General features: G+C 72.9%; 115 protein-coding genes and 5 pseudogenes (2 of these 120 cut by a window edge). 38 read left to right on the top strand and 82 right to left on the bottom strand.

Annotated elements, in window-relative coordinates; genetic code table 11:
• The 3 genes from AMETH_RS12700 to AMETH_RS12690 all read right to left on the bottom strand — a co-directional run.
• Positions 1-363 carry the 5' portion of a penicillin-binding transpeptidase domain-containing protein gene (locus tag AMETH_RS12700; RefSeq protein ID WP_017981856.1) on the bottom strand. The gene continues 1,215 nt to the left of window position 1, outside the view, so the window shows 363 of its 1,578 coding nt (coding positions 1-363); its start codon is at positions 361-363; the stop codon falls past the left edge of the window.
• Between the two features lie 58 nt (positions 364-421).
• Positions 422-3,592, bottom strand: a complete 3,171-nt coding sequence (ileS, locus tag AMETH_RS12695; RefSeq protein ID WP_017981855.1) for an isoleucine--tRNA ligase — start codon at positions 3,590-3,592, stop codon at positions 422-424.
• 116 nt (positions 3,593-3,708) lie between these two features.
• Positions 3,709-5,187 (bottom strand): MFS transporter, encoded by a 1,479-nt coding sequence (locus AMETH_RS12690; RefSeq protein ID WP_017981854.1) that lies wholly within the window; start codon positions 5,185-5,187, stop codon positions 3,709-3,711.
• Between the two features lie 127 nt (positions 5,188-5,314).
• Here AMETH_RS12690 and AMETH_RS12685 point away from each other — a divergent pair, with 127 nt between their 5' ends.
• Positions 5,315-5,926 carry an SDR family NAD(P)-dependent oxidoreductase gene (locus AMETH_RS12685; protein WP_017981853.1) on the top strand — a complete coding sequence of 204 codons (612 nt, stop codon included), beginning with the start codon at positions 5,315-5,317 and terminating at the stop codon, positions 5,924-5,926.
• On the opposite strand, the gene AMETH_RS12680 is transcribed toward AMETH_RS12685, so the two are convergent.
• Entirely contained in the window at positions 5,923-6,762 is an 840-nt protein-coding gene (locus tag AMETH_RS12680) for a class I SAM-dependent methyltransferase (RefSeq protein WP_017981852.1), read from the bottom strand. The two genes, AMETH_RS12685 and AMETH_RS12680, sit on opposite strands and share 4 nt — an antisense overlap.
• A gap of 300 nt (positions 6,763-7,062) precedes the next feature.
• On the opposite strand from AMETH_RS12680, the gene AMETH_RS40060 reads away from it, so the two are divergent.
• Both AMETH_RS40060 and AMETH_RS40055 read left to right on the top strand, forming a co-directional pair.
• Complete coding sequence (locus AMETH_RS40060) at positions 7,063-7,437, top strand: ArsR/SmtB family transcription factor (protein WP_223843137.1); 375 nt, start codon at positions 7,063-7,065, stop codon at positions 7,435-7,437.
• Positions 7,434-7,820 carry a hypothetical protein gene (locus tag AMETH_RS40055; RefSeq protein ID WP_223843136.1) on the top strand — a complete coding sequence of 129 codons (387 nt, stop codon included), beginning with the start codon at positions 7,434-7,436 and terminating at the stop codon, positions 7,818-7,820. Before AMETH_RS40060 ends, AMETH_RS40055 begins: the two co-directional genes overlap by 4 nt.
• 139 nt (positions 7,821-7,959) lie before the next feature.
• Here the strand turns inward: AMETH_RS40055 and AMETH_RS12670 are convergent, their stop codons facing one another.
• The 6 genes from AMETH_RS12670 to pgeF all read right to left on the bottom strand — a co-directional run bounded on the left by AMETH_RS12670 (position 7,960) and on the right by pgeF (position 12,114).
• Positions 7,960-8,568, bottom strand: a complete 609-nt coding sequence (locus AMETH_RS12670; protein WP_017981851.1) for a hypothetical protein — start codon at positions 8,566-8,568, stop codon at positions 7,960-7,962.
• 77 nt (positions 8,569-8,645) lie between these two features.
• A complete protein-coding gene (wag31, locus tag AMETH_RS12665; RefSeq protein ID WP_017981850.1) occupies positions 8,646-9,476 on the bottom strand; it encodes a DivIVA-like cell division protein Wag31 in 831 nt (276 codons plus the stop codon).
• Between the two features lie 53 nt (positions 9,477-9,529).
• A complete protein-coding gene (locus AMETH_RS12660) occupies positions 9,530-9,814 on the bottom strand; it encodes a YggT family protein (RefSeq protein ID WP_026153057.1) in 285 nt (94 codons plus the stop codon).
• Positions 9,815-9,992: 178 nt separating this feature from the next.
• Positions 9,993-10,616, bottom strand: coding sequence for a cell division protein SepF (locus tag AMETH_RS12655; RefSeq protein WP_017981848.1), 624 nt, complete (start codon positions 10,614-10,616; stop codon positions 9,993-9,995).
• A gap of 65 nt (positions 10,617-10,681) precedes the next feature.
• Positions 10,682-11,416: a YggS family pyridoxal phosphate-dependent enzyme gene (locus AMETH_RS12650; RefSeq protein WP_017981847.1), complete on the bottom strand. Its 735-nt coding sequence runs from the start codon at positions 11,414-11,416 to the stop codon at positions 10,682-10,684.
• The gene (pgeF, locus tag AMETH_RS12645; protein ID WP_026153056.1) at positions 11,413-12,114 is read right to left on the bottom strand and encodes a peptidoglycan editing factor PgeF; all 702 of its coding nucleotides are present in this window, start codon (positions 12,112-12,114) and stop codon (positions 11,413-11,415) included. Before pgeF ends, AMETH_RS12650 begins: the two co-directional genes overlap by 4 nt.
• Positions 12,115-12,191: 77 nt before the next feature.
• On the opposite strand from pgeF, the gene AMETH_RS12640 reads away from it, so the two are divergent.
• Positions 12,192-13,022, top strand: coding sequence for a hypothetical protein (locus tag AMETH_RS12640; RefSeq protein ID WP_017981845.1), 831 nt, complete (start codon positions 12,192-12,194; stop codon positions 13,020-13,022).
• Between the two features lie 25 nt (positions 13,023-13,047).
• Here AMETH_RS12640 and ftsZ read toward each other — a convergent pair whose 3' ends face one another.
• On the bottom strand, positions 13,048-14,334 hold the full coding sequence (gene ftsZ, locus AMETH_RS12635; protein WP_017981844.1) for a cell division protein FtsZ: 1,287 nt from the start codon (positions 14,332-14,334) through the stop codon (positions 13,048-13,050).
• 190 nt (positions 14,335-14,524) lie between these two features.
• A complete protein-coding gene (locus tag AMETH_RS12630) occupies positions 14,525-15,019 on the bottom strand; it encodes a DinB family protein (protein WP_017981843.1) in 495 nt (164 codons plus the stop codon).
• 96 nt (positions 15,020-15,115) lie between these two features.
• On the opposite strand from AMETH_RS12630, the gene AMETH_RS12625 reads away from it, so the two are divergent.
• Positions 15,116-15,550 carry an OsmC family peroxiredoxin gene (locus tag AMETH_RS12625; protein ID WP_017981842.1) on the top strand — a complete coding sequence of 145 codons (435 nt, stop codon included), beginning with the start codon at positions 15,116-15,118 and terminating at the stop codon, positions 15,548-15,550.
• A gap of 64 nt (positions 15,551-15,614) precedes the next feature.
• Here the strand turns inward: AMETH_RS12625 and AMETH_RS12620 are convergent, their stop codons facing one another.
• From AMETH_RS12620 to AMETH_RS12545, 16 genes are all read right to left on the bottom strand, one after another.
• Positions 15,615-16,409, bottom strand: a complete 795-nt coding sequence (locus tag AMETH_RS12620; protein ID WP_017981841.1) for a cell division protein FtsQ/DivIB — start codon at positions 16,407-16,409, stop codon at positions 15,615-15,617.
• Positions 16,410-17,819 carry a UDP-N-acetylmuramate--L-alanine ligase gene (murC, locus tag AMETH_RS12615; RefSeq protein ID WP_017981840.1) on the bottom strand — a complete coding sequence of 470 codons (1,410 nt, stop codon included), beginning with the start codon at positions 17,817-17,819 and terminating at the stop codon, positions 16,410-16,412.
• On the bottom strand, positions 17,816-18,919 hold the full coding sequence (gene murG, locus AMETH_RS12610; protein ID WP_017981839.1) for an undecaprenyldiphospho-muramoylpentapeptide beta-N-acetylglucosaminyltransferase: 1,104 nt from the start codon (positions 18,917-18,919) through the stop codon (positions 17,816-17,818). Before murG ends, murC begins: the two co-directional genes overlap by 4 nt.
• A gap of 6 nt (positions 18,920-18,925) precedes the next feature.
• Positions 18,926-20,350: a putative lipid II flippase FtsW gene (gene ftsW, locus AMETH_RS12605; protein ID WP_017981838.1), complete on the bottom strand. Its 1,425-nt coding sequence runs from the start codon at positions 20,348-20,350 to the stop codon at positions 18,926-18,928.
• Positions 20,337-21,731, bottom strand: coding sequence for a UDP-N-acetylmuramoyl-L-alanine--D-glutamate ligase (gene murD / locus AMETH_RS12600; RefSeq protein WP_017981837.1), 1,395 nt, complete (start codon positions 21,729-21,731; stop codon positions 20,337-20,339). The genes ftsW and murD overlap by 14 nt, the downstream gene beginning before the upstream one ends.
• Positions 21,732-21,733: 2 nt before the next feature.
• Positions 21,734-22,822: a phospho-N-acetylmuramoyl-pentapeptide-transferase gene (gene mraY, locus AMETH_RS12595; protein ID WP_017981836.1), complete on the bottom strand. Its 1,089-nt coding sequence runs from the start codon at positions 22,820-22,822 to the stop codon at positions 21,734-21,736.
• A complete protein-coding gene (locus AMETH_RS12590) occupies positions 22,819-24,288 on the bottom strand; it encodes a UDP-N-acetylmuramoyl-tripeptide--D-alanyl-D-alanine ligase (RefSeq protein ID WP_017981835.1) in 1,470 nt (489 codons plus the stop codon). The genes mraY and AMETH_RS12590 overlap by 4 nt, the downstream gene beginning before the upstream one ends.
• Positions 24,285-25,874 (bottom strand): UDP-N-acetylmuramoyl-L-alanyl-D-glutamate--2,6-diaminopimelate ligase, encoded by a 1,590-nt coding sequence (locus tag AMETH_RS12585; RefSeq protein WP_017981834.1) that lies wholly within the window; start codon positions 25,872-25,874, stop codon positions 24,285-24,287. The genes AMETH_RS12590 and AMETH_RS12585 overlap by 4 nt, the downstream gene beginning before the upstream one ends.
• Before the next feature lie 178 nt (positions 25,875-26,052).
• The gene (locus tag AMETH_RS12580) at positions 26,053-27,942 is read right to left on the bottom strand and encodes a peptidoglycan D,D-transpeptidase FtsI family protein (protein WP_017981833.1); all 1,890 of its coding nucleotides are present in this window, start codon (positions 27,940-27,942) and stop codon (positions 26,053-26,055) included.
• Positions 27,942-28,685, bottom strand: a complete 744-nt coding sequence (gene ftsL, locus AMETH_RS12575) for a cell division protein FtsL (protein WP_017981832.1) — start codon at positions 28,683-28,685, stop codon at positions 27,942-27,944. Before ftsL ends, AMETH_RS12580 begins: the two co-directional genes overlap by 1 nt.
• Complete coding sequence (gene rsmH, locus AMETH_RS12570; protein WP_017981831.1) at positions 28,682-29,641, bottom strand: 16S rRNA (cytosine(1402)-N(4))-methyltransferase RsmH; 960 nt, start codon at positions 29,639-29,641, stop codon at positions 28,682-28,684. Before rsmH ends, ftsL begins: the two co-directional genes overlap by 4 nt.
• Before the next feature lie 179 nt (positions 29,642-29,820).
• Complete coding sequence (mraZ, locus tag AMETH_RS12565) at positions 29,821-30,252, bottom strand: division/cell wall cluster transcriptional repressor MraZ (RefSeq protein WP_026153053.1); 432 nt, start codon at positions 30,250-30,252, stop codon at positions 29,821-29,823.
• A 557-nt stretch (positions 30,253-30,809) separates the two neighbouring features.
• On the bottom strand, positions 30,810-31,523 hold the full coding sequence (locus tag AMETH_RS12560) for an ESX secretion-associated protein EspG (RefSeq protein ID WP_017981829.1): 714 nt from the start codon (positions 31,521-31,523) through the stop codon (positions 30,810-30,812).
• Positions 31,520-32,077, bottom strand: a complete 558-nt coding sequence (locus AMETH_RS12555; protein ID WP_017981828.1) for a hypothetical protein — start codon at positions 32,075-32,077, stop codon at positions 31,520-31,522. The genes AMETH_RS12560 and AMETH_RS12555 overlap by 4 nt, the downstream gene beginning before the upstream one ends.
• A 10-nt stretch (positions 32,078-32,087) precedes the next feature.
• Entirely contained in the window at positions 32,088-32,621 is a 534-nt protein-coding gene (locus tag AMETH_RS12550) for a DUF3558 family protein (RefSeq protein ID WP_017981827.1), read from the bottom strand.
• 4 nt (positions 32,622-32,625) lie between these two features.
• Positions 32,626-32,976: a hypothetical protein gene (locus AMETH_RS12545; RefSeq protein WP_017981826.1), complete on the bottom strand. Its 351-nt coding sequence runs from the start codon at positions 32,974-32,976 to the stop codon at positions 32,626-32,628.
• 249 nt (positions 32,977-33,225) lie between these two features.
• Here AMETH_RS12545 and AMETH_RS12540 point away from each other — a divergent pair, with 249 nt between their 5' ends.
• The 3 genes from AMETH_RS12540 (at position 33,226) to AMETH_RS12530 (ending at position 38,236) form a co-directional block, all read left to right on the top strand.
• Positions 33,226-34,314 (top strand): AAA family ATPase, encoded by a 1,089-nt coding sequence (locus AMETH_RS12540; RefSeq protein ID WP_017981825.1) that lies wholly within the window; start codon positions 33,226-33,228, stop codon positions 34,312-34,314.
• Positions 34,315-34,320: 6 nt separating this feature from the next.
• Positions 34,321-35,595 carry a DUF58 domain-containing protein gene (locus AMETH_RS12535; protein ID WP_017981824.1) on the top strand — a complete coding sequence of 425 codons (1,275 nt, stop codon included), beginning with the start codon at positions 34,321-34,323 and terminating at the stop codon, positions 35,593-35,595.
• 142 nt (positions 35,596-35,737) lie between these two features.
• Positions 35,738-38,236, top strand: coding sequence for a transglutaminase TgpA family protein (locus tag AMETH_RS12530; RefSeq protein WP_017981823.1), 2,499 nt, complete (start codon positions 35,738-35,740; stop codon positions 38,234-38,236).
• Between the two features lie 65 nt (positions 38,237-38,301).
• Here AMETH_RS12530 and AMETH_RS42045 read toward each other — a convergent pair.
• Together AMETH_RS42045 and AMETH_RS42530 are read right to left on the bottom strand one after the other, a co-directional pair.
• Positions 38,302-38,724: pseudogene (locus AMETH_RS42045) on the bottom strand (MFS transporter); the annotation flags it as partial.
• A gap of 130 nt (positions 38,725-38,854) precedes the next feature.
• A pseudogene (locus AMETH_RS42530) lies at positions 38,855-39,289 on the bottom strand (MFS transporter); the annotation flags it as partial.
• Here AMETH_RS42530 and AMETH_RS40050 point away from each other — a divergent pair.
• Both AMETH_RS40050 and AMETH_RS12520 read left to right on the top strand, forming a co-directional pair.
• Entirely contained in the window at positions 39,243-39,395 is a 153-nt protein-coding gene (locus AMETH_RS40050; RefSeq protein ID WP_017981821.1) for a hypothetical protein, read from the top strand. The pseudogene AMETH_RS42530 and the gene AMETH_RS40050 sit on opposite strands and share 47 nt — an antisense overlap.
• A gap of 23 nt (positions 39,396-39,418) precedes the next feature.
• Positions 39,419-40,462 carry a LacI family DNA-binding transcriptional regulator gene (locus AMETH_RS12520; protein WP_038532075.1) on the top strand — a complete coding sequence of 348 codons (1,044 nt, stop codon included), beginning with the start codon at positions 39,419-39,421 and terminating at the stop codon, positions 40,460-40,462.
• A 224-nt stretch (positions 40,463-40,686) separates the two neighbouring features.
• Here the strand turns inward: AMETH_RS12520 and AMETH_RS12515 are convergent, their stop codons facing one another.
• The 3 genes from AMETH_RS12515 to AMETH_RS12505 all read right to left on the bottom strand — a co-directional run bounded on the left by AMETH_RS12515 (position 40,687) and on the right by AMETH_RS12505 (position 43,332).
• On the bottom strand, positions 40,687-41,070 hold the full coding sequence (locus AMETH_RS12515) for a DUF3040 domain-containing protein (RefSeq protein WP_017981819.1): 384 nt from the start codon (positions 41,068-41,070) through the stop codon (positions 40,687-40,689).
• Between the two features lie 224 nt (positions 41,071-41,294).
• Positions 41,295-42,554: a DNA polymerase IV gene (gene dinB, locus AMETH_RS12510; protein WP_017981818.1), complete on the bottom strand. Its 1,260-nt coding sequence runs from the start codon at positions 42,552-42,554 to the stop codon at positions 41,295-41,297.
• A gap of 37 nt (positions 42,555-42,591) precedes the next feature.
• Complete coding sequence (locus AMETH_RS12505; protein WP_017981817.1) at positions 42,592-43,332, bottom strand: class I SAM-dependent methyltransferase; 741 nt, start codon at positions 43,330-43,332, stop codon at positions 42,592-42,594.
• A gap of 63 nt (positions 43,333-43,395) precedes the next feature.
• Here AMETH_RS12505 and AMETH_RS12500 point away from each other — a divergent pair, with 63 nt between their 5' ends.
• From AMETH_RS12500 to AMETH_RS37930, 3 genes are read left to right on the top strand one after another with little or no spacing between them, the layout of a single operon-like run.
• Entirely contained in the window at positions 43,396-44,271 is an 876-nt protein-coding gene (locus AMETH_RS12500) for a ParA family protein (protein ID WP_026153051.1), read from the top strand.
• Positions 44,258-45,097 carry an Fpg/Nei family DNA glycosylase gene (locus AMETH_RS12495; RefSeq protein ID WP_017981816.1) on the top strand — a complete coding sequence of 280 codons (840 nt, stop codon included), beginning with the start codon at positions 44,258-44,260 and terminating at the stop codon, positions 45,095-45,097. The genes AMETH_RS12500 and AMETH_RS12495 overlap by 14 nt, the downstream gene beginning before the upstream one ends.
• A 57-nt stretch (positions 45,098-45,154) precedes the next feature.
• Positions 45,155-45,448: a hypothetical protein gene (locus AMETH_RS37930; RefSeq protein ID WP_156131658.1), complete on the top strand. Its 294-nt coding sequence runs from the start codon at positions 45,155-45,157 to the stop codon at positions 45,446-45,448.
• An 88-nt stretch (positions 45,449-45,536) separates the two neighbouring features.
• On the opposite strand, the gene AMETH_RS12485 is transcribed toward AMETH_RS37930, so the two are convergent.
• The gene (locus tag AMETH_RS12485) at positions 45,537-46,001 is read right to left on the bottom strand and encodes a hypothetical protein (protein WP_017981814.1); all 465 of its coding nucleotides are present in this window, start codon (positions 45,999-46,001) and stop codon (positions 45,537-45,539) included.
• 471 nt (positions 46,002-46,472) lie between these two features.
• Between AMETH_RS12485 and AMETH_RS12480 the strand changes: the two genes are divergently transcribed.
• Both AMETH_RS12480 and AMETH_RS12475 read left to right on the top strand, forming a co-directional pair.
• Positions 46,473-47,030 carry a GNAT family N-acetyltransferase gene (locus tag AMETH_RS12480; RefSeq protein ID WP_017981813.1) on the top strand — a complete coding sequence of 186 codons (558 nt, stop codon included), beginning with the start codon at positions 46,473-46,475 and terminating at the stop codon, positions 47,028-47,030.
• Between the two features lie 14 nt (positions 47,031-47,044).
• The gene (locus AMETH_RS12475; RefSeq protein WP_038532983.1) at positions 47,045-48,136 is read left to right on the top strand and encodes a quinone-dependent dihydroorotate dehydrogenase; all 1,092 of its coding nucleotides are present in this window, start codon (positions 47,045-47,047) and stop codon (positions 48,134-48,136) included.
• On the opposite strand, the gene AMETH_RS42525 is transcribed toward AMETH_RS12475, so the two are convergent.
• The 8 genes from AMETH_RS42525 to rimO form a co-directional block, all read right to left on the bottom strand.
• Complete coding sequence (locus AMETH_RS42525; RefSeq protein WP_410468232.1) at positions 48,069-48,311, bottom strand: allophanate hydrolase-related protein; 243 nt, start codon at positions 48,309-48,311, stop codon at positions 48,069-48,071. The genes AMETH_RS12475 and AMETH_RS42525 overlap by 68 nt on opposite strands.
• On the bottom strand, positions 48,212-48,841 hold the full coding sequence (locus AMETH_RS12470; RefSeq protein ID WP_026153050.1) for a hypothetical protein: 630 nt from the start codon (positions 48,839-48,841) through the stop codon (positions 48,212-48,214). Before AMETH_RS12470 ends, AMETH_RS42525 begins: the two co-directional genes overlap by 100 nt.
• A 466-nt stretch (positions 48,842-49,307) precedes the next feature.
• Positions 49,308-50,207, bottom strand: a complete 900-nt coding sequence (gene pspM, locus AMETH_RS12465) for a phage shock envelope stress response protein PspM (RefSeq protein ID WP_017981811.1) — start codon at positions 50,205-50,207, stop codon at positions 49,308-49,310.
• A gap of 11 nt (positions 50,208-50,218) precedes the next feature.
• Positions 50,219-51,055: a PspA/IM30 family protein gene (locus AMETH_RS12460; protein ID WP_017981810.1), complete on the bottom strand. Its 837-nt coding sequence runs from the start codon at positions 51,053-51,055 to the stop codon at positions 50,219-50,221.
• 272 nt (positions 51,056-51,327) lie between these two features.
• On the bottom strand, positions 51,328-51,777 hold the full coding sequence (locus AMETH_RS12455; RefSeq protein ID WP_017981808.1) for a helix-turn-helix domain-containing protein: 450 nt from the start codon (positions 51,775-51,777) through the stop codon (positions 51,328-51,330).
• A gap of 95 nt (positions 51,778-51,872) precedes the next feature.
• Positions 51,873-52,337 (bottom strand): CinA family protein, encoded by a 465-nt coding sequence (locus tag AMETH_RS12450; RefSeq protein WP_017981807.1) that lies wholly within the window; start codon positions 52,335-52,337, stop codon positions 51,873-51,875.
• Positions 52,334-52,963, bottom strand: a complete 630-nt coding sequence (gene pgsA / locus AMETH_RS12445; RefSeq protein WP_017981806.1) for a CDP-diacylglycerol--glycerol-3-phosphate 3-phosphatidyltransferase — start codon at positions 52,961-52,963, stop codon at positions 52,334-52,336. Before pgsA ends, AMETH_RS12450 begins: the two co-directional genes overlap by 4 nt.
• Positions 52,960-54,381, bottom strand: a complete 1,422-nt coding sequence (gene rimO / locus AMETH_RS12440; protein WP_026153049.1) for a 30S ribosomal protein S12 methylthiotransferase RimO — start codon at positions 54,379-54,381, stop codon at positions 52,960-52,962. The genes pgsA and rimO overlap by 4 nt, the downstream gene beginning before the upstream one ends.
• Before the next feature lie 80 nt (positions 54,382-54,461).
• Between rimO and AMETH_RS12435 the strand changes: the two genes are divergently transcribed.
• Together AMETH_RS12435 and AMETH_RS12430 are read left to right on the top strand one after the other, a co-directional pair.
• Positions 54,462-54,974 (top strand): amino-acid N-acetyltransferase, encoded by a 513-nt coding sequence (locus AMETH_RS12435; protein WP_017981804.1) that lies wholly within the window; start codon positions 54,462-54,464, stop codon positions 54,972-54,974.
• Positions 54,975-55,088: 114 nt separating this feature from the next.
• Positions 55,089-55,514, top strand: a complete 426-nt coding sequence (locus tag AMETH_RS12430; protein WP_017981803.1) for a phospholipase — start codon at positions 55,089-55,091, stop codon at positions 55,512-55,514.
• Here the strand turns inward: AMETH_RS12430 and AMETH_RS12425 are convergent.
• Complete coding sequence (locus AMETH_RS12425; protein WP_017981802.1) at positions 55,511-57,991, bottom strand: DNA translocase FtsK; 2,481 nt, start codon at positions 57,989-57,991, stop codon at positions 55,511-55,513. The genes AMETH_RS12430 and AMETH_RS12425 overlap by 4 nt on opposite strands.
• A 107-nt stretch (positions 57,992-58,098) precedes the next feature.
• Here AMETH_RS12425 and AMETH_RS12420 point away from each other — a divergent pair, with 107 nt between their 5' ends.
• Entirely contained in the window at positions 58,099-58,923 is an 825-nt protein-coding gene (locus AMETH_RS12420) for a lysophospholipid acyltransferase family protein (RefSeq protein WP_017981801.1), read from the top strand.
• A complete protein-coding gene (locus tag AMETH_RS12415; protein ID WP_017981800.1) occupies positions 58,920-59,225 on the top strand; it encodes a chorismate mutase in 306 nt (101 codons plus the stop codon). Before AMETH_RS12420 ends, AMETH_RS12415 begins: the two co-directional genes overlap by 4 nt.
• Positions 59,226-59,427: 202 nt before the next feature.
• On the opposite strand, the gene AMETH_RS12410 is transcribed toward AMETH_RS12415, so the two are convergent.
• On the bottom strand, positions 59,428-60,774 hold the full coding sequence (locus tag AMETH_RS12410; RefSeq protein ID WP_017981799.1) for an LLM class flavin-dependent oxidoreductase: 1,347 nt from the start codon (positions 60,772-60,774) through the stop codon (positions 59,428-59,430).
• Positions 60,771-62,066, bottom strand: coding sequence for an MFS transporter (locus AMETH_RS12405; RefSeq protein WP_017981798.1), 1,296 nt, complete (start codon positions 62,064-62,066; stop codon positions 60,771-60,773). The genes AMETH_RS12410 and AMETH_RS12405 overlap by 4 nt, the downstream gene beginning before the upstream one ends.
• An 88-nt stretch (positions 62,067-62,154) precedes the next feature.
• On the opposite strand from AMETH_RS12405, the gene wrbA reads away from it, so the two are divergent.
• Positions 62,155-62,766 carry an NAD(P)H:quinone oxidoreductase gene (wrbA, locus tag AMETH_RS12400; protein ID WP_026153047.1) on the top strand — a complete coding sequence of 204 codons (612 nt, stop codon included), beginning with the start codon at positions 62,155-62,157 and terminating at the stop codon, positions 62,764-62,766.
• Between the two features lie 124 nt (positions 62,767-62,890).
• Positions 62,891-63,910 (top strand): EamA family transporter, encoded by a 1,020-nt coding sequence (locus tag AMETH_RS12395; RefSeq protein WP_020486692.1) that lies wholly within the window; start codon positions 62,891-62,893, stop codon positions 63,908-63,910.
• On the opposite strand, the pseudogene AMETH_RS36670 reads toward AMETH_RS12395, so the two are convergent.
• Positions 63,813-64,620 (bottom strand): annotated as a pseudogene (locus AMETH_RS36670) (GlxA family transcriptional regulator). The gene AMETH_RS12395 and the pseudogene AMETH_RS36670 overlap by 98 nt on opposite strands.
• Here AMETH_RS36670 and AMETH_RS42040 point away from each other — a divergent pair.
• Complete coding sequence (locus AMETH_RS42040) at positions 64,619-64,951, top strand: cupin domain-containing protein (protein WP_026153045.1); 333 nt, start codon at positions 64,619-64,621, stop codon at positions 64,949-64,951. The pseudogene AMETH_RS36670 and the gene AMETH_RS42040 sit on opposite strands and share 2 nt — an antisense overlap.
• On the opposite strand, the pseudogene AMETH_RS36665 reads toward AMETH_RS42040, so the two are convergent.
• From AMETH_RS36665 to thyX, 8 genes and pseudogenes are all read right to left on the bottom strand, one after another.
• Positions 64,948-65,899, bottom strand: a pseudogene (locus AMETH_RS36665) (zinc-binding dehydrogenase). The gene AMETH_RS42040 and the pseudogene AMETH_RS36665 overlap by 4 nt on opposite strands.
• 85 nt (positions 65,900-65,984) lie before the next feature.
• Positions 65,985-67,553, bottom strand: coding sequence for a substrate-binding domain-containing protein (locus AMETH_RS12370; protein WP_156131657.1), 1,569 nt, complete (start codon positions 67,551-67,553; stop codon positions 65,985-65,987).
• 118 nt (positions 67,554-67,671) lie between these two features.
• On the bottom strand, positions 67,672-69,390 hold the full coding sequence (locus AMETH_RS12365; protein ID WP_017981791.1) for a ribonuclease J: 1,719 nt from the start codon (positions 69,388-69,390) through the stop codon (positions 67,672-67,674).
• Positions 69,387-70,400 carry a 4-hydroxy-tetrahydrodipicolinate synthase gene (dapA, locus tag AMETH_RS12360; RefSeq protein ID WP_038532068.1) on the bottom strand — a complete coding sequence of 338 codons (1,014 nt, stop codon included), beginning with the start codon at positions 70,398-70,400 and terminating at the stop codon, positions 69,387-69,389. Before dapA ends, AMETH_RS12365 begins: the two co-directional genes overlap by 4 nt.
• 129 nt (positions 70,401-70,529) lie before the next feature.
• Positions 70,530-72,011 (bottom strand): serine/threonine-protein kinase, encoded by a 1,482-nt coding sequence (locus AMETH_RS12355; RefSeq protein WP_017981789.1) that lies wholly within the window; start codon positions 72,009-72,011, stop codon positions 70,530-70,532.
• A gap of 76 nt (positions 72,012-72,087) precedes the next feature.
• Positions 72,088-73,326: an Nramp family divalent metal transporter gene (locus AMETH_RS12350; RefSeq protein ID WP_017981788.1), complete on the bottom strand. Its 1,239-nt coding sequence runs from the start codon at positions 73,324-73,326 to the stop codon at positions 72,088-72,090.
• Between the two features lie 617 nt (positions 73,327-73,943).
• A complete protein-coding gene (locus tag AMETH_RS12345) occupies positions 73,944-74,327 on the bottom strand; it encodes an ACT domain-containing protein (protein WP_017981787.1) in 384 nt (127 codons plus the stop codon).
• Entirely contained in the window at positions 74,324-75,076 is a 753-nt protein-coding gene (gene thyX / locus AMETH_RS12340; protein WP_017981786.1) for an FAD-dependent thymidylate synthase, read from the bottom strand. The genes AMETH_RS12345 and thyX overlap by 4 nt, the downstream gene beginning before the upstream one ends.
• Before the next feature lie 125 nt (positions 75,077-75,201).
• Here thyX and AMETH_RS12335 point away from each other — a divergent pair, with 125 nt between their 5' ends.
• On the top strand, positions 75,202-75,714 hold the full coding sequence (locus AMETH_RS12335; RefSeq protein ID WP_017981785.1) for a toxin-antitoxin system HicB family antitoxin: 513 nt from the start codon (positions 75,202-75,204) through the stop codon (positions 75,712-75,714).
• A 2-nt stretch (positions 75,715-75,716) separates the two neighbouring features.
• Positions 75,717-76,613 carry a DUF4097 family beta strand repeat-containing protein gene (locus AMETH_RS12330; RefSeq protein ID WP_017981784.1) on the top strand — a complete coding sequence of 299 codons (897 nt, stop codon included), beginning with the start codon at positions 75,717-75,719 and terminating at the stop codon, positions 76,611-76,613.
• Between the two features lie 329 nt (positions 76,614-76,942).
• On the opposite strand, the gene AMETH_RS12325 is transcribed toward AMETH_RS12330, so the two are convergent.
• Positions 76,943-78,160 carry a winged helix-turn-helix domain-containing protein gene (locus AMETH_RS12325; protein WP_017981783.1) on the bottom strand — a complete coding sequence of 406 codons (1,218 nt, stop codon included), beginning with the start codon at positions 78,158-78,160 and terminating at the stop codon, positions 76,943-76,945.
• A gap of 39 nt (positions 78,161-78,199) precedes the next feature.
• Between AMETH_RS12325 and AMETH_RS12320 the strand changes: the two genes are divergently transcribed.
• Positions 78,200-78,760 carry a GNAT family N-acetyltransferase gene (locus AMETH_RS12320; protein WP_017981782.1) on the top strand — a complete coding sequence of 187 codons (561 nt, stop codon included), beginning with the start codon at positions 78,200-78,202 and terminating at the stop codon, positions 78,758-78,760.
• A 1-nt stretch (position 78,761) separates the two neighbouring features.
• On the opposite strand, the gene AMETH_RS12315 is transcribed toward AMETH_RS12320, so the two are convergent.
• Entirely contained in the window at positions 78,762-79,025 is a 264-nt protein-coding gene (locus tag AMETH_RS12315) for a DoxX family protein (protein ID WP_017981781.1), read from the bottom strand.
• A gap of 196 nt (positions 79,026-79,221) precedes the next feature.
• On the opposite strand from AMETH_RS12315, the gene AMETH_RS12310 reads away from it, so the two are divergent.
• The gene (locus tag AMETH_RS12310; protein WP_017981780.1) at positions 79,222-79,674 is read left to right on the top strand and encodes a winged helix-turn-helix transcriptional regulator; all 453 of its coding nucleotides are present in this window, start codon (positions 79,222-79,224) and stop codon (positions 79,672-79,674) included.
• Here AMETH_RS12310 and AMETH_RS12305 read toward each other — a convergent pair.
• Both AMETH_RS12305 and AMETH_RS12300 read right to left on the bottom strand, forming a co-directional pair.
• The gene (locus AMETH_RS12305) at positions 79,643-80,911 is read right to left on the bottom strand and encodes a glycosyltransferase family 87 protein (RefSeq protein WP_223843134.1); all 1,269 of its coding nucleotides are present in this window, start codon (positions 80,909-80,911) and stop codon (positions 79,643-79,645) included. The genes AMETH_RS12310 and AMETH_RS12305 overlap by 32 nt on opposite strands.
• A 124-nt stretch (positions 80,912-81,035) precedes the next feature.
• Positions 81,036-81,518: a GtrA family protein gene (locus tag AMETH_RS12300; RefSeq protein ID WP_223843133.1), complete on the bottom strand. Its 483-nt coding sequence runs from the start codon at positions 81,516-81,518 to the stop codon at positions 81,036-81,038.
• Positions 81,519-81,705: 187 nt separating this feature from the next.
• Here AMETH_RS12300 and AMETH_RS12295 point away from each other — a divergent pair, with 187 nt between their 5' ends.
• On the top strand, positions 81,706-82,227 hold the full coding sequence (locus AMETH_RS12295) for a YqaA family protein (protein ID WP_017981777.1): 522 nt from the start codon (positions 81,706-81,708) through the stop codon (positions 82,225-82,227).
• Positions 82,228-82,764: 537 nt separating this feature from the next.
• Complete coding sequence (locus AMETH_RS12290) at positions 82,765-83,727, top strand: aldo/keto reductase (RefSeq protein ID WP_223843132.1); 963 nt, start codon at positions 82,765-82,767, stop codon at positions 83,725-83,727.
• Here AMETH_RS12290 and AMETH_RS12285 read toward each other — a convergent pair.
• The 13 genes from AMETH_RS12285 to AMETH_RS12225 form a co-directional block, all read right to left on the bottom strand.
• On the bottom strand, positions 83,712-84,263 hold the full coding sequence (locus AMETH_RS12285; RefSeq protein ID WP_017981775.1) for a hypothetical protein: 552 nt from the start codon (positions 84,261-84,263) through the stop codon (positions 83,712-83,714). The two genes, AMETH_RS12290 and AMETH_RS12285, sit on opposite strands and share 16 nt — an antisense overlap.
• 356 nt (positions 84,264-84,619) lie before the next feature.
• Entirely contained in the window at positions 84,620-85,072 is a 453-nt protein-coding gene (locus tag AMETH_RS12280) for a membrane protein (protein ID WP_017981774.1), read from the bottom strand.
• Positions 85,069-85,836 carry a 4-hydroxy-tetrahydrodipicolinate reductase gene (gene dapB, locus AMETH_RS12275; RefSeq protein ID WP_017981773.1) on the bottom strand — a complete coding sequence of 256 codons (768 nt, stop codon included), beginning with the start codon at positions 85,834-85,836 and terminating at the stop codon, positions 85,069-85,071. Before dapB ends, AMETH_RS12280 begins: the two co-directional genes overlap by 4 nt.
• On the bottom strand, positions 85,833-87,197 hold the full coding sequence (locus AMETH_RS12270) for a M16 family metallopeptidase (RefSeq protein WP_017981772.1): 1,365 nt from the start codon (positions 87,195-87,197) through the stop codon (positions 85,833-85,835). Before AMETH_RS12270 ends, dapB begins: the two co-directional genes overlap by 4 nt.
• A gap of 82 nt (positions 87,198-87,279) precedes the next feature.
• Entirely contained in the window at positions 87,280-89,526 is a 2,247-nt protein-coding gene (locus tag AMETH_RS12265; protein WP_017981771.1) for a polyribonucleotide nucleotidyltransferase, read from the bottom strand.
• 215 nt (positions 89,527-89,741) lie between these two features.
• A complete protein-coding gene (rpsO, locus tag AMETH_RS12260; RefSeq protein ID WP_017981770.1) occupies positions 89,742-90,011 on the bottom strand; it encodes a 30S ribosomal protein S15 in 270 nt (89 codons plus the stop codon).
• Between the two features lie 114 nt (positions 90,012-90,125).
• Entirely contained in the window at positions 90,126-90,629 is a 504-nt protein-coding gene (gene thpR / locus AMETH_RS12255) for an RNA 2',3'-cyclic phosphodiesterase (RefSeq protein ID WP_017981769.1), read from the bottom strand.
• 3 nt (positions 90,630-90,632) lie between these two features.
• Entirely contained in the window at positions 90,633-91,112 is a 480-nt protein-coding gene (locus AMETH_RS12250) for a helix-turn-helix domain-containing protein (RefSeq protein ID WP_017981768.1), read from the bottom strand.
• A gap of 116 nt (positions 91,113-91,228) precedes the next feature.
• Positions 91,229-92,200: a bifunctional riboflavin kinase/FAD synthetase gene (locus tag AMETH_RS12245; protein WP_081617545.1), complete on the bottom strand. Its 972-nt coding sequence runs from the start codon at positions 92,198-92,200 to the stop codon at positions 91,229-91,231.
• Between the two features lie 63 nt (positions 92,201-92,263).
• Entirely contained in the window at positions 92,264-93,175 is a 912-nt protein-coding gene (truB, locus tag AMETH_RS12240) for a tRNA pseudouridine(55) synthase TruB (protein WP_081617544.1), read from the bottom strand.
• Positions 93,176-93,199: 24 nt separating this feature from the next.
• Complete coding sequence (locus tag AMETH_RS12235) at positions 93,200-94,510, bottom strand: MFS transporter (RefSeq protein WP_017981765.1); 1,311 nt, start codon at positions 94,508-94,510, stop codon at positions 93,200-93,202.
• A gap of 166 nt (positions 94,511-94,676) precedes the next feature.
• Positions 94,677-95,999 (bottom strand): MATE family efflux transporter, encoded by a 1,323-nt coding sequence (locus AMETH_RS12230; RefSeq protein WP_017981764.1) that lies wholly within the window; start codon positions 95,997-95,999, stop codon positions 94,677-94,679.
• A gap of 425 nt (positions 96,000-96,424) precedes the next feature.
• Positions 96,425-97,426 (bottom strand): DHH family phosphoesterase, encoded by a 1,002-nt coding sequence (locus AMETH_RS12225; RefSeq protein ID WP_017981763.1) that lies wholly within the window; start codon positions 97,424-97,426, stop codon positions 96,425-96,427.
• A gap of 24 nt (positions 97,427-97,450) precedes the next feature.
• Here AMETH_RS12225 and AMETH_RS12220 point away from each other — a divergent pair, with 24 nt between their 5' ends.
• The 5 genes and pseudogenes from AMETH_RS12220 to AMETH_RS12205 all read left to right on the top strand — a co-directional run bounded on the left by AMETH_RS12220 (position 97,451) and on the right by AMETH_RS12205 (position 99,917).
• Positions 97,451-98,485 carry a TRM11 family SAM-dependent methyltransferase gene (locus tag AMETH_RS12220; RefSeq protein WP_017981762.1) on the top strand — a complete coding sequence of 345 codons (1,035 nt, stop codon included), beginning with the start codon at positions 97,451-97,453 and terminating at the stop codon, positions 98,483-98,485.
• 64 nt (positions 98,486-98,549) lie between these two features.
• The gene (locus AMETH_RS12215) at positions 98,550-98,726 is read left to right on the top strand and encodes a ribbon-helix-helix domain-containing protein (protein ID WP_017981761.1); all 177 of its coding nucleotides are present in this window, start codon (positions 98,550-98,552) and stop codon (positions 98,724-98,726) included.
• Positions 98,727-98,885: 159 nt separating this feature from the next.
• A complete protein-coding gene (locus tag AMETH_RS42035) occupies positions 98,886-99,071 on the top strand; it encodes a VOC family protein (RefSeq protein WP_017981760.1) in 186 nt (61 codons plus the stop codon).
• A gap of 50 nt (positions 99,072-99,121) precedes the next feature.
• Positions 99,122-99,292 (top strand): annotated as a pseudogene (locus AMETH_RS42030) (SAM-dependent methyltransferase); the annotation flags it as partial.
• 16 nt (positions 99,293-99,308) lie between these two features.
• Positions 99,309-99,917: a class I SAM-dependent methyltransferase gene (locus AMETH_RS12205; protein ID WP_323806948.1), complete on the top strand. Its 609-nt coding sequence runs from the start codon at positions 99,309-99,311 to the stop codon at positions 99,915-99,917.
• Positions 99,918-99,921: 4 nt separating this feature from the next.
• Here the strand turns inward: AMETH_RS12205 and AMETH_RS12200 are convergent, their stop codons facing one another.
• Complete coding sequence (locus AMETH_RS12200; protein ID WP_267283429.1) at positions 99,922-100,362, bottom strand: SDR family oxidoreductase; 441 nt, start codon at positions 100,360-100,362, stop codon at positions 99,922-99,924.
• Between AMETH_RS12200 and AMETH_RS40045 the strand changes: the two genes are divergently transcribed.
• The gene (locus AMETH_RS40045) at positions 100,361-100,705 is read left to right on the top strand and encodes a helix-turn-helix domain-containing protein (RefSeq protein ID WP_017981758.1); all 345 of its coding nucleotides are present in this window, start codon (positions 100,361-100,363) and stop codon (positions 100,703-100,705) included. The genes AMETH_RS12200 and AMETH_RS40045 overlap by 2 nt on opposite strands.
• Before the next feature lie 21 nt (positions 100,706-100,726).
• Complete coding sequence (locus tag AMETH_RS40040; RefSeq protein WP_323806987.1) at positions 100,727-101,047, top strand: SbtR family transcriptional regulator; 321 nt, start codon at positions 100,727-100,729, stop codon at positions 101,045-101,047.
• Here the strand turns inward: AMETH_RS40040 and AMETH_RS12190 are convergent.
• The 7 genes from AMETH_RS12190 to rimP all read right to left on the bottom strand — a co-directional run bounded on the left by AMETH_RS12190 (position 101,035) and on the right by rimP (position 107,406).
• The gene (locus tag AMETH_RS12190) at positions 101,035-101,418 is read right to left on the bottom strand and encodes a hypothetical protein (protein ID WP_017981756.1); all 384 of its coding nucleotides are present in this window, start codon (positions 101,416-101,418) and stop codon (positions 101,035-101,037) included. The genes AMETH_RS40040 and AMETH_RS12190 overlap by 13 nt on opposite strands.
• Before the next feature lie 199 nt (positions 101,419-101,617).
• Entirely contained in the window at positions 101,618-102,079 is a 462-nt protein-coding gene (rbfA, locus tag AMETH_RS12185) for a 30S ribosome-binding factor RbfA (protein ID WP_017981755.1), read from the bottom strand.
• 12 nt (positions 102,080-102,091) lie between these two features.
• On the bottom strand, positions 102,092-102,385 hold the full coding sequence (locus AMETH_RS12180) for a DUF503 domain-containing protein (RefSeq protein WP_017981754.1): 294 nt from the start codon (positions 102,383-102,385) through the stop codon (positions 102,092-102,094).
• A gap of 67 nt (positions 102,386-102,452) precedes the next feature.
• On the bottom strand, positions 102,453-105,377 hold the full coding sequence (gene infB / locus AMETH_RS12175) for a translation initiation factor IF-2 (RefSeq protein WP_026153043.1): 2,925 nt from the start codon (positions 105,375-105,377) through the stop codon (positions 102,453-102,455).
• Positions 105,378-105,455: 78 nt separating this feature from the next.
• Entirely contained in the window at positions 105,456-105,719 is a 264-nt protein-coding gene (locus AMETH_RS12170) for a YlxR family protein (RefSeq protein ID WP_026153042.1), read from the bottom strand.
• A gap of 134 nt (positions 105,720-105,853) precedes the next feature.
• Complete coding sequence (gene nusA / locus AMETH_RS12165; RefSeq protein ID WP_017981752.1) at positions 105,854-106,876, bottom strand: transcription termination factor NusA; 1,023 nt, start codon at positions 106,874-106,876, stop codon at positions 105,854-105,856.
• A complete protein-coding gene (rimP, locus tag AMETH_RS12160; protein WP_017981751.1) occupies positions 106,873-107,406 on the bottom strand; it encodes a ribosome maturation factor RimP in 534 nt (177 codons plus the stop codon). The genes nusA and rimP overlap by 4 nt, the downstream gene beginning before the upstream one ends.
• A 107-nt stretch (positions 107,407-107,513) precedes the next feature.
• Between rimP and AMETH_RS12155 the strand changes: the two genes are divergently transcribed.
• Together AMETH_RS12155 and AMETH_RS12150 are read left to right on the top strand one after the other, a co-directional pair.
• A complete protein-coding gene (locus tag AMETH_RS12155) occupies positions 107,514-108,446 on the top strand; it encodes a ferritin-like domain-containing protein (protein ID WP_017981750.1) in 933 nt (310 codons plus the stop codon).
• Positions 108,447-108,515: 69 nt separating this feature from the next.
• Entirely contained in the window at positions 108,516-109,088 is a 573-nt protein-coding gene (locus tag AMETH_RS12150; RefSeq protein ID WP_017981749.1) for a hypothetical protein, read from the top strand.
• Here the strand turns inward: AMETH_RS12150 and AMETH_RS12145 are convergent.
• From AMETH_RS12145 to AMETH_RS37925, 3 genes are read right to left on the bottom strand one after another with little or no spacing between them, the layout of a single operon-like run.
• Entirely contained in the window at positions 109,085-109,720 is a 636-nt protein-coding gene (locus AMETH_RS12145; RefSeq protein WP_017981748.1) for a hypothetical protein, read from the bottom strand. The genes AMETH_RS12150 and AMETH_RS12145 overlap by 4 nt on opposite strands.
• A gap of 33 nt (positions 109,721-109,753) precedes the next feature.
• A complete protein-coding gene (locus AMETH_RS12140; protein WP_017981747.1) occupies positions 109,754-110,767 on the bottom strand; it encodes an aminotransferase class V-fold PLP-dependent enzyme in 1,014 nt (337 codons plus the stop codon).
• 32 nt (positions 110,768-110,799) lie between these two features.
• Complete coding sequence (locus AMETH_RS37925; RefSeq protein WP_017981746.1) at positions 110,800-110,940, bottom strand: CysS/YqeB C-terminal domain-containing protein; 141 nt, start codon at positions 110,938-110,940, stop codon at positions 110,800-110,802.
• A gap of 107 nt (positions 110,941-111,047) precedes the next feature.
• On the opposite strand from AMETH_RS37925, the gene AMETH_RS12135 reads away from it, so the two are divergent.
• Positions 111,048-111,372, top strand: partial view of a rhomboid-like protein gene (locus AMETH_RS12135; protein WP_017981745.1) — the start only. Its footprint extends 338 nt past the window's final position; 325 of the gene's 663 nt are visible here — the first part of the coding sequence; its start codon is at positions 111,048-111,050; its stop codon lies beyond the right edge, outside the window.

Raw genomic sequence — 111,372 nt, 5'->3', positions numbered from 1 at the left:
GTCGAGGGTGTTGTCGTAGGACCACACCTGCCCGGCCGTGATCGTCCAGCTGACCTGGAACGTCGCGGTGGCCCGGGTGGCGGCGGGCGTGACCTGGCCCAGCCGCGCCGAGACGGACACCGGGGCCAGGCCGCGGTGGGCGTCGGCGAGCAGCACGCTGGCCGCGCGCGGGTCGTCGGTCAGCGCCGCCGCCGCGTCGGCGTTGCCCTCGGTGAAGGCGAGCAGGAACCGTGAAGCCACCGTGCCCGAGTCCTCGGCGCCGGAGCCGCTGGCCTCGTGCTTGTCCGGCGAGGACCCGCCCCACACGACGACAACCGCCGCCACGACGATCGCGACGACCGCTGCCGCGCCACCCGCCAGCACCCACCTGCGCCAAGTCACCGGCGAAACCCCCTGTTGGTGTTTCCCGGTCTGTCGGTGATCAGGAGGCCTTCGTTACCGCCACGGTGATCTTGTCGCCGTCGCCGACCGCGCCCCCGAAACCGCCGTCCACCTGCCCGTAGGACACCGAGCTCGCCAGGGTCTCGCCCGCCACGAACTCCTCGTGGGCCTTGGCCGCGGCGACCACGTCCGCCGGCGCGTCCACGGTCAGCGCGATCCGGTCGGCCACGTCGAGCCCGGCGTCGCGGCGCGCCTGCTGCACGACGCGGACCAGGTCGCGCGCCACGCCCTCGGCGGCCAGCTCCGGGGTCACCGCGGTGTCCAGCTGCACCAGACCGGAGCCGCCGGGCAGCTCCGCGGTGGCGCCCTCCTCCTTGGCGACCAGGCGCCGCTCGTACTCGCCCTCGGCGAGTTCGATCCCGGCGGCCACCACGGCACCGGACGGCGAGGTGGACCAGTCGCCCGCCTTGACGGCCTTGATCACCTTCTGCACGTCCCGGCCGAGGCGTGGCCCGGCGGCGCGGGCGTTGACCGCGACCTCGAACCGGCCGTGCGCGGCGACGTCCGTGCTCAGCTCGACCGACTTGACGTTGACCTCGTCGGCGATGATGTCGGTGAAGTCCGCGAGCGCCTCCGCGTCGTCAGCCGCGATCAGCATCTTCGCCAGCGGCAGCCGCACGCGCAGCTTGTTCGCCTTGCGCAGCGACAGCGCCGACGAGCACACCTGGCGCACCCGGTCCATCGCCGTCACCAGCGCCGCGTCGGCGGGCAGCTCGTCGACCAGCGGCCAGTCCTGCAGGTGCACCGACCGGCCGCCGGTGAGCCCGCGCCACACCACCTCGGTGGTCAGCGGCAGCAGCGGCGCCATCGTCCGCGACACGACCTCCAGCACCGTGTGCAGCGTGTCGATCGCGTCCTTGTCACCGGCCCAGAACCGCTCGCGCGACCGGCGCACGTACCAGTTCGTCAGCACTTCCAGGAAGTCCCGCGCGGTGGCGCAGGCGCCCGCGATGTCGCAGATGTCCAAAGCGGACTGCACGTCGGTGACCAGCTCGCCGGTCTTGGCCAGGATGTAGCGGTCCAGCACGTGCGTGGAGTCCGTGCGCCACCGGCCTTCCACGCCCTCGGCGTTGGCGTAGAGCGCGAGGAAGTAGTAGGAGTTCCACAGCGGCAGCACGGCTTGGCGCACCGCGTCCCGGATGCCCTTCTCGGTGACGATCAGGTTGCCGCCGCGCAGGATCGGGCTGGCCATCAGGTACCAACGCATCGCGTCGGAGCCGTCCCGGTCGAACACCTCGGTCACGTCCGGGTAGTTGCGCAGCGACTTCGACATCTTCTGCCCGTCGGAGCCGAGCACGATGCCGTGCGAGACGCAGGTGCGGAACGACGGCCGGTCGAACAGCGCCGTCGCGAGCACGTGCAGCGTGTAGAACCAGCCGCGCGTCTGCCCGATGTACTCGACGATGAAGTCACCCGGGTAGTGGTGCTCGAACCACTCGGCGTTCTCGAACGGGTAGTGCACCTGCGCGTAGGGCATCGAACCCGAGTCGAACCAGACGTCCAGCACCTCGGGCACCCGGCGCATGGTGGACTTCCCGGTCGGGTCGTCCGGGTTGGGCCGGGTCAGCTGGTCGATGTGCGGGCGGTGCAGGTCGGTGGGCCGCACGCCGAAGTCGCGCTCCAGCTCGTCCAGCGAGCCGTACACGTCGATCCGCGGGTACGCCGGGTCGTCCGACATCCACACCGGGATCGGCGTGCCCCAGTAGCGGTTGCGCGAGATCGACCAGTCGCGCGCGTTCTCCAGCCACTTGCCGAACTGGCCGTCCTTCACGTGCTCGGGGTACCAGGTGATCTGCTGGTTCAGCTCGACCATGCGGTCCTTGAACGCGGTCACCTTGACGAACCACGACGACACCGCGCGGTAGATCAGCGGGTTCCGGCAGCGCCAGCAGTGCGGGTAGGAGTGCTCGTAGGTCTCGTGCCGCAGCAGCACCGCGCCCTGCCGGGCGGCGGAACCGGTGCCGTACTTGAGGTCCTTGATGATGTCCGGGTTGGCGTCGAAGACCTGCTGGCCCTCGTAGTCCGGCACGGTCGAGTCGAAGCGGCCGCGCGCGTCGACCGGGGTGACCGGGGTGATGCCCGCGGCGTCGCCCGCGGCCTTGTCGTCCTCACCGTAGGCCGGGGCCATGTGCACGATGCCGGTGCCGTCGTCGGTGGTGACGAAGTCCGCCAGCAGCACCTGGTGCGAGTTCTCGTTGCCGAGGAAGTACGGGAACGGCGGCGCGTACTTCACGCCGGCCAGGTCGGCGCCCCGGTACCGGGCCACCACGGCCGGCTCCTCGCCGAGTTCCTTGGCGTAGGCGGCGACGCGCGGCTCGGCGAGCAGGAACCGCTTCCCGTCCCGCTCGACCACGACGTAGTCCACGTCCGGGTGCACCGCGACCGCCTGGTTCGACGGCAGGGTCCACGGCGTGGTGGTCCAGATCAGCAGGTAGGTGCCGTCCAGGTCGGTGCCGTTGCCCTCGGCGCGGAACCCGACGGTCAGCGCCGGGTCCTGGCGGCTGGCGTAGACGTCGTCGTCCATCCGCAGCTCGTGGTTGGACAGCGGGGTCTCGTCGCGCCAGCAGTAGGGCAGCACGCGGTAGCCCTCGTAGACCAGGCCCTTGTCCCACAGCTGCTTGAACGCCCAGATCACCGACTCCATGAAGGTGACGTCGAGCGTCTTGTAGTCGTGGTCGAAGTCGACCCAGCGGGCCTGGCGGGTGACGTACTCGCGCCACTCGTTCGTGTAGCGCAGGACGGACTCGCGGCACGCGTCGTTGAACGCGGCGATGCCCATCTCGTCGATCTGCGACTTGTCGGTGATCCCGAGCTGGCGCTCGGCCTCCAGCTCGGCGGGCAGGCCGTGGGTGTCCCATCCGAAGCGGCGCTCAACGCGGCGGCCGCGCATGGTCTGGTACCGCGGCACGATGTCCTTGACGTAACCGGTCAGGAGGTGGCCGTAGTGCGGCAGGCCGTTGGCGAACGGCGGGCCGTCGTAGAAGACGTACTCGTTGCTGCCGTTCGTCCCCGGTTCGCGCGCGTCGATGGTGGCCTGGAAGGTCCGGTCGGACTCCCAGTAGGCCAGCACGCTGGTCTCCAGCGCCGGGAAGGACGGCTGGGACGGGACCTGGCCTGCCGGCCCGTCGCCGAGCTGAGCCTTCGGGTACATCGGTGCGCTCCTCGCGGGTGCTCGTCGCTCTCGTGGCGGATCCGCTGGGGATCCAGCACGGGGACGAAAAGGCGCCACCTGAGCGCCGCTTCCGCGGTACCACCCCGTTTGCCCGCTCACCGAGCGGGCCCCTTCGTTGACGGCTGTGACGGGCCGCACCCGTCCGGTTCTACTGAGGACCACCTGGTCCCGTTCTTCCGGAGGCTCCCCGGTGATGGCCGGATCCACGCCGTGTCCTTCCAGGTTAGCCGCCTCCCGCAACCTGGTTTCGCGCAGGGTCGGCCGACCGCGGCGGCGGTGAGCACGGCGGCGGGCAGCCACATTCCGGCGCCCAGGAGACCAGCGGCGTGCAGCCCGTGCACGAACGCGGCCGGGTGGGCCGGGCTGCCCGCGATGGCCCCGAACGCGGCGATCCCGAGCGCGCCGCAGGCCTGCCGCGCGGTGTTGTTGACACCGCCGGCCACGCCCCCCTTGCCCGCCGGGACGCCGCCGACCGCCGCGGCGACGACGGCCGTGGTCAGCAGGCCCAGCCCCACGCCGAGCAGGGCGACCGCGGGCAGGAACGCACCGGCCACGGTGCTGTCCGCGGTGATCCGCAGCAGGCCGAGCAGGCCGGTCGCGCCGGTGAGCAGCCCGGCGATCATCACCGGGCGCGGGCCGAGGCGCGCGGTGAGCCGACCGGCGACCGGGGCCAGCCGCGGCAGCGGCAGGAACCCGGGCAGCATCGCCAGCGCGGCGGTCAGCGGGGTGGCGTGGCGGACGCCCTGCAGGTAGAGGGTGGCGAGCAGGATCGCGCCGAGGCCTGCGAAGTTCATCGCGCCTGCGACGACGTTGGCCGCCGCGACGGTGCGCGAGCGCAGCAGTTCGAGCGGCAGCATCGGCGCCCGGCCGGTGCGTTCGGCGACCAGGAACGCCACCGCGCCGGCGACGCCGAGCACGAGGGCCGGGACACTGGACTGGATGACCGCGTAGACCAGGGCGCCGAGGGCGGTGGCGCCGGTCAGGGCTCCCTTGACGCCCACCCGGCCGCGGGCGGGCGGGTCCGCGGGCACGAGCAGGGTGCCGGCGGGAGCGAGGGCGGTCAGCGGCACGTTGATCCAGAACAGCGCGCGCCACCCGGTGGCCGTGACGAGCAGTCCGCCCAGCAGCGGGCCCGCGGCGAGGGCCAGCGCGGACACTCCGGCCCAGACGCCGAGCGCCCTGGCCTGTTCCCGGCGGCCGGGAAAGGTGCGGGTGATCACCGCCAGGGTCCCGGGGAACAGCAGCGCGGCCCCGGCCCCCTGCGCGACGCGGGCGGCGACCAGGGCCGTGGCGCCCGACGCCAATGCGCACCCGGCGGAGGCGAGCCCGAAGATCCCCAGGCCGGCGAGCACGACCCGGCGGTGGCCGATCACGTCACCGAGCGCCCCGCCGGTCAGCAGCAGCGCTGCGAGCACGACGGTGTAGCCGTCGACGATCCACTGCAACGCGGGGACATCGGCGTGGAAGCCGGCGCCGATGCTCGGCAGCTCGACGTCCACCACCGTGACGTCGAGCTGGACCAGGAACATCCCGGCGCACTGGGTGAACAACACGGTCGATCGCTTGTCGGGCATGGCCCCAGGAGACCGCGGATTCGCTTTCACCGGCGTGGAAGTGTTGCGGCGCCGCGCATTTCGGGCGTCACGGAACTACGATCGGGGGAACGGTCGAGCATTCTCGCGTGCCGTGGAGGTGGCAGCGATGGAATCCGATCCCGTCGCCGTCGTCGCCGGTGAGTCCGGACCGCTCGTCGCCGCGGTCGTCCGGGCGCTGGCCGACACCCACGAGGTCTGGGTCGCCGAGGCGGGCGGTCGGAGCGCCGCAGGCCTGGCGGCGGCCTGCCCGCCGGCGAAACCGTGGCCGGACGAGGGCCCGGGCCCGGCGCGAATCGGCGTCCTGGTGCACTGCATCGACGAGTGCGCCGCCGGACCGCTCGCCGAGACGCCGGTGGACACGTGGCGCGAACTGTTCGAGGCGAACGTGTTCGACGTCGCGTGGTTCACCGCACGCACGCTGCCCGCCCTCCGCGCCGCGGGTGGGCTGGTGATCGTCGTGAACTCGCCCGGTGTCGCGGATTCGCCCGGTGAGCGAGGCGCCTACGCCGCGAGCAAGGCCGCGTTGTCGGTGGTGACCGACATGCTACGGGAGGAGGAAGGGCCGCGCGGGGTGCGGGTGTCCGCGCTCGATCTGGGGTGGGACGACGCGTCCGGGTCCGCGGGCGGGCCCGACGACCTCGCCGCCGCGGTGCGGCTGCTCGTCGCGCTCCCCCGCCAGGCGTGCCCGGTCAGGCTCGCGATGCGGACGCGACGCTAGCCCGGCCGGGCGGTCATCAGGTATCCGGTGCCCAGCCACCGCCCGCGCCCGCGGCTGACCGTCCGGTCGATGTGGTCCCGCCAGCCCTGCCGCCGCTCGCGGATCACCTTGTCCAGCGGCGGCACGAACGGCGTCACGTCGTAGTACAGCAGGTCGGCCGGTTCGAACCCGGCGCCGCGGAGCATGCGGCGCAGCCAGGGCGCCGGAACCGCCCGGATGCCGCTCTTGGGCACGGTGTGCCGCCGCCCCGGCGGAACCCCCGCCAGGCGCTCCACCTGCGCGAGCAGGCGCAGGAACGGCCAGTACAGGCACCATTCGACGAGCCGGTAGGGGCTCACCGGGTTGAGCATGCTCACCACGGCCAGCCCGCCCGGCCGCACGACCCGGGCCAGCTCGCGCACGCCCTGGCGGGCGCGGGCGTATTCCAGCACGCCCATGGCCACGACCACGTCGAAACTGGCGTCCGGGAACGGCATGTCCTCGATGCGGGCCACGAAGAGCCCGACGTCGCTGGTCCCCGCGCGGTCGGCCACGGCCTCGATCATCGCGGCCGACCGGTCGCACGCGGTGATGCGGAAGTCGCCCAGCCTGGTGTCGAGCAGGTGGCGCACCAGCATGCCCGGCCCGCACCCGACGTCGAGCAGCGCACCGGACACCGGGCGCAGCGCCTCGTCCACGGCATGCAGCCGCGACTGGAAGTACCGGGTGGCGCGCCCCGACTCGTACGCCTCGGCGTAGCCGCGCACGAGGTCGGGGTCGGCGTACTGGGCGGCGGCCTGCTCGTCGCGCCGGCTGATGGCGTGACGGACCGCTCGTTGCAAACCGGTGAGCGCCATGGAATCACCCTGTTTGTCCGGATTTCCAGTTGCGACAAAAAGAAGAATCGCCCCCGAATGGAACGGAACCAGACCTCCGGGAAGTCCCGCTCACTCAAGTCTGCAAGTCCGCCGGGCCACCCGCAAGCCCCTGAGAGCAATCCACAGTGGACCTTGAACCGACGAGTTTCCGACAGACAAGTACTAATCGTCTTCCCGTGCACCACGAGATTGACTCACCGGACAGCGCTGTCCACAAGCGACGATCAAGGAGCGGACGCTTCGGTGACGCCGGAAGTGTCCGCGGGGCATGATGGAGGCATGAGCGGAGGCGACGTCGACATCGCGCGCACCGCGGCGCTCTTCGCGGATCCGGCCCGGGTCCGGGTGCTCACCGCGCTCGCCGACGGCCGGGCGCTCGCGGCGTCCGTACTGGCCGGGGAAGCCGGGGTGTCCGCGCCGGGCGTCAGCGCGCATCTGGCCAAGCTGCGGGAGGCCGGGCTGGTCGAGGCGGAACGATCCGGGCGGCACCGCTTCTACCGGTTGCGGCCGGACGCCGTGGAGATCATGGAGACGCTCGCCCGGCACTCCCCGCCCAGCCGGTCACCTCGCTCCGGGCGGGGACGCGGGCGCAGGCGCTTCGGTTCGCCCGGACCTGCTACGACCACCTCGCCGGCCGGCTGGGTGTGCAGGTGACGGCGGCGCTCGTGGAGCGCGGGGCGCTGGTCACGACGGACGGTGTCGACGGCACCGGGCGGCGCCCGGACGACCGGCTGTCGCAGCCGCTGGCCGAGCACCCGTACGCGATCGGCCCCGCGGCGCCGGACGTGCTGGGGCCGCTCGGACTGGACGTGACGGCCGTCGAGGCGGCCCGCGGGCGGCGGCCGATGCTGAAGTTCTGCCTGGACTGGTCCGGACAGCGGCACCACCTGGCAGGCGCCCTGGGCGCGGCGCTCGCCGAGCGGTTCCTGGAGCAGGGGTGGGTCACGAGGCGCCGGCCCGGGCACCGGGCGCTCAGGCTCACCGACAGCGGTGCGGACGTCCTCGCCGACCGGCTGGGCATCCGGGCCACGGAGTGACCGTCCGGCTGCCGGGCACGCCCACATCCGCGCGACGACTCACCTTGTCTTGGTACGCCTCAGAGGCCTACGCACACGGCGCGAAAGAGCGTCCAGCCCGCCACGGTCAGAACGCCCGGCCGCACAGCCAGGCGGCGACTCAGGCCTTCGCCCGGTGCGCCTCGGCCAGGTGGGCGTCCGGGGTGCAGCGCGCGCACGGCGTGAAACCGAGGTCCCGGGCTTCCTTCACGGAGATCGGGATGGTGTCGCGGTCGGCCAGCCAGCCGCAGTCGGTCAGGTGGTAGCGCGGGTGCTCGTCCACGACCACGACCTCGACGTCCAGCTCGTCCACGATCTCCGCGTCCGCCGGGTCCGTGGACTCCTCGCCCGGCTCGCCCTCCTCGGCCGTGCCGACGAGCTCACCGGCCGTGGGGATCAGCGCCGTCTGGTCCACCGGCGCGTCCTCGACCTCCGCGGCCGCGGTCTCCGGGGCAGGCTCGTCCGCCGGCTTCTCCACCGCCGTGGCTTCCGGCGTCGACGGCTCGTCGTCGTCCGTCGACGCGGCGACGGCGGGCTCCTCGCCCTGCTCCGCCACCGCGGACGCGCGGCGGCGGGCCACCCGGCGCCGCACGAAGTCGACCACCAGCAGCAGCCCGGCGGCGACCGACAGGCCGATCGAGATCCACGCCCACAGCGAGTTCGCCGTGATCAGGGCCGTGATCAGCAACCCCAGCGCGGCCAGAACCAGGACCAGAACGATGAAGAGCACGCTGAATTACAACACGAACCACGCCCGGAACGGTTCCGACCCTCCAACGCGGAGTGCCGGAACCGTCACCGGGAAGCTCAGCCCGCCTCGGCCCGCGGACCGAACGAGTAGCCCTGGCCGCTGCTCGATCCGGCGCCGGCCTGTCCCGAGTTCGCGGATGCCGATGCGGGTGCGGCCGAGCCGCGGTCGTCGAGTTCGCGCAGCTGGGACTCCAGGAACCCGCGCAGCCGGGTGCGGTACTCCCGCTCGATGGTGCGCAGTTCCTCGATCTTCTTGCCCAGCGCGGTCTTCTCGCTGTTCATCGTGTTCATGGTCTCGGTGTACTTGCGCTGAGCCTCGCGCTCCATGGTCGTCGCCTTGTCGCGCGCCTGGCGCTCCAGCGTCTCGGCACGGGTGCGGGCGTCGTTGAGCATGTTCTCCGCTCGCGTGCGCGCCTCGTTGACCATCGAGTCGGCCTTGGTGCGGGCGTCGGAGAGCAGTTGCTCGGACTTCGCGCGAGCCTCGGCGAGCATGCCATCGGACTCGGTCTTGGCCTCGGCGGTCAGCCGGTCGGCCATCTCCTGGGCCAGGCCGAGGACCTTCGCCGCCTGCACGTTCGGCTCGCCGCCGTCCGACATCGGGTGGGCCTGGGTCTGCTCGGCGGCCGAGGGCGGCGGCACGGGCGCCAGCCGGCGCTCCTGCGGGCCAGCGCCTGCGCGGGCGGCTTCGAGGTCGGCACGGGTGCCTTCGAGCTCGGCGTCGAGCTGCTCGACCTGCTGGCGCAGCTCGTTGTTGTCCTCGATGAGCCGCGCGAGCTCGGTCTCCACCAGGTCGAGGAACGCGTCCACCTCGTCCTCGTTGTAGCCCCGCTTGCCGATGGGTGGCTTGCTGAACGCAACGTTATGCACGTCAGCGGGGGTCAACGACATCAGATCACCTCACGCACTCCATGGCCTGCTCCGACACCTGGGTTCCCCCGAAGTCACCCAGGAAGCGCCAGTTGCATCAGTATGAACACAACCAACAGCAGCACCATAATCGATAAGTCCAGTCCGACGCCGCCAATGCGAACCATCGGAATGATCCTCCGCACCACGCGGACCGGAGGATCGGTCACTGTGTAGATGGTCTCCAGCGTCACCGCAACCCCGCCGGCGGGGCGCCAATCCCGTGCGAAGGCACGCACGAGCTCCACCACGACACGCGCTGTGAGCAGCAGCCAAAAGACGAACAGCACGTAGTAGAGGACTAGCCGGACCGCATCCACGAACACCACTCTGCCACATCGCCGTGACCCCGGGAGCACCCGGAACGCCCGGTCTGCCCGGGTCACGTAATCGAACTGTGATTTAGCCAACGGTTTCACCCGTTCGGCCTAAATTGTTACGATCTGTAGTTGTGCCATCACACTGTTCCACCCCATTTCCTGGAACAGGCGGTCGCGCTCAGTGACGGAGGAACAGCCCGCCCTCGGCGATCCGGCGGCGCTCCTCCGCGGTCACCTCCACGTCCGGCGGCGAGAGGAGGAACACCTTGTTGGTGATCTTGTCCATCGAGCCGCGCAGCGCGAACGCCAGCCCCGCCGCGAAGTCCACGAGGCGCTTGGCGTCCGCGTTCTCCATCTGAGTCAGGTTGATGATCACCGGGATGCCCTCGCGGTAGGCCTCGCCGATCCCCCGCGCCTCGACGTAACTCGTCGGGTGCAGCGTGGTGATCCGCCCGAGCGCGTCTCGCGGCGCCGACGCCCTGGCCGGCTCCGGCACCGGGCGCAGCCGCGCCACCGGCTCCGGCTGCCGCTCGACCGCGAGAGCGCCGTGCACGGACGGCTCCGGCGACCGCGGCCGCGCGCGGAGCGGGCCCTCCTCGTCGTAGTCGGAACCGTCGCGGTACCGTCGGCGGGCACGCGGCGGCGGCTCCTCGTCGAAGCCGTCGTAGGCTTCGTCCGCGTAGTCGCGGCGGTAGTCCTCGCCATACCGGTCGGCGGCCTCGTAGGAGTCGTAGCCGTCGTAACCGTCACTGTCGGCCGGGATCATGCCGAAGTAGGCCTTCAGCTTCTGCAGCGCGCTCATGCCTCTCCCTAGCCGCTCCCTCACCTGACTCCCCGGACGCGATCGCTCACTTCCGGGTGATCTCGCTACGGCGAGGCTAGACCGCGCGCGCCGAGCAACGCGGTTCCGACACGCACACATGTCGAACCGTGCGCGATGGCGGGTTCAAGATCACCACTCATCCCCGCGGACAGCTCCACCGCGTCCGGGTGGCTCCGGCGGAGGTCAGCGGCCGCCGCGGCCAGGCGCGCGAAGGCCGGGGCGGGGTCCGCGCCCAGCGGCGCGACCGCCATCAGCCCGCGCAGCCGCAGCCCGTCCAGCCCGGCGATGTGATCCGCCAGCTCACCCACGTGAGGGAGCGGACAGCCGCCTCGTGACGGATCGTCGTCGAGGCTGGCCTGGATCAGGACGTCCAGCGGAGCCGACCGCTCCCCCGCCTCGCGCGCGCTGCGCAGCGCCTTGGCGAGCGCGTCGGCGAGCCGGACCGAGTCGACGGACTGGACCTCGTCGGCCCAGCGCACCACCGACCTCGCCTTGTTGCGCTGCAGCCGCCCGATCATGTGCCAGCGCGGCCGCGCGTCCGGCCGCAGCGCCCGCAGCTCGGCCGCCTTGGGGCCGGCCTCCTGGTCGCGGTTCTCCCCGAGGTCCGTCTGGCCGAGGTCGGCGAGCAGGGCCGCGTCAGTCGCGGGGAAGGTCTTGGTGACGGCGAGCAGGCGCACCTCGGCGCGCGGCCGTCCGGCCGCCGCGCACGCGTCGGCGACCCGCGCCTCCACGGCTGCGAGCGCCTTGGCGATCTCCTCCCGGCGCTGCTCGTCGCTCATTCCGGCTCGGCCCAGGTCAGCGCGGCGATTCGACCGGTGGTGCCGTCGCGCCGGTAGCTGAACAGGGTCGGGTCCTCGGCCGTGCAGCGCGGGTCGACGCCGACCTTGCCGACGCCGGCCTCGGCGAGCTGGCGCCACAGCCCGGCGCGCAGGTCCAGCCCCGGCTTGCCGCCGCGGGTGCGGGTCGCGCTGCCGGGCAGGTGCTTGTCCACGTCGGCGGCCATCCCGGCGGGCACCTCGTAGCACTCGCCGCAGATGGCCGGGCCGAGCAGCACCTCGATGCGGCCCATCTCGGCGCCCGCCTCGACCATCGCCTCCAGCGCGGCGGGCAGCACCCCGACGCGGGCGCCGACGCGGCCGGCGTGCACCGCGGCCACCACGCCGGTCTCCGGGTCGCCGAGCAGCACCGGCACGCAGTCCGCGACGAGCACGGCGACGGGCAGCCCGGGGGTCTTCGTCACGAGCGCGTCGGTGGCCTCGGCGGGCGCGGTCTCGCTGCCGTCGACGACGGTGACCGTGCGGCCGTGCACCTGCTCCATCCAGGCCACCCGCTCCACGCCGAGCTCGGTGCCCAGCCGCTTGCGGTTGGCCTCGACCGCGCCCGGGTCGTCACCGACGTGGTCGCCGAGGTTGAACGTGTCGTACGGCGGCGCCGAAACGCCACCCGCCCTGGTCGTGACCACCCGACGGATGCGCAAGTCCCATTACCTCCACTCGCCTGGTTTCCCCTGAGCCTACTGGGAACCGGACGCCGTGCTCGGCCGGTCTCACCGCCATGGACCTGCCACCCGTGCCCCCGAGCGTCCGCGCACTGGCCACCTCCGGGAAGCTGCCGCCGGAGCTGGCCCCGCTGTTCACCCCGCCAGGACAGGAACGATGGGGCCGCATCGCCGAAGCCGTGGACGAGCGCCTGGACGAGGTGGACCCGGCGGTGCGGGGCGCGTTCGCGCTCGCCGGGGCCTACGGCCACCTGGACGACATCGAGTTCCTCGAGTCCGGCGAGATGCACGAGCACAACGACCGCGCGGTCGCCCTCATCGACGAAGCGCTGGGGCACGGCGGCCCGGACGAGGAGGTCCAGGAGCTGTGGGACCTCACGTACCGGGTGCAGGACGCCGCGCACCTCGCGCACGACCACGAGGAGTACGTCGCCAAGCACGGCGCCACCGCCGAGCAGCGCCTGAACGTGAAGCTGGCGGAGACCCACGCGCGGCACGAGGCCGGCGACCGCGACGCGGCGCTGCGGCTGTTCCGGGAGGTCGCCGAGGCCGACGTGTGGGGCGAGTTCGGCGGCGCCGCGTACCGCTCGGACATCGGCTGGTGCCGCCTGCTGCACGACGCGGCGCACCACGACGGGCCCGAGGCGGCGCGGAAGATCTGGCAGGAAGCCAAGGCGAGCCGGCACGCCGCGCGGTTCCCCTACCCGCACTGGTCGGCCCCGCTCATCGAGATGCTGCTCGGCACGGGGGTGCCGGACCTGCTGGCGCTCCTGGCGCGCGAGCGCCTGGAAGCGGCCGAATCGGCCCCGCCGTGGCCCCTGGACGACGACGAGCTGCGGGTGCTCGCGCTCGCCGTCGAGGAGATCGAGCGGTACGACCGGGCCTGACCGCACGTCAGGCCCGGCGCCGGGTTCAACGCCGCATGAACGGCGGGACGTCCACGTCGTCGTCGGACGGGTCGTCGGTCACCGGGACGGCGCGGCTGGGCAGGCTGCCCTGGCTGGTGCTCGTGCGCGGCGCCGGGTAGCCGCGGCTGCCGCCGCCGGCCTGCGGGAGCCCGCTGGGCGGCGTGCCGTAGTTGGTGCCCGACGGCGGCGTCCGCGGCGGCGTCACCGGGAAGCCGCCACCCGCCGGCGGGGCCGGGGGCTGCGCCGACGCCGCGGGCGCCGGCGTGCGGACCTGCCCGGCCTCGGCCGAGGCCGTGGACGAGCGGTTGCCCACGGCGGGCGGCTCGAGCTTCTTGTGGGTGGGCGAGCCGGAGTCGAACCCGGCCGCGATCACCGTCACGCGCACCTCGTCGCCGAGGGAGTCGTCGATGATCGTCCCGAAGATGATGTTCGCCTCGGGGTGCGCGGCCTCCTGCACCAGCGAGGCGGCCTCGTTGATCTCGAACAGGCCGAGGTCGGAGCCGCCCGCGATGGACAGCAGCGCGCCGTGCGCGCCCTCCATCGAGGCCTCCAGCAGCGGCGAGTTGATCGCCTTCTCCGCGGCCTGCACCGCCCGGCCCTCGCCGCGGGCGGAGCCGATGCCCATCAGCGCGCTGCCCGCGCCGGACATCACGCTCTTCACGTCGGCGAAGTCCAGGTTGATCAGACCCGGGGTGGTGATCAGGTCGGTGATGCCCTGGACACCGGAGAGCAGGACCTCGTCGGCGGAGCGGAACGCGTCCATCAGGCTGACGCCGATGTCGCCGAGCTGCAGCAACCGGTCGTTGGGGATGACGATGAGGGTGTCGCACTCGTTGCGCAGCGCCTGGATGCCGTCCTCGGCCTGCTTGCCGCGGCGCTTGCCCTCGAAGGTGAACGGCCGGGTCACCACGCCGATCGTGAGCGCGCCCAGCTTGCGCGCGATCGAGGCGACCACCGGCGCGCCGCCGGTGCCGGTGCCACCGCCCTCGCCCGCGGTCACGAAGACCATGTCGGCGCCCTTGAGCACCTCCTCGATCTCCTCGCGGTGGTCCTCGGCGGCCTTGTGCCCCACCTCGGGGTTGGCGCCGGCGCCAAGGCCGCGGGTCAGCTCGCGGCCGATGTCGAGCTTGACATCGGCGTCGGACATCAGCAGCGCCTGCGCGTCCGTGTTGATCGCGATGAACTCGACACCCTTGAGGCCGACCTCGATCATGCGGTTGACGGCGTTCACGCCGCCTCCGCCGATGCCGACGACCTTGATCACCGCGAGGTAGTTGTGCGGGGGCGTCATCGGGTCCGCCTTCCTATCGTGAATTCCTCGTACCGCTCACCGGGAGCGAAAAACCCTCAACCTAAACTCAAGGTTCAGAGTTATGTCAACTCCCCGCTCCGTCCGCCGACGGTAGGGATCCGGCGAACCGGAATCCAGTAGCCACGCCGCGTGTCGGCCGTGGCGTTGCAAAATCACCGCGCCGGACGCGTCATTCGCCGGTCCGGCCGTCGGTCAGCTCACGCAGCAGGTCGAGGTGCCCGACGTGCCGCCCAGTCTCCTCCACCATGTGGATCAGCACGTAACGCAGGTTGACCGAGCCGTCCCGGAAGGACACGAGGGTCTCCGGCGTCAGCCCGGCGGCGATCTCGCGGCTTACCGCGCACTGCGCGCGGTAAGCGGCCACCAGGTCCCCGAGCGGGATCGTGAGCGCCTCGCGGAAGTCCGCGTCGCGGTCGGCGGCCAGCTTCTCGTCCCACCGGCTGAGACGGCCGGCGAGGACCACCTCGAACCAGCGGTGCTCCACATAGGTCAGGTGGCCGACCAGGCCGGCGATCGTGGTCAGCTCGCTCGGCACGAGGCTGCGGCGGGCCTGCTCGTCGGTCAGGCCCTCGCACTTGAGCACGACGGCCTCGCGCAGGAAGTCCAGGAAGGCCCCGAGTTGCTCGCGCTCGCCGCCGTCGAAGGCCGGCTCCGTTCTGATCATGACCGCCAGCTTTCCACAGTGGATGTATTGCGCGCAATTGAATTGCGCGCTATGTTTGTGAGCGGAAGGATCTTCATCCAACGGAAGGGGAACACCATGCCCAGTCGCGACGCCACCACCCACTGGGAAGGCGGCCTGCAGAACGGCAAGGGCCACGTCACGCTCGACTCGTCGAACGCAGGCCAGTTCGACGTGTCGTTCCCGACCCGCGCGGGCAACCCGGAGGGCCAGACCAGCCCGGAGGAACTCATCGCCGCCGCGCACTCGTCGTGCCTGGCGATGAACCTGTCCGGCGTACTGGAATCGCAGAACCTGCGCGCCGACTCCATCGACGTCAGCGCCGAGGTCACGCTCGGCCCGGCCGCGGGCGGCGGCTTCGAGATCAGCGGCATCGCGATCACCCTGCGCGCCAGCGTGCCCGGCGTGGACGCGGCGAAGTTCGCCGAGCTGGCGAAGACGGCCGAGCAGACCTGCCCGGTGTCGAAGGCCCTGGCCGGCACGACGATCACGCTGGACGCGGCGCTCGACTGAGCCCGCGTAGGACAATGGCCCCGCGGTCGCACATCCTCGACGACGTGCGACCGCGTGTCCGTCCTCAGGAGACGGTCGGCAGCTCGGGGCTCGCGACGTCGTAGACCTGCCCCTCGCGGGTCAGCAGCACGTTCAGCACCTGCGCCTTGCGGTCCGCCTTCTCCGCGTTCCCCCAGCGCACGGTCTTTCCGCCGGCCAGCGTGAACTCCACGCCGCCCGGGGTCTTGGCCCGCACGACGGTGATCTGCCCCTTCAGCGGCGCGGGCACCGTCGCGAGCACCGCCACCACCGAACGCGTCACCGGGTCGTCCGGGGCAACCGCCGCCACCTGCACCTCCGGCAGGCCCTCCGGCTTGTTCTGCACCGTCTTGTAGTCCAGACCGCCGGAATCGACCAGGTGGAACCCGTCGGCCGCCGCGGTGAAGCCGATCGGCGTCCGCTCCGTCACCGTAATGTCTACAGTGGACGGCCACGACCTGGAGACGTCCACAGTGGCCACCCCGGGGATCGCCGTCACGCGGGCGGCGATCTCGTCGGTGTCCAGCAACAGCATCGGCTTCAGGTCGGGCACCGCGGCAGCGGCCAGGATCTGGTCCCCCGGCACGCTGTTCGCGCCGTGCACCTCCACCGACCGCACGCCCAGCAGCGACGTGAACAACACGACGTACGCCAGGCCGGCCACCGTCAGCACGGTCAGCAACGCCACCCAGCGGCGCCGCAGCGCGCGGCGCCGCGAGACGCCCGTGCCGGTGCGCCGCCGCGCCGTCAGCGGGCGCCGTCCCCGGCGGCTGCGCACCGCCGACGACGACCGCCGCGTGGACGGCCTGCTGCGCTCCTCGCTCCGCGCTCGCGTCGCCACCTAGCCCCCGGCCCGCCGGTCCAGCTCCGCCAGGATCTCCGGCCCCAGCTGCGTCACGTCGCCCGCGCCCATGGTGACCAGCAGGTCGCCGGGCTTGACCAGATCCGCGGCCAGCGCCACGGCCCGGTCGAACGCCGGCTCGTAGTGCACCCCGGCGCCGGTGATCTTCTCCGCGATCAACGTACCGCTGACACCCGGCTCCGGCTCCTCCCGCGCGCCGTAGACATTCAGCAGCACGACCTCGTCGGCCAGCCCCAGCGCCTCGGCGAACTCCGCCGCGAACAGCTTCGTGCGCGAGTACAGGTGCGGCTGGAACACCACGACCACGCGGCCGCTCCCGGCCGCGTGCCGCACCGCGCGCAGCTGCGCGGCGACCTCCGTGGGGTGGTGGGCGTAGTCGTCGTAGACCCGCACGTCGCCGGCGCGGCCCTTGAACTCGAACCGGCGCCGCACCCCGCCGAACGCGGCCAGCCCCTCGGACAGCCCGTCCAGCGGCGCGCCCAGCTCCAGCCCGGCCAGCAGGGCGGCCACGGCGTTGAAGGCCATGTGCTCGCCCGGAACCGCGACCCGCACGTCGGTCTCCCGGCCGTCCAGTGCGATCCGGATGATCCCGCCGCCGTCGGCGGGCCGGTAGTCCAGCACCTTGGCGTCGCCCGGATCCGTCACCGACCGGCCGTACCGGCGCACCCGCACGCCCGCGGCCGCCGCGTGGTCGCCCAGCGCGTTCGCGGCCTCGTCGTCGGCGCACACGATCAGCAGGCCGCCCGGCTCGATCCGGCGCGTGAACTGCGTGAAGACGGCCGTGTAGGCCTCGGCGGTGCCGTGGTGGTCCAGGTGGTCCGGCTCGACGTTGGTCACCACCGCCACCGACGGCGAGTAGCTCAGGAACGACCCGTCGCTCTCGTCGGCCTCGGCCACGAACAGCCCGCCCTCGCCGTGGTGGGCGTTCGCGCCGGACTCGTTGAGGTCGCCCCCGATCGCGAACGACGGGTCCAGCCGACAGTGCTGCAGCGCGACGGTGAGCATGGACGTGGTCGAGGTCTTGCCGTGCGTGCCCGCGATGCAGGCGACCCGGTGCCCGGCCATCAGCAGCGCCAGCGCCTGCGCCCGGTGCAGCACCGGGATGCCGCGCTCGCGGGCGGCCACCAGCTCCGGGTTGCTCTCCTTGATCGCGGTCGACACGACCACCGCGGACGGGCCGCCGGGCAGCGCGTCCAGGTTCTCCGGGCGCTGCCCGATGCCGATCTCGGCGCCCTGCGCGCGCAACGTCAGGAACGCGCGGGAGTCCTTGGCGTCCGAGCCGGACACGCGGGCGCCGCGCGCCAGCAGGATCCGCGCGATGCCGCTCATGCCCGCGCCGCCGATCCCGATCAGGTGGGCCCGGCTCAGCTCTGCGGGAACGTCGCTCACTTTCCGCACACCTCCAGGACGATCCGCGCCAGCACCTCGTCAGCCTCGCGGTGGCCGAGCCCGACCGCCGCCGACCCCATCCGAGCGACCCGGGCGGCGTCGGTGACCAGCGGGACGACCAGCTCGGCCACCTTCGCCGGGGTCAGGTCGGCGTCGGGCACCAGCAGCGCCGCGCCGGCATCCACCGCGGGCCTGGCGTTGATCGCCTGCTCGCCGTTGCCGTGCGGCAGCGGCACGAACACCGCGGGCAGCCCGACCGCGGACACCTCGGCCGCGGTCATCGCGCCGGACCGGCACAGCACCACGTCGGCCGCCGCGTAGGCCAGGTCCATCCGCTCCAGGTAGGGCACCGGCACGTACGGCGGGCGGCCCGGGAACTCCTGCACGACCAGGCTGTTCTTCGGACCGTGCGCGTGCAGCACGCCGATCCCGGCCTCGGCCAGCTCCTTGGCCGCGCCGGACACCGCGTTGTTGATCGACTGGGCGCCCTGCGAACCGCCGAACACCAGCAGCGTCGGCGCGTCCGGGTCGAGCCCGAAGTGCGCGCGGGCCTCCGCCCGCAGCGCCACCCGGTCCAGCGAGGTGATCGACCGCCGCAGCGGGATGCCCACGACCTCCGCGCCCGGCAGCGGCGTGCCCGGCACCGCGACCGCGACCCGCTTCGCGAAGCGCGCGCCGACCCGGTTGGCCAGACCCGGCGACTGGTTGGCCTCGTGCACCACGATCGGCACCCGGCCGCGCGCGGCGAAGTACGCCGGCAGCGACACGTAACCGCCGAACCCGACCACGACGTCCGCGCCGACCCGGTCCAGCACCTCGCGCGTCTGCTTCACCGAGTCGCGGATCTTCAGCGGCAGCCGCAGCAGATCGGTGGTCGGCTTGCGCGGCAGCGGCACCGGCGGGATCAGCTCCAGCGGGTATCCGCGCGCCGGGACCAGCTTGTTCTCCAGCCCGCGGGACGTGCCGAGTGCGACCACCGTGGCGTCCGGCCGCAGCCGCCGCACGGCGTCGGCCAGCGCCAGCGCGGGTTCGATGTGTCCGGCCGTGCCGCCGCCCGCCACCACCACGGTGGGAGCCACGCCGGTAACCGCCTTGCTCACTTGCTCCTACGTCCCTCTCCGCACTGAACTTCCCCGTCTGGCCGGCGTCGAGCGCCGGCGCTCGGGCGCCTGCGCCGATCGTGCCCCGCGGCCCGATGGCCGGTCACCGCGGGGTGCCGGACGGCCGCTCCCCCGCCGCCGCGCCGGCGGCCGGTAGACCTCGGGGGCGGGCAGGCGCAGGAGGCGGCCGAACTTGCCCGGCCCCTGCGACCGCAGCGCCGCGACCGACTCCGGCTCGTGCCGGGCGGCGTTGGCCAGCAGGCCCATCAGGAACATGGTGACCCAGATGGACGTGCCGCCCGCCGAGATCAGCGGCAGCGTCACGCCGGTGACGGGCAGCAGCCCGACCACGTAGCCGATGTTGATCCCGGCCTGCGACACCGTGAACACCGTCAGCGTGCCGGCGGTGATCCGGATCCACGGGTCCAGGTTACGCATGGCGATGCGCAGGCCCACGATCGCGAGCCCGACGAACAGGCCGATGACCACGATGCAGCCGATGAACCCGAGCTCCTCGCCGATCACCGCGAAGATGAAGTCGTTCTGCACGTTGGGCAGGTAGGACCACTTCGACGGCCCCTGCCCGAGGCCCTTGCCGAACAGGCCGCCGTCGGCCAGCGCGTACTTGGCCTGCGTGGCCTGGTACGCGGCGCCGCTGGTGTCCGAGCCCGGCGACAGGAACGACATCACCCGCGACATGCGGTAGGACGCGGTCAGCGCCAGCACCACTGCCCCGGCGACGCCGCCGGCCAGGATCACCGCGAACAGCCGCTTGGGCGCGCCGGCGAACCACAGCAGCGACAGCAGCACCACGCCGAGCGTGATCGTGCCGGACAGGTTGGGCTGTGCCATGACCAGCGCGAACATCAGCAGCGCGACCGGCACCACCGGCACCATCAGGTGCCGCCACTGGTGCAGCACGTGGTACTTGGTGACCAGCACGTGCGCCCCCCACAGCGCGAAGGCGACCTTGGTGAACTCGACCGGCTGCACCGAGAAGCCGCCCACCACGAACCACCGCTGGGCGCCGCCGCCCGCCGAACCGAGCGGCGTCAGCACCAGCGCCAGCATCGCCAGGCACACCACCACGGCCATGGAGGACAGCGCGCGGGTCCGCTTCAGCGGCATCCGCAGCGCCACCCAGAACACGACCGACCCGGTGAGCACGAAGATCAGGTGCTTCTTGAACAGCGAGTACACGCCCGAGCCGGTGTCCGGGTCGACCGAGGCCACCGAGGACGCCGACAGCACCATCACGATGCCGATCGACGTCAGCAGGCCGGTCAGGGCCAGCACCAGGTGGAAGTCGGCCAGCGGACGGGACAGCCACGCGGTCAGCGCGGTGAACGTCGCGCGCGCCGGGCTCTGCCGGTCGCCCCGGTCCCGTCTGCGTGGCGCGCTGTCCTGCTCCTTGTCCTCAACGACCGTCATCGGCAGACCCCGAGGCACGGGCCAGGACCGCGTCGGCGAAGGCGTCACCCCGATGGGCGTAGTTGCGGAACATGTCCAGGGACGCTCCGGCGGGCGCCAGCAGCACCACGTCACCGGGCCGGGCCAGGTCGCTGGCCACCGAGACCGCCTCGTTCATGGCCCCATCGTCACCCGAGGCGACCCGATGGACGGGGACATCCGGCGCGTGTCGCGCGAGAGCGGCGGCGATCACCGGGGCGTCGGCGCCCATCAGCACCACGCCACGCAGCCGCCCGGCGACCACCTCGACCAGCTCGTCGACCGCGGCGCCCTTGAGCTGCCCGCCCGCGATCCACACCACGCTGGAGTGCGCGAGCAGCGACCCGGCCGCGGCGTGCGGGTTGGTGGCCTTGGAGTCGTTGACGTAGCGGACCCCGCCGAACTCGCCCACCTCGACGGCTCGGTGCGCGCCCGGCTGGAACTCGCGCAGGCCCTTGGCGACCCCCGCGGGGTCGATGCCGTAGGCGCGGGCCAGCGCGGCCGCGGCGAGGGCGTTGGCGAGGTTGTGCGGGCCCGCCGGGCGCACCTCGCTCACCGAGATCAGCTCGTCGGCGGAGTGCTGCGGGTCCGGGCCGTAGGCGCGGTCGATCAGCAGGTCCTCGACGAGGCCCAGCTCGCCCGGCCGCGGGGTGTCCAGCCGGAACCCGACGCGCTTCGCCCCGGCGGGGGCGTACTCGCCGGCCAGCCGCACCGACCACGGATCGTCCGAGTTGTGCACGACGACGTTCGAGTGGGCGTGGATGGTGCCCTTCGCGGCGGCGTAGGACTCCATCGTGCCGTGCCAGTCCAGGTGGTCCTCGGCGAGGTTGAGCACCACCGACGCGTGCGGCGCGAGCGTCGAGGACCAGTGCAGCTGGAAGCTGGACAGCTCCACCGCCAGCGCCTCGTAACCCTCGAACACCGCGTCCAGCACCGGCAGGCCGATGTTGCCGCAGGCCAGCGCGTGCACTCCGCCGGCACGCAGCATCGACTCCAGCATGCCCACCGTCGTGGTCTTGCCGTTGGTGCCGGTGACGGCGAGCCAGGTGGCCGGGTTCGGCAGGTCCCGGGAGGCGCGCCAGGCCAGCTCGACGTCGCCGATCACCTCGATGCCTGCGGCGGCCGAGGCGACCAGCAGCGGCGCGGTCGGCCGCCAGCCGGGGCTGGTGACCACCAGGTCGGTGCCGGCGGGCGGTTCGGTGAGGCCCGGGGCCAGTTCGGCGCCCAGGCCGTCCAGCTCGGCCAGCCGCTCGGCGTTGCCGTCGGTGACCGTGACCCGGGCGCCACGCTCGGTCAGGGCCCGCACGGCCGAGCGCCCGGTGACCCCGGCGCCGGCGACGAGCACGTTGCGTCCGGCGAACACTGTCAGCCTCCCGCGCCCAGCTGTTCGGAGTAGAAGAGGCCGAGGCCGAACATGCAGCAGATGGCCGCGAGCAGCCAGAACCGGATGATCACCGTGGTTTCGGCCCAGCCGGCCAGCTCGAAGTGGTGGTGGAACGGCGCCATCCGGAACAGGCGGCGGCGCGTCGTGCGGAACACCGCGATCTGCAGCACCACCGAGATCATCTCGACCATGAACAGGCCGCCGATGACGATGGCGAGCAGCTCGGTGCGGGTGGTGATGGACAGGCCCGCGACCAGGCCGCCCAGCGCCAGCGAACCGGTGTCGCCCATGAAGATCTTCGCGGGCGCGGCGTTCCACCACAGGAAGCCGACGCAGGCCCCGGCCGCGGCGGCCGCGACCACGGCCAGGTCCAGCGGGTCGCGCACGTCGTAGCAGGCGGCCTGCGGGGTCACCACGCAGGACAGGCGGGCCTGCCAGAACGCGATCACCACGTAGGTGGCGAGCACCATCGCCGAGGTGCCGCCGGCCAAGCCGTCCAGGCCGTCGGTGAAGTTCACCGCGTTCGACCAGCCGGAGATGACCACGTAGCAGAAGATCACGAAGATCACCGCGGGGAAGGTGATCAGCGCGAGGTCACGCACGTAGCTGAGGTTCCGCGAGGCCGGGGTGAGGCCGTAGCGGTCGGCGAACTGCAGCGCCAGGATGCCGAAGGCGACCGCGACCACGAGCTGGCCGACCAGCTTCGCGGTCTTGTTCAGCCCCAGGTTGCGCTGCTTGCGGATCTTGATGAAGTCGTCGAGGAACCCCACCACGCCGAGGCCGACCGCGAGGAACAGCACCAGCAGGCCGGACGCGGACGGGCCGTCGTTCGCGGAGCTGCCGGAGCCGATCCAGTTCATCAGGTGCGCGGCGAAGTAGCCGACCACCATCGCGATGATGATCGCGACCCCGCCCATCGTGGGCGTGCCGCGCTTGGACTTGTGGCCCTGCGGGCCCTCCTCGCGGATCTCCTGGCCGAAGCCCTGCCGGGAGAACACCCGGATGAGGTAGGGCGTGAGCAGGATGGAGACCAGGAGACCGATCGCGGCCGCGATCAGAATGCTGATCACGCAACACCTTCCTTGAGCAGTGCGTCAGCGACGAGCCAGAGCTCGGCGACCTTCGAAGCCTTCACGAGCACGACGTCACCGGGTTCCAGCTGCTCGCGCAGGAGGTCGATCGCGGCGGCGGCGTCGGGCACCAGCACGGACTCCTCACCCCACGAACCCTCGTGGCTGGCGCCCTGGTGCATCGCGGCGGCCTCGTCTCCGACCACCACGAGCCTGCTGATGTTGAGCCGGACCGCGAGGCGGCCGATCTCGTCGTGCGCGGACACGCTATCGGCACCGAGTTCGCCCATCACACCGAGGACCGCCCAAGACCGCTTGCCGCGGCTGGCCGAGGCCAGTGTCTTGAGCGCGGCGCGCATCGACTCCGGGTTGGCGTTGTAGGAGTCGTTCATGACCACGACGCCGTCGGCCCTGGTGGTGACCTCCATGCGGCGCGCGGAGCGGCGCTGGGCGGCCGACAGGCGCTGCGCGACCTGCTCGACGGTCGCGCCCAGTTCGAGCGCGATCGCGGCGGCCGTGAGCGCGTTGCCGACGTGGTGCTCGCCGTACAGCGACAGCGTCACCGGCGCCTCCCCGGCGGGAGTGATGAGCCGGAAGGAGGCGCGGGCCTGCTCGTCGAGGGTGATGTCCTCGGCGCGCACCTGCGCGTCCGGGTGCTCGCCGACACCGACGACGCGGGCCGTCGTGCGGCTCGCCATCGCCGCGACCAGCGGGTCGTCCAGGTTGAGGACCGCGACCCCGCCCTCGTCCACCGACGGCAGGGCCTCGACCAGCTCGCCCTTGGTCTTGGCGATCGCCTCGCGCGAGCCGAACTCGCCGACGTGGGCGCTGCCCACGTTGAGCACCGCGCCGATGCGCGGCGGGGCGACCTCCGCGAGGTGCGCGATGTGGCCTGGGCCGCGGGCGGACATCTCCAGCACCAGGTGGCGGGTGCGCTCGTCGGCGCGCAGCGCGGTCCACGGGTGGCCCAGCTCGTTGTTGAACGATCCGGGCGGCGCGACCGTCTCGCCCATCGGCTCCAGCAGCTGCGCGATGAGGTCCTTGGTGGAGGTCTTGCCGGAGGAGCCGGTGACCCCGACGACGGCGAGCCCGCCGCGGGACAGCTCGATCACCACGTGCCGGGCCAGCTTGGCCAGCGCGGCCAGCACGGCGGCGCCGGAGCCGTCCTTGTCGCCGGTCAGCGCCAGCGCGCGCTCGTGCGCCTGGCCGGGCGGCAGCGGCGGCACGATCACCGCGCGGGCGTCGACCTCGCGCGCGGCCAGTACGCCGGCGGCGCCGCTCTCCATCGCCTTGCCGGCGAAGGCGTGCCCGTCGACCTTCTCGCCGGGCAGGGCGACGAACAGCCCGCCCGGGGTGAGGCGGCGCGAGTCGAACTCGACGCTGCCGGTGACCGTCTCGCGTCCGTCGGTGCGGTGCAGCCGCCCGCCGGTGACGGCGGCGATCTGCTCCAGGGTCAGCGGGATCAACGGGTCTCCTGGTTCTCTTCGAGCCGGCGCCGTATCGCCGCCGCCAGCTCGTCGCGGTCGGAGAAGGGGTGCACGACGCCCGCGGCCTCCTGGCCGGTCTCGTGGCCCTTCCCCGCGATCAGCACGACGTCCCCCGCCCCGGCCAACTCGACGGCCTTGACGATCGCCTCGCGCCGGTCGCCGATCTCCAGCACCTCGCCCGCGTCGTGACCGGCCGCACGGGCCCCGGTCAGCATCGCGGCGCGGATCGCGGCCGGGTCCTCCGACCGCGGGTTGTCGTCGGTGACGATGAGTACCTCGCTGCGCTTCGCGGCGGCCTCGCCCATCATCGGGCGCTTCGCGGTGTCCCGGTCGCCGCCGCAGCCGAGGACGGTGATGATCCGGCCCTCGGTGCGGGCGCGCAGCGCGTCCAGGGCCTGCGCCACCGCGGCCGGCTTGTGGGCGTAGTCGACGACGGCGGTGAAGTCCTGGCCCAGGTACACCCGCTCCATCCGGCCGGGGACCTCTACGTGCGCCAGCCCGGTGACCGTCTCCTCCAGCGTGACGCCGCAGGTCTCCAGGATCGCCGCGGCCAGCAGCGCGTTGGCGATGTTGAAGGTGCCCGGCAGCGGCAGCGTGGCGCGCGCGGTGCGGCCGGCGGGCGAGTGCAGCGTGAAGCTCTGCTCACCGGTCGGGGTGGTGGCGAAGTCCGTGGCGGTCCAGCTGGCGTCCACGCCCGGCTCGGTGGTCACGGTGATCGTGTGGGGCGTCAGCAGCGCCTGGCCCCACGCGGTGTCGATGCACACCACCTCGGTGGTGGAGCGGCCGTCGAACAGCAGCGACTTGGCGGCGAAGTACTCCTCCATGTCGCGGTGGAAGTCCAGGTGGTCCTGGGAGAGGTTGGTGAACGCGCCGACCGCGAAGCGGGTGCCGTTGACGCGGCCCAGCGCGAGCGCGTGGCTGGACACCTCCATCGGCACGTGCGTGACGCCCTGCTCGACCATCACCGCCAGCAGCGCCTGCAGGTCCGGCGCCTCGGGCGTGGTGAACGCGCTGGCCAGCCGCTCGCCGGCGATGCGGGTCTCGATGGTGCCGATCAGGCCGGTCACGTGCCCGGCGGCGCGCAGGCCCGACTCGACCAGGTAGGTCGTGGTGGTCTTGCCCGACGTGCCGGTGATGCCGAGGACGGCCAGCTCCAGCGACGGCTCGCCGTAGATCCAGGCGGCCACCGAGCCGAGCACGCCGCGCGGGTCCGGGTGCACCAGCACCGGGACGCCCGCCTCGCGCAGCGCCGGCCGGTCCGCGCCCGCCTCGTCGGTCAGCACCGCCGCCGCCCCGGCCGCGATGGCCTCCGCGGCGAAGTCCGCCCCGTGCGCCCGCGCGCCGGGCAGCGCGGCGAACAGGTCGCCGGGCAGGACGTGCTGGGCCCGCAGGGTGGCCCCCGTAACGACCGTGTCGCCCGGCCAGTGCGGCTCGCCGACCAGGCGCGCGTCCGCGCGCGCGACGAGCGTGGTGAGCGGGACCGGCTCGATGCGGGTCGGCCGTGGCGGCGCCACCGCCGCCTTCACCGGGCTGTCCGGTACCCGCCCCTCCGCTTCCTGCGACATGGTGCTGCTTCCAGACGCTTCCACCGACACAGCACGGAAGGTTACCGAGCCGGGATTCCCCGCTTGCGGCCCGGTACTCCTACCGCATGTGTCTCGATTGGACAGCGACGGGAATCCCCACGACGCCTCGCCGGGCGAGGCTGGTGGCGGGGGCGGCTCCACCGCTGATGGGCGGACCTCAGGGCAGCACGAGCGGCACGTACGGCGCCGTGCCGTCGGACAGCGGGATCTGGAACCGCTGCGTCAGGTACGAGGCGATGTCGTGGAACAGCGGCGCCGCCGAGTGGCCCGCGGGCAGCGTGGTGTCCGGCGCGTCCAGGCGGATGCCTACGACGAACCGCGGGTTGTCCGCGGGCAGGATCCCGGCGAAGGTGATGTTGTAGAGGGTGTCGCTGTACGCCCCGGTGGCCGGGTTGACCTGCTGGCCGGTGCCGGTCTTGCCGGAGATCTGGTAGCCCTCCAGCGCCGCCGTCGGCGCCGTCCCGCTGTTGCCGTTCCTCCCGGTCTGGGTGACCGCGCGCATCATGTTCCGCACCGTCGTCGCGGTCTCCGGGCTGACCACCTGCGTCGTCTCCGGCGCCGCCTTCGGCACCACGGTGCCGTCCGGGCGGATCTCCTGCTTGACGATGCTCGGCTGCACGCGCAGGCCGTTGTTCGCGATCGCCTGGTACATCGCCGTCATCTGCACCACGGTCATCGACAGGCCCTGCCCGATCGGCAGGTTGCCGAACGTGGTGCCGGTCCAGGTGTTGCGCGGCGGCACGAACCCGCGGCTCTCCCCGGACAGGCCCAGGCCCGCGCTCTGCCCGATTCCGAAGCGCTTGAGGTAGTCCAGGTACTTGTCCGGCCCGAGCTGCTGGGCCAGCAGCAGCGTCCCGACGTTCGACGACTTGGCGAAGATGCCGGTGACCGAGAAGTTCTGCGTGCCGTGCACCCACGCGTCGTGCACGGTGTGGTCGGCGACCTTCAGCGAGCCGGGCACCTGCAGCACCGACTCGGGCGTCACCAGACCCTGGTCGATCGCCGCGGTGGCGGTCACGATCTTGTTCACCGAGCCCGGCTCGAACGGCGTGGACACCGCCTGCAGGTCCATCAGCGACTGCGTGTAGGTCTTGTTGTCGTACGGGTTGAACGTCGCGTCGTCGGCGATCGCGTAGATCTCGCCGGTCTTGGCGTCCATCACGACCGCGCTGGCGCCCTTGGCGTGCGACTGCCGCACGTAGTCGGCCAGCGCGTTCTGCAGGAAGTACTGCGTGTCCGAGTCGAGCGTGAGCACGACGTCGTTGCCCGGGGTCGCGGGCTGCACGTCCCGCTCGGTGCCGGGGATGATGACGTTGTCGTTGCCCTGCTTGGTGTCCGCGACGTAACGGCCCGGCTGGCCCGCCAGGTCGGCGTTGAGCGTGTACTCCAGCCCCGCCAGGCCCTGCAGGCTGTGCTTGGACACGTCGGGGTCGTCCATCCGCCAGTTGGCCAGTCCGACGACGTTCGAGGCCAGCGTGTCGCCCGGGTACTCGCGGGCCGCGCGCACCTCGGCGCCGATCTCCGGGAACGCCTTGGTGATCTCCTCGGCGATCGAGGGCTCGACCCCGTCGACCAGGTAGGTGAACGACGTGGTCTTGTGGAAGTCGGCGAGCAGCTCGGCCTCGGTGACCCGGCCGGGCAGCTTGGCGGCGATGAACTTCGCAGCGTCCGCCGCGCGCGTCTCGTAGTTCTGGCCCCCCGCCGGGTTCTTCGCCGCGACCTCGTCCCACGCCTTGCGCATCGCGCGCAGGTTCACCGACAGCGCGCGCGTTTCCACGGTGAACGCCAGCTTGACGTTGTTGCGGTCCACAATGGACCCACGCTTGGCCGGGATGGGGATCGTGGTGCTGCGCTGGCTCTCCGCCTTCGCCGACAGGGCCGCGGCCTGGAAGCCCTGCACCTGCACGAGCTTGAGACCGGCCAGGACGAGTACGGCCACGAGCGCGATGCGCACGCCGACGTAGCGGCCCTTGCCGGTGGCGGCGTTCGGCTGGCCGGCCACCTGGCGCATGCGGGCGCCGTAGCTGCGGCGTCCCGGACGGGCCATCACTGCCCTCCCGTGGTCTGCTGTCCCGGCGCCTGCGTCTGCCCGCCGGCAGGCGGCACCTGCGCCTGGTCCTGCGGCTGGACGACCTGGCTGTCGCCCTGCGGCACGTCACCCTCGATCGGGCGGCCGCCCACCGGGGTGCCCTGCGGCACCACCGGCGCGGTCTGCTCCTGGGCGGCCGGGGCGCCCTCGGCCTTCTTCGGCTCGCCGACGACGGTCACCGACCCGTCCGGGTTCAGCACCAGGTGCGCGGGGTCCTCCGCGGGCACCATGCCCAGCGCCTTGGCCCGCTCGGCCAGCGACGACGGCGACTCCGCGCCGCTGACATCCTGCTGCAGCTGTTCGACCCGCTCGGCCAGCGCGGCGTTGTCGTCGCGCAGCTGCTCGAGTCGGTAGGAGTCGGCGATCGCCTGCGTGGACAGCAGCAGCGTGACCACCACACCGGCGGCGAGCAGCACCATCACCAGCAGCACGAACGTGGCGCGCGACCGCGGCACCCGCAGCTTCAGCCGGGTCTTCTCGCGCTGCGGCTCGGGCGCGGTGCGCTTGAGGCCCTCGGCGCGCTGCGCCCGCCGGGCGTAGGCGCGCTCGGCGGCGGTGGTGCGCTGGGCCGGCTGCCGCCGGGGGCGGCGCTTGGCCGGTACCGGTGTGCCCAGGCCTTCCTCGGCGGGGGTGTCCGAACGGCGCGGGCGCCGTCGCGGCTCGGCACCGGCCTGCCTGCGTGTCCGCGTAGGCGCTGTCATGCGTCCGCCTCCTTGATCCGTTCCGCCACCCGCAGCCGCACCGACGCCGCCCTCGGGTTCTGTTCGATCTCTTCCTCGCTCGCCTTCTCGGCGCCACGCGTGATCAACTTCAGTTCCGGCCCGTGGCCGGGGAGTTCGACGGGCAGGCCCGGCGGCGTCCGCGACTTCGCGAGCTCCGCGAAGGCCTGCTTGACGATGCGGTCCTCCAGCGAGTGGTAGGACTCGACGACGATCCGGCCACCGACGACCAGCGCGGACAGCGCCGCGGGGATCGCCCGCCGCAGCACCTCCAGCTCGCCGTTGACCTCGATGCGCAGCGCCTGGAACGTGCGCTTGGCCGGGTGTCCGCCGGTGCGGCGGCTCGCCGCGGGCACCGCGTCGTAGAGCAGCCGCACCAGCCGTTCGCTGCGGTCGAACGGCTGCCGCGCCCGCTCCGCGACGATCGCCTTGACGATCCGCTGGGCGAACCGCTCCTCGCCGTACTCGCGCAGGATCCGGACCAGCTCGCCGGGCTCGTAGGTGTTGAGCACGTCCGCCGCGGTCTGCCCGGTGGTGGGGTCCATCCGCATGTCCAGCGGGGCGTCGCGGGCATAGGCGAACCCGCGCTCCTCCTCGTCCAGCTGCATGGAGGACACGCCGAGGTCGAACATCACGCCGTCCACACGGGACAGTCCCAGCCGGGCGAGGACGTCCGGCAGGGTGTCGTAGACCGCGTGCACCAGCTCGACCCGGTCGCCGAACTTCGCCAGCCGCGCGCCGGAGCGTTCCAGCGCGTGCGGATCCCGGTCCAGGCCGATGAGCTTCAGCTGCGGGAAGGCGGTGAGCAGCGCCTCGGAGTGCCCGCCGAGCCCGGTGGTCGCGTCGACCACCACGGCCGGGCGGCCCTCCAGCGCGGGAGCGAACAGCTCCAGCACGCGCCCGGTCATGACCGGCACGTGCGCGGCCTCGGCTGCCACTTCTCCCACCCCCTTACACCGTCGTCCGGATGCCGTCAGGTCCCCGCCCGCCCGCTGCGGACCTGGTGCCGGGGAAGGTGCACCAGGGCCGCTGAGCGGACAGAGGCCTCACGACATCCGTCGCCGGATCCCGCCCCCACTTGCGTTTCGCCACCCGCGCCCCCCGACGGCGCGGGTCACTAGAAGACCCCCGGCAAGACCTCTTCCTGGGCCTGCGCGTAGCTGTCCTCGTGTTCCTCCAGGTAGGACTCCCACCGCTGGGCGTCCCAGATCTCCAAGCGCGTGATCGCCCCGATGACCACACACTCCTTGTTGAGCCCGGCGTAGCGCCGCAGCTCTGGCGCGATCGCGATGCGCCCCTGGCCGTCCGGACGCTGCTCGTCGGTGCCCGCGAACAGGTACCGCTGGTAGGCCCGCACCGCCTCGTTCGTGAAGGGCGCCTCCGCGACCTTGCGGGCCAGCTGCTCGAACTCCGCGCGCGGGAAGACGAAGAGGCAGTGATCTTGCCCCTTGGTGACCATCAGCCCACCTGCCAGCGCGTCGCGGAACTTCGCGGGCAGCGTGAGCCGCCCCTTGTCGTCCAGCTTGGGGGTGTGGGTGCCGAGGAACACCGGCACTCACCTCCCCACCGCCCCCGGTGCTCCACCGGATGCGGCCCTTGGGGCCTCCCTTCCGCCCCACTGGGCACCACCGTACCCCACTTTTCCCCACAGTCAACGCCACGGACGCGCCCGACCGGGCGAACGTTTCGGTGTTTTCGCAGGTCAGCGCATGGGGGCGAAGTGGGGAGAAGGTGGGGGGCGCCGGCGGCCCTCCCCCACGCCGGTTAGCTCACGGGCCTGGTTGCGGGGCATGGCGGGGCCCGGTGGGGCAGGTGGTGGGAGGAAGTGGGGGCGGTGGTGGTGGGAAGTGGGGCTTGCGGGTGGGGCTCGGTGGGAAATGGGGTGACGGCCGGCGAGCGTGCCCGACCAAAACCTTCCGAACGCAAGGGCGATCTCGCCCCCACAACCGCAGAACTCGCACCCACGAGCGTGGGACTCGCGAGAGCCCCGCGAGTCCCACGCTCAAACGCGCGAGTTCCCCCTCGGCGGCGCGAGTTCCGCGCGCGACGTGCGCGGCTGCGTGAGCTGGGTGGCCGGTTGCTTTGGCCTTCGCATCGGGGTCGGCATCAGCCGAGCAGCTCCGCCAGCCGTGCGGCGAGCCGGGCCGAGTCGGTGGGCACCACGTTCACCCAGGTGGCTCCCCCGCGGCCCGGTTCGACCGTGCCCAGGTACGCCCCCTGATCAGTGCGGAACCAGCTCACCCCGCCGACCCGCCGCGGCCGTCCATCCGCGCGCGCCCGCACCGTGAACTGGCCCGCACCAAGCACCGGCCGGGACTGGATCGCCCGCACTTCCTCCAACTGGCGTGCGGCGGCACGCGAAGCACCGTCCCCGGCGAGGGCGTCGGCCGGCAGGCTGACCCCGTAGCCGGGCCCGGGCTCCAGCGGGGGCAGCAGGTCGACGACCGCCGTGAAGATCTCCGTGTCGCGGATCCCGGACAGCCCGATCGTCCGGCTCGGCTGCGCCGCCAGCACGCCCCGCCTGCCGCCGGCCGCGGCCACCGCCCGGAACGGCGCCTCCGCGTCCAGCTCGGGCAGCGCCTCGCACTCGACGTAGACCTCCGCGGACGCCAGCGTCGCCAGCCGCGACTCCAGCGCGGAGTCCAGCCGACCGCCATCCAGCAAGCCCCGCTCGGCCAGGTTCGCATGCACCGCGCGGCGGATCTCGGCGCGCTCCGCCTCGGTCACGCCGACACTGCGGACCTCCAGCGGCGACGGCACCCGGTCGTACCCGAGGTCGTGCCACAGAATGTCGAACGCGGACGCCGAGACGCGGATCACCGCTCCCCCAGCTCCGGCGGCTCGTCGAAGAACCGGCCCGGCACCGACTCGCGCAGCGCGGCGTCACGGGCGTTGAGCACGTCGATCGCCTTCTGGCGGGCCTCCTCGGCGGCCGCCCGCCGCTGCTCCATCGCGTCCGACAGTCCGGCCAGCACCGCGAAACTCCCGCTCGCCGCAGCCTCCCGGATCATGGCCGCCGGGTCGTAGGGCACCGGCGGCGGCATCTCGTCCCGCGCCCGCGCCGCTATCCCGGCCTGGCGCCCGACCGCGTCGGACAGGCACCGCGACAGCTCGGTGGCGTGCCCGGACCAGCTCTCGGCCTTGGCCAGGGTCCGGCGCAGCGCCTCCCCGGCGGGCCCGTCGAACGCCTCGCCCGCCCGTGTCGAGATCGCGCCCAGCGCCTGCGCCGACTCGCGCAGCCGCGCGGCCAGCCCCGCCCACTGCTCGCCGATCCGGCCCGCGGTGGCGGGGTCGTTGCCGTCGGCGACCTCGGCCGCCATCGCCTCGTGGCTGTAGGACTCGTACCGCCGCGTCGGCTCGGGCACCTGGTTCACGCTGGCTCCCTCAGGGCAGTTTCGGCTCGATCAGCCGGGCCACGGTGTCGGCCCGCTCGCACGCGAGCGGGGTGTCCTCGAAGCCCGTGTTGGTCACGTCCACCTGCACGCTGGCCTCCTGGCCGACGCCGAGCAGGACCGCGCAGGTGCCGTCCCCGGCGCTGCGGTCGGACACCCGGAAACCCTTGTGTGCCCCGACGGTCACGCGCTTGCCGGTGCCCTTGTCGATCTCCAGCGAGTTCAGCGGGGCGTTCTCGGCGAGCGTGACGGTGACGCCGAACGTGCCGGGCTCGGTCCAGTCGCAGGCCCGGTCCGCACCGATCGTCTTCTCCTCGCCCAGCGAGGTCAGCCCGGCGGTGGAGCGGTCGGTCGCGGACAGCAGCTCGCACGGCTTCAACCCGGCCAGCCCGGGCGGCGACGGCGGTGCGCTCGGCGACGAAGACGCGGAGGTGGACGACGGCGGCGCGGCGGGCTGCGAAGCCGGCTGCCCGCACGCGGCGAGCAGCAGCCCGGCCCCGGCGAGCACGACCACCACACCGCGCATCCGCTCAGCCACCGCTGCAGTCGACGCCCTCGGCGGCGTCGTCGTCGCTGTCCGAGTACCGCTTCAGCGCGCGGCGGATGTTCGTCTTGAGCGTCTCCAGCTCCTGGCCGAACCGGATCAGCGAGTCGGCGGCCGAACCGGGGCCGCCCAGCCCGTACCGGGCCATGAACTCGCCGACCTCGCCGGCGTACCCGCCACCCAGCGGCACGGTGCGGCCCAGCACCCTGGCCTCGCGCACCATTTCGCCGACGACGTCCTGCAGCTGGCTGATCTGCTGATAGGCCCCGGCCGCCAGCTCGGGCGAGACCGCGAACGCCCCCGCGTTCACGTTCAGGCCGCCGCGCGTGTCGGTCATCGGTTCTGTTCGCACCTCTCGGTAGCCGACCGGTTCCGGAACGCAGCATAGCGCCCGAAACGATTTCAGGGTTCTTGGACCGACTTGGCCCGGGTTTGACACACTGGATGCCAGGCTGGGTGCCGGGGCGGGCGACCGCGGGCGTCACCTCCGTCCCCGGCTGTGAGATCCTTCCGCGCCGCGGCGCGGTTCAGGCGGGCCGCACCCGTGTTCCGGTTTTGAAAAAGGGCTTCGGCACCAGGAGGTCGAGTGACGTCGAGGACACAGCCTGCATCGCCCGGGGAGTACACCGGCGAGCAGGCGCCCGGGCAAGCGCCGTACCACCCCGGCGGTGCGAGCCCCGCGCACGGCCTGCCCATCAGCCACAACGGGCACGGTGAGCTGCACGAGACCATGCGCCGCATCGCGGCCAACGTCGAGCGGGTGCTCGTCGGCAAGCCCGAGGTGGTGCGCGTCGCGCTGGTGACGCTCCTGGCCGAGGGCCACCTGCTGGTCGAGGACGTGCCGGGCGTCGGCAAGACCTCGCTGGCCAAGGCGCTCGCCCGGTCGATCGACTGCACGGTCAGCCGCATCCAGTTCACGCCCGACCTGCTGCCCAGCGACGTCACCGGCGTGTCCATCTACAACCGGCAGACCGGCGGTTTCGAGTTCCGGCCCGGCCCGGTGTTCGCCAACATCGTGGTGGGCGACGAGATCAACCGCGCGTCGCCGAAGACCCAGTCGGCGCTGCTGGAGTGCATGGAGGAGAAGCAGGTCACGGTCGACACCACGACCTACCGCCTCGACGACCCCTTCATGGTGATCGCCACCCAGAACCCGATCGAGATGGAGGGCACCTACGCCCTGCCCGAGGCGCAGCGCGACCGGTTCACCGCGCGCGTGTCGATCGGCTACCCGGACCAGCAGGCCGAGCTGGCCATGGTCGACGAGCACTCCGGTCACGACCCGCTGGCCGACCTGCAGCCGGTGTCCGACGCGGCCACCCTGCACCGCCTCATCCAGCAGGTCCGCGGGGTGCACATCGCGCCGGACGTGCGCAAGTACGCCGTCGACCTGGTCGCGGCCACCCGGCAGGTGCCGGAGATCCGGCTCGGCGCGTCGCCGCGGGCCACGCTGCAGCTGGTCCGCTCGGCGCGCGCCCAGGCCGCGTTGTCCGGCCGCGACTTCGTCGTCCCGGACGACCTGCACGCGGTCGCCGTCCCGGTGCTCGCGCACCGGCTGGTGCTGACCACGGAGGCGCACGCGGCCCGCCGCTCCGCCACCGACGTGGTCCGCGCGGTGCTGCACCGGGTCCCGGTGCCCCAGGGCGGTCACCCGCAGACCGCCGGCCGCCGGTAGACGGCCGTGTTCCGGTCGCTGTCCGGGCTGACCACGCGGGGGCGGTGCCTGCTCGCCGCCGGCGTGGCGGCCGCGGTGTGCGCGGTGGTGCTCAACGAGCGCGACCTGTTGCGGGTCGCCGTGTTCGTGATCGCGCTGCCGCTGCTGGTCGCCCTGTTCATCGCGGCGTCGCGGGTGCGCATCGGCGCGTCCCGCAAGCTGCTGCCCGAGCGGGTTTCCGCCGGTTCGGCCGGCGAGGTGGAGCTGGCGCTGTGGCGCGACGGCAAGCTGCCGGCCGGTGAGGTGCTGCTCGAGGACGGCGTGCCCTACGCGCTGGGTTCGCGGCCGCGGTTCGTCGTGGAGCGGCTGCCGCACGGGCGGGTCATCGCGCTGCGCTACCCGATCCAGCCGATGATGCGCGGGATCCAGCAGGTCGGCCCGCTGCGCGCGACGCTGACCGACCCGTTCGGCCTGTGCGAGTTCGACCGCGAGCTGATCGCGCACTCGCGGCTGGTCGTGGTGCCGAAGGTGGTGTCCCTGTGGGGGCTGCCCAGCGGCGCCGGGATCGGCGCGGGCGACGACGGCAGCGTGCGGCTGCGCGCGGGCCAGGGCGAGACCGACGTGGTGGTGCGGCAGTACCGCCAGGGCGACGACCTGCGCAAGGTGCACTGGCGCTCCACCGCCCGGCGCGATGAGATCATGGTGCGGGTCGAGGAGCGGCCGTGGCGCGGCGGGACCACCGTCCTGCTGGACCACCGGGCCGCCGCGCACCACGGCACCGGCCCGGCCGCGAGCCTGGAGTGGGCGATCTCGTTCGCGGCGAGCGTGTGCCTGCACGTGCGGCGGGCCGGGCACCGGGTCCGCCTGGTCACCGAGCACGGCAAACCGCTGGCCGACGTGCCCGGCGACGGCGGCGAGGGCTACGACAACGTCCTGCTCGACGCGCTCGCCGCGCTGCAGCCGGCACACCAGCGCGACCTGACGACGGGCCACGACCCGGCCGAGGGACAGGAGCTGATCGCGATCCTGGGCACCGTGTCGAACCAGGCGGTGACCGAGCTGGCGCGGTTCCGGCCGCGCGGCATCCGGAGCCTGGCGGTGCTGCTGGACACCCCGGCGTGGTCCGGCGGGGTGAGCGCGCCCGAGCACCGCGCGGCGGCGACGGAGGAATCGGCGGCGCTGCTGCGCGCGGCGGGCTGGGGAGTCGTGGTGGCCGGCCCGAACACCTCGATGCCGCAGGTGTGGGCCGACCTGTGCCGCACGGCCGCCGGACGCGGCTCGCTGATCGGAGGTGCGCTGTGAGCACCCCCCGCGCGCGAGTCCCACGCCCAGCGCCGCGAGTCCCGCATTCAGGAGCGCGAGTTCGCCCTCCGACGCGCCGGGCGCCTGCTTCCGCACGGCCGGAGCGCTCCGCTCCGGCACACCGCATCTCCGGGGGAACGCTGTGACCACCCTGACCGGCCGCCCGCCGCGGCCCGATCAGCAGCCCGACGCCCCGCCGCCGGGACGGCCGGAGCTGCACCGGCCCACGCAGCGCGTCGTCGAGCCGCCGCCGCAGTGGCGGGGGTCCGTCCTCGCGCCGATCGCCGCCGGGGTGGCCACCCTGTGCGCCTCCACCTCGCTGACCGGCGTCGTCGGCGGGGTGGGCTGGCTCGGGTACGTCACGGTCGCCGTCGTGCTCGTCGCCGCCACCGGGCTCGCGCTGCGGGCCATCCGCACGCCGACCGCCGTCGTCGGGCTGGCCCAGCTCGTCGTGCTGTTGCTGCTGATCACGGGCGTGTTCACCAGCAGCGGCATCCTCGGCGTCATCCCGGGCCCCGCCGCGTTCGACGAGATCAACGGCGTGCTCACCGCGGCGTTCGAGCAGATCCGCACGGGCCTGCCGCCGGTCGAATCGACCCCGCCGATCCTGTGCCTGGTGACCATCGCGATCGGCCTGGTCGCGGTGCTCGTGGACACCCTCGCGGTCGCCGCCTCCGCGCCCGCCGCCACCGGCCTGGTGCTGCTGTGCGTCTACGCGGTGCCCGCCTCGCTGGCCGACGACATGCTCCCGTGGTGGACGTTCCTGCTCGGCGCGGCGGCCTTCGCGGGCCTGCTCGCCGTCGACGGCAACCACCGCCACCGCCGCTGGCGCAACCGCGACGCCCCCGGCCTCGGCAACGCCCCGGCCGCCGCGTCCGCGCCGGTGGCCGTCGTCGCGGTCGCCCTGGTGCTGGGCCTGGTCGCGGGCGCCGCGCTCACCGCCGTCGGCACGGTCGGGCGCCTGCCCGGCAGCGGCCGCAGCGGCGCGGGCGCCGGCTCCGGCGGGCTGGGCGTCAACCCGTTCACCTCGCTGCGCGGCATGCTCGACCAGGGCAGCACGGTCGACCTGTTCCGCGTCCGCGGCCTCGGCAACGACAAGCGCCTGCTGCGCGCGTTCACGCTCGACACGTACCGGCCCAACCGCGGCTGGAGCCTGCCGGACGGCCCGATGCCGGCCGGTTTCCCGGCGAACCAGCCGCTGCCCGCCGCGCCCGGCGACGACGGCGCGGGCGAGGCGCGCCAGATCCAGGTCGAGCCGCTGAACTGGGTCGACGTGTGGATGCCGGTGTACGGGCAGCTGCGCGGCCTGCAGGGCGTCGGCCAGGGCTGGTACTACGACCCGACCAGCGGCGCCGTGTTCAGCGAGCGCAAGCAGCGGATCCCGGCCTACGTGGAGACCGCGTCGCTGGCCGAGCCGACGAAGGGCCAGCTGGAGTCGGCCACCGCCCGCGGCACCGACATCCCGGCGAGCTACAGCCAGATCACCGGCGTGGACCCGCGCGTGGTCAGCCTCGCGCAGGACCTGGCGGCGGGCGCGTCCACCGACTTCGACCGGGCGAGCGCTATCTGGCGGTACTTCAGCGCCGAGAACGGGTTCACCTACGACACCGAGACGGCCGCCGCGACCGACAGCGACGCGCTGGCCGACTTCCTGCTCAACGGCAAGCGCGGGTTCTGCGAGCAGTTCGCCTCCGCGATGGCCGTGATGCTGCGGGTGCTGAACATCCCGTCCCGGGTCGCGGTGGGCTTCACCTCCGGCTACGCCGACGGCGACTCGCGCATGATCACCTCGCAGGACGCACACGCCTGGGTCGAGGTGTACTTCGGCGACCTGGGCTGGGTCAGCTTCGACCCGACGCCGCGCTCCGACGGCCGCGGCTACGTCCCGCCCTACCTGCAGTCCGACACGACCTCCAGCGGGTCCTCGGACTCGGAGGAGCAGGACGTGCCGAGCGTGTCCACCACGCGGGTCGCTCCGACCGGGGCGCCCGAGACCCAGGGCAGCGCCGCCAACCCGGCCGGCACACAGGCCGCGCCCGCGGGCTCGGCGCCGGGCTGGACCGGGTGGATCGCGCTGGTGCTGGTGCTGATCGCGGTGGCATTGACGGTCGGCGCGTTCGTCGCGATCCGCAGGCTCCGCGGGCACACGGCGTCCTGGCTGCCGCTGGCCGCGGCCGCGGCGTGGCTGGTCACCGTGGTGCTCACCGCGTGGCTGGTGCACTGGGTGCTGGCGCTGGTGCTGTTGCTGCTCGCGGTGGCCGGGCTGGCCCCCGCGGTGCTGCGGGAGATCCACCGGCGCCACCGCCTGAACGCGATCACGTCCCGTCAGCCGGGAGCGGCGGACGCGGCGTGGGCGGAGCTGATGGACGAGTGCGCCGACCGTGGCATCCCGATCCCACCGAGCGACACGGTGCGGTCGGCGGCGCAGAAGATGGCCGTGCAGCACAACCTGGACGACGCAGGGAAGAACGACCTGCGCACGGTGGTCGGGGTGGTGGAGCGCTCGTGGTACTCCCCCAGCCAGTCCACCGGCGACGACTTCGCCGCCGCGTTCGAGGGCCTGCGCCGCAGCCTGCAGCGCAACGCGCCGATGTCCTGGCGCGGGCGGCTCTTCCCGCGGTCGGTCTTCCGCAGGCGCTGACGGCTCGTCACGTTCGCCGGAACGCGGCGGACCGGCGGACCGGCGGACCGGCGGACGACGAGCCTGGCGGCGAGCCCGCACCCCGCGGCCAGCGCTGTCGCGGCGGGCAGGGCGCCGTGGTCGAGGGCGGCGCCGCCCACCGCGGCGCCCCCGGCGATGCCGGCCTGGAAGGCGACGATGTAGACCGCGGACGCCAGGTCCGGCCGGTCCGCCGCGCGCAGGACGGCGGCCTGCAGCACGACGCCGATGCCGCCGTCGGGCACGGCCCACAACACGACCGCGGCGGCCGCGACCATCCCGGATCCGGCGAACAGCAGCACGAGCACGGTCGCCGCGAGACCGGCCGTGACGAGCAGCGCGGTGCCGCGCGGGTGGCTGTCCACCCGCCCGCCGAACAGGACCAGGCCGAGCAGGCCGGCCACGCCGTGCGCGAACAGCAGGCCCGAGATCGCCGGACCGGTGAGGTGGACGGATTCCGCGACGGTCACGGTGATGTGGGTGAACACGGCGAAGTGCCCGGTCACTACCACCAGCGTGGCCAGGTTGACCGGCAGGAGGGCGCGGTTCAGCGACCCGCGCGGCGACGTCCGCGGCCCGGCGGGCGTCGGCCGCGCGGATCACCACCGCCGACAGCGCCGCCGCGCAGGCCACCGCGAGGACCGTGGCCCGCCAGCCGATCGTTCTGGCCAGCCAGGAGGTCAGCGGCAGCCCGAAGAGGAACGCCAGCGAGTTCCCGGCGAAGACCACCGCGGTGGCGCGGCTCGCGCGGTCCGGCCCGAGCAGCCGGGCGGCCATCGGCGCGACCACCGACCAGAACACCCCGTGCCCGGCCGCCGCGACCACGCGGGCGAGCACCGCCACGGCGTACCCGGGCGCGACCGCCAGCAGCAGGTTCGACACCGCGATCGCCCCGACCGTGACCAGCACGGCCGTGCGGCGGTCCCAGCGAGCCGTCAGCGCGACCAGCGGCACGACCGACACCGCGACCACCACCGCGTAGCCGGTCATGAGCAGGCCGACGGCGGAGCCGGGCACGCCGAACCCGGCCGCCAGCTGCGGCAGCAGCGCGACCGGCAGGTTCTCCGAGGTCACGGACACGAAGGACGCGGCGCTGAGCGTCGCGAGCGCCACGCTGGTCCTTCCGGCTCGCATTGTGTAACGATACACAGATAGGCTGACGGCATGTCCAGGCCGGGAACGTCCCGAGTCACCATGGCCGAGGTGGCGCGCCGCAGCGGCGTCTCGCCGATGACGGTGTCGTACTGCTACAACCGGCCGGACCGCGTCGCGCCGGAGACGCTGCGCCGGGTGCGCGCGGTCGCCGCCGAGCTGGGCTACCGCGGCCCCGACCCGACGGCGCGGTCGCTGCGCCGCCGCCGCACCGGCACGATCGGCGTCGTGCTGGGTGAGCACCTCGCCTACGCCTTCGAGGACCCGCAGGCCCGCAGCTTCCTGACCGGGGTCGCCGAGGTCTGCCGGGAGCGCGGGACGGGGCTGAACCTGATCCCGACCACCGGCGAGGACACCGACGTCGAGCGCGTGACGTCGGCGTCGGTGGACGGCTACATCCTCTGGACCACCGCCGACAGCGATCCGGTGCTCCCCGTGGTGACCGGACTGGGCAAGCCCGTGGTGGTGCACGGCGGACCGGCCGTGGACGGCGCGCGGGTGGTCACGATCGACAACCGGGCCTCGGCGCGGGAACTGGCCGCGCACGTCTTCGCCGGCGCGGCGCGGCCCGCGGTGCTGAGCTTCCCGTTCGGCCGCGACCGCGCGGCGCGGATGGCAACCGGGCCGGATCCGGACGAGGTGGAGTTCCCGGTGACGCGCGAACGGCTCCGCGGCGTCGTCGACCACTGCCGGGACGCGGGCCTGGACACCCGCGCGCTGCCGGTGGCCGTGGTGGCCCGCAACGACCGGGCGGAAGCGGTCGCGCAGGCCGACGCACTGCTGGACACGGGCGCCGACGCGGTGGTGGCGATGAGCGACCAGCTCGCGTTCGCCGTCCTCGACGCGGCACGCCGTCGCGGGCTGCACGTGCCGGCGGACGTGGCGGTGGGCGGGTGGGACGACGGCCCGGAGGCGGACCGGGAAGGCCTGACGACGATCACCCAGTCCCTGCACGACCAGGGCCGGGCGTGCGCGCTGATCGCCCTCGGCGCGGATGCGCAGGACAGCGGGACTTGGCGCCTCACGGTTCGGGCCAGCACCCGCGCACAGGCTTGATCGGGGGCCCGCCCCGGCGCCGCCACGCAGGACAGCGCGCCTTCGGCGCCTCACGCTTCGGCCCAGCACCCGAGCGCGGTCTTGACCGGGGCCCCCGCCGCAGCCAAGCGCGGGCCGGGCGCGATGTGCCCGGAGCCACCTCGGGCACGCTCGGCACGCCCGCTGAGGGCGACTATGCGAAAGTGCCTACGCCCGTCCGGGCGTAGGCACCTCGCGGAGACGAACTACTGCTCTTCGAACCGCTGGCGGAAGCGCTCTTCCATCCGCTGTGTGAAGGAGCTCTTGGCCTTGGCGGCCTTGGCACCGCCCTGCTTGCCGTCGCCCCCATCACGTCCGGACATGACCGCGAGCAGGACGCCCGCGAACATCACGACGAAACCGAACACGCTCATCAACGGCACGTCGGCGACCCACAGAGCCCGCACCATCACACCCAGTACGAGCAGAGCGACACCGACGACGAACAGCGCGATCCCCTGGATTCGGCGGCGGCGGACGGGCCGGCGGAACCGGGCACCGCGCACCGTAGACGCGAACTTGGGGTCCTCGGCATAGAGCTCGCGCTCGATCTGGTCGAGCAGCCGCTGCTCATGCTCGGAGAGTGGCATCTTTCCTCCTCCGGCACAGCTGTCGCGGGCGCCGGGCCGCGCAACGTCCTGGACCCAACAGACACCCCTAGTGGTGTCACTCTCCAGGATACGAGTCCTTCGCGATCAGGACTACCCGATCCCGCTCCAACCTGTGCCCCGTTTGGCTCAAATCTCCCCGCCGGCCTGGGCGCTGGTGGTCTTGCTGGGCTGTCGTCGTCCCTGTGCTCAACGTTTCACACGGCTCAGGGTTCCCCCCGAGGAGGGTCAGGGTCCGGCACGAGCAGTGACGCCGGACGCACAGCGGCAGAGCCGAACTTCGACCGCGCCACGTCCGCCGCCACCTCCGCGTCCCGCCAGCGCGGCGCGGGCTGGTCGAAGGTCAGCTGCTCCGGCTCGGCCTCCCCGGTCAGCCCCTCCACCCGCACCCCGAGCAGGCGGACATCGGCCCCGGCCACCGCTTCCGCCAGCAGCGCCACGGCCGTCGAGTGGATCACGCGCGCCACGTCCGTCGCCGCGGGCAGGGTCCGCGCCCGCGTGATCGTGCGGAAGTCGGCGAACCGCACCTTGATCGACACGGTGCGGCCGCGCAGCCCGCGCCGCCGCAGGCTCTCCGCGACGCGCTCGGACAGCCGCAGCAGCTCGCGCTCCAGAACCCGCGGCTCGCGCTGGTCGGTGTCGAACGTGTGCTCGGCGCCCAGCGACTTCTCCGGCGAGTCGACCACCACGCCCCGCTCGTCGCGCCCGTGCGCCAGCGCGTGCAGGTGCTCGGCCGCGGCGTTGCCGACCGCCTTGCGCAGCCGCGGCAGCGGCGCCGCCGCGATGTCGGCGATCGTGGCCAGCCCGAGCCGCCGCAGGTTCTCCTCGGTCTTCTTCCCCACGCCCCACAGCGCGGAGATCGGCAGCGGGTGCAGGAACGACAGGGTCTGCGCGGCGGGCACCACCACCACACCGTCCGGCTTCGCCATGCCCGAGGCCAGCTTCGCCACGAACTTCACCGACGCCACCCCGACCGAGCAGGTGATGCCGTGCTCGGCCCGGACCCGGCTGCGGATCAGCGCGGCGATGCCCGCCGGCGTCTCCCCCAGCCGCCGCAGCGCGCCGCTGACGTCCAGGAACGCCTCGTCCAGGCTCAGCGGCTCCACGAGCGGCGTCAGCTCGCGGAAGATCGCCATCACGCCCTTGGACACCTCGCCGTAGAGCCCGTGCGTCGGCGGCAGGAACACCCCGTGCGGGCACAGCCGACGCGCCACCGCCACCGGCATGGCCGCCCGCACGCCGTACTCCCGCGCCGGGTAGTTCGCCGACGTCACCACCGACCGCGGGCCCGCGCCCGCCACGATCACCGGCTTGTCGACCAGCTCCGGCCGCGTGCGCAACTCCACGGCCGCGAAGAACGCGTCCATGTCGACGTGCAGCAGACCGCAGCCGGTGTCGTCCGGCGTGTGGCCCGCGCTCACCCGGAACCGCTCGTATCCGGCCGGCAGGGCCGCGTTCCTACCCATCGCGGACGAGCCTACGCAGGGGGTCCGACAATTCCGGTCAGAGCCGGGCGAGCAGGTGCAGGCGGCTGGCGAGGTCGCGCAGCGGCGGGATCGCGCCCGCGGCGGCCTCGAAGTCGGCGAGGTCGTCGGCGGTGTACTGCTCCGACTCGACCTCCCCCAGCACGTCCGACACCACGCCGTCGCCCTGGATCAGCTCGACGCGCAGGCCCGCGCCCGCCAGCAACCCGCGCAGGCCGTCGGCGTCGAAGCGGCGCAGCAGCGTCTCCCCGTCGTCCGCGAGCACGCCCTCGGAGCTGGTCAGCAGCGCGTGCGCCTCACGCACCCGGCCGCCGAGCGCGCGGTGCAGCGCCGCGGCGTGCCGGTTCGCGGCCAGCACGGACACCGCGCCGCCCGGCGCGACGATCCCGGCCAGCGCGCCCGCCACCGCGGCCGGGTCGTCGACGACCTCGAGCAGCCCGTGCGCCAGCACCAGGTCGGCGGAGCCGGCCGGGATCCGCGCGGCGAGCGCGTCGGTGTCGTCGGCGACGACGGTGATCGCCCCGCCGACGCCGGCCTCCTCGGCGCGCCGCCGCAGCGTCGCCAGCGCGTTCGGGCTCGGCTCGACCACCGTCACCCGGCAGCCCTCGGCGGCCAGCGGCACCGCCCAGACGCCGCTGCCACCGCCGACGTCGACGACGGCGGGTTCGCTGGTGCCTCGTTCCCGCGCCCGGTCGAGCTCGGCCCGCAGTGCCCGCCAGACCGTGCCGGAGCCGCGTGCTGTCCCGGTGTCCGTTCGCATGGCGGACAGCGTAGTGAGCCCGGTCCGGGCGCTCGCCGTTGCACTCCGGCTACGCTCGACCCCGTGCACACGGTCGCCGTACTCAGCCTCAAGGGTGGTGTCGGCAAAACCACGGTCGCGCTGGGCATCGCCTCGGCCGCGCTCCGTAGGGGAGCGCGCACGCTGGTGGCCGATCTCGACCCGCAGGGCAACGCCACCGCCACCCTCGACCCGCCCTACACCGAGGCCACGCTGGCCGACGTGCTCGCCACCCCGGCCCGCGACGTGCTGCGCCAGGCCGTGGCGCCGAGCGCGTGGAGCCCCGAGGTCGACGTGCTGGTCGGCGCGGAGGAACTCGAACTGCTCAACGAGCCGGGGCCGGACGACGACAAGGTCGGCAACCTCTCCCTGGCGCTGGACGAGCTGCACGAGCGCCCGCTGCGGGGCCGCCCCTACGAGCTGGCGATCCTGGACTGCCCGCCCTCGCTGGGGCGGCTGACGAAGTCGGCCCTGGTCGCCGCCGACAGCGCGATCCTGGTCACCGAACCGACGATGTACGCGGTCAGCGGCGCCCAGCGCGCGCTGGAGGCGATCGAGCAGATCCGCGACGAGCACAACCCGGACCTCAAGGCGGCGGGCGTGCTGGTGAACCGGCTGCGGCCGCGCTCGCACGAGCACCAGTTCCGCATCGCCGAGCTGCGGGAGTCCTTCGGCGGCCTGGTGATGCCCACGGCGATCCCGGACCGGCTGGCGGTGCAGCAGGCGCAGGGCGCGTGCAGCCCCATCCACGAGTGGCACTCCCCCGGCGCCCAGGAGGTCGCGCTGACCTTCAACATGGTGCTGGCCAAGATCCTGCGCTCGAACCGCGCCGGACGGCACCGCATCGACCGGGAGCCGCCCGCCGAGAGCACCGGCCCGGTCCCCCGGATCGCCCGGACCGCGGACGATGCCCGAAGGTGACACGGTCTTCCTGGCCGGCAAGAAGGTCGAGAAGGCCTTCGCCGGCCGGGTGCTGACGCGCACCGACTTCCGGCACCCGGCGCTGGCCACCACCGACCTGGCCGGCTCGACGGTGCTCGGCGTGCGCACGGTGGGCAAGCACTTGTTCTTCCGCTTCTCGCCCGACCTGAGCCTGCACAGCCACCTGAAGATGGACGGATCGTGGGAGATCACCCGGCCCGGTTCCCGCTGGCGGCACCCGGCGCACCACGCGCGGGTCGTGCTGGAGGCCGGGGGCGTGCAGGTCGTCGGGTTCCGCGTGCACGATCTGGAACTGCTGCCCACCGCCGAGGAGTCCCGCCTGGTCGGCCACCTCGGGCCGGACCTGCTCGATCCACAGTGGAGCGACGAGCACGAGGCCCGCGCGGTCGCGGCGCTGGCGCGCGAACCGGGCCGGGAGCTCGGGCTCGCCTTGCTCGACCAGCGCGTGATGGCGGGGGTCGGCAACCTCTACAAGTGCGAGATCTGCTTCCTGCTCGGCGTGACGCCGTGGACTCCGGCGTCCGAAGTGGACGCGGCGAAGGTGGTCCGGCTGGCGCGGAAGCTGTTGCTGGCCAACGCCTGGCGGCACGAGCAGAGCACCACCGGCGACCTCGCCCGCGGCCGCCGGAACTGGGTGTACGAGCGGACCAGGCAGGGCTGCTTCCGGTGCGGAGGCCGGATCCGGGTCGAAGACCAGGGCCGGGACCCCCGCGACGTCCAGGCGCGCCCCACCTGGTTCTGCCCGCGCTGCCAGCGCGGGCCCTCGCCTCAGCTGCGCAGTAACTCGTTGAAGAACGTGCGGTAGCGCCGGCCGCAGGTCCTCGGTGGCGGCCGCACCGCGCTGCCACTGGGCCTCCAGCCCGTGCTTGTGGTCGGCGCAGGTCCGCGCGAGCGCCTGCATGACCTCGGCCACCAGCTGGTCGGCGTCCCGCAGCGTCCGCGGTGGATCGTCGACGAACGAGGTCTGCACCTCGCGCCAGCGATCGCGGAACGCGTTGACCTGCTCGGGGCGGAACAGCTCGACGCGCTCCTCGCCATCGCCCTGCCCGGCGGGCGGTTCCTCGGTCACGCCCTGACTCGCCGCCGCCTCGGCCGGCAGGGTGCGCCCGGGCGAATGTTCGGCCATCGGCTGCGCGGGCGTCTCCTTCGACGCTGAATCCTGCTGCGCTGGGTTTTCCCGCTGTTGCGCCTCGGCGCGGGGCGCCACGAGGTCGTCGGTGGTCAGGCCGTCGGCGGTGCGGTCGTCAGCGCGCATGGTGGCGGTCGCCCTCCGGCCGGACGTCGGCGTCGCCGAGCAGGTCCTCGAACACCGGCCGGTAGTGGACCATCGCCTTGCGCAGGTCCTCGGTGGACGCGTCGGTCTTCTGGTGCCCCTGCGTGATGTCGTGGGCGCGGCGGTAGTGCTCGATCGTGTTCGCGTGCTCCACGGACAGGTCCCGGTGCTGTTGCTCGTAGCCCTCGGTCGGGTACCCGCGCTCGGCCATCAGCAAGGTGAGCAGGCGGTCGGCCTCCAGGATGGCCCCGCCGGGCCGGTCGACGAACTGCTGCTGCACCAGCGACCACTGCTGCCGGTAGCGCTGGCGGGCGGTCTCCGGCAGCGGCCGGATGTCCAGCTCGCAGTGCCGCATCTGGGCGCGAGCCAGCAGGGCGATCCCGAGGATCACCACGATCGCGACGACGACGATCAGAATGACCACGGACGTGGACATCGCATTCTCTCCCGTTGGTGCGACCAGCCCCCGGCCACCTGATCGGGTACACCTGCCCGGGTGACTCGAAACCGGCACCTCGGCGTTGATCGATCCAGTCGGCGAGGCGAGCCGGAAGGAAAATTCCCGCCGGCGCCCCTCCCGGCGGGTGAGAACGGCCACGCCCGCCTGCCCGGAAATGCAGTTGCCGCAGGGGCACCGGCACGCCTAGCGTTGCTGGTACACGGGAAAGGAGGTGGTCCAAAGTTGTGTAGCAACGGGACTCGTGAGGTGGCTGTCCGCTAGCGGATGCCACACCCTGGACTGCTGGTGAATACCAGACAGCCACCGCCCCCCGGCGTTTCCGAGCACTGGTCCGGCTCGGGCCCGAACGGCTGACGACGGTCGGGAGTCGCGCCGGGGGTTCCCCCAATCCCCTAATTCGCCGGGAAACGCCCCCGAAGATAGTCCGGGGCGCGCTATCCTTCGCCGGTGCTGCAGCCCGCGTACCCGCTGAAGACCGCACGGCTGATCCTCCGCCCGTTCAAGAAGACCGATCTGAACGCGCTGCACTCCTTCCAGTCCCGCCCGGACGTCACGCGATACCTCTACTGGGAACCGCGCACGCGCGCCGAGACCGCGGCCCTCCTCGAGGACAAGATCGCCCGCTCCACACTGACCGAGCCCGGCGAGTACCTGGCCATCGCCGTCGAGCTGATCGACACCGGCGAGCTGATCGGCGACCTCACCCTGTGGTGGACCAGCCGCGAGCACGCCAGCGGTGAGATCGGGGTCGTGTTCCACCCCCAGCACCACGGCAAGGGCTACGCCGCCGAGGCGGCCACCGAGCTCTTCCGGCTCGGCTTCGACGAACTGGGCCTGCACCGCATCCACGGCCGCTGCGACAGCCGCAACGTGGCCTCGGCGTCCCTGATGGAGGGACTGGGCATGCGGCGCGAGGCGCACCTGCGGGAGAACGAGCTCGTCAAGGGCGAATGGACCGACGAGCTCGTCTACGCCATGCTGTCGTCGGAGTGGAAACGGCGCTGAGCGAAGATGGGGACGTGCTCTTCGACAGGCTGATGCGTCCCGCGCTCTACCGGCTCAACGACAACGACCCCGAGAAGGTGCACGAACGCACCCTCCGCGTGCTGTCCCGGCTCGCCGACGTCCCGCCCGCGCTGGCCGCGGCGCGGCGCCGGTTCGCCGTCTCGGACCCGGTGACGTTGTTCGGGCTGCGGTTCGCGAACCGGGTCGGTCTGGCCGCCGGGATGGACAAGGACGGGCGCGCGCTGGCCGCGTGGCCCGCGCTCGGGTTCGGGTTCGTCGAGGTGGGCACCGTCACGCGGCTCGCGCAGCCGGGCAATCCGAAGCCGCGGCTGTTCACTCTGCCGCACAGCGACGCGGTGATCAACCGCATGGGGTTCAACAACTCCGGCGCGGCCGCGCTCGCGCAGCGCCTGGCCGCCAAGGGGAAACCGGACATCCCGCTGGGCGTGTCGATCGGCAAGTCCAAGGTGACCCCGCTGGAGGAGGCGGTCGCCGACTACCAGGAGTCGCTGCGGGCGCTGTACCCGTGGGCGGACTACTTCGCGATCAACGTCAGCTCCCCCAACACCCCCGGCTTGCGGGCACTGCAGGACCGGGAGGCGCTGGCCGAGCTGCTCGCCGAGCTGGCCCGCACCGGTGAGGAGCTGGCCGCGGCGGCCGGGAAGCCGGCGACGCCGCTGCTGGTCAAGGTCGCGCCCGACCTGACCGACGACGCGCTCGCCGAACTGCTCGAAGTGTGCGACGAGCACGGCGTGTCCGGGATCATCGCGACCAACACCACGCTGGGCCGGGACGGGCTGGTCGCGGACGAGGCCGCGGTGGGCGCGGAGACCGGCGGGCTGTCCGGCAGGCCGCTCACCGAGCGGGCGCGGGAGGTCGTGGAGTTCGTGCACCGGCACACCGGGGGCACGGTGCCGATCATCGGCGTCGGCGGGATCTCCACCGGCGACGACGCGCGCCGGATGCTGGACGCCGGCGCGAGCCTGATCCAGCTCTACACCGGGTTCGCCCTGCACGGGCCGGGGCTGGTGCGGGGCATCAACCGGGCCCTGGCCGGGTCGCGGTCCGATGACGCAGGTAGGCCCGCCAGTCCCCGAACTCCGTGATATCGGGGCCTTGTGCCCGGTGGCTGACCAGTGCGGTGGCCGTTTCGCCGTTGTCCAGTTCGACCGGGCCCAGCGTCATCGGTGGCGGCAGCGCGGCCCGGAACCGCGCGAGGCCGCCCGGGGCGAGCAGCCACCGTTCGCCGAGCAGCGCCGCGCCGTCGTCGCTCGCGTGCACGCCGGCCTGGCCGTCGAGGGCTCGCATCCGGTCGGGTGCGCGACGAACACAATGAGAGCGGTTCCCGTTGCGGGGTAAGGGTTCTTCAGCTGTTCGCCGGTGAGCAGGGCGGCGAGGTCGAGGAGCACCTGGTCGTCGAAGGGGCGGCCGAGGAAACACACGCCGTGTGCGGTGACCTGCGGGCCGTCAGACGTCCCGGCGCGCTGTCCGATGGGGACCATCGAGGTTCCGGTGTCCACTGTGGTCACTTCGACGCCGGCGACGAGCAGCTCCCCCACCGAGTGGCGCAGCGCGTTCCGGTGCTGGTGCGAGACGGTGAGCCGGGGACGTTCGCCGGCGGCGAGGCGGACGTCGGCGGGCCAGGCGCCGGGGTCGGTCATGGCGGTCAGCGCGCGGCAGCCGTCGGCGAGCGTCCCGGCGACGACGGCGCCGGCCGCGTGGAGCAGCCCGGCGGTCGGTGCGAGGCAGACGACGTCCGGGTGCCCGGGCGCCTGCGTGGTGAGGGCGAGGTCGACCAGCCCGAGGGCCACCAGCTCGGCCGCGGGCGGTGCCGAGGACGACGGCGCCGGCTTCGGCCAGCCGCCGGACCGGGTCCGCGGTGGGTGAGAGGGCGTCGACGAGCGCATCCTCGCCCGCGCGGAGGGTGGCCCACAACCCGGGCCGGTCGGCGGTCGCGGTGAGGTCGAGGGCGGCAGCCACGGCACGCTGCGCGCTGGCCGGCGCCGGTGGCGGCGGAGGGGGCTCGGGCGGAAGCGGCGGGGTGTCCATCCTCCGAGAGTTGGGAGGCGATGTTCCGCCGCGGTTACGTCGCGAAGGCCATGGTCGATTTGTCGTTGATCCGATGCGCGGCCGAGGCAGCACCACCCCGAACGGCGACTTGACGCGTGGCTCGCACGTGGCCCCGGACGCCGGGGCGGAACTCGCGCCCGTCAGCGTGGGACTCGCGGTGCGGAGCGTGGGCTCGCGGCGGTCGGCGGTCGCGCCCGAGGTACCGCGTCAGTTGGACAGTTCGCGCAGTGCCAGGGCCAGTCCGGCAAGCCGGTCGGTCGCGTCGGTCAGGAAGAGGCGCGAGTCGGCGAGGCCGTGGCTGCTCGCGGCGACCGCGCGGCCCGCCGCGGCGACCAGGGCTCCGAAGCTCTCCACTCCGTCGTCCAGCTGTTCCCGCAGCATGGCGATCGCCGAGTGCAGCGCGGCCCGCTCGCCGGCCGGAGCCGCGTCGCGCGCCCGCTCGATCGACTGGATCCGCAGGGCCAGCGCCCGCAGCGCCGTGGCGGCCTCGGTGGCCGTCGACCGGGCGTCGGCCACCGAGTACTCCGGCACCGGCGCCGCGCCGACCGCCGAGGGCTCCGACAGCTGCCGCAGCAGGTCGGCCAGCGTCGACTCGCACTCGGCGAGCCGCTGCATCGGGGCGCGTGCCGCGGAACCGGACGGCGGCAGCGGCGGCGGGGTGGTGCTGACCGGCAGCACGACCCGGTTCAGCTGCCGCAGCCGAAGCGCCGAGCGCACCGACAACGTCGTGAACACGACCGCGCCGAAGATCCCCGGCACCGCCTCGGCCACTCCGCCTGCCCCGGCCAGTCCGAGACCGCCGATCACCGCGTACAGCACGAACAGCACCGCGGCCATGATCCACAGCGTCAGCGCGCGCGACGTCCGCCGCTTGCGCCGCGCCAGCTTCGCCTCCGGCGAGTTCCACGCGACCCACTTGGTGCGGGCCTCGTTGAGCACCGGCATCGCCTGGGAGACGACCTTCGGCCGCGTCACCGCTCCGGACGAACCCTGCTCCGTGTACCGCTGCAACTTCTGCTGCGCGCGCTGCGCGTAGTCGGGCAGGCGCTCGATGTGCTTTTCCAGCTTCGCCTGGAACTGCGAGAAGTCCCGCCGGCCCGACGCCATCGCCTACCCGCTCAGGCCTGGTTCTTCTGCTGCTCGGCCTGGACGCGCGACTCGATCTCGCGCTGGATGTCCGCCGCGGGCGAGGCCGCCTTCTCACCGGAGCCGGAGGGCACCTGCGCGACCGAGTCGCCCCGCATGGACGCCCGGATCTGCTCCAGCCGCGAGCTGCCTGCCATCTGCGTGGTGGCCTGCTGCACCTCGAGCATGCGGCCCTGCACCGAGTTCTGCGCCAGCTCCGCCTGCCCCAGCGCGGTGGTGTAGCGCCGCTCGATCTTCTCCCGCACCTCTTCCAGCGACGGGGTGTTGCCCGGCGCGGTGAGCTGCGACATCTGGTTGAGCGAGGCCGACACCTGCTCCTGCATCTTGGCCTGCTCCAGCTGCGAGAGCAGCTTGGTGCGCTCGGCCAGCTTCTGCTGGAGCATCGCCGAGTTGCGCTCCACGGCCTGCTTCGCCTGCGCGGCGGCCTGCAGGGCCTGGTCGTGCAGCGTCTTGAGGTCCTCGATGCTCTGCTCAGCCGTGACCAGCTGGGTGGCGAACGACTCCGCGGCCACCTCGTACTGCTGGGCCTTCTGCTCGTCCCCCTTGGCGCGGGCCTCGTCGGCCAGCACCAGCGCCTGCCGCGCCGACGCCTGCAGCTTCTCGACCTCGGCGAGCTGGCGGTTGAGCTTCATCTCCAGTTGCCGCTGGTTACCGATAACCGCGGCGGCCTGCTGGGAGAGCGCCTGGTGGTTGCGCTGCGCCTCCTCGATGGCCTGCTGGATCTGCACCTTCGGGTCGGCGTGCTCGTCGATCTTCGACGAGAACGACGCCATGAGGTACTTCCAGAACTTCACGAAAGGGTTGGCCATCTCCTCCGCCTGCCTTCTAGATCCCTGCCTGGGTGTCGCCGATGGTCGCCCGGCGTCGCCCTCCCCTGTCTGAGCAACGCCGCGACCCCGGAGTGGGTTCCATCGTGTCAGGTCGCGCCCGTGTGTTCCAGGCGACCCCGGGGGATTTCAGGGACGACCCTGACCGGCATCCCTGGCCCGGACGCGCGAAGGCCACCGCCGGGGCGCTCGGCGCCCGGACGGTGGCCTTCGTGTCGAGTGTTCTCAGCGAGTCGAGTGTTCTCAGCGGGTGATCAGGCCGCGACCATCTTCGGCGCGCGGATGGTGGTGCGCAGCGACGGCCCGACCCGCTGGCCGGAAACCCGCAGGTCCGGCAGGTCGTTGCCGATCACGCCGTCGATGAGGCGGCCGCTGTCGAGCCGTCCCGTCGCGGCGGACGGTTCGCCCGTCTTGCGCGCGCGGCCCTCGCCCTCGGCGGTCTCCGGCATCGTCGGCACGTCCACGCTCTCCAGAGCCGAGATGTCGGCGGCGACGTTGCTCAGCAGCTCGGCCAGCGGCAGCTCGAGCGCCTCGCAGATGGACGCCAGCAGTTCACTGGACGCCTCCTTCTGCCCGCGCTCCACCTCGGACAGGTAGCCGAGGCTGACCTTGGCGGCGCGGGAGATGTCGCGCAGTGTGCGACGCTTGTTGGTGCGGGCATGCCGGAGCCGGTCGCCGATCGCCTCGCGCAGGAGCACGGTCATCGCGCGCCTCCCTTCCTGATACCGACCACGTTACCCAGTTCGAGCGCCTCCTCGCAGCGATTGACACGGCGGTACGCCCAGGGCGAACGCCCCGATCAAGTGAGATGTTCCCCCAGCAGGTCGAGCGCGGCCGTCACCGAGGCGCGCCGGACGGCCGCCCGGTCGCCATCGAACCTGTGGGTGCGCACGTCCCGGCCTGCCGGACCGGCGAGGCCGATGTGCACGGTTCCGGGGGCCACACCGTCCTGCGGGTCCGGCCCGGCCACGCCGGTCAGGCCCAGCCCCCAGTCCGCGCCGCAGCGCTCCCGCGCGCCCTCCGCGAGCTGCGCCGCCACCTCCGGGTGCACCGCGCCGTGCGCGGCCAGCAGCGCCGGGTCCACCCCGGCGAGTTTCGCCTTGAGGTCGGTGGCGTAGACCACCAGCCCGCCGCGGACGACCGCGCTGGAGCCGGGCACCTCGGTCAGCGTCGCGGTGACCAGGCCGGCGGTCAGCGACTCCGCGGCGGCCACCGTCTGCCCGAGCCGGAGGAGCGCGGCCACCACCGGTCGCGCCGACGTCATGCGCGGGCCGCCGCGCGCAGCCGAACGGCGCGCACGACGTAGTCGGCGCCGGTGACGACGGTGAGCGCCACCGCGAGGCCCATCAGCGCCCACTGGACCGGCAGCGCGCCGTCCGGCAGCGGCAGCAGGTAGGTCACGATCGCCAGGATCTGGGTCATCGTCTTGGCCTTGCCACCGCGGCTGGCCGGGATGACGCCGTGCCGGATCACCCAGAACCGCAGCAGGGTCACGCCGATCTCGCGGACCGCGATCACCACGGTCACCCACCAGGGCAGCTCGCCGAGCAGGCTCAGGCCCACGAGCGCGGCGCCGATCAGCGCCTTGTCCGCGATCGGGTCGGCGATCTTGCCGAAGTCGGTGATCAGCCCGTAGCGCCGGGCGACCCAGCCGTCCACCTGGTCGGTCAGCGACGCGATCGCGAACAGCACCGTCGCGCCGATCCGCCAGCCGGTGTCCTCGCCGCCGCCGGCGAACAGCGCCAGCACGAACAGCGGGACCAGCACGAGCCGGGACAGGGTCAGCAGGTTCGCGACGTTGAGCGTGGGGACCGGGGTCGGCTCGGGCTCGCGGTGGGGCGGGCCGGCCTCCCCGCCCGCCTGCGCCGACTCCTCCGCCGCGGCGCTCATCTGCCCGCGTCCGGCTCGACGAGCAGGTCGACGCCCTCGGAGCCGACGACCCGGCAGCGCACCATCTGCCCGACCTCGAGCCCCTCGCCGTCGAGCACGATGCAGGCGCCGTCGACCTCGGGCGCCTGGTGCGCGGCGCGGCCGGACACCTCCTCGTCGTCAGCCTCCTCGACCAGCACGTCGACGATCTCGCCGACGCGGTCCTCGGCGCGCTGCGCGGTCAGCTCCTCCACCAGCGCGGAGACCCGCGCGACGCGCTCGGCGACCACCTCGGGGTCGATCTTGCCGTCGTAGGTCTCGGCCTCGGTGCCGTCCTCGTCGGAGTAGCCGAACACGCCGACCGCGTCCAGCCCGGCCTCGGTGAGGAAGTGCTCCAGCTCGGCGACGTCGTCCTCGGTCTCGCCGGGGAAACCGACGATGACGTTGCTGCGGATGCCCGCCTCCGGCGCGTACTCGCGGATCTGCCGGATCAGCGCGAGGAACGACTTGGTGGAGCCGAAGCGGCGCATCCGGCGCAGCACGGTTTCGCTGGAGTGCTGGAAGGACATGTCGAAGTAGGGCGCCACACCCGGGGTGGTCGCGATCGCGCGGACCAGGTCCGGGCGGGTCTCGGCGGGCTGCAGGTAGGACACCCGCACCCGCTGGACGCCGTCGATGCCGGCCAGCTGGGGCAGCAGCCGCTCCAGCGCGCGGGTGCCGCCCAGGTCGCGGCTGAGGTCCTTGCCGTAGGACGTGGAGTTCTCACTGACCAGGAACAGCTCCTTGACGCCCTGGCCGGCCAGCCAGGCGGCCTCGGCGAGGATCTCGTCCGGGTGGCGCGAGACGAACGAGCCGCGGAACGACGGGATCGCGCAGAACGAGCAGCGGCGGTCGCAGCCCGAGGCGATCTTCAGCGCCGCGACCGGCGAGTCGGACAGCCGGCTGCGCAGCACGCGGGGACCCCAGCCGTGGCCGGGGATCGAGACGTCCTCGGTGGCCGCGGCGCGCTCGACCGGGGTGATCGGCAGCAGCTTGCGGCGGTCGCCCGGGGTGTGCGAGGCGATGGTGCGGCCTGCCGCGACGTCGTCCAGGCGGGCCGCGAGGTCGTTGTAGTGGTCGAAACCGAGGACGGCGTGGGCCTCCGGCAGGCTCTCGGCCAGCTCGGCGCCGTAGCGCTCGGCCATGCAGCCGACGGCGACGACCTTCGCGCCGGTGTCGGCGGCGGCCAGCAGCGTGTCGACCGAGTCCTTCTTCGCCGACTCCACGAACCCGCAGGTGTTCACGACGATCACGTCGCTGCCCTCGGGTTCGTCGGCGAGCTCCCAGCCCCCTTCGGCGAGCCGGCCGGCCAGCTCCTCGGAGTCCACCTCGTTGCGGGCGCAGCCCAGGGTCAACAGGGAGACACGACGGCGGGAGGGCTCGGTGGCGGCAGAAGACACGACACTCAGGGTAGCTGGCGTGCGCGGGCGTGGCCGAACCCACCGCGACAGGCCCGCCCCCGCCCCGATACGGTCGATCGGTGCACGGTGATCCTTCCCCAACCGTCGAGATCCGGCGGGCCCGGATCTCGGACGTCCGCAAGATCAAGGCGTTGGTGGACGCGGACGCGGGGCGGGTGCTGCTCGAGAAGGAGCTCGTCACCCTGTATGAGGACATGCAGGAGTTCTGGGTCGCCGACCGCGACGGCGAGATTCTCGGGTGCGGCGCGCTGCACGTCCTGTGGGAGGACCTGGCGGAGATCCGCACGGTCGCGGTCGACAAGCGGATGCGCGGGCAGGGCATCGGGCACCGGCTGGTCGCGCAGCTGATCTCGCTGGCGCGGGAACTGGGGCTGCGCCGGATCTTCGTGCTGACCTTCGAGACGAGCTTCTTCGCGCGGCACGGGTTCACCGAGATCGACGGCACGCCGGTGCCGAGCTCGGTGTACGAGGAGATGCGCCGCTCGGTGGACCCGGGCGTGGCCGAGTTCCTCGAACTCCCCTACGCGAAGCCGAACACGCTCGGCAACACGCGGATGCTCCTGGAGTTGTAGCGGTTGCGCCCGCCGGGTGAAGTTCGCCCGGTATCCACCTTCCGGGGCTGGTGGCCGTCGTCCGGCAGCCGGAAGCTGATCATGTCGTCCCCTTGATCAGCTGAGGAGCCCAGGATGCGCGCCGCCGCCCGTCGTCTGCTGTCCACGGCCGCTGTGGCCACCGCACTCGTCGCCGGCGCGGGCACCGCGCAGGCCGTCGACGTCCGGTCGGTGACCGACACCTACCTGTTCGGCACCTCGCTGAGCCGGTTCGAGCAGATCCGGGCCGACCGGCCGTACGCCGCGTCGCTGGACTGGTCGTCGGACACCTGCTCGTGGTCGCCGGACAAGCCGCTCGGGTTCGACTTCTCCCCCGCCTGCCACCGGCATGACTTCGGCTACCGCAACTACAAGCGGCAGGACCGGTTCACCAGCGCCAACCGGAAGAAGATCGACGACAACTTCTACCGCGACCTGAAGACCACCTGCCACGGCGACTGGCGCTGCAACGGCACGGCCTGGACGTACTACCAGGCGGTCCGCCAGTTCGGCGGCTCCTAGTCCTCGCCGTCGTCGTCGGGCATCGAGCCGCCGCGGATCAGCATCAGCGTGCCCTCCAGGTCCTCCGGCTTGACCAGCACGTCGCGGGCCTTCGAGCCCTCCGACGGGCCCACCACGCCGCGCGTCTCCAGCAGGTCCATCAGCCGCCCGGCCTTCGCGAAGCCGACCCGCAGCTTGCGCTGCAGCATGGACGTCGACCCGAACTGCGAGGTGATGATCAGCTCGGCCGCCTGCAGCAGGACGTCGAGGTCGTCGCCGATGTCCGGGTCGATCTCCTTCTTCTCCCCGGCCTTCGCGGCGGTGACGCCCTCCTGGTAGTCCGGCTGCGCCTGCTCCTTCGTGAAGTTCACGATCGAGGCGATCTCGTCGTCGCCGACGTAGGCGCCCTGGATGCGGACCGGCTTGCCGGCGCCCATCGGCAGGTACAGGCCGTCGCCCATGCCGATCAGCTTCTCCGCGCCCGGCTGGTCCAGGATGACGCGCGAGTCGGTCAGCGACGACGTCGCGAACGCCAGCCGTGACGGCACGTTGGTCTTGATCAGGCCGGTGACGACGTCGACCGACGGGCGCTGCGTGGCCAGCACCAGGTGGATCCCGGCGGCACGGGCCTTCTGCGTGATCCGGACGATCGCGTCCTCGACGTCGCGCGGCGCGGTCATCATCAGGTCGGCCAGCTCGTCGACGATCGCCATGATGTACGGGTACGGCCGGTACACGCGCTCGCTGCCCGGCGGCGCGGTGATCTCCCCCGACTTGACCTTGCGGTTGAAGTCGTCGATGTGCCGGACCCGGTTGGCCTGCATGTCCTGGTAGCGCTGCTCCATCTCCTCCACCAGCCAGGCCAGCGCGGCGGCCGCCTTCTTCGGCTGGGTGATGATGGGCGTGATCAGGTGCGGGATGCCCTCGTACGGCGTCAGCTCGACCATCTTCGGGTCGATCAGGATCATCCGCACCTCTTCGGGCGTCGCCCGCGCCAGCAGCGACACCAGCATCGAGTTGACGAAGCTCGACTTACCGGAGCCGGTGGAGCCCGCGACCAGCAGGTGCGGCATCTTCGTCAGGTTCGCGGTGACGAAGTGGCCCTCGATGTCCTTGCCGAGCCCGATGACCATCGGGTGGGTGTCCTTGCCCGCGGTCGACGAGCGCAGCACGTCGCCGAGGCGCACCATCTCGCGGTCGGAGTTGGGCACCTCGATGCCGACCGCCGACTTGCCGGGGATCGGCGCGAGCAGGCGGACGTTGTCGGTGGCCACCGCGTACGCGATGTTCTTGGTCAGCGCGGTGATCTTCTCGACCTTCACGCCCGGGCCGAGCTCGACCTCGTAACGGGTGACCGTCGGGCCGCGGGTGAAGCCGGTGACCTGCGCGTCGACGTTGAACTGCTCCAGCACGCCGGTGATCGCCTCGATCATGGCGTCGTTGGCCTTGCTGCGGGTCTTCGGCGCGTCGCCCAGCTGCAGCAGGTCGGCGGGCGGCAGCTCGTAGTCGCCCTCGACGGTCCGGGTGACCGCCATGACCGGTTCCGGCTTCTTCGGCTTCTTCTCCGGCACCGCGGCGGGCACCGGCTTCGGCGGGCGGGCCGGCGTGGGCGGCTCGGCCAGCGCGGACTCGATGTCCAGCTGCTCCGGATCGGCGGCGCTGGCCTGGCGGCGGCGGGACGGCTTGCGCAGCCGCACGGCCTTCGGGTCGGCCTCGGTGACCTCGTCGCGGCGTCCGGCGCGGGCCTCGCGCTGCGCCTCCTCCTCGGCCAGTTCCTCCGGGTCCAGGCCCCAGGTGCGCACCAGGTGCGGGATGTCGCGGATGCGGGTGGCGGTGAACACGAGCAGGCCAAACGCGAGCGCGAGGAAGAGCAGCGGCACCGCGACCCAGGCCGTCACGCCCTGGGCGAGCAGGTCGCCGGACAGGAAACCGAGGATGCCGCCCGCATAGCGCTGGTTCTCGGCGTCGTGCGGGCGGCCGTTGAACAGGTGCAGCAGCCCCAGCAACGCGAGCACGCCCAGCACGGTGCCGATCACCATGCGCGGGCGGACCTCCGGTTGCGGCTCGGTGCGCATCAGCACCACGGCGGAGACCACCAGCGCCAGCGGCAGCGTGACCGCGCCCGCGCCGAAGACCGTGCGGGTGGCCAGCTCGACGTAGCCACCGACCGGCCCGGCCGCGCGCCACCACACCCCGGCGGCGACGATCACGGCCAGCGCGATCAGGCCGAGGGCGAGCCCGTCGCGGCGGTGCTCGGGCTCCAGCTCCCGGCCGCGGCCGACGGTGCGCACCAGGCTGCCGAGGCCCTTGGCCAGCAGGTTCCAGCCGCCGCGGACGGCCTTGCTGAAGGTCCCGGCCTTCTTCTTCGGGGCGGGTTTGCGGGCGCGCGAGGCCGCGGGCCGCGACTTGGCCGCGCCGCGCGTGCTCCTGCGCGCGGTGCTGCTCTTGCCGCCGGTCCGCTTCGTGCCGCTGCTCCTCGTCGCCGCCCCGCTAGCCATGCCTCTACGGTAACCGCCTGGCCCCACCAACCCCAGGTGCCACACTCGGCACAGCGGGAACTTCGCCGTCACCGGCGGACCTTGATCCGCCATTTCGGTGATCTGCCATGCTGACGACCATGTTCGCGCTGCACTCCGACGACACCGGGCAGACACGCCGCAGGCCACCGGCGGTCTGGCGGACCATGACCCGGATGGACCAGGGGCTCGTCGCGCTGACCGGACGGCTGCGGATCACCGGCCGGATCGCGCCGGAGCTGCGGGGACGGCCGTTCTTGATGGCTTCCAACCACATCGGCGTGTTCGACCCGTTCGTGCTGATCGCCGCGTGCCGCCGGATCGGCATCGCGCCGCGGTTCATGCTGGCCGGCGGGATCCTCGACACGCCGGTGATCGGGCCCGCGCTGAAGGTCAGCGGGCACATGCGGATCGACCGCGGCAAGGCGAGCGCGCTGGAGCAGTTCGCGCAGGCCCTGGAGGAGATGCGGACGACGCCGAGCCCGATCATCGTCTACCCGGAGGGCCGGATCAGCCACGACCCGGGCCTGTGGCCGGAGCGCGGCAAGACGGGCGCCGCCCGGCTCGCGATCGCCGCCGGGGTGCCGGTGGTGCCGATCAGTCAGTGGGGCGCGCACGAGGCCGTGTACTGGGGAACGGAGAAGGTGACGGGTCCTGCGGACCTGCTGCCGCTGGCCCGGTCCGGCCTGACCGCGCCGTTGCGGCGGCCGACGTACCGCGTGCACTTCGGCGAGCCGGTGGACCTGAGCGACATCGAGCCGGAGCGGCCGGGCGCCGGGGTGCGCGCGCACGCGAAGATTATGCGCGCCATCACGGCCGGCCTGGTCCCGTTGCGCCGCGACGAGCCCGACAAGCCGAAGTTCCACGACCCGACGCGCCCCACGGACACCATCAGCCCCTGGCGGCCCCGGTGACGGGCGCCCCGAAGACGCTGACCGAGGTCCGCGCGCGCATCGACGCCCTCGACGCCGAGCTGGTCGGCCTGCTGGCCGCCCGCCAGTCCCTGGTGCGCGCGGCCGCGGCGTTCAAGACCGACTCGCGGGCCGTTCGCGCGCCCGGCCGGGTGGAGCAGGTGGTCGCGGCGGCCCGGGAGCGGGCCGTCGCCGCGGGACTGGCCCCCGAGGTCGCCGAGGCGGTGTGGCGCGCCATGATCGGCGCGTTCATCAAACTGGAGCTGGGCGAGCACGCCCGGCTGGCTGGGGACGCCCCGGCGTGACGGGGCTTGGGCGGCGGTAGGCCGCGCCTGGCGGCCTACCGCCGAGCAGCGCGCCCGGGTGGGCGGGGGGCGCGACCGAGCCGCTCCCGGCAGCAGCCTCCGCGCCGGGCGCCCGGCGCATCGAGCCGCCTTCGGCGGCGAGTCGGCCGATCCGCGTACCGGCACTCCCGTGAGGGATTGCTGCCCGGGGTGAGCACCGGCCTCAGCGGCGATGCGCCGCCCCAGGGTGGTCCGCGGCCAGCCGTGGCCCCGCGCCACCGAGCCGCTCCCGCAGCGTGCCCGCTTCCGGCTGTGACGGGACCCGGCCCCGGCGGCGCAGCTCCGGCACCACCCAGCGCGCGAAGTCCGCGAACGTGCCCGGCGTCGTCACGTACGCCAGGTTGAAGCCGTCCACGTCGGCCTCCTCGACCCAGCGCTCCAGCTCGTCCGCGACCTCCGGGCCGGACCCCGTCACGACCGGTCCCCGGCCGCCGAGTCCGATGAAGCCGGCCAGCTCGCGCGGCGTCCACGCCCGCTCGGCCGTCGTGAACGCCGCCAGCGCCGACCGGTTCGCGTCACCGTCCCGGTAGGTCAGGAGCTGGTCCACCGGCAGTTCGGCCAGGTCGACGCCCGTCCAGCCGCCGAACAACGCGAACGCCCCCGGCACCGACACCAGCGACTGGTACTCGCCCAGCTTCTGCTCGGCCTCCGCGGACGTCTCACCGACCACCGGCGTCAGCATCGTGAAGATCTTCACCGCCCGCGGGTCCCGGCCCTGCTCGGCCACCCTGGCGCGGATCGCGTCCACCGAGCGGCGCACCACCCGCGGCGACGGTCCGGACACGAACACCGCCTCCGCGTGCCGCGCCGCGAACCGCACGCCCCGCGGCGACGCGCCGGCCTGGAACAGCACCGGCGTCCGCTGCGGCGACGGCTCCGACAGGTGCGGCCCCGGCACCGCGAAATACTTCCCCTTGTGCCCGATGTCGTGCACCTTCGCCGGGTCCGCGTACACCCCGCCGGACCGCACGACCGCGCCGTCCTCCCACGAGCCCTCCCACAGCTTGTAGCAGACCTCGAGGTACTCCTCCGCGATCTCGTACCGCTCGTCGTGCGGCACCTGGGCGTCCAGGCCGAGGTTCCGCGCGGCACTGTCCAGATAGGACGTCACGATGTTCCACGCGACCCGGCCCCGCGTCAGGTGGTCCAGTGTGGACAGACGGCGGGCCAGCGAGTACGGCTGCTCGTAGGTCGTCGACACGGTGACCCCGAACCCGAGGTGCGAGGTCACCGCGGCCAGCGCGGGCAGCAGGACCGTCGGCTCGTTCACGGGGATCTGCGCGGCGTCGGCGACCGCGGCGTCCTTCGATCCACCGTAGACGTCGTACACGCCCAGCACGTCGGCGAGGAACAGCGCGTCGAACCCGCCGTCTTCGAGTGTGCGCGCCAGGTCCAGCCAGAAGGACAGGTCGGTGTAGCGGTGCCCCTCGTCGGCGGGGTGCTTCCACAGCCCGGCCGACTGGTGCCCGGCGCAGTTCATGTCGAAGGCGTTCAGGTAGATGCGGCTCATGCCAGCCCCTCGGAGTTGGTTTCCCGCGCGAACCACGCGCACGCGAACGTCAGCACCGCCAGCCCGGCGAAGTAGGCGACGATCAGCCACGGCCGCCCGTCCCCGGCCACCAGCAGCGCGGCGGCGATCAGCGGCGCGAACCCGCCGGAGAGCACCGCGCCGATCTGGTACCCCAGGGACGCGCCGCTGTAGCGCACGCGCGTGTCGAAAAGCTCGCCGAACCACGCCGCCTGCGGCCCGTACATCGCGTCGTGCACCACGTTCACGCCGAACACGATCGCCAGCACCACCGCCACCGCGGACCCGGAGTCGGCCGCGAGGAAGAACAGCACCAGCGCCACGATCCCGGCGAGCGAGCCGAACAGGTACGGCGGGCGCCGCCCGAACCGGTCGGACAGGTAACCCCACAGCGGGGTGCTCACCAGGCCGATCGCGGAAGCGACCATCACCGCGACCAGCCCGACGGCGCTGTCCCGGCCGAACGTGGTCTGCAGGTAGGTCAGCGAGTAGGTGGTCAGCAGCACGAACAACGCGATCTGCGACAACCGCAGTCCGGTGGTCAGCACGACGTTGCGCGGCTGCGTCCGCAGCACCTCGACGACCGGCAGCCGGGCGGTCTCCCCGCTCGCCTTGAGCCGCGCGAACACCGGCGCGTCGGTCAGCCGGAGCCGGATCACCAGCCCGACGACCACGAGCACGAGGCTGAGCAGGAACGGCAACCGCCACGCCCAGGACAGGAACGCGTCGCCGGCGATCGTGCGCACGAGGTAGAAGACGCCGGTGGCCAGCAGCATCCCCGCGGACGACCCGAGTTGCGTGAAGCTGCCGAACAACCCGCGCCGCCCGGGTGTGGCGTGCTCGACCGACAGCAGCGCCGCGCCGCCCCACTCGGCGCCGACCGCCAGCCCCTGCAACAGCCTCAGCACCACCAGCAGCGCCGGGGCGAGGATCCCGGCCTGCGCGTAGGTGGGCAGCACCCCGATCGCCGTGGTGGCGATCCCCATCAGCAGCAGCGCGCCGACGAGTACCGCCTTGCGGCCGACCCGGTCACCGAGGTGGCCCGAGATCACCGCCCCCACCGGCCGGGCACCGAAGCCGACCGCGTAGGTGCCGAAGGCCGCGAGCGTGCCCGCGGTCGAGGAGACGTTGGGGAAGAACAGCGGCTTGAACACCAGCGCGGTCGCGGTGGCGTAGAGGTAGAAGTCGTACCACTCGATGGTCGTGCCGATCATGCTGCCGAGCGCGGCGCTCCGTGGCGTGGTGCGCGGCGCGGCGGGGACCGTCGTCGTCATGCCCCGGCACGCTAGGGTTGCCGGGCGCCGCCCCGCGTGGGGTCTCACATGATGGAACGCACGATTCGATACCGGTAGGGTGATCACCGTGACCACTCGGATCCTCGTCGTGTACTACAGCGCCACCGGCAACACCGCGAAGCTGGCCGCCGCATTGGCGGGCGGGGCCGCCGACGCCGGGGCGGAGGTCCGCGTCCGCACGGTCGCCGAGACCGCCCCGCCCGAGGCGATCGCGACCAACCCGCGCTGGCAGGCGTGGGTCGACGCGGGGCCGCACGACGAACTGGCCACGCTGGCCGACCTGGAGTGGGCCGACGGGCTGGCCATCGGCAGCCCGACGCGGTTCGGCGGGCCTGCCAGCCAGCTCAAGTCCTATCTGGACACCACGGGTGGCCTGTGGGCCAAGGGGAAGCTGGTGGACAAGGTCGCGACGTCGTTCACCACGGCCTCCACCGCGCACGGCGGGCTGGAGGCGACCGTGCTGGCGATGAACAACATCTTCTACCACTGGGGCGCGATCGTGCTGCCGCTCGGCTACGGGCAGCCGCACCTGCTGGAGTCCGGGAACCCCTACGGCGGTTCGTTCGTGTCGCGCAAGGCGGCCGAGCCGGACAAGGAGTCGCTCGAAGCCCTGCGCATCCAGGGCCACCGGCTCGCCACCATCGCCGGGTACGTCCGCGTCGGCCGGGGCGGCGCCTGAGCAGCGCGGGAGCGCCGCACCCCACCCCCTCCCCGGAGTAACCGGCACGCGAGTTTGACCGGTTACGCGAGGCGTGACGGAATTCCGGTACCGCCGTACCGGTCGGCCGCTTAGGGTGGGCGGAGTGGTCACCGAAGCTCCCGCACCGGCGCGTGCGTTCGTCCCCCATCGCGGGCGTGGCACGACGCTGATCCTCGTCTCCTCGGTCTGTTTCGGCAGTTCCGGCACGATCGCGAAACCCGCGATGCTCGCCGGCCTGTCCGCCGAGCAGGTCGCCGCGGCGCGGATCGGGCTCGCGGCGCTGGTGCTGGCCGCCGTGGTGGTCATGGTGAAGCCGTCACTGCTGCGCGTCCGGCGCGCCGAGTGGCCCCTGCTGCTCGGCTACGGCCTGCTCGGCGTCGCGGGTGTGCAGCTGTGCTACTTCGTGGCCGCCGGGCGGCTGCCCGTCGGCATAGCGATCCTGCTCGAGTTCACCTCGCCGGTGCTGATCGCGCTGTGGACGCGGTTCGTCCGCGGTGTGCGGCTGCCCGGGCGCATGTGGGCCGGGATCGCGCTGGCGATGGCCGGGCTGGCGGGGGTGGCGCAGGTGTGGCAGGGGCTCGGCCTCGACGCGGTCGGGCTGCTCGCCGGGCTCGGCGCGGCGGTGTGCTCGGCGGCATACTTCCTGCTCGGCGAGCACGGCGTCACCACCCGCCACCCGATGGGCATGGTGACCTGGGGCATGATCATCGGCGCGGTCGCGGTGTGCGCGGTCGCCCCGCCGTGGACGATGCCCGCCGCGGTCCTCACCGCTCCCACCGAGTTCGGCCCGTGGCACCCGCCGGTGTGGCTGTTGCTGGTCGCCGTCGCGGTGTTCTCGACCGTCCTGGCCTACGCCATCGGCCTCACCGCGCTGCGCCACCTGCCTGCCGCCGTCGCGAGCGTCATCGGCCTGCTCGAACCGGTCATCGCCACCGCCACCGCGTGGGCGCTGCTGCACGAAACGCTGGCCTGGCCCCAGCTGGCCGGCGCGGTCGTCCTGCTCGGCGGCGCGCTGATCGTGCAGCTCAACTCGCCACGCGCGCAGGTTCCGGAGCCCGCAGCGCCCGCCGGTACGCGCCCGGGGTCGTACCCACCTGGTCCCGGAACCGGCGCCGCAGGTTGACCGCCGACGCGAGCCCCACGCGCGCCGCGATCGCGTCCACCGGCAGATCGGTGTCCTCCAGCAGCCTGCGCGCCTCCGCCACGCGGCGGGACAGCAGCCACGCGCCCGGGCTCGTGCCGAGCCGGTCGTGGAAGCGCCTCGCCAGCGTGCGGGGTGAGACGTTGAGCCGCGCGGCGAGGCCGGCCACCGACAACGGTGTCCCGAGCCGCTCGCCGGCCCACTCGAGCAGGTCGTCCAGCTCGTCCCGGGGCGGCAACCGGGAACTCGCGCCACAGCTGCTCCGCCCGCTCCCAGTGCGTGGGGGCCGAACGGCCGTCCAGCAACCCGGTGCGCGCCAGGGCGAACACGCCGGAGCAGACCGTGACGAGCCGCGCCCCACGGGCGTGGTCACGCAGCAACGCCTGCCGCACCCGCGGGGACAGCGGCGCCTCGACCGGCGCCCAGCCCGGGATGATCACCGTGTCCGCGTCGTCGAGCGCGGACAGCCCCCGCGGCACCGACAGGGTGTAACCCGCGGTCGTCGGCACGGTTCCCGGCTCCTCGGTGCACACGTCGAACTCGTAGTGCCGCGGCACGCCGTCCCGCACCGTGCCGAAGACCTCCATGGCGCAGCCGAGCTCGAACGTCGACTGCACCGGCTGCACCAGGGCGACCACGGTGTCCTGGCGGGCACTGTCCCGGCCCGGTCCGCGCCCGCATCCTGGGGCCATGCACGAAATCCTCGCCCAGGAGGGCTACACCTCGGTGTCCGTCGACGAAGCCCCGGTCCGCGAACTGTTCCCCGGCGGCCGGCACCGTCCGTTGTGGACGGGGCCGAGCGGGGCGCACGCCGACCTGCTGGAGATGGACGCGGGCGCGTCCTGGCCGCACCGCGACGTGCACGAGCCCGGTCCCGAGGAGGTCTACGTCGTGGCGGGCACGTTCCACGACAGCGCCCGCGCCTACCCGGCGAGGACGTTCCTGCACGCCCCCGCCGGCACCTGGCACGTGCCCTCGACCGACACGGGCTGCACCCTGTTCCTGTTCTACCCGGAGGGCTAGCGGGACGGCGTCAGCACGATCCGGCCGAACACCTCGCCGCGGTCCATCTTCCGGTGCGAGCCCGGCCTCGGCCAGCGGCAGCACCTCGTGCACGACTGTGCGCAGCTCCCCGCGCGCGGCGGCAGCGAACTGCGAGGCGCGGACGGTTCGCCGCTCGCCCGCGGGCACCGTGTCGGCGCTGAAGGTGGCCACCGACAACGACTTCCGGAACCCGGCCATCATCACCGCGCCGAATTCCGCGGGCGGGCCGCCCACCACACCGACCAGGACCGCCCGCCCGTTGGGGCCGAGCTTGCCCACGAACTCCGGGAAGTCCGGGCCCGCGACGACGTCGACGATCACGTCGAACCCCGCGCCGCCCGCGCCGGAGCGGTCCAGCACGTGCGTCGCGCCCAGCTCGCGCAGCCGCTCGCCCCGTGCGGCCGACGACGTCGTGACCGCCACCGCCCCGGCGCCGCCCCGCGCGGCGAGCTGGACCGCCGTGAGCCCGATGCTGCCGGCGGCACCGCGCACCAGCACCGACTCGCCGGGCGCGAACCCGGCGCGCGCGAGGGCGAAATGCGCCACCACACCGGAACTCCCCAGCGCCACGGCGTCCACCGTGGACAGACCGGCCGGCAGCGGCAGCACCTCCCCGGCGGGCACCACCGCTCGTTCGACGTACCCGCCACCGGTGCCGGTGAACCCCCACACGCGCCGGCCCAGCAAGGCCCCGTCGACACCGTCGCCGACCGCGATCACGGTGCCGGCCACCTCACTGCCCGGGATGTGCCCGGCCGTGAACCCGTGCGCGGCGAGCGTGCCGCGGCGGATCACCGCGTCCACGCCGCCGACGCCGATCGCCTCGGTCTCGATCAGCACCTGCCCGGCCGCCGCCTCGGGCGCGGGAACGTCCACCACGGCCAGGCCCTCCGGCCCGCCGAACTCCTTGATCACCACTGCTTCCACGTCCGCCGACGCTAACGAACGTGACCGTCCGCTGAGCCGAAGTGAGAGCGCGGGGGGCGAATCTGTCTCGCTCGGGCGGCGTGGTTCAGGCGCCGGTGAGCCGGGCCAGCGCGCCGTAGAACACGTCGGTGATCCGCGCCGGATCGGGCGCGACGAACGTCTGCCCGCCGGTGGGCGTGGTGATCGCCGCCAGCTCGGCCACGTCCACGTCCGGGCCGATCCCGATGCCGATGATCGCCACCGGCCTGGCCGGGTCGGCGAGCTTCGCCAGCTCCGCGACCAGCGCGTCCCTGCTGATGCCGTCCGCGTCGTCGTTGCGCCCGTCGGTCAGCACGATCACCAGGTTGAGCCGCCCCGCCTGCCACTCCGCCGACGCCAGCTGGTACGCGGCCAGCACCGTGTCGTACAGCCCGGTGTCCCCGTCCGGCGTGGCCTGGATAGCCCGCAACCGCTCCGCCGCCCCGGACGCCAGGTGGTCGCTCACCGGCCGCATCGGCAGCACCTCGCGGTAGTCGCGGTCGCCGTCCAGGCGCGTGGCGAACTCCCACACGCTGCCCTCCGACGTCGGCTTGAACAGCGACAACGCCCGCGCGGCCGCGTCGGTGGTCAGCTGCATGCGGGTCTGCCCGGTGCCCGGCACCTCGACGTCCATCGACCCCGACACGTCGATCAGCACCCGCGCCCGCGAGCTGGAGTTGATCCGCGCCCACTGCCCGAGCAGCGCGTCCACGTCGGCGTCGGTCGGCACCGCGGGCGAGGGCTGGGTCCGGTCGCTGACGTTCTGCGCCGCGCCGTCCCGCAGGTAGCGGCCATCCGGCGTGCGGAACCCCGCGTTGGCCAGCGCGTTCGACCCCTCCAGGCCCAGCAGCGCGGACAGCAACGCCCCGGCGGCCGTGCGCTGCGCCTCCCCGGCGCCGCCGAGCACGGCGAACGGGTAGTCCAGCGCGGGCGCCTCCGCCTGGTAGGTCGCGACGAGCCCGCTCTGGGTGCCCGCGACGCCGTTGCGCACGTTGTAGCGCAGCAAGGCGTTCTCCGACACCGGGAACCCGGCGAGCGTCCGGTCGGCCAGCCGCGCGAACAGGTCGTCGGTGGTGGGCACCGCGTTCGGCGACAGCCGGCGCAGCGCCGCGGCGTGGGTGTCGGCGGCGGCCACCGCGGCCCGGATGCCGATCAGCGCGGACAGGCCCGCCGGGTCCCGCCCCGGATCGGGCACGCCGAGCGCCAGGCCGGGCGCGCCGAGCACGTCCGACCAGGACGGCGCGCGGCCCGGCCAGCCGAGGCCGGCCGCGGCCTCCTCGGTCAGCGCGAACACGACCGGCGAACTGGCGATGCTGATGCCGCCCGCGATCCCGCTCGCGCCCACACCCTTCGCCCGCCGCAGCTGCAGCGTCGACTCCGGGATCCACACGTCCGGGCGGATCTCGCCGCCGGGCAGGGCCAGCGACTGCGCGACCGCCGCCGAGTCGACGGCGTTGACCTCGAAGGCCGCGCACTCGGTCTGCGCCACCCGGCGGGCGACCTGCGCGACCGCCGGGGCCACCCCGGGCGCCGCGGCGACCCGCACCACCGCGGGCCGGTCGCAGCCGCCCTGGTCACGCACCACGTCCGCGGCGATCCAGCCGGCTCCGCCCAGCACCACGAGGACGCCGAGCACCGCCCACACCCGCCGCGGCCGCCGCCGGGCAGGAGACGAATGTCGGCCCACCTCGCACCGCCTCCGCTGGATCGCTCGCCAGGACGAGATCCAGGTTAAGGGCAGTGACGGAGATTACCTACGCTGTCGGATCGGCCTGTCCGTACGTCACCGGGATGACCGTCGGCACGATCATCGGGCGGCGCCGGTAGGTCTCGGCGACCCATCGGCCCACGACACGGCGCACGGCCTGGGCGATCCGGTGGCTGTCGGTGATGCCCTCCGCCTCGGTGCGGGACAGCTCCATCTCGACGAGCGGAACCACCGCATCGAGCGCTTTCGGGTCGTCGGAGAACCCGCGCCCGGACACCGTCGGGGTGCTCACCGCGCGGCCGGTGGTCGAGTCGACCGCGACGTTGATCGCGATGAACCCGCCCTCGCCCAGCACCAGCCGGTCGGAGAGGGTCGACTCGCCGACGTCGCCGACCGACAGGCCGTCCACGTAGACGTGGCCGACCTCGACCCGGCCGGTCGCGCGCGCCCGGCCGTCCACCAGGTCGACCACCACGCCGTTCTCGGCCAGCACCACGTTCTCCGGCGCCACGCCGGTGCGGATCGCCAGCGCGCCGTTGGCCCGCAGGTGCCGCCACTCGCCGTGCACTGGCATGACGTTGCTCGGCCGGATCGCGTTGTAGAGGAACAGCAGCTCCCCCGCCGACGCGTGACCGGACACGTGCACCTTCGCGTTGCCCTGGTGCACCACGTTCGCGCCGAGCCGGACCAGGCCGTTGACCACGCCGAACACCGCGGTCTCGTTGCCCGGGATCAGCGAGCTGGCCAGCACCACGGTGTCCCCGGCCCGGATCGAGATCTGCCGGTGTTCGCCGCGCGCCATCCGGGACAGCGCCGACAACGGCTCGCCCTGCGATCCGGTGGACACGAACAGCACCCGGCTCTCGGGCAGGTTGACGGCCTCGTCCAGGTTGATCAGCAGGCCCTCGGGGATGTTCAGCAGGCCGAGGTCCGCGGCGATCCCCATGTTGCGGACCATCGAGCGGCCCACGAACGCGACCCGGCGGCCGTGCTTGACCGCCGCGTCGAGCACCTGCTGCACGCGGTGCACGTGACTGGCGAAGCAGGCCACGATCACCCGCTGGGTGACGTGCCCGATGACGTCGTCGAGCACCGGCCCGATGTCCCGCTCCGGCGTGACGAACCCGGGCACCTCGGCGTTGGTCGAGTCGATGCACAGCAGGTCGACGCCCTCGTCGCCGAGGCGGGAGAACCCGGCCAGGTCGGTCAGGCGGTTGTCCAGCGGCAGCTGGTCGAGCTTGATGTCACCGGTGTGCAGCACCACGCCGGCCGGGGTGTGCAGCGCGACCGCGAGCGCGTCCGGGATCGAGTGGTTGACCGCGAAGAACTCCAGCTCGAACGGGCCCACCGTGCGCCGCTCGGACTCGGTCACCTCGATCAGCTTCGGCCGCTGCCGGTGCTCCTTGCACTTGGCCTCCAGCAGCGCGAGCGTGAACCGTGAGCCGTAGACCGGCAGGTCCGGCCGGAGGCGCAGCAGGAACGGCACGGCGCCGATATGGTCCTCGTGGCCGTGCGTGAGCACGAGAGCCTCGATGTCGGACAGCCGGTCCTCGATCGCCCGGAAGTCGGGCAGGATCAGGTCGACGCCGGGCTGCTCGTCCTCGGGGAAGAGCACCCCGCAGTCGACGATCACGAGACGGCCGTCGTACTCGAAGACGGTCATGTTCCGGCCGACTTCCCCGATGCCGCCGAGGGCGACCGCGCGCAGGCCGCCGTCGGGCAGTGCGGGTGGGGTGTTGGTCGGTCCGGGTCCTGCCAGGTTCACCTGTGAATGGTCCCTACGCTGGTGTGAGTGGTCGGCGCGACGTAGGCCGCCGCTGAGTCGGCCTGCGCCACCCGGGAAGAGTGCCAGTCCGGCGACGGGGACTCCGCGAGGGGGACCCCCGCCTGGGCGAGGTCGGTGGCGATCGCCTCGACCTGCTCCGGGGTGGCGGGCACGATCGGCAGCCGCGGGCCGCCGACCGGGTGGCCGCGCAGCGCGAGCGCGGTCTTGGAGAACACGACCCCGCCGACCCGCGACATGGCCCGGAAGACGGGCAGCATGCCGCGGTGGTTGGTGCGGGCGGTGGAGGTGTCGCCGTCCTCGTAGGCCTCGATCATGGCCCGGATCCGGCCGGCCACCACGTGCCCGATCACGCTCACCACACCGGCCGCGCCCACCGACAGCCACGGCAGGTTCAGCGCGTCGTCGCCGGAGTAGTAGGCCAGGTGGGTGTTGGCGATGACCTCGCTGCCGGCCAGCAGGTCGCCCTTGGCGTCCTTGACCGCCAGGATGCGGGGGTGCTCGGCCAGGCGGCGCAGCGTGTCGACCTCGATCGGCACGATCGAGCGCGGCGGGATGTCGTAGAGCATCACCGGCAGGCCGGTCGCGTCGGCGACCGTGGTGAAGTGCGCGTACAGGCCGGCCTGCGACGGGCGCGAGTAGTAGGGCGTGACCAGCAGGACGCCGTGGGCGCCGGCCTTCTCGGCCTGCTGCACCAGTTCGACGCTGTGCGCGGTGTTGTAGGTCCCGGCGCCGGCGATCACGGTCGCGCGGTCGCCGACCGCCTCGGCAACGGCGCGCACCAGGCCGGCCTTCTCGGCGTCGGTCGTGGTCGGGCTCTCGCCGGTGGTGCCGTTCACGACCAGGCCGTCGTTGCCCAGCTCCACGAGGTGCTCAGCGAGCTCCTGCGCCCGCTTCAGGTCGACTGCGCCGTCCGCGTCGAAGGGGGTGACCATCGCGGTGAGCACGCGCCCGAAGGGCCTCCCGGGCGCTGCCGAAGGTGGGTTGGACATGGTCTGACGGTACCTCCTCACGCTGTGAATATTCGTGCCGACCTGCCAAAACGGCATGATCCGCAGGAAAGGGCCACCACCGGCCGGAGAATCGCTGGACCAGGTGATCTTCCGCCGTAACCTTTCGCGTCAGCGGACCTTCCGCGTGACCGCCTCGGTGAGCTGACCCCCGCCCTTCTTCGACACCAGGCAGTAGATGCCGCGGACCGGGTCGTCGTAGGCCTTCTCCGGGACGGCGTCCCACTCGGCCCGCGACGGGACGAGCGCGCGGTAGCTGAGCGTGGCACGCTCGGCCGCGTCGATCGTTCCGGAGTGGAAGCTCAGCGCGCAGAAGGACTCGGCGTAGCGGCGCAGCGCGTCGGCGCCCGGGTACGCCACGAACCCGGCTTCGTCGTCCCCGGAGCTGGCGTTGCCGAGGCTGTCCTGCTCGTCGTAGAGCTCCAGCTCGTGCGCCTTGTCGCAGTCGACCTGGTTGTCGGAGGTGATCCGGTAGCCCGGTTCGAGCCGGCCGTTGTAGCACCGGTAGGAGCTGCCCGGCTCGAACCGCAGGTCGCCACCCTCGCCGTAGACCATGGTCGGCAGCATCGCCGGGTCCTCCGCCTCGGTCGCCCACCACTGGCCGGCCAGGAAACCGCCGGCCAGCAGCACGACGCCGAGGACGGCGCCCGCGGTCACCCACGCGCCGCGGCGGCCGGTGCGTGACGGCGCCGGAGCGAACCGGGTGGGCGGCTGTCCGTTGTGGACGGCGGTGGCGATGCCCCCGGGCGGGGTGTTCTGGGCGGCGATGCCAAGCAGGTGCGCGGCCTGGGCCGCGGAGATCCGGCCCTCCGGCTTGGCCACCAGCAGGCCCATGATCGCCGAGGCCAGCGGGCCCTGCACCCGGGTCAGGTAGGGCACCTCGGTGAGGATGGCGTTCATGGTCGCGGCGGTGGTCGGGCGGTCGAACGCGGACTTGCCCTCGACGGCCAGGAACAGCGTCGCGCCCAGCGACCACAGGTCGGAGTCGGGCAGCGCCTCCCGCCCGTCGAGCCGCTCCGGCGCCATGAACGCGGGCGAGCCGACGATCGTGCCGCTCGAGGTCAGCCGCGGGTCGTCGATCGCGGTGGCGATGCCGAAGTCGGTGAGCTTCACCCGCCCGTTCGCGCCGACCATGATGTTGCCCGGCTTGACGTCGCGGTGCACGATGCCGGCCTCGTGCGCGGCCTGCAGCGCGGAGAGCACCTGCTGCCCGATCGAGGCCACCTGCTGCGGCGGCAGCGCGCCGTGGTGGCGCACCAGGTCGCCCAGCGTGGGCGCCTCGACCAGCTCCATCACGATGTAGGTCGCGCCGTCCTGGGTGACCACGTCGAAGACCGTGACGATGGCCGGGTCGTTCAGCCGCCCCGCGGTGCGCACCTCCCGCAGCACCCGCTCGGTGAACACGGTGTCCTCGGCGCCGTCGGGCAGGCGCAGTTCCTTGATCGCGACCTGGCGGCCGATCACCTGGTCCTGCGCGCGCCACACGACGCCGTGCCCGCCCCGGCCCAGCTCACCGAGGAGCGCGTAGCGGCCGGCCACCACCCGTGGTCCGGCCGGGCGCGGCGTGGTCTGCTGGGTCTGCTCTTCGGTCAACGTGGCTCCGGTGATCGCGGCTATCGGGACAGCGGGATGCTAGTCCGACCGTCGCGGGAGCCGATCGGTTCCGGTGTCAGCCCGCGAAGGTGAGGTAGATCAGCGCCACGTTGAGGGTGATGATGACGGCAGCGATCACCCACGCCAGCGTCGTGGTGGCGCGGTGGTTCGCGGCGGACCCCATCAGCTCGCGGTCGCTGGTCAGCCGCACCAGCGGCACCAGCGCGAACGGGATGCCGAAGGACAGCACCACCTGGGACACCACCAGCGCCCGGCTGGGGTCCACGCCGATCGCGAGCACCACGATCGCGGGCAGCAGCGTGATCAGCCGCCGCAGCAGCAGCGGGATCCGCTTGCGCAGCAGGCCCTGCATGATCATCGCGCCGGCGTAGGCGCCCACCGACGTCGAGGCCAGGCCGGAGGCCAGCAGCCCGATCGCGAACAGCAGCGCGACGGCCGGTCCGAGCGTGTTCCCCACCGCGGCGTGCGCGCCTTCGATCGAGTTGACACCATCCTGGCCCTGCAGGTTCGTGGCGGCCAGCAGCACCATCGACAGGTTCACCGCACCGGCCAGCAGCATCGCCAGGCCGACGTCGAAGCGGGTGATCCGCAGCAGGCGCGACCGGCGGGCGGCCTCGACCTTGCCGTGCCGGTCGCGGGCGAGCCCGGAGTGCAGGTAGACGGCGTGCGGCATGACGGTGGCACCGAGCATGGCGGCGGCGATCAGCACGCTTTCGGTGCCGGCGAACCGCGGGACCAGCCCGGCCGCCGCGTCCGCCGCGGACGGCGGTTCTACGAACACGCTGGCCAGGAACCCGACCGCGATGACGCCGAGCAGGCCGGTGACGACCCGCTCGAACGGCCGCTGGCCATGCTTGTCCTGGACCAGCAGCAGGACCATCGACACCACGCCGGTGATCACGCCGCCGACCAGCAGAGGCAGGTCGAACAGCAGGTACAGGGCGATCGCGCCGCCGACGACCTCGGCCAGGTCGGTCGCGATCGCGACCGTCTCGGCCTGCGCCCAGTAGCCGAGGCGCGCGGCCCGCGGCATCCGCTCGCGCAGGTTCTCCGGCAGGGACAGGCCGGTGACCAGGCCCAGCTTCGCCGACAGGTACTGGACCAGCCCGGCCATCAGGTTGGCGGCCACGATCACCCACACCAGCAGGTAGCCGAACTGGGCCCCGGCGCTGATGTTGGAGGCGACGTTGCCCGGGTCGACGTAGGCGATCGCGGCGACGAACGCGGGCCCGAGCAGCAGGGAACCGGAGCGCACCCGCTTGAGCCGTGGTCCGAGCTGTTCCGTCAGCGCCATCCGTCCTCCATCCACGAAGCCGAAGCCTGATTTTAGGCGGACCGAACTTTGGTGTACAGAGCAGCGAAAGTGGTGTGCAACGCACGGGCACCCCGGCTTAGGCAGCAGGTTCCGGGCCACCGCGTCTGGCGTGGGCTCGGCGTGGGTCCGGCGAGCGGTCAGCAGAAGGCGGGCACGAACGCCCGAGGTTCGCCGTGCGGGCTGGTCGCGGCCGGGTCCCGGCGCGACGGGCCGCTGGTGGAGACCCGGTTCGGCGAACACGGCCTGCCCGGGAGGACGGCGGCGGTGACCGCCAACCGGGGAACGACTTCCGGGTCAGGCGAATCGCCGGTGCGCCGATCAGCACGTTGGCCGGCGGATCCAGCGCTGGCCCACGGCCCGGGACCGCAGGCCGGAAACCCCGACCCACGCCCGCCGACCTGCACGAACACCGCCGTCCGCCCCGCGGCTGGTGGTAGCAAGGTCCCGACGCGACGGACCGCCGGCGGAGATCCGGTCCGGTGAACACGGCCCGCCCCGCCGACGACAGCGGCAGTGGCCGCCACCCGGGGAACCAACTTCCGGGTCAGGCGACGGTCCGGAGGCGCGGGCCGGGACCTCGGCCGACGTGGGCCCGGCTACTCCGCGACCTCGTGCCCGGCCGCGCGCAGCGCCTGCACCGCGCGCGCCAGGTCGCCTTCCTTCACCAGCACGTGGTCGGTGTCGAACGTGGACAGCGTGAACAGGCCGACCCCAGCGGACGCCAGCTCGCTGGCCAGCGCGGCGATGATCCCGGTGAGGGTGAACGCCAGCGGGCCGCGCACGGTCAGCAGCCGCCAGCCGGACTCGACCCGGGCGCCTTCCGGGGCCAGGCCGGCCGGGCAGATCACCGAGGTCTCCGCGGGCGTGCGGGTGACCGAGACCAGCCCGTCCGGCGCGTCCAGGCCGGGCACGGGAGCACCCGGATCCAGCCGCGCGACCGCGTACTCGCCCGGCTGAACGTCGATGGCGAGCCGTTTCACCCTTCGAGAACCTTCGGGCTGGAGGCGACCTCCGTGCCGTCGGGCAGGGTGGAGATGGTGAAGTCGGCGAACACGTTCGGCGCGGCCTTCTGCAGCTGCCGCAGGCATTCCACGGCCAGGCCGCGGATCTCCACGTCGGCGTGCTCGGTGGCACGCATGGCGATGAAGTGCCGCCAGGCGCGGTAGTTGCCGGTGACCACGATGCGGGTCTCGGTGGCGTTGGGCAGCACCGACCGGGCGGCCTGGCGCGCCTGCTTGCGGCGCAGCGTGGCGCTCGGCGCGTCGGCGAACTTGTCCTCCAGCCCGGCCAGCAGCTCGTTGTAGGCGTCGACGCTCGCCTGCGCGGCCTTGAGGAACTTCTCGTGCAGCTCCGGGTCGTTCGCGATCACGTCCGGCTCGACGAACGCCGCGTCGCGTTCGGGCACGTACCGCTGCGACAGCTGCGAGTAGGAGAAGTGGCGGTGCCGGATCAGCTCGTGGGTCAGCGAGCGCGAAACGCCGCTGATGTAGAAGCTCACCGAGCCGTGCTCCAGCACCGACAGGTGACCGACCTCGATGATGTGGTCGATGTAACCGGCATTGGTGGCCGTCTTCGGGTTCGGCTTCTTCCACGACTGGTAGCAGGCGCGACCGGCGAACTCGGCGAGCGCCTCACCGCCGTCGGCGTCGGTCGACCACGGCACGTCCTCCGGTGGGAAGAACTCCGTCTTCGCGATCAGCTGAACCTTCGGCGACACGGTCTCGGCCACGGTCGCGCTCCTTCCCCTCGACGACTCCCCGGCAGCGTAACCGCCGGGTCCGACCACCCGGCCGCGACACCACGTGGTGTCATCTTCTCCTTGACTGACACCAATAGTGACGTCATAGTGGTGTCATGGACTTGACCCCGTACATCACCAGCCTCCGCGAGGACCTCACCGCGACGGCCTCGGCCGGGGACGAACAGATCCGCCGGGCGGCGGCGCTGCTGTCCGGCGCGCTGGAGCCCGCGGTCCGGCTCGTGCTGATGAACGCGCTGGCCGACCTCGCCGCCGAGGCGACCGCGCAGCTGCCCGACCACGTCGTCGAGGTGCGCCTGGACGGCCGGGACGTGCGGGTGGTGGTCACCGGTTCCGCCGGCGAGCGGCCACGGGCCGAGCGTCCCGGGCCGCCGCCTCCGCCACCGCCGCCGCTGGTGGAGGGTGGGGACATCTCGCGCATGACGCTGCGCCTGGTGGAGAAGCTCAAGGAGCAGGCCGAGCACGCCGCGTCCTCGCAGGGCGTCTCGCTCAACACGTTCATCTCGCAGGCCGTGCAGGGCGCGCTGCACGGTTCGCAGTCCTGGCACGCCGAGAAGCAGAGCGGCTCGCGGTCCGAGTCGCACCTGCACGGCTGGGTGAAGGGATAGTCATGACCGATCCGGAGCTCGTGCGCACGCAGACGTTCGCCCTGCCGGGGCCGCTGGAGCTGGACATCGCCGTGTCGATGGGGAAGGTCGAGGTGAAGCTGGGCGCCGAGGAGCCCGAGGCGACGGTAGAGATCCGGCACGACCCGGACGCGCAGCAGCCGTGGACGCAGGGCATCTCCAGCCTGCTGAGCTGGGTCAGCGAGCGGTTCGGCGACCAGCTGGGCACCGACCTGAGCGGCACGCCCGCGGACGCGGTGCAGCAGACGCGGCTGGAACAGACCGGCAACCGGCTGACGGTGCACGCGCCGAAGGCGTTGCCACTGCGGAACATCCCGCTCGCCGTCACGGTGATCGCGCCCGCCGGCACCGCCGTGGAGGTGCGGGCCGGGTCGGCGAACGTGACGGTGACCGGGTCGGCCGGGCGGGTGGACGTCTCCACCGGGACCGGCGAGATCAGGATGGACCGGTCGGAGGGCGCGGCGACGGTGCGCAGCGGCTCCGGCGCGATCCGACTCGGCCCGACGCTGGCGGGACTGCACCTGCGCACCGGCAGCGGCGACGTCGAGGTGGCGTCGCTGGCCGGGTCGGCGACGCTGGCCACCGGCACCGGCGACGTGTGGCTGGGCACCGTGTCCGGGTCGGTGCTGGCCCGCAGCGGCAGCGGCGACGTGTCGGTCGCCGAGGCGGCGAGCGGGAACCTCGAGCTGGTCACCGGTTCCGGCGACATCCGGGTCGGGATCCGGCCGGGCGTGGCCGCGGAGGTCGACCTGACCGCGAGCGCAGGCAAGGTGTCGAGCGAGCTGGACGTGGCGCTGGACCGGCCCGACGGCGAGATCCCGCTGAACCTGCGGGCCCGCACGGGATCCGGCACCGCCGTGGTGACCCGCGCGGCGCAGTAGACCACCGGAGGGCGGCCGCGAGCCGCCATGGGGGTGGAGGGGTGGTGTGACATGGGGGCGTGTCACACCACCCCGGTTCCGTGTTTGGACTACCGGCGGCCCGCGAACGTCCCCAGCTGCGGCCGGAGATCCGGCAGCCCGCCACCAGCCAGCCATTCCGAGGCAAAGGCGGCCCGCGAACCTCCTCAACCGCCGAAGGCCGGCTGTCACCCACAGGGCGGGCGGCAGCTGTTGGTGGGCTTGCCGCCAGCCGGCCACCGCCAGCCACAGGACCGGGGAGCAGCCATTTTTCGTGCGTGCCGGCCGCCGGATTCAGCGCCGTCGGGTTCTCACGCTCGGCTCAGCGCCGGCGCCAGATCACCCCGCTCCCCCACCACGAAACCGTCCAGCCCCAGCCACGAGGCCATCAACCGCAACTCCCCCGCCAGCTCGGCGGCCACCCGCGGCACTTCGGCGCCCGGCTCGGCGAACGCGCCCTGCACCCGCAGCACCCCGGCCTCCCGGTCGGCCTTCAGGTCGACCCGCGCCACCAGTTCGCCGTCGAGCAGGAACGGGAACACGTAGTAGCCGTACACGCGCTTGGGCTCGGGCACGTAGATCTCGATGCGGTACCGGAACCCGAACAGCCGCTCGGTGCGGGCCCGCTCCCAGATCAGGGGGTCGAACGGGCACAGCAGCGCCCGGCCCGTCACCTTCCGCGGCATCCGGGCGCCCACCAGGCGGTACGCCGGGCCGCGCCAGCCGCGCACCTCGACCTCCTCCAGCACCCCGTCCTCGCCCAGCTCGGCCACTGCCTGGCGGCTCGTCTCCGGGCCCAGCCGGTAGTAGTCCCGCAGGTCCGGCTCCGTCGCCACGCCCAGCGCCGTCGCCGCGCGGGAGATCAGCTCGCGCGCCCCCTGTTCGGGCGACACCCGCCGCGCCAGGACCTCCGCCGGCACGACCCGCTCGGTCAGGTCGTACAGCCGCTCGAACCCGCGCCGCGTGCCGGTGGTCAGCTGACCAAGACCGAACAGCAGCTCGCAGATCTTCTTGACCTCGGACCGCTCCCACCACGACCCCGGGCGGCGCGCCGACTCGCCCTCCAGCTCGCGCTCGATGCCGCCCGCCCCGATCGGGCCGAGCTCCTTCACCACCGCCAGCACGTCGTCGACCAGCGACGGCGAGCGGTCGGCGAGGGCCTGGTAGTTGCGCCACCACCCGGGCCGCTTCGCACCGGACTGCAACAGCGGCCAGTCCTCGACCGGGATCAGGCTCGCCTCGTGCGCCCACGTCTCCACCAGCAGCCGCGGCTTGCGGCTGCTGTGCGTCCAGGCGGCCTCGTCGATCAACGCCGGGTCGTAGCTGCCCAGCCGCGCGAACAGCGGCGCGTAGTGCGCCCGCACCGCGACGTTCACCGAGTCCAGCTGGATCAGCTGCAGCCGCGACAACGCGCGCTTGAGGTGCCGCCGGGTGGGTTCGGTGACGGGCCGCGGGTCGGCGAAACCCTGGGCCGCCAGCGCCGCCCGCCGGGCGGCCGCCACACTCATCGTCTCCATGGTGGTGCTCATGGTGCCAGCACCCACCGACAAAACCGGTAGGTTCCCGGCATGAGCACCGTGTCCGTCCGCGAAGCCGTCGACGCCGACGCCGCGGAGATCGCCCGGATCCAGCGCGTCACCTGGCGGACTGCCTACCAGGGCGTCCTCAGCGACCGGGCGCTCGCCGAGCTCGACTCCGCGGTCACGGAGGCCCGGTGGGCGGAGGCGATCGGCCACCCCGGCTCCCGGATCCACCTCGCCGTCGAAGGCGGCTGCACGGTCGGGTTCTGCGTCGCCGGACCCGCGCCGCGCGACGACGTGGCCGACGCGGCGGGGAACGTGCCGGGCGACGCCGACCGCACCGGCCTGATCGCGACGCTGCTGGTGGAGCCGCGCTGGTCCCGGCGCGGCCACGGCTCCCGGCTGCTGGCCGCGGCCTCCGCCGGGCTGCGCGAGCTGGGCGCCGGCCGCGGCGTCACCTGGGCCGTGGAGTCCGACGCCGCTACCCTCGGCTTCTACCGCCGCGCCGGCTGGCACCCCGACGGCACCGTCCGCACCCTGGACACCGGCGACCGCCGCCTGCGCGAACTCCGCCTCACCGGCGCACTGGACATCCAGCTCGTCGAGTAGGTCACCACACCGTCGCCAGCCACGCGGCGACGCCGGCCAGCACGATCAGGGGCACGTTCAACCCGGTTTCCTTCACCTCGCCCCGCGACAGGTGCAGGCCGGCCGCCAGCACCTGGAGCACCGCGAACCCGAGTGCCGCCACCAGCGCCAGCGCGGGCGCGACCCCGGTCAGCGGCGGCAGGACCAGCCCGAGCACGCCGAGGATCTCCACCGCGCCGATGCCGCGCACCGCCCACATCGGCACGGTGTCGACCCAGCCCATCATCGGCGCCAGCTGCGCGCGGCTCTGCGCGATCTTCTTCCACCCGCGAACAGGTACAGGACCCCCAGCAGCGCGGCCACGACCCAGTAGGCGATTTCCACGGCGACCTCCGATGGTTACGACTTGTAAACAACCACATCATTGGTCATCGGAGGGTCTACAAAAGGCACACGGATGTGCGTAGCGGACAGGAGCGTGCGTGTCGCGGTACGAACGGACCTGCCTGATCCGGGGCGACGGCGGGCGCGCGATCCGGCGCATCCTGGACCGGATCGGCAACAAGTGGAGCCTGCTGGTGGTCGCCACGCTGGACGACCAGCGGATGCGTTTCACCGAGCTGCAGCAGCGCATCCCGGGCGTGTCCCAGCGGATGCTGTCGCTGACGCTGCGGAACCTCGAACGCGACGGCCTGGTGTCGCGCACCGCCTACGCGGAGGTGCCGCCGCGCGTCGAGTACGCGCTCACCGACGTCGGCCGCACCCTGATCGAGCCCGCCGTGCGCCTGGCGGAATGGGCGGTCGAGCACGACCCCGACATCGAACGCAGTCAGCGCGCGTTCGATGAGCAGCGCGGCGGACACAAGTGGAGCCCGGGAACACCCCGGGCTCCACCTCGGACGATCAGGCCTCGTCCCCGGCGCGGACCGGCGTGAAGGCCGGCTTCGTCAGCTCCTGGCTCAGCTCGAAGTCCAGGTCGTCGGCCGGGACGGGCTTGCCCCGCCCGCGGAACCACAGCACGGACATCACGACCAGGAAGGCCACGGCCACGATCTGGTAGCTGCTGCCCGCGACCTGCTGCGCGAAGCTCCAGTTCTCCCACTCCAGCGGCACCCAGTAGTGCGGCGCGAGCCACAGGATCACCACCGCGGCCCAGCCGGACACGATGAGCCACTTGTTGTTCTTCCGCACGCCCATCACGAGCACCAGCACGGCCGTCGGCAGCGCCAGGATCCAGTGGTGCGACCAGGAGATCGGCGAGATCAGCAGTACGCCCGCGGCGTTGACACCCAGCGCGAGCGCGAGGTTGTCGTCCCGCAAGGCCCGTGCCGTACCGAGGAACGTCATGACGACGACCGCGAGCACGCCGAGGCCGCCCACGACCGTCAGCGTGGTGCCGGTCAGGTGCAGCTTCTCGAACGTCGCGGTGATCGACTCGTTCGCGTGGATCGGCCCGATGTTCATGCCGGTGGCGTGGAAGACGCGGTCGGTCCAGTACGTCCACGAGTCGCCGGGCATCAGCACGAACGCGATCGCCGTCATCACCAGGAAGCTGACGAACGCGGTGACCACCGCGCGGAAGTCCTTGCGCAGCAGGAAGATCAGGCAGAACCCGGCCGGGGTCAGCTTGACCGCCGCCGCGATGCCGATCAGCGCGCCCCGCGGCCAGCGCGGGTTCGGCCACAGGATGTCGACCGCGACGAGCATCATCAGCAGGACGTTGATCTGGCCCCAGAAGATCGTGTTCGCGACCGGGTGCGCGACCACCATCACGACCGCGGCCGCCACGACCATCCAGGTCTTGTTCAGCAGGCCGCGCAGCTCCGGCGAGGAGTTGCGGTAGGCCAGGATGATCGGGAACAGCGCCAGGCAGGTCACGCCGGTCAGCAGCGGGTAGCCGATCGGCGGCGGGATGATCGCCAGCGGCGTGAACAGCACCGCGGAGAACGGCGGGTACGTGTAGGGCAGCGCGCCGCCGATGGTCGAGACGGGCAGCTCCGAGTAGATCGAGTGGCCCTTGAGGAACGTGTCCGCGCCCAGCCGGTAGACGTCGACGTCGGTCGGCCACTTCCGGATGCCGTGCGCGTAGTACGCGAGCGCGGCGAACAGGCCGACGGCCAGCAGGAGTTCCAAGCCCAGGCGTACCCGCTCGGCGGTACTGCCGTACCTCATCGTCTCGATGACAGCTTTCACTCGTTCTCCCAGTCCCGGCCAGGCGTGATCTCACGGAACAGACGCCGCAACGCCTTATCTTCGTTGCCCGCGTGATCGATGTTACGAGCGGGTCCCTCTTGCACTACGCGCGGCTGCGGCCGGTGAACACGATCCAGCGAAGCACGCTGTAGAGGAACACGGCCTCGCACACGCCGGCGATGATGCGCGCCAGGTGGTACTGCACGCCCAGCGCGGCAAGGCCGGCCCCGGCGCCGAGGATGAACGCGAAGTAGTTGACCGCCACCGCGATGGCGTAGAGCACGGCCTGGCGCCCGACCGGGGCGTGCGAGCGGAAGTTGAAGACGCGGTTGAGCACGAAGCTCAGTGCGAAGGCGCACACGTAGGCTGCGGTGATGGCGGCCGGCAGCGGCAGCCCGGCCACGCCGTGGCCCAGGGTCAGCAGCAGCAGGTCGACGCCGAAGGTGAACCCGTTGATCAGCGCGAAGCCCACGAAGCTGGGCGGGACCAGCGTGTTCAGCCCCAGGGGCAGGTACCGGACGACCGTCGCGCAGAACGACGCGAACCTCTCCGCGAGCGACCGCGTCACCCGGATGTCCTGTTGCACGGCGCCACGGTGGCAGAAGCGGGTGACGGGAAGGTGAGCAACCGGTAGTCAACAGGCGGCGGAAAGTGTCATCGACCCCACGGAGAACACACTTCGGGCTGATATCTTCTTGTGACCCCGCCCGTGTGATCCTCCGTCCCCCCGCGGAGGCGCGCGCCGCCCGAAGCCCCCCCGTCAGGAGGCGCGGATGTTCGCCTGGTTCTGGGTGACGCTCGGCGTCGCCTTCGGGTCGGCGATCGTGCCCGTGATCAGCGTCGAGGTGTTCGTGCTGGGGCTCGTGGCCAGCGAGCCGGGGCTGCACTGGCTGCTGGTCGGCGCGGCCGTCTCGATCGGCCAGATCGCCGGCAAACTGCTGTACTACCTCGCCGCGCGCGGTTCGATCAGGCTGCCGCGGTTCCTGCACGACCGCCTGCACCGGGAGCGCCCGCCCAGCCGCCGCCGCGACCGGTGGCACCAGCGCACGAAGTGGCTGCGCGGCAAGGTGGAGGCCCTGCGCGAACGCTGCCACCGGCACCCGCACTGGATGACGGGCACCTACGGGGTCAGCTCGCTCGTCGGGCTCCCCCCGTTCATGGCGACGACGGTGCTGGCGGGCCTGGCCGACATGCGGATGTCGACGTTCCTCACGGCGGGCCTGACCGGGCGGTTCATCAGGTACAGCGCGCTGGCCGCCTGCCCGGCGGTGTTCGCGGGCTGGTTCCACCACTGAGCTCGGGCTACCGCAGGATCCGGAACAGACCGTCGGAGGGGTCCACCACGACGGGCAGGGACTCGCCGACCACGGGGACCTGGGGTGGGCCCGCGGTGGGGCACCTCGAACTCCGGCACCTCCAGCCCGCTGATCTGCAGAGTCACCCTGGTGCCGGCCTCCTCGCCGATCGAGCACGGCCGCGCGCCGACGACCAGCGCCGTCGCGGGCCGCCCGCTGCGGGCCAGCCGGTCCGTCCGCCGCTTCCCCCGCGGGATCGACAGCCACCCCGTGAGGCCGAACCCGCCGACGAGCACCGTGGCCGCCACCCCGCCGGCCACCCCTGCCAGGCCAGCTCGCCGGCCAAGGCGAGCACGACGATCACCGCGGGCCCGGCGAGCATCGCGATCGCGGCTCCGGTGTAGCCGAACGCCCGGGCTCCGCGGCACGACCTCGTCGAAGTTCCCGTCGGAGCCGAGGATCGGCCGGTCGCTGGTCACTTTGCGAGGTCAGCGCCGGACGTGCCGGATCCGGCGGTGATCCGACAGAGTGGACCGCATGAGATACCGGCTTTTCGGGCGCACCGGGCTGCGCGTGGCGGAGATGTTCCTGGGGGCGATGGCGCTGCAGGAACCGGATGAGGCGCAGCGGGTGGTCAAGGCCTACGCCGACGCCGGGGGCAACGTGATCGACACGGCCTCGGCGTACGCGGAGAGCGAGAGCGTGCTGGGCGAGGTGCTGACGGACCGCGACCGGTTCGTGCTGGCGACCAAGTACACGCTGACGCGGGACCCGCACGACCCGAACGCCGGGGGCAGCCACCGTAAGAACCTGGTCGCGTCGCTGGAGCGCAGCCTGCGGCGGTTGCGCACCGACTACGTCGACATCCTGTGGGTGCACACGTGGGACCCGCACACGCCGGTCGCCGAGACGCTGCGTGCGCTGGACGACCTGGTCCGGGCCGGGAAGGTCAGGTACCTCGGGGTGTCCGACACGCCCGCGTGGGTGGTGAGCCGGGCGGACGTGCTGGCGGAGTGGCGCGGGTGGACGCCGTTCGCCGGCGTGCAGGTGCCCTACAGCCTCCTGAACCGCGACATCGAGCGCGACGTGCTGCCGATGGCCGAGCAGCTGGGGCTGACCGTCGCGGCGTGGGGCGTCCTGGAGCACGGCGCGCTGACCGGGTCCAGCCGGGTCGGTTCGCCGTCGCCGGAGCAGCAGCGGGTGGCGGCCGCGGTGCGCGCGGTGGCGGACGAGCTGGGTGTCACGCCGGCGCAGGTGGCGATCGCGTGGTCGCGGGCGCGGTCGGCGGTCGTGCACCCGCTGATCGGGTTCCGCACGGCGGACCGGGTCGCGGAGACCGTCGCCGCGCTGGACGTGACGCTGCCGCCGCAGGCGGTGGCGGAGCTGGAGGCGGCGGCGCCGTTCGAGCCGGGCGCGTTCGCCGACTTCGTGAACCGGTCGGCGGCCAGCGCGGGGGTGTTCGGCCACGGCGAGGTGGTGGGGCGTCAGCTGCGGGAATGAAGTGGTTCGGCGACGGTCCAGTACACCGGCTCCGGCGCCTCCTCGGGCGGCAGGCCGAGGATCCACGCCAGGAGGTCCGAGGCCTGGGCGTGGGTGTCGGTCAGCCCCCACTGGTTGAGGCGGACACCGGCGTCGGCTTCGTAGCCGTGGCACAGCCAGGAGTGCACGCTCATCAGACCGAACTCGACGCCGATGATCTCGAAGCCGCGCAGCACGGCGTGCGCCGGCATCGGCTCCTGCCTGACGAGTGACGCCAGGGGTTCCGCGTCGGCCGGTTCCACGTGGAGGTCGCCGCAGACCGCCTCGACGAGCGCGGCGGCGTCGCGGCGGGTGAAGCCGATTGCGAGCAGGTGGCCGTCGAACCGGGCCGCGGCAGCCGGGTCGCCGTGCCAGGCCCAGAACTCCGGGCCGTGCTCGACACCGGTGAGGCACCTGCTCAGGCTGATGAACGGCTCCGGCAGCCACCGCGAAGGGCACCCCTCCCGCTCGGCGCGCGGGACGGCCAGGTAGCCCGCGAGCAGGAGTTCGTCGTCCACCCGAGCAGTGTCGCAGGCGCCCGCACCGGGTTCGCGACGGATTGATGATCAGCGCCCGGGTTTCCGGTTCTCTGGGCAGTTGCCACCACCGGTCGGCGAGCGTGCCGGGCTGGGCGAACGGCCTCAGGCGTCGATTCGCTCCCCCGACGCCAGGTGCTCGAACTTGGCGGCGGTCCCGAGTACCGGGAGTCCCCTGCCCAAGCGAACGCTTAGCCCGCGGCCTCCACCGCCTCCAGATCCAGCGCTCACACATCCCGGCGCGCGCACGGCGCCGGTCGCCGGCCACGTCGTACGCGTCCCGCCAACCGGCACCACCGCCAGTCCGCCAGGTGCACGCACCACGGGCACGGCACCACCTAACGCGCCGCCTCCGCCGCTTCCAGGTCCAGCGCCTTGCGCATCGTGGCGCGGGCGCGGCGCCGGTCGCCCGCCAGGTCGTACGCGTGCGCCAGCCGGTACCAGTACCGCCAGTCCTCGGGGTGCTGCTCCAGCTCCGCGCGGCGCTCCTCGAACCACGCGTCCGCCGCGGCGCGGTCCACCCGGCCGGACGGGCGGCGCGGCAGGTCGGCCACGTCCGGCAGCCCGCCCTCGGCGTCCAGCCGTCGCGCCAGGTGCTGGATCCGCGTGCCGGACCGCCAGGTCGCGACGACCATCCACAGCCCGAGCAGCGGCAGCACCAGCACGCCGACGCCGAGCGCGATGCCCACGCCCGTCCCGGTCGCGATCAGCTCCACCCCGCGCGCCCCGAGCAGCACCAGGTAGACCACCAGCGCGGCGGTCATCACCAGTGCGACGTTGCGGGCCTTCACAGGTCGAGCACGTTCTCGAGGCCGACGGTCAGGCCGGGACGGCCCAGCACCTCCCGCACCCCGAGCAGCACACCCGGCATGAACGAGGTCCGGTCCATCGAGTCGTGCCGGATGGTGAGCGTCTCGCCCTCCTGACCGAACAGGATCTCCTCGTGCGCCACCAGCCCGGGCAGCCGCACCGAGTGCACGTGCACGTCTTCGACCCGCGCGCCGCGGGCACCGTCCAGCTCGCTCGTCGTCGCGTCCGCGCCCGGCTTCAGCCCGGCCTCGCGGCGCGCCTGCGAGATCAGCCGCGCCGTGTGGGCCGCCGTGCCGGACGGGGCGTCCGCCTTGCGGTTGTGGTGCAGCTCGATGACCTCGACCGACTCGTAGAACCGCGCCGCCTGCTGCGCGAACCGCATCGCGAGCACCGCGCCGAGCGCGAAGTTCGGCGCGATCAGCACGCCGACCTCCGGCTTGCCCGCCAGCCACGACCGCACCGTGCCCAGCCGCTCCTCGCTGAACCCGGTGGTGCCGACGACCGCGTGCAACCCGTTGCCAACCAGGAACTCCAGGTTGCCCATCACCGCGTCCGGGTGGGTGAAGTCGACTACCACCTCCGCGCCGGCCTCGGTCAGCGCGGCCAGGTCGTCGCCCGCGTCCAGCGTCGCCACGACCGTCATGTCGGGCGCGCCCCCGGCGGCCTTGACCACCTGCGCACCCATGCGTCCCTGGGCGCCCAGCACGCCGACCCGGATCGGGTTGTCCTCGCCGCGGGGGTTCATTTCGCGATCACCTCGTGCAGATCTTCCGGTAGGTCCTGCTCGGAAGCGTACGGCCCGACCACCGCGGCGGCGGTGACCCCTCCCGGCGTCCCGAACAGGGTGCGGGCCAGCTCACACACCTCCTCGGTGGTCACCGCGGCGATCCGCTCCACCGACTCGTCGACGGTGAGGTGCGCGCCGTAGTTGAGCTCCTGCTTGCCGATGCGCGACATCCGCGACGCGGTGTCCTCCAGGCCCAGCACGATCCCGCCGCGCAGCTGCCCCTTGGCGCGCGCGACCTCGGCGTCGGTGAAGCCGTCCTTGCCGACCTGCCCGAGCACGTCCCGCAGCACCGCCGACACCTCGCCCAGCCGCTCCGGCTGGCAGCCCGCGTATACGGAGAAGTGGCCGGTGTCGGCGTAGGTCGCCACCGACGAGTACACCTGGTAGGCCAGGCCGCGCTGCTCGCGCACCTCCTGGAACAGCCGCGAGCTCATGCCGCCGCCGAGCGCGGCGTTGAGCACCGACAGCGCGTACCGGCGCTCGTCGTGCCGCGACAGCGCCTTCATGCCGAGCATGACGTGCGCCTGCTCGGTGTCGTCGCTGTGCAGCACCAGCCGTCGCTCCGCGGCCACCCGCGCCTTGCCCGTCCGCGGCGGCACCGGGGTGTCCGAACCGGACAGGCGACCGCGCAACGCCTTGCGCGCCAGGCGGAGGACCTGCGCGTGCTCGACGTTGCCCGCCACCGCGAGCACCATCTTCGGCAGCGTGTAGCGGCGCCGGTAGAACCCGCGCAGCCCGCTCGCCGACATGCCGGTGATCGACTCGGTGGTGCCTAGCACCGGGCGCGCCAGCGGGTGCGAGCCCAGGACCGTGGTGACGAACGTGTCGTGCAGCAGGTCCTCGGGATCGTCGTCGCGCATGGCGATCTCCTCGAGCACCACGCTGCGTTCGGTGTCCACATCGGACTCCGCGCAGAGCGCCTCGAACACCACGTCGGTGACCAGGTCCATCGCCAGCGGCAGGTCCTCGTCGAGCACCTGCGCGTAGTAGCAGGTGTGCTCCTTCGCGGTGAACGCGTTCAGCTCACCGCCGACCGCGTCGATCTCCTCGGCGATCTGCACCGCGGACCGGTTGGTGGTGCCCTTGAACAGCAGGTGCTCCAAGTAGTGCGCCGCACCGGCCACCTTCGGCGGCTCGTCCCGCGAGCCGACCCCGACCCACAGGCCGACGGTCGCCGACCGCACCCCCGGCACGTGCTCGGTGACCACCCGCAGCCCGCCCGGCAGCACGGTGCGCTTCACAACCTGGCCGTTCGCCCCGGTTTCGAGCGTCCGCGTGGTGCCCGCGGCCTGCTCGTGCCCGGCAATCTGTCGCGCCATCGAATCCCAACACTCGGTGCGGGAACACGGAAAACGGCCCGCCCCGCCCGGGGACGGGCCGTTTTCCGGCTACCGCTTCGTCCTACTTGGCCTCGGCGCCCTCGGCGGGGGCGTCCTCGGCCTTCTTCTCGCCCTCTTCCTCGTCCTTGACGAGGACCAGGCTGATCTTGCCGCGGTTGTCGATGTCGGCGATCTCGACGCGGAGCTTGTCGCCCACGTTGACCACGTCCTCGACCTTGCCGATGCGCTTACCGTTGCCCAGCTTCGAGATGTGGATCAGGCCGTCCTTGCCCGGCAGCAGCGAGACGAACGCGCCGAACGCGGCCGTCTTCACCACGGTGCCCAGGAAGCGCTCGCCCACCTTCGGCAGCTGCGGGTTCGCGATGGCGTTGATCTTGCTGATCGCGGCCTCCGCGGACGGGCCGTCGGCCGCACCCACGTAGATCGTGCCGTCGTCCTCGATCGAGATGTCGGCGCCGGTCTCCTCGGTGATCGAGTTGATCATCTTGCCCTTCGGCCCGATGACCTCGCCGATCTTGTCGACCGGGATCTTCACGCTCGTGACGCGCGGGGCGTACGGGCTCATCTCGTCCGGGGAGTCGATGGCCTCGGCCAGCACGTCGAGGATGGTCAGCCGGGCGTCCTTGGCCTGGTTCAGCGCACCCGCCAGGACGTCCGACGGGATGCCGTCGAGCTTGGTGTCCAGCTGCAGCGCGGTGATGAAGTCCTTGGTGCCTGCGACCTTGAAGTCCATGTCACCGAAGGCGTCCTCGGCGCCCAGGATGTCGGTCAGCGCGACGTAGCGCGTCTCGCCGTCGACCTCGTCCGACACCAGGCCCATCGCGATGCCCGCGACCGGCGCCTTCAACGGCACACCGGCGTTGAGCAGCGACATCGTCGAGGCGCACACCGAGCCCATCGAGGTGGACCCGTTCGACCCCAGCGCCTCCGACACCTGCCGGATGGCGTAGGGGAACTCGTCCCGCTTCGGCAGCACCGGCACCAGCGCGCGCTCGGCCAGCATGCCGTGGCCGATCTCGCGCCGCTTGGGCGAGCCCACGCGGCCGGTCTCGCCGGTGGAGAACGGCGGGAAGTTGTAGTGGTGCAGGTACCGCTTCGTCGTCTCCGGCGACAGCGAGTCGATCTGCTGCTCCATGCGCAGCATGTTCAGCGTGGTGACACCCAGGATCTGGGTCTCGCCGCGCTCGAACAGCGCCGAACCGTGCGCTCGCGGGACGATCGCGACCTCGGCCGCCAGCTGGCGGATGTCGGTGAGGCCGCGGCCGTCGATGCGGACCTTGTCGCGCAGGATGCGCTGGCGGATCAGCTTCTTGGTCAGCGCCCGGAACGCGGCGCCGATCTCCTTGTCGCGGCCCTCGAAGGCCTCGCCCTCGCCGAGGCCGACCTTGGCCAGCACGGCGGCCTTGACCTCGTCGGTGGCGTTCTCGCGGTCCTGCTTGCCGGCGATGGTCAGCGCCTCGGCCAGGTCCTCGCTCGCGATCGCGGCGACCGCGTCGTAGGCGTCCTGCTGGTAGGCGGGGAACACCGGGAAGTCGCCGGTCGGCTTGGCGGCCGCGTCGGCGAGCTTCTGCTGCGCCTCGCACAGCACGCGGATGAACGGCTTGGCGGCGGCCAGGCCCTCGGCCACGGCCTGCTCGGTCGGCGCCGGGGCGCCGCCCGCGATCAGGTCCAGCGTGTTCTCGGTGCCCTCGGCCTCGACCATCATGATCGCGACGTCGTCACCGACGACACGGCCCGCGACGACCATGTTGAAGGTCGCCTGCTCCAGCTGCGACCAGGTCGGGAACGCCACCCACTGGCCCTCGATCAGCGCGACGCGGACGCCGCCGATCGGGCCGGAGAACGGCAGGCCGCCGATCTGCGTGGAGGCCGACGCGGCGTTGATCGCCAGCACGTCGTAGGGGTCCTCGGGGTGCAGGCTCTGCACCGTGACGACGATCTGGATCTCGTTGCGCAGGCCGTCCGCGAACGACGGGCGCAGCGGCCGGTCGATCAGGCGGCAGGTCAGGATCGCGTCGGTGGAGGGACGGCCCTCGCGGCGGAAGAACGCGCCCGGGATCCGGCCCGCGGCGTACATCCGCTCCTCGACGTCCACCGTCAGCGGGAAGAAGTCGAAATGCTCCTTCGGCTGCTTGGACGCGGTGGTCGCCGACAGCAGCATCGTCTCTTCGTCCAGGTAGGCGACGACAGCGCCGGCGGCCTGCCGGGCGAGCCTGCCCGTCTCGAAGCGGATCGTGCGAGTGCCGTACTTGCCGTTGTCGATGACGGCCTCGGCCTCGTGCACGACGGGTCCGCTTGCTTCGGTCATGTGTAGTTGACTCCTCGTTCGTTCGGGCAGCAGAGCGCCCCGCCCGTGCGGGGCGGCGTCCGAGGAACGAGCCGGTCTTCGATCGAAGCCAACGGGACTCTCCCGTAAGCCACTACCGAGGACCGGCGTCCTTGCCCTCGAGCGCCTGCCCTTCCTCTTTCTTACTTCGTATGGACCGAGGGGGAGCGACCGTGGTCACTCCCCCTCGGATCACGTCATCGGCGCAAGCCGAGTCGCTGGATCAGCGACCGGTAGCGTTCGATGTCCACCTTCATCACGTAGTTGAGCAGCCGGCGACGACGGCCGACCAGCAGCAACAGGCCGCGACGGGAGTGGTGGTCGTGCTTGTGCACCTTGAGATGCTCAGTGAGACCGATGATCCGCTTGGTGAGCAGCGCGACCTGGGCCTCCGGGGACCCGGTGTCGGACTCGTGCAGACCGTACTCGGTCAGAATCGACTTCTTCTCGTCGGTGGACAGCGCCACTGAGTTCTCTCCTCTGTGTTGTTCTGTGCCGTGAGGCCCGCTGGACGCAGGTAGTCGGTCGCGGCCGCCACGGACTGCAGCCGGACCCGGTGGTTCAGGGTATCAGGGAGCGCACTACCTGGCCTGCTGGGACAGCGGGAACCGCTCGACCACGACGTATCGCACGCCGTCGGCGCTCCGCTGCGACCGCATCAGCACCGCCTCCGCGGCCGTCCACATCTCGCTGCGGTAGCCGGACAACCGCCGCTCCAGCTCCGCCGGCACCCGCTCGCGCGTGCGCGCCAGGGTCAGGTGCGGCAGGTACGCACGGCCCTCCTCGCCGGCCCCGGCGGCGACCCCGAGCTCGGTGATCCCCTCGCCGTACACGCCGAGGTAGAGGACCCCGGTGAACGTGCCCGCACCTTCCAACCAGATCCGCGGCGCCGGCATTCCCGCCAGCCGCGGCCGCAGCCAGTCCGCGCGCCCGGCGGCGTCGTCCTCGCCGTAGAAAGCCAGCGTGACGTGCCAGTTCTCCGGCGAACTCCACCGCACGCCGTCCAGCCGCGGCAGCCCGGCGACCTCGGCGGTCAGGGTCTCGACCACCGCGGCGGGCGGCAGGACCGCCGAGAACAGCACCACGGCTCAGCCCTGCTGCCCGGCGCGGCGGAGCAGGTCGGCCAGTGCCGGGAAGTCGTCGTCGAGCCGCTTGGCCGCCTCGATCAGGTCCTCGTCCTCGGCGATGTCCCGCAGCACGGACAGCGCCGCGCGCTCCTCGGACAGCGCGTTGACCGGGAAGGTGTCGCGGCCGACGGTGGGCCGCGCGTCCCGCACGTCCTCCAGCGCGGCCATCAGGGCTTCCTTGTGGCCGGCGGCGACCTCGGGGATCAGGCACTTGCGCTCGAGCATGATCATCCGCGCGAGCACCACCGGGTTGCCGATCTTGGCGCGGCGGCCGCTCATCACCTGGCTCAGCATCGGGGCGCTGATGCCCAGCACCTCGGCCAGGTAGGCCTGCGAGACGTCGAACGCGACGACGAGACGGCGCACGCGGTCACCCAGCGGCTCGCCGTACCACTCCCGCTGGAGGGCGATGTTCCGCTGGACGATCTTGTGGTCATCCACGTGCTGTGCTCCCTGCTCTCCCCGGACAGACCTGGCCGCGCCGGACCCAATCTTGCCAGGTGGGATCGGGCGGCCGGGGCGGAATCACCCGACGATTCGCAATCGCACCGGCGCGGTCAGTGACCGGGACCGAGGATGGCCCTGGTGCGGCTGACGTCGTCGGCGATCTGCTCGACCAGGTCGTCGATGCTGGTGAACTTCACCATGTCGCGCAGGCGGCCGACGAAGTCCAGGGCCACGTGCTGGCCGTAGAAGTCCTCGTCCACGTCGAGCACGAACGCCTCGACGGTGCGCTCGCGGCCGGAGAACGTCGGGTTGGTCCCGACCGAGACCGCCGCGGGCAGCAGTCGGCCGGGCTGGTTGTCGCGGACGAACCAGCAGGCGTAGACGCCGTCGGCGGGCACCGCGGCGAACCGCGGCGTGGACAGGTTGGCGGTCGGGTAACCGAGGTCGTGCCCGCGGCCGTCGCCGCGGACCACGATGCCCTCCAGCCGGTGCGGGCGGCCCAGCGCGTCGGCCGCGGCGACCACGTCGCCTGCGTCGATGCAGGAGCGGACGTAGGTCGACGAGAAGGTGATCTCGCCGGTGTCCGCGGTCTCGCCGTCCGGTGTGGATCCGCCCTGCAGCTCGGCGCCGTAGGTGGCGAACCCGAAGCGGCGGCCCAGGTCCTTGAGCAGGGCCACGTCGCCGGCGGCCTTGTGCCCGAAGGTGAAGTTCTCCCCCACCACCACGGCGGCCGCGTGCAGCCGGTCGACAAGCACCTCGTGCACGAACTCGTGCGCGGTCAGCCGGGACAGCTCCGCGGTGAACGGCAGCACGCAGAGCACGTCGATGCCGAGCTGCTCGACCAGCTCCGCCTTGCGGCGCAGCGTGGTCAGCTGCGCCGGGTGGCTCCCCGGCCGGATGACCTCGGACGGGTGCGGGTCGAACGTCAGCATCACGCTGGGCAGGTTGCGGTTCTTCGCCACCTCGACCGTCCTGGCGATCAGCGCCTGGTGCCCGCGGTGCACCCCGTCGAACACGCCGATCGTGACCACGCACCGTCCCCAGCTGCCGGGGAGATCAGCAAGCCCTCGCCACCTCTGCACGCATGCAGCGTACTGCCGCGCGAAGCGCGTCCGTCGAGGGTGGTGGCGGGGAAGCGGCCGGCCCTAGGCCGGAGCCAAGACGACCACCGAGCGGGCCACGCCGCCGGCATCGACGGCGAGAGCGAGCACTTGGCCGTCCGGGTCGAACACGCCGTAAGTGCCCTCCAGGCCGGACGCGCGGACCTGCTGTCCATACCGGACAGCCCTGGCGGTGGCCGCATCGACGTCATACCGGGGGAAGGCGGCGCTGACGGCCTCGTTGAGGTCGAACGACAGCTCCGGCTTCTCCTCCAGCTGCTCCAGCGTGCGCGCCGCGGCGATGCCGAACGGGCCGACCGTGGTGCGGCGCAACGCGGCGAGGTGACCGCCGACGCCGAGCGCCGCGCCGAGGTCGCGGGCCAGCGCCCGCACGTAGGTGCCCGACGAGCACTCGACGACGGCGTCCAGCTCGATGCGGCCGGCGGCGCGGCGGGTGGCGAGCAGGTCGAACCGGTACACGGTGACCGGCCGCGGCTTGAGCGCGACCTCTTCACCGGCCCGCACCCGCGCGTACGCCCGCTTGCCGGCGATCTTCACCGCGCTCACCGCGCTCGGGACCTGCTGGATCTCCCCGGTGAGCGCGGCGATCCCGGACGCGATCGCCTCGTCGGTGACGGCGGCCAGCGTGTCCGGGTCCGCGGTGGCGGTGTGCTCGCCCTCGGCGTCGTCGGTGGTGGTCGAGACGCCGAGGGCCAGCGTGGCGAGGTAGGTCTTGCGGTCCAGCGCGAGGTGGCCCAGCAGCTTGGTCGCCCGCTCGACGCCCAGCACCAGCACGCCGGTGGCCATCGGGTCGAGCGTGCCGGCGTGCCCGACCTTGCGAGTGCCCATGATCCGGCGCACCCGCGCCACCACGTCGTGTGAGGTCATGCCCGGTGGTTTGTCCACCACGAGCAGGCCGGGCGGGGGCGCGGGGCGTCGAGTCTTCGGCTGGGACACGGCTGGAAACCTTACGGGGCGCCGTTACGCGGCTGACGGGACCTTCCGGGTGGGCGCGTCCCACACGTGACGGCGGACCTGCACCGGCACGTGCTCGCCCCGCTCCTGCGCGGCGAACAGCTCGGCGCGGGCGCGCAGCCACCACACCAGCATGCGGAACGTGCCCAGCACGAGCACCGCGACGACGGCCAGCAGCGCGAGCCGGAACTGGCCGCCGGTGAGCTGCAGCAGCACGCCGACCGCCAGCGCGGTGAGCGTGGTGGCGACGAACCCGCCGACGTTGACCACGCCGGTCGCGGTGCCCACGCGGGTCAGCGGGTTGTAGTCGCGGGCCAGCGCGAACCCGATCATCGACGCCGGGCCGCCCAGCGACAGGAACGCGAACGCGGCCACCAGCACGCCGACCGGGATCTGCCCCGGCCAGCTCAGCAGCACGGCCCAGACCGCGGCGGCGCCGGCGAGGTAGCCGAGCACCAGCGGCATCCGGGTGCCGGGGCGGGCGGAGATGATGCTGCCGACCAGCGGGCCGCCGATCATCGAGCCGAACACGAACACGGTCAGCAGGGCGCTGGCGGTCGCGGCCGGGCGGCCCTGGCCCTGCACCAGGAACGGCACGCCCCACAACAGGGTCAGCACGTTCGGGGCGAACATCGTCGAGAAGTGCACCCAGAAACCGAGGCGGGTGCCGGGGACGCGCCACGCCGTGCGGACCTGGCGGGCCAGCTGACGCGCGTTGACCGGGCCGGCCTTCGGGGTGGCGCCGGCCGGGGTGTCGCGGACGCGGCCCGCGACGACGGCCGAGTAGATCGCGGTGATCAGGCCGGCGGCGAGGAACGTCGGAGTCCAGCCGGGGCCGGCGAGCAGCAGGGTGAGCGGGACGGTCGCGGCGAGGTTGCCGAGGAAGCCGATCGCCGTGGTGAAGCTGGTGACCACGGCGTACTGGCGGCCCGGGAAGTGCGCGGCGATCAGGCGCAGCACGCTGACGAAGGTGAGCGCGTCACCGAAGCCGAGCACACCGCGCGCGAGCAGGCCCAGCGCGTAGGTGTCCGCGACGGCGACGAGGACCTGGCCGAGGCCGAGGAACAGCAGCGCGGCGGTGAGGACGTTGCGCGGCCCGAAGCGGTCGACGAGGACGCCGGTGGGGATCTGCATCGCGGCATACACACCGACCTGCAGGACGGTGAACGTGGAGAGCGCGGCGGCGCCGACCCCGAACCGGTCGGCGGCTTCCAGCCCGGCGACCCCGAACGAGGTGCGGTGGAAGACGGAGAGGAGGTAGACGATGGCGGCGGTGAACCAGATGAACCACGACCGGCGGCTGGCCTTGCCGGTCACGGGTGCCTGCTGCGGCGGCACGAAGGATTCCTCCCGGAGCGGAGTGGGCGACAACGACACGGGGACGCCCGCATCGCCGTCCCGATAGTTGTATCGCCTATGCAAGGCTGAAACTTACCTGTTACCGGGGTGTTTTCAGCCACACGGCCCAGCGCGGGCCACCCGTTCAGCGGACCGCGCCGATCACGGTCCAGCCGTCCGAGCGCCAGCGGGCCACCACCGCGGTCAGGCGCAGCACCATGAACAGCGACAGGCCGGTCCAGATGCCGGTCAGCCCCCAGCCGAAGCCGAGCGAGGCCCAGATCAGCGGCAGGAACCCGAGGGCGGCGCTGACGAGCGTCGCGGTGCGGAGGAAGGCCGCGTCGCCCGCGCCGAGGAGCACTCCGTCCAGCGCGAACACCACGCCCGCGATCGGTTGCAGCGCCACGAAGAACCACCAGGCGTGCGGCACCTCGCCGAGCACGCCAGGGTCGGACGTGAACGCGTGCGGCAGCACCTGCGACACCGCCGCGAACACCACGCCGAGGAAACAGCCCATGATCAGCCCGTAGCGCGTGATCTGCCCGGCCACACCGCGCGCCTGCCGCGCCGAGCCCGCCCCCAGCGCCGCCCCGACCAGCGACTGGGCCGCAATGGCGACCGAGTCCAGCACGAGGGAGAGGAACGTCCACAGCTGCAGCACGATCTGGTGCGCGCCGACGGCCGCCGTCGAGGTGCGGGCCGCGACCGCGGCGGCGGAGACGAAGCAGGCCTGGAAGGCGAGGCTGCGCAGCACCAGGTCCCGGCCCAGGCCGAGCTGCGCGCGCATCACCTTCGGGTGCGGCTTGAGCGACACCTTCTCGGCCACGAGGGCCCGCAGGAACAACCCGGCGCTGATCACCTGGGCGACGACGTTCGCGACGGCCGACCCTTCGAGCCCCCAGTCCGCGACGTAGACGAGCAGCGGGCAGAGGACCGCGGAGATCCCGTTGCCGGCCAGGACGTACCGCAGCGGGCGGACCGCGTCCTGCACTCCGCGCATCCAGCCGTTGCCCGCCATCGTGATCAGGATCAGCGGCGCCCCGAACAACGCGATGCGCAGCCAGGACACGGCCGCCGCGGCGACCTCGTCACTGCCGGACAGGACCCGCGCGACCGGGCCCGCGAGCAGCTGCCCCGCGCCGAGCACGACCAGGCCGACGAGGACCGCCAGCCAGGTCGCCTGGACACCTTCGCTGACCGCTTCGGCGCGCCGGCCCGCCCCGTGCAGGCGGGCGGTGCGCGAGGTGGTGCCGTAGGACAGGAACGTCAGCTGGGTCGAGACCTGGGCCAGCACGACCCCGCCGACGGCGAGCCCGGCCAGCGGAAGGGCCCCCAGATGCCCGACGACGGCCGTGTCGACCAGGACGTACAACGGCTCGGCCGCGAGGACCCCCAGCGCCGGCACCGCCAGGCCCAGCACGCGCCTGGCAGGCACCTTCTCCCCGGCGGTTTCCACGGTTTCGGACACGAGGGCAGGTTAACCGGGGGCACCGACAAGATCAGCCGCGCGGCCGCGGCTTGGCGGCGCCGCCCTCCCCGGAGGGGGTGGCCGCTCCGGAAGGGGGCCGCCACTCGAGGCCAACCGCCGCTCAGCGGCGCTGGGATCGCGGGGCCGTGGCCGGCATGGCCGGAGCTCCCGGCAGGTGCGGCAGCCCCCCAGCAGGCGCGGTAGCTCCCTCCGGAAGGGCAGCTTTCGGCGAGGCGGCAGCTCCCGGCGGGGGCGGCAGCTCCCCGCCGGCGGGGGCAGTTGCTCCCGGGGGGCCCGCCACCCGCGGTGAAGCGCCGCTCTGCGGCGCGGGACCGCAAGGTCACGGCCAGACCGCTGGGCCACCAGCAGCGAAGTGCCCGCCGCTCCGCGGCGCCGGGACCGCCGGGTCGGCAGACCTCTCCAGGTCAGCCCAGCAGCGGCGCCTCCTCCAGCGCACGCCGCACCATCGCCAGGCCCTCCTCGGCCGTGCCGTGGATCGTGCAGCCTGCCGCCAGCCGGTGGCCTCCGCCGCCGAGGCTGCGGGCGGCCTGGGAGACGTCGATCTTGCCGATCGCCCGGAACGACACCGACCACTCCCCCGGCGCCTGCTCCTTCAGCACCACCGCGACCTCGGCCTCGCGCGTCGAGCGGATCACGTCCACCACGCCCTCGACCTCCTCCAGCCGCACCGTCGCGGCCACGTCGGCGGTCACCACGGCGTGCACGAGCCCGAACCCCTGCGCCGACTCCGGCTCCAGCCGCGCGGACGCCAGGACGGTCGACAGCATCGGCAGCCACGCGAACGGGTGGTCGTCGATGATCTCCCGCGCGAGCCGGTCCGGGTCGACCCCGGCCTCGAGCAGCCGGGCCGCCGCGCGGTGGGTCGACGGCCGCGCCCGCCGGAAGCCACCCGTGTCGGTGACCAGCCCGGCGTACAGGCACCGCGCGATCGGCTCGTCCAGCGCCACCCCCAGCTCGTCCAGCAGCGCCAGCACCAGCACCGCGGTCGCCTCGGCGGTGTCGTCGACCAGGTGCACCGAGCCGTACCGCAGGTTCGACGCGTGGTGGTCGACCACGAGCACCTCGCCCCCGGCGGCGCGCGTCGCGTCCACCCGCCCGGCCAGCGAACCCAGCCGCGCCGGGCTCGGCGTGTCCAGGCAGATCAGCAGCCCCGCCGACGGCGGCACCTCGTCGGCGGGCACGAACAGGTTGTCGGCGTCCAGGCCGCGCAGGCTCTCCGGCACCTCGGCCGGCTCGGCGAAAGACACGCGCACCGTCGCGCCCCGCTGGTAGAGCGCGCGACCGAGGGCCAGCGCGCTGCCGAGCGCGTCGGCGTCCGGGCGGACGTGGGCCAGCAGGGTGACGTCGTTCGCTTCCCGCAGCAGCCCTGCGGCGCGCGGGAAGTCGAGCTGGGCGGAGGTGCTCATGCGGGCAAGCTACGCTTTTTCCCGATGTTCGACTACGGGATCCTCCTCTACCCCGGCGCCAACCGCGTCTACGCGGACGCCTCCGCCGGTCTGCTGCGCGCCGAACTGACCGTGTTCGGCGAGGCACTGCGCACGCCGCCGGCCGAGATCGGCGAGCGCCGGATCGGCGGCGTCACCTACGTCACGTTCACCACCGCGGAGCCGCTGTCCGAAGAGGACCTCCGGCTGCTGTCGAACCTCTCGTCGCTGTACGCGCTGTTCGAGTTCAGCGGCGATCTACTGCGCCCGCTGGAGATCGCGCCGCTGGACAAGCTCGACTCCGACCTGCTGACGATCCAGAAGTACCCGGGCAAGACCAACGAGCTGTTCACCAAACTGCTGCTCAACGTCACGCTGCTCTCCCGGTCCCGGCCCACCGAGTTCCTGGACCGGCCGCTGCACGTGGTGGACCCGTTGTGCGGCCGCGGGACCACGCTGAACCAGGCGATGATGTACGGCCTGGACGCGACCGGACTGGACGTCGACAAGCGGGATTTCGAGGCCTACGAACGGTTCATCAAGACCTGGCTGCGGCAGAAGCGCGTCAAGCACAACGCCGACTCCGGTCCGCTGCGGCGGCACAAGCACCGCCTGGGCCAGCGCCTGGAGATCTCCTACGCGCTGGACAAGGAACGCTGGAAGGCCGGCGACGCGCGCCACGTCACGTTCTTCAACGCCGACACCCTCACCACCGACGAGCTGCTCAAGGCAGGCTCGGCGGACGTCGTGGTCGCCGACGCGCCCTACGGCGTCCAGCACGGCAGCCACCAGCCCGACGAACTCGCGCGGAGCCCCCGGGACCTGCTGGCGGCCGCCGTGCCGGTGTGGGCGCGCGTGCTCAAGCCGGGTGGCGCGCTGGGCCTGAGCTGGAACACGCACGTCGCCAAGCGCGACGAGATCGCCGGCATCCTCGGCCGGGCCGGCCTGGAAGTCCGCTCCTCCGGGCCGTGGGAGGGGTTCGAGCACCGGGTGGACCAGGCGATCCTGCGGGACCTGATCGTCGCCCGCAAACCCGCCTGACCCCGGCCTGACACCACACTTCCGGGACAGCGGAGCCTTCCGCCTAGCTTGCTAGCCCCGGCTCGTGGGCGACGAGGAAGTCAAGCAGTTCAACGTCTACCTGCCGGTCGGCCTGATCAAGCAGGTCAAGCACCGTGCCATCGAGTCGGGATCGTCGCTGTCGGCGCTGGTCGCCGACGCGTTGCGGGCCTACCTCGCCGGCCCGTCCGACGGACAGCCGAACGCGCGGAAGGGGAGCTGACATGGCCACCGACGGGTTCGCGGCGGTGTTCCTGGAACCCGCAACTGGGGCAGGGCCGCGAAGTTCTTCCAGTCCCTGGGGTGCACGCTCGACTTCGAGACCGACCACAACTCGGGCCGGCTCCGCAACGGCGACGGCCCGTACGTCTTCATCGCCGAGGTGCCCGAGGACCGCACGCCGCAGACCCGGATCGTGCTCGCGGTTCCCGACGCGGACGCGTTCGAGCCCGGCCCGGGCGTCGAGGTCGTCACCCCGTTCGAGGACACCCACTACGGCACGCGGGAAGCGACCGTGCGCGATCCGGACGGGCGGCTCTGGTCGCTGCAGGCCCCGGCCGGGAAGTGACGCCGGTGGAACCGGACCACATCACGGTCCGGGTGGCGCTGTGGCGGGCGATGCACCTCGACGTCGACGCCCCGCCACCGGTGTTCGGCGACGACATCGGCCTGCGGCTCGCCGCGCCGGGCGACAACTGGCGGCGGCGCCCGGACATGGACCCGGACGCCACCAGGAGTTTCCGGGCGGGCGTTGTGGCTCGCGCCCGGTTCGTCGAAGACCTGGTCCTCGACGAGGCCGGACGCGGTGCCGGCCAGTACGTCGTCCTCGGAGCCGGGCTGGACTCCCTTCGCCCAACGCCGGCCCGAGCTCGGCGGCCGCCTCCGGGTGTTCGAGATCGACCAGCCCGGCACGCGGGCCTGGAAACGGCGGCGGCTGACCGAACTGGGCTACCCGGTGCCGGACTGGCTCCGGCTGGTGCCGGTCGACTTCGAAGCCGGTCAGTCCTGGTTGGACCGGCTGGTCGCGGCAGGTTTCGATCCGGGCAGGCGCGCTGTCGTCGCCTCGACCGGCGTCTCCATGTACCTCGCGAAGGGGACCACCGCCGCCACTCTGCGCCAGATCGCCGGACTCGCCCCGGGATCCACACTCGCCATGACCTTCCTGCTGCCGGTCGAACTTGTCGACGAAGCGGACCGGCGCGGTCTCGAGACGAGCACACGCGGAGCCCGGAACTCCGGCACCCCGATCGTCAGCTTCTACTCCCCGGAGGAGATGCTGACAATGGCGCGTGAGGCGGGTTTCGCCCACGTGCGGCACGTGCCGGGAACCGCGCTGGCCGACCGGTACTTCACCGGGCGGCCCGACGGGCTGCGGCCGTCGAGCGGCGAGGACTTCCTGGTGGCGACCACCTGAGCGATCAGACCCCGACCACCTGCTCGGCCGGCTCCCCCGTCGTGGCCATGCCCCACAGGATCTCGGCGAGGTCGGCTGGGTCGACGCGCTCCGGGTCGAAGCCACGGCGGGCCTCCTCCGAGGCGTCGAACAGCTTCTCGGCGTCGCTGCCGCGGATGAGCGCACCGATGGTGATCCCGGCCGCGGTGACGCCCGTGCCTGCCACGGCGGCGCGCAGCGCGAGCACATCGTTGCGCAGCGAGCCCTGGGCCGCTCCACCGCCGGCCAGCACCGGCTCGGGGTTCTTCGCCGACGAGCCGAACCCGTAGAGCAGCGCACCCGAGCCACGCTCCAGCATCCCCGGCAGCATCAGCCGCGTCAGCGACACCGGCGCCAGGACCACGGTCTCGAACACCGCCCGCAGGGTCTCCACATCGAGGTCGCGCACCGGCTTCAGCCGTGCCATGTCCACGGAGCCGTTGATCACCGCGACGTCGACCGGCCCGATGTCCGACAGCAGCCGTCCGTGCGTGTCGAGACGCCAGCCGGTCCGCGCCGCGCGCCACCAGCGCGACCTGGTAGCCCTCCTCGCCGAACCGGCGGGCCGTGGCCCCCTCCGCCGCGACGCGCAGCGCAACCGCGAGCTGCTGGTCGCCGCCGCGCGCGAGGTGTTCGGCGAGAAGGGGCTGGACGCGCCGCTGGAGGAGATCGCCCGGCGGGCCGGGGTCGCGATCGGGACGCTCTACAGCCGGTTTCCCACACGGATGGACCTGGTGGAGGCGGCGTTCGGCGGCCTGCTCGACCGCTGAACCGGCGAGGCCGAGCAGGCACTGAAGGCGGACGACCCGTGGGACGGGCTGGTCGAGCTGATCATGCGGACCTGCGAGCTGCAGACGATCGACCGCGGCGTGACCGAGCTCTGCACGAGCGCGCTACCCGACGCACCGGGGCTGCGAGCCGCCCGGGAACGCGTCGGTGAGGTGTGCGAGAAAGTGCTGGCACGCGCCCACGACGCCGGCGTGCTGCGGCCGGACTTCGGGCTCGACGACCTGGCCTTCGCCATCGCGGCCATCACGCGGGCGGCGCCGCTCGGCGACTGGCGCCGCCACCTGACGTTCCTGCTGGACGGGATCCGGCCTCAGGACACCTGAGCGGCGGGCACCACGCCGAACTTGCGGGTCACGAAGCACCAGAACAGCGGCACGGCCTCGTCGACGGGGCGCTCGTCCGCCTCACCGTCGGCGCCCAGGTGCTCGACGCGCACCAGGCCGGGGCCGACGGCGGACCGCCGCGACCACGGCCCGGACACGACGACCGCGCCCCACGGCGCCCGCGGCACCGGCCGGTCGACGACGATCAGGTCACCCAGCGACGTCGTGCCGAGCAGGACGGTGTTCGCGGCGAGCACGCTGTCCACGACCTCGGACATGGGGCGGTAGACCGGCCGCGCGGCGGCGAGCCGGTGGAACTCCGCGGCGATCTCGGCCCAGGGCCGGGAGCGGAACGGGTACAGCCATCCCATCGACCTCACGCGGACCCCCTCAGATCGCGTCGCAGCGGCAGTGCTGCGGCAATCCAAGCACCGCCGGTCAAGAGCGGGCGGGACCGTACCAGTCGCCATCGCGACGCAGCCGCAACCCGACGCACCGCGAGCCAAGAGCAAGCGCGGCTGCTTCTCGTCGGCCTCACGGGAAGCGGCAACTCCGCGACAACCCACGCGGTTACTCCTCGTCGGAGTCGTCCTCGTCGGAGTCGCGGGGCTGCTTGTACGGATCCGGGTCGCCGGCGTGCTGCGCGGCGGCCGCGCGCCGGGCCAGTTCGGCGTCGGCCTCGCGCGCCTTCGCCAGCAGGTCCTCGATGTGCCGGGCCTCGTCCGGGATGGTGTCCGCGACGAACGTCAGCGTCGGCGTGAACCGCACCCCGGTGCCCTGCCCGACGCGGCTGCGCAGCACGCCCCGCGCCGACTCCAGCGCGGCGGCCGCGCCCGGGAAGTCCGGCTTCGACTCGAGGTTCTCCCCCAGCACCGTGTAGTACACGGTCGCGTCGTGCAGGTCCGCGGTGATCTTCGCGTCGGTGATCGTCACGTTCTTCAACCGCGGGTCCTTGATCTCGTGCTCGATCGCCGACGCCACGATCTGCGAAATCCGTTTGGACAGCCTGCGGGCGCGAGCCGGATCGGCCATCACGCACTCCCCTTAGTCTTCTGGCCCGACGAAGCGGCGGTGGGCGGAGAGCAGCTCCAACTCGGGGCGCTGCGCCACCAGCCGTTCACAGCCGTCGAGCACGTCACGAACATGTGCACCGTCGGCCGCCACCACCGCCACCCCGATCAGGGCTCTGCGGTGCAGGTCGAGGTGGCCTGCCTCGGCGACCGACACCTCGAACCTGCGGCGGACCTCGGCGATCAGCGGCCGCACCAGCGACCGCTTCTGCTTCAGCGAATGGACGTCACCGAACAGGACGTCGAGCTCGAGCGCGCCTACGTACATCGGTTCCCTGTCCCAGGTGAGGACGCGGGGCCGGTCACCAGACCGGCCCCGCGAACCACTACCCGACTCAGACGCGCGGCTTCTCGCGCTGCTCGTAGGTCTCGATGACGTCGTCGACCTTGATGTCGCTGTAGGACCCGAGCGTCAGACCGCACTCGTAGCCCTCGCGGACCTCGACCACGTCGTCCTTGAACCGCCGCAGCGAGCTGACCGGCAGGTTCTCGGCGACGACCACGTTGTCCCGCAGGAGACGCGCCTTCGCGTTGCGGCGGATCTCCCCGGACTGCACGAGGCAACCGGCGATGGTGCCGAACTTGGAGGACTTGAAGACCTCCCGGACCTCGGCGCGGCCCAGCTCGACCTCTTCGTACTCCGGCTTGAGCATGCCCTTGAGGGCCTGCTCGATCTCGTCAATCGCCTGGTAGATCACCGTGTAGTACCGGACGTCGACGCCCTCGCGGTTGGCCCGCTCGGTCGCCTTGCCCTCGGCCCGCACGTTGAAGCCCAGGACGATCGCGTCGGAGGCCGTCGCCAGGTCGATGTCGCTCTCGGTGACACCACCGACGCCGCGGTGGACCACGTTCAGCTCGACCTCGTCGCCGACGTCCAGCTGCATGAGCGACGCTTCCAGGGCCTCGACCGTACCGGAGTTGTCACCCTTGATGATCAGGTTGAGGCTGTTGGTCTCCTTCAGCGCGGAGTCCAGGTCCTCCAGGCTGACGCGCTTGCGCTTCGCGGCGTTCTGCGCGTTGCGGATGCGGGCCTGGCGGCGCTCGGCGATCTGCCGGGCCACCCGGTCCTCCTCGACGACGAGGAACGTGTCGCCCGCGCCAGGCACCGACGTGAAGCCGATGACCTGGACCGGACGCGAGGGCAGCGCCTCGGTGACGTCCTCGTTGTACTCGTCGACCATCCGCCGCACGCGGCCGTACGCGTCACCGGCGACGACCGAGTCGCCGACCCGCAGGGTGCCGCGCTGGACCAGCACGGTGGCCACCGGGCCGCGGCCGCGGTCGAGGTGCGCCTCGATCGCGACACCCTGGGCCGGCATGTCCGGGTTGGCCCGGAGGTCCAGGGTGGCGTCCGCGGTCAGCAGGATCGCCTCGAGCAGCCCGTCGATGTTGATGTTCTCGCGGGCGGAGATGTCGACGAACATGGTGTCGCCGCCGTACTCCTCCGCCACGAGGTTGTACTCGGTGAGCTGCTGGCGGATCTTCTGCGGGTTCGCGCCTTCCTTGTCGATCTTGTTGACCGCGACCACGATCGGCGCCTTGGCCGCCTGGGCGTGGTTGATCGCCTCCACCGTCTGCGGCATGACGCCGTCGTCCGCGGCGACCACGATCACCGCGATGTCGGTGGAGTTCGCACCACGGGCACGCATGGCGGTGAACGCCTCGTGACCCGGGGTGTCGATGAAGGTGATCAGGCGCGGGTTGCCGTCGAGCTCGGTCTCGACCTGGTAGGCGCCGATGTGCTGGGTGATGCCGCCGGCCTCCCGCTCGTGCACCCGCGTCTTGCGGATGGTGTCGAGCAGGCGGGTCTTACCGTGGTCGACGTGACCCATGACGGTCACCACCGGCGGGCGGACCTGCAGGTCCTCCTCGCCGCCCTCGTCCTCACCGTAGGTGATGTCGAAGGTCTCCAGCAGCTCGCGGTCCTCCTCCTCGGGGGAGACGACCTGGACGTTGTAGTTCATCTCCGAGCCGAGGAGCTCCAGCACCTCGTCCGAGACGGACTGCGTCGCGGTGACCATCTCACCCAGGTGGAACAGCACCTGCACCAGCGAGGCCGGGTTCGCGTCGATCTTCTCCGCGAAGTCGGTCAGCGAGGCGCCGCGCGGCAGACGGATGGTCTCGCCACTGCCCTTGGGCAGCCGGATGCCACCGACCGACGGCGCCTGCATGTTCTCCATGTACTCCTGGCGCTTCTGCCGCTTCGACTTGCGGCCCTTGCGCGAGGGTCCACCGGGACGGCCGAAGGCACCGGCCGTGCCGCCGCGGCCACCGCCGCCGCCACGACCGCCGCCACCGCGGAAGCCACCGCCGGCGGGGGCGCCACCGCCACCACCGGGGCGGAAACCGCCGCCACCGCCGCCGGGACCGCCACGCGGAGCGCCGCCGCCACGGGGACCACCGGGTCCGCCACGGCCCGCGCCCGCACCACCGCGGCCGCCACCGGGACCACCACGGCCCGCGCCGCCGGGACCACCGCCGGGCCGCTGCACGCGGCCGGGCATCATGCCCGGGTTCGGACGCGGCGGCATGTTGCCCGGGTTCGGGCGGGCGCCGCCACCGGGACGCGGAGCCGGACGGTCACCGCCGCCGGAACGCTCGGCCGGGCGCTCGCCGCCCTGGCCGCCGGGACGTGCCGGCGGACGCGGCGCCGGGGCGCCCTGGCCGACACCGAACGGGTTGTTGCCGGGCCGCGGGGCGCGCGGACCGGGCTTCGGCCCGGGCTTGGGGCCCTGCGGCTTGGGCGGCACCACCGAGCCGGACTGGCCGGAGCCACCCGCGCCGGGACGCGGCACCGGGGGCTTGGGTGCCTGGGGCTGCGCCTTCGCGGCCGGGGCCTGCTGCTGCGGAGCCGGCTGCTGGGCCGGACGCTGCTGCTGCGGGGCCGGCGCCTGGGGCGCGGGGGCCTGCGGCGCAGACGCCTGGGGCGCCGGGGCCTGCTGCTGCGGGCCGGGACGCGGGCCGGGCTTGGCGCCCGGGACCGGGCGCGCCTGCGGCTGCTGCTGACGCGGCGCGGCCGGCTTGGGAGCCGCGCCGTTGCCGTTCCCGGCCGGCGGTCCCGGCCGGGCGCCGCCGGACCGGCCGGCGGGCTTGCTGTCCTTGGTGACGAAGGCGTCACGCAGCCGCCGGGCAACGGGTGCCTCGACGGTCGACGACGCCGACTTCACGAACTCGCCCTGCTCCTTCAGCTTGGCGAGAACTTCCTTGCTCGTAACCCCGAGCTCCTTCGCGAGCTCGTGCACACGGGCCTTGCCTGCCACTGCTCTCCTCAACTGGTGAGGCCGGGCGGCAAAACCCGCTCGACCTCGTCCTATCGTCGCGCGTTCATGGCTTCAGCTTCACGGCTGACTCATGACGGGTCGACCTGCTTCCTTCGTTCCATCCGGACCGGGGACGCTCCCCTGTCCATGCTTCCCGGCGTCCTGCCCCAGGTGCTCGCGCAGCTCCGCCACGTCGAGCGTCCCGTGGACCCTCAGGGCCCTGGGGAACGCCCGCCGCCGCTCGGCCTTGGCCAGGCACTCCGGCCCGGGGTGCAACCAGGCACCCCTCCCCGGCAGCCGCCGACGCGTGTCGGCGACCAGCCGCCCGTCCAGCGCGACCACTCGCAGTAGTTCACCGACGGGAGCCCGCTTCTTGCACCCCACGCACGTGCGCACCGGGGTGTCGCCCCGGTGCTTCGAGCATGCTGTACCCGAGCGCGAGCTCCGCACCACCGTCGAGTTTAACTCCTGGCCTGTCACTCAGCCGAACCGGTTGTCGCTGCGGGCGTGGCGTCCTCCTCGGAGGCCGCCGCGTCGCTGCGGATGTCGATCCGCCACCCGGTCAGCCGGGCGGCCAGGCGGGCGTTCTGGCCCTCCTTGCCAATGGCCAGGGACAGCTGGAAGTCCGGCACGACCACGCGGGCCGTCTTCGCGCGCTCGTCCACCACCCGTACCGAAACAACCTTCGCCGGGCTCAGCGCATTCCCGACGAAGCGAGCCGGATCCTCGGAGTAGTCGACGATGTCGATCTTCTCACCCCCGAGCTCGCTCATCACGTTGCGCACCCGCTGGCCCATCGGGCCGATGCAGGCGCCCTTCGCGTTGACGCCCGGCACGGTGGACCGGACGGCGATCTTGGTGCGGTGCCCGGACTCGCGGGCCACCGCGGCGATCTCGACGGTGCCGTCGGCGATCTCGGGGACCTCCAGCGCGAACAGCTTGCGCACCAGGTTCGGGTGGGTGCGCGAGAGCGTGATCGACGGGCCGCGGGCGCTGCGCGACACGGTGACCACGAACGCCTTGATGCGCTCGCCGTGCTCGTACCGCTCGCCGGCCACCTGCTCGCCGGGGGGAATCACCCCCTCGGTGTCGCCGACCTGCACGATCACCATGCCGCGGGCATTGGCCCGCGCGTCGCGCTGGATCACGCCGGCGACGATCTCGCCCTCGCGGGTGGAGAACTCGCCGTAGGTCTTCTCGTGCTCGGCGTCGCGCAGGCGCTGCAGGATGACCTGCCGCGCGGTGGTCGCCGCGATGCGGCCGAAACCCTCGGGGGTGTCGTCCCACTCCTCGTCGACTTCGCCGTTCTCGTCCAGCGTGTGCGCGAGGACGCGCACGACGCCGGTCTTGCGGTCGATGTCGATGCGGGCGTGCGGCTGGTGCCCCTCGGTGTGCTTGTAGGCCGTCAGCAGCGCGGTCTCGATGGCCTCGATGACCGTTTCGAAGGGGATGTCCTTGTCCCGCTCGATCGCGCGCAGGGCCGCGATGTCCACGTTCACTTCGGATCCTCCTCCGGCTCGCCCGCGTTGTGCTCCGAGGCGTCCTGGTCGAGCAGCTTCAGCTCCTCGGTCGGTGGTTGCCTGAACTCGATCTCGATCACGGCCTTGGCCACGTCGGCGTAGGCCACGTCCCGGACCGCACCGTCCACCAGCACCCGCACCGAGTCCTCGCCCGCGTGCCCGACGCGGCCGACGTACTCGGCGCCCTCCCGCGGCGTGATCCGCACGAGGCGGAACCGCGAGCGGCGCCAGTGGCGGGGGCGGGTCAGCGGGCGGTCGACGCCGGGCGAGGTCACTTCGAGCGTGTAGGCGCCCGCGATCAGCTGCTCGTTCTCGTCAAGCGCGGCCGAGACGGCACGGCTGACGTCGGCGACCTCGTCGAGTCCCACGCCGTCGTCGGAATCGACGACGACCTTGACGAGCTTGCGGCGGCCCGCCTGCTGGACGTCGAGCGCGTCGAGGTCGAAACCCGCGCCGGACACGGCTTCGGCCACGATCGGCTCGAGCCGGGCGGCGAGTTCTCCAGGCACCTTGGCGCTCTCCTGTTTGGTGTGTTGTCGGTTGGTGAGGGACAAGCTTATCTTGTTGGCCCCGGTCACCGCCCGTGGTCACCGGTCCCCTGGCAGGATGGGCGCACGTGAGACCCCGTACCCGTCGTGACGTCCTGCGCGCGAGCGCGCTCGCGGCACTGGCCGCGCCCCTCGCCGCGTGCGCAACCGGCTACTCCGACGAACCGGATCCGCTGGCCCTGCTGGCCGAGCAGGCCCGTGCCGACGCTGCCGCGGCCGACGCCGTGGCCGTGTCCGCATCCGCCGACGCGGACGTGGCGCGCCAGTACTCGGCGGCCCGCACCGCGCACGCGCGGGCCCTGCAGTCCGAAGTGGACCGGCTCAACCGGCCGAAGTCGCAGGCGAGCGCCGTCGTGCCCGCCGAGCAGGGCATGGCGGGGCTGAAGCAGCGGCTGGCCACCGCCCGTCAGCAGGCCGAGGCCCTGGTCGGCGGGCTGCCGCGGTACCGGGCCGGGCTGGTGGCCGCCGTCGCGGGCGGCTGCGCCGGGCTGCAGCAGGTCGGCACCAAGCTGGGGCCGGGCGCCGAGCCCGGCCAGGTGACCGCGACGGCGTCGGCCATCCCGCCGGAGTCGGTCGGGCCGGTGCAGCAGGCCCTGTCGGCCGAGCACGCGGCCCTGTGGATCTACGGGCTGGTCAGCGCGTTCCTGCCGGGCAACTACACCGCGGGGGTCGCCGACGGCACCGCCGAGCACCAGGACCGCCGCGACGCGTGCGTGCGGATGCTGACCGCCGCGGGCGTGGAGCCGGGGGTGGCCGAGCCCGCCTACATCCCGCCGCGACCGGTCACGGACGCGACGTCGGCGAAGAGCGTGGTCGCCACCGCGGAGGCCGACGCCGCCACGGCCTGGCGGGGCGTGCTGGAGCAGACCGACGACGCGGCGCTGCGGGACGTGGCGCTGAAGGCGCTGCTCGCCTCGGCGCGGCGCGGCACCCGCTGGCGCGAGGCGGCGGGCGAGCAGCCGACGGCGATCGTGCTGCCCGGCTCGGCCGCCCAAAGCTGACTGGGGGCGCGCGACGGCGCGTGGCGACATAACCTTCCCCGGACACGTTCGACGCCCGAGGACGCCCCTTTGCTGACCCTGACCCGCACCCTGGCCGGCCTGTCCGAAGACGGCGCCGCCCGCCTGCGCGGCCTGCTGCTGCGCCAGCTGATCCGGATGCCGCACGGGCGGCCCGGCGAGTTCGTCGTGCTGCACCTGTTCCTGATCCCGCCCGAGCCCGGCGGCAGCCGCTACGCGCTGTACGAGGTCGCGCAGCCGCTCGTCGACGAGCCGTTGCCGCAGGTGCAGGGCCGGGCGCTGAGCGAGCTCCAGTCCGCCCACGGCGATCCGCGCCTGGTGCCCGGCGCCGACCAGGGCTGGCGGGACGCCGACCCCGGCCGCCGCGGCGTCTACCTCGGCACCGGCGCCCGGTTCACCGGCTCGCGGCCCGGCATCACCGGCACGACGATCGCCCGGCTGGTCGACCACACCGCGGTGATGTTCGTCCTGGACGAGGGGCACCAGCCGGTGTTCCTGCAGAGCTCGAAGGAGCTGGTCGTCGCGGGCGAGCGGCTCCCGCCGTCACCGGAGATCCCCGCGCTGGGCAAGCCGCCGTTCCTGCTGATCGACTCGCTGGTCGCCTACCTGCGCAACGCCGGTTAAGCGCCCGGCGCGAGGTCCAGCGCCTCCTTGCTGATGCGCTGCAGCGTGGCCTCGTCGGAGTGGCCGTCGAAGAAGGCGGACAGCACGATGGTCACCGAGGCGCCGGTGACGCGGGACAGATAGTCGCCGTCGGCGAGTTTCGGTGCGCCCGGGATCTTCGCCGTGCCATCGCGCACCAGGTCGTTCACGTTGCCGGTGCCGTCAGTGTCGGCGAGCTTCTTCAGCTGCTGCGCGTCCTCCGGGGCGGGCATGGCCACGACCGCGACCGACACCAGCGCGCGGCCGGCCCCGCTGCTGGTCGTGTAGAGGGCGCGGGTCAGCCGCTGGCACGGGTGCTGCGTGAAGAACTGCCTCACCTGCGAGTAGGAGTTCGCCGCGCAGTCGGTCGCGCCCACCGGGCCGTCGCTGACCACGAACTGGAACTCCTTGGCCTGCGACTGGGCCGCCGGCGGGGCCTCGTCGGAGGAGCCGCCGCGGACCAGCCACCACACGAGTCCCGCCACGACCGCCACCGCCACCAGTCCGGCGGCCTTGAGCAGCGGGCCGCCCGCGCGCCGGGACGGCGGTCCGGCGGGGATCCGGGGCAGCGGCGCGGTGTCGCCGCGGCCGGGAGTGAACTGCGCACTAACCACGGGGGGACACCGTAGCTCACTCGGCCGGGTGACTCACCGCAGCGCGTCCAGAACCCGTTCGACGTCGTCCTCGGTGTTGTAGAGATGGAAGCCGACGCGCGCCCGGCCCGCGCGGACGCTGGCCGTGACCCCGGCACGGGCGAGCGCGGCCGGATCGGCGTCCAGCGCCACGATCGCGCTGCCCTGTTCCGGCAGGCCGAGCCTGGTCAGCAGGGTGTCGGCCAGTTTGACGTCGTGCGCGCGGACCGCGGTCAGGTCCAGCGAAGCCAGGTACGGCAACGCCACCGCCGCGCCGGCGTGCGCGAACCACACCGGCGACACGTCGAACCGGCGCGACCCCTCGGCCAGGCGCAGCGGCATGCCGTAGGTGGCCTGCCACGGGTCCTCGCCCGCGTACCAGTTGGCGGCGACGGGCACCGTGCGCCCGGCGGCGCGCGGGTGCACCGCCAGCCAGGCGCAGCCGCGCGGGGACATCAGCCACTTGTAGCCCGCGGCCACCACCCAGTCGGCCCACTCCAGGTCCAGCGGCATCCAGCCGGCAGCCTGGGTCGCGTCGAGGGCGACCGGGACGCCCGCGGCTTCGGACTCCGCGCGCAGGGCGTCCAGGTCCGCCAGCGCGCCGTCCCTGGACTGCGCGACGCTCACGACCACCAGGTCGTGGCCGCGGACGGCGCCGGGCAGCTCGGCGACCGGGACCTCGGTGACGCGCGCGCCGCGGGCGGCGAACGGGAACGTCGCGCTGGTGAACTCCCCCTCGGCGGTCAGCACGCGGGCGCCGTCGGGCAGCCCGGCCGCGACGCTCGCGAGCAGCTGCGACACGGCCGCGCCGATGGCGATCCGGTCCGCGGGCACGCCGACGAGCCGCGCGAAGGACTCCCGGGCCCGCGCGACGAGCGGGTCGAAGTCGCCGGGCTGGTGGGCGCCGGCGCGCCAGGCCTCGACGGACGCCGCCACCGCGTCGGCCACCGCCGCGGGCGGGATCCCGATGCTCGGAGTGTTGAGGTATCCGGCGGGGACGTCGAACTCGGCTCCGAAGGCTGTGCGCATGCCTGGACGCTAACCGACCTCCGCGGCAACGGTCACCGCGATTTCTCCGCGGCCGGGCGCCACTGCTGTTCGTGCGACCGCCGCTCGCGCACCACGGCGCCGAGGCCCTGCGCCCGGTCCCGCAGCTCCGCCGCCGCGCCGGGCTCACCGTCGCGCAGGCGCGTTCGCGGCACGGAGCAGATCGTGCGCCTCGGCCGACGCTGCCCCGGACGGGTGGTCACAGTGTTTTCACAGCGCGCGCGGGAAGACTGCGATCGTGCCTAGGTTGCTGCCCAGCCCCGTGAGCACCCCGTTCACGTTCTGGTACCTCGTGCTGCTGCTGGCCACCACCGCGCTGCAGCACCTGCTCGGCGAGACGGTCTCGGCGCGCCTGCTGGAGCTGGCCAGCACCGACGCGCACAACCTGTGGCACCGGGCGGTGATGAGCCTGGTCAGCAGCGCGCTGTGGCTCGGCGACGACGGCTCGCTCGTGTACGTGATCATCTTCACGTTCGCCGTCGCCCCGCTGGAGCGCCGGATCGGGGCGGGGTGGACGTGCGCGGTCTTCGCGAGCGGGCACGTGCTCGCGACGCTGGCGACCGAGCTGCCGGTCATGTGGGCGCTCG

It is taken from the genome of Amycolatopsis methanolica 239 (assembly GCF_000739085.1).
Classification (GTDB): Bacteria; Actinomycetota; Actinomycetes; order Mycobacteriales; family Pseudonocardiaceae; genus Amycolatopsis_E; species Amycolatopsis_E methanolica.
Note: the sequence above shows the minus strand (reverse complement) of the source record. Positions and strands in the feature narration are given on the sequence as shown.

Excerpts from the sequence above, each read along its gene's own strand:
- dapB (WP_017981773.1), bottom strand. The coding sequence starts at position 85,836 with ATGAACCCCCGCGGCGAGGACAACCCGATCCGGGTCGGCGTGCTGGGC.
- AMETH_RS12295 (WP_017981777.1), top strand. The coding sequence starts at position 81,706 with ATGTTCGCCTGGTTCTGGGTGACGCTCGGCGTCGCCTTCGGGTCGGCG.
- AMETH_RS12580 (WP_017981833.1), bottom strand. The coding sequence starts at position 27,942 with ATGGCCCGTCCGGGACGCCGCAGCTACGGCGCCCGCATGCGCCAGGTG.
- AMETH_RS12685 (WP_017981853.1), top strand. The coding sequence starts at position 5,315 with ATGGAATCCGATCCCGTCGCCGTCGTCGCCGGTGAGTCCGGACCGCTC.
- AMETH_RS12420 (WP_017981801.1), top strand. The coding sequence starts at position 58,099 with ATGCTGACGACCATGTTCGCGCTGCACTCCGACGACACCGGGCAGACA.
- AMETH_RS12180 (WP_017981754.1), bottom strand. The coding sequence starts at position 102,385 with ATGTACGTAGGCGCGCTCGAGCTCGACGTCCTGTTCGGTGACGTCCAT.
- AMETH_RS12270 (WP_017981772.1), bottom strand. The coding sequence starts at position 87,197 with ATGGCGCGACAGATTGCCGGGCACGAGCAGGCCGCGGGCACCACGCGG.
- AMETH_RS40045 (WP_017981758.1), top strand. The coding sequence starts at position 100,361 with ATGTCCACGGAGCCGTTGATCACCGCGACGTCGACCGGCCCGATGTCC.
- AMETH_RS12405 (WP_017981798.1), bottom strand. The coding sequence starts at position 62,066 with ATGACGACGACGGTCCCCGCCGCGCCGCGCACCACGCCACGGAGCGCC.
- AMETH_RS12190 (WP_017981756.1), bottom strand. The coding sequence starts at position 101,418 with ATGGGATGGCTGTACCCGTTCCGCTCCCGGCCCTGGGCCGAGATCGCC.
- rbfA (WP_017981755.1), bottom strand. The coding sequence starts at position 102,079 with ATGGCCGATCCGGCTCGCGCCCGCAGGCTGTCCAAACGGATTTCGCAG.
- pspM (WP_017981811.1), bottom strand. The coding sequence starts at position 50,207 with ATGGCGTCGGGCCGGCGGGACTTCTCGCAGTTCCAGGCGAAGCTGGAA.
- AMETH_RS12325 (WP_017981783.1), bottom strand. The coding sequence starts at position 78,160 with ATGAGCACCACCATGGAGACGATGAGTGTGGCGGCCGCCCGGCGGGCG.
- AMETH_RS12225 (WP_017981763.1), bottom strand. The coding sequence starts at position 97,426 with ATGAGCACCTCCGCCCAGCTCGACTTCCCGCGCGCCGCAGGGCTGCTG.
- AMETH_RS12305 (WP_223843134.1), bottom strand. The coding sequence starts at position 80,911 with ATGAGGTACGGCAGTACCGCCGAGCGGGTACGCCTGGGCTTGGAACTC.
- AMETH_RS12430 (WP_017981803.1), top strand. The coding sequence starts at position 55,089 with ATGCGCGCCGCCGCCCGTCGTCTGCTGTCCACGGCCGCTGTGGCCACC.
- AMETH_RS12585 (WP_017981834.1), bottom strand. The coding sequence starts at position 25,874 with ATGTCGCAGGAAGCGGAGGGGCGGGTACCGGACAGCCCGGTGAAGGCG.
- AMETH_RS12655 (WP_017981848.1), bottom strand. The coding sequence starts at position 10,616 with ATGAGCGCGCTGCAGAAGCTGAAGGCCTACTTCGGCATGATCCCGGCC.
- AMETH_RS12550 (WP_017981827.1), bottom strand. The coding sequence starts at position 32,621 with ATGCGCGGTGTGGTGGTCGTGCTCGCCGGGGCCGGGCTGCTGCTCGCC.
- dapA (WP_038532068.1), bottom strand. The coding sequence starts at position 70,400 with ATGTCCAACCCACCTTCGGCAGCGCCCGGGAGGCCCTTCGGGCGCGTG.
- AMETH_RS12450 (WP_017981807.1), bottom strand. The coding sequence starts at position 52,337 with ATGACGTCGGCGCGACCGGTGGTGGCCGCGCTCCTCCGGCTCGGGCAG.
- AMETH_RS12505 (WP_017981817.1), bottom strand. The coding sequence starts at position 43,332 with ATGCGAACGGACACCGGGACAGCACGCGGCTCCGGCACGGTCTGGCGG.
- AMETH_RS12690 (WP_017981854.1), bottom strand. The coding sequence starts at position 5,187 with ATGCCCGACAAGCGATCGACCGTGTTGTTCACCCAGTGCGCCGGGATG.
- AMETH_RS12455 (WP_017981808.1), bottom strand. The coding sequence starts at position 51,777 with ATGACCGTGCTCCTGCGCGAGGCGATCGGCGACCGGCTCCGGCATGCC.
- AMETH_RS12315 (WP_017981781.1), bottom strand. The coding sequence starts at position 79,025 with ATGATGGGCTGGGTCGACACCGTGCCGATGTGGGCGGTGCGCGGCATC.
- AMETH_RS12320 (WP_017981782.1), top strand. The coding sequence starts at position 78,200 with ATGAGCACCGTGTCCGTCCGCGAAGCCGTCGACGCCGACGCCGCGGAG.
- AMETH_RS12410 (WP_017981799.1), bottom strand. The coding sequence starts at position 60,774 with ATGAGCCGCATCTACCTGAACGCCTTCGACATGAACTGCGCCGGGCAC.
- ftsZ (WP_017981844.1), bottom strand. The coding sequence starts at position 14,334 with ATGACGCCCCCGCACAACTACCTCGCGGTGATCAAGGTCGTCGGCATC.
- AMETH_RS12330 (WP_017981784.1), top strand. The coding sequence starts at position 75,717 with ATGACCGATCCGGAGCTCGTGCGCACGCAGACGTTCGCCCTGCCGGGG.
- AMETH_RS12650 (WP_017981847.1), bottom strand. The coding sequence starts at position 11,416 with ATGAGCGACGAGCAGCGCCGGGAGGAGATCGCCAAGGCGCTCGCAGCC.
- AMETH_RS12350 (WP_017981788.1), bottom strand. The coding sequence starts at position 73,326 with ATGGCGCTGACGGAACAGCTCGGACCACGGCTCAAGCGGGTGCGCTCC.
- AMETH_RS12335 (WP_017981785.1), top strand. The coding sequence starts at position 75,202 with ATGGACTTGACCCCGTACATCACCAGCCTCCGCGAGGACCTCACCGCG.
- AMETH_RS12200 (WP_267283429.1), bottom strand. The coding sequence starts at position 100,362 with ATGGCACGGCTGAAGCCGGTGCGCGACCTCGATGTGGAGACCCTGCGG.
- ileS (WP_017981855.1), bottom strand. The coding sequence starts at position 3,592 with ATGTACCCGAAGGCTCAGCTCGGCGACGGGCCGGCAGGCCAGGTCCCG.
- AMETH_RS40050 (WP_017981821.1), top strand. The coding sequence starts at position 39,243 with ATGAGCAGGCCGACGGCGGAGCCGGGCACGCCGAACCCGGCCGCCAGC.
- ftsW (WP_017981838.1), bottom strand. The coding sequence starts at position 20,350 with ATGACGGTCGTTGAGGACAAGGAGCAGGACAGCGCGCCACGCAGACGG.
- AMETH_RS12265 (WP_017981771.1), bottom strand. The coding sequence starts at position 89,526 with ATGACCGAAGCAAGCGGACCCGTCGTGCACGAGGCCGAGGCCGTCATC.
- AMETH_RS12680 (WP_017981852.1), bottom strand. The coding sequence starts at position 6,762 with ATGGCGCTCACCGGTTTGCAACGAGCGGTCCGTCACGCCATCAGCCGG.
- wag31 (WP_017981850.1), bottom strand. The coding sequence starts at position 9,476 with ATGTCGTTGACCCCCGCTGACGTGCATAACGTTGCGTTCAGCAAGCCA.
- AMETH_RS42040 (WP_026153045.1), top strand. The coding sequence starts at position 64,619 with ATGCACGAAATCCTCGCCCAGGAGGGCTACACCTCGGTGTCCGTCGAC.
- AMETH_RS12515 (WP_017981819.1), bottom strand. The coding sequence starts at position 41,070 with ATGCCACTCTCCGAGCATGAGCAGCGGCTGCTCGACCAGATCGAGCGC.
- AMETH_RS40060 (WP_223843137.1), top strand. The coding sequence starts at position 7,063 with ATGAGCGGAGGCGACGTCGACATCGCGCGCACCGCGGCGCTCTTCGCG.
- pgsA (WP_017981806.1), bottom strand. The coding sequence starts at position 52,963 with ATGAGCGCCGCGGCGGAGGAGTCGGCGCAGGCGGGCGGGGAGGCCGGC.
- AMETH_RS12425 (WP_017981802.1), bottom strand. The coding sequence starts at position 57,991 with ATGGCTAGCGGGGCGGCGACGAGGAGCAGCGGCACGAAGCGGACCGGC.
- AMETH_RS12520 (WP_038532075.1), top strand. The coding sequence starts at position 39,419 with ATGTCCAGGCCGGGAACGTCCCGAGTCACCATGGCCGAGGTGGCGCGC.
- AMETH_RS12220 (WP_017981762.1), top strand. The coding sequence starts at position 97,451 with ATGTTCGACTACGGGATCCTCCTCTACCCCGGCGCCAACCGCGTCTAC.
- dinB (WP_017981818.1), bottom strand. The coding sequence starts at position 42,554 with ATGGGTAGGAACGCGGCCCTGCCGGCCGGATACGAGCGGTTCCGGGTG.
- AMETH_RS12625 (WP_017981842.1), top strand. The coding sequence starts at position 15,116 with ATGCCCAGTCGCGACGCCACCACCCACTGGGAAGGCGGCCTGCAGAAC.
- AMETH_RS12290 (WP_223843132.1), top strand. The coding sequence starts at position 82,765 with ATGAGATACCGGCTTTTCGGGCGCACCGGGCTGCGCGTGGCGGAGATG.
- AMETH_RS12545 (WP_017981826.1), bottom strand. The coding sequence starts at position 32,976 with ATGACCGACACGCGCGGCGGCCTGAACGTGAACGCGGGGGCGTTCGCG.
- AMETH_RS12140 (WP_017981747.1), bottom strand. The coding sequence starts at position 110,767 with ATGCGCACAGCCTTCGGAGCCGAGTTCGACGTCCCCGCCGGATACCTC.
- AMETH_RS12485 (WP_017981814.1), bottom strand. The coding sequence starts at position 46,001 with ATGTCCACGTCCGTGGTCATTCTGATCGTCGTCGTCGCGATCGTGGTG.
- AMETH_RS12640 (WP_017981845.1), top strand. The coding sequence starts at position 12,192 with ATGGACCTGCCACCCGTGCCCCCGAGCGTCCGCGCACTGGCCACCTCC.
- AMETH_RS12460 (WP_017981810.1), bottom strand. The coding sequence starts at position 51,055 with ATGGCCAACCCTTTCGTGAAGTTCTGGAAGTACCTCATGGCGTCGTTC.
- AMETH_RS12630 (WP_017981843.1), bottom strand. The coding sequence starts at position 15,019 with ATGATCAGAACGGAGCCGGCCTTCGACGGCGGCGAGCGCGAGCAACTC.
- ftsL (WP_017981832.1), bottom strand. The coding sequence starts at position 28,685 with ATGACAGCGCCTACGCGGACACGCAGGCAGGCCGGTGCCGAGCCGCGA.
- AMETH_RS12495 (WP_017981816.1), top strand. The coding sequence starts at position 44,258 with ATGCCCGAAGGTGACACGGTCTTCCTGGCCGGCAAGAAGGTCGAGAAG.